This window comes from Georgfuchsia toluolica (assembly GCF_907163265.1).
GTDB classification, from domain to species: domain Bacteria; phylum Pseudomonadota; class Gammaproteobacteria; order Burkholderiales; family Rhodocyclaceae; genus Georgfuchsia; species Georgfuchsia toluolica.
Genome location: NZ_CAJQUM010000001.1, coordinates 575,592 through 690,934, shown reverse-complemented (window position 1 = coordinate 690,934; position 115,343 = coordinate 575,592). Strand labels below are relative to the sequence as shown.

General features: G+C 57.6%; 102 protein-coding genes and 2 tRNA genes (2 of these 104 cut by a window edge). 47 read left to right on the top strand and 57 right to left on the bottom strand.

The window, feature by feature from the left end; genetic code table 11:
* A protein-coding gene (locus K5E80_RS03260) for a FadR/GntR family transcriptional regulator (RefSeq protein ID WP_220634814.1) crosses the window boundary here: on the bottom strand, positions 1-404 show its 5' portion. 283 nt of this gene lie to the left of the window's left edge; the window shows 404 of its 687 coding nt (coding positions 1-404); its start codon is at positions 402-404; its stop codon lies beyond the left edge, outside the window.
* Positions 405-832: 428 nt separating this feature from the next.
* On the opposite strand from K5E80_RS03260, the gene K5E80_RS03255 reads away from it, so the two are divergent.
* The 13 genes from K5E80_RS03255 (at position 833) to K5E80_RS03195 (ending at position 14,396) form a co-directional block, all read left to right on the top strand.
* Entirely contained in the window at positions 833-1,219 is a 387-nt protein-coding gene (locus tag K5E80_RS03255) for a hypothetical protein (protein ID WP_220634813.1), read from the top strand.
* On the top strand, positions 1,209-1,913 hold the full coding sequence (locus K5E80_RS03250) for a hypothetical protein (RefSeq protein WP_220634812.1): 705 nt from the start codon (positions 1,209-1,211) through the stop codon (positions 1,911-1,913). The genes K5E80_RS03255 and K5E80_RS03250 overlap by 11 nt, the downstream gene beginning before the upstream one ends.
* Positions 1,914-1,922: 9 nt before the next feature.
* Positions 1,923-3,266 carry an MFS transporter gene (locus K5E80_RS03245; protein ID WP_220634811.1) on the top strand — a complete coding sequence of 448 codons (1,344 nt, stop codon included), beginning with the start codon at positions 1,923-1,925 and terminating at the stop codon, positions 3,264-3,266.
* A gap of 224 nt (positions 3,267-3,490) precedes the next feature.
* Entirely contained in the window at positions 3,491-4,543 is a 1,053-nt protein-coding gene (locus tag K5E80_RS03240; RefSeq protein ID WP_220634810.1) for a thiamine pyrophosphate-dependent dehydrogenase E1 component subunit alpha, read from the top strand.
* Positions 4,531-5,532, top strand: coding sequence for an alpha-ketoacid dehydrogenase subunit beta (locus K5E80_RS03235; RefSeq protein WP_220634809.1), 1,002 nt, complete (start codon positions 4,531-4,533; stop codon positions 5,530-5,532). The genes K5E80_RS03240 and K5E80_RS03235 overlap by 13 nt, the downstream gene beginning before the upstream one ends.
* A 1-nt stretch (position 5,533) precedes the next feature.
* Positions 5,534-6,982 (top strand): NAD-dependent succinate-semialdehyde dehydrogenase, encoded by a 1,449-nt coding sequence (locus K5E80_RS03230; protein ID WP_246590843.1) that lies wholly within the window; start codon positions 5,534-5,536, stop codon positions 6,980-6,982.
* A gap of 8 nt (positions 6,983-6,990) precedes the next feature.
* Positions 6,991-8,289, top strand: coding sequence for a dihydrolipoamide acetyltransferase family protein (locus tag K5E80_RS03225; RefSeq protein WP_220634808.1), 1,299 nt, complete (start codon positions 6,991-6,993; stop codon positions 8,287-8,289).
* The gene (lpdA, locus tag K5E80_RS03220) at positions 8,286-9,692 is read left to right on the top strand and encodes a dihydrolipoyl dehydrogenase (RefSeq protein WP_220634807.1); all 1,407 of its coding nucleotides are present in this window, start codon (positions 8,286-8,288) and stop codon (positions 9,690-9,692) included. The genes K5E80_RS03225 and lpdA (K5E80_RS03220) overlap by 4 nt, the downstream gene beginning before the upstream one ends.
* 221 nt (positions 9,693-9,913) lie before the next feature.
* Positions 9,914-11,818, top strand: coding sequence for an aldehyde ferredoxin oxidoreductase family protein (locus K5E80_RS03215; protein ID WP_220634806.1), 1,905 nt, complete (start codon positions 9,914-9,916; stop codon positions 11,816-11,818).
* Positions 11,819-12,049 (top strand): sulfur carrier protein ThiS, encoded by a 231-nt coding sequence (thiS, locus tag K5E80_RS03210; RefSeq protein ID WP_220634805.1) that lies wholly within the window; start codon positions 11,819-11,821, stop codon positions 12,047-12,049.
* A 17-nt stretch (positions 12,050-12,066) separates the two neighbouring features.
* Positions 12,067-12,786, top strand: a complete 720-nt coding sequence (locus K5E80_RS03205; RefSeq protein WP_220634804.1) for an NIPSNAP family protein — start codon at positions 12,067-12,069, stop codon at positions 12,784-12,786.
* A gap of 53 nt (positions 12,787-12,839) precedes the next feature.
* Positions 12,840-13,580 (top strand): acetoacetyl-CoA reductase, encoded by a 741-nt coding sequence (gene phbB, locus K5E80_RS03200; protein WP_220634803.1) that lies wholly within the window; start codon positions 12,840-12,842, stop codon positions 13,578-13,580.
* A gap of 51 nt (positions 13,581-13,631) precedes the next feature.
* Positions 13,632-14,396, top strand: coding sequence for a glutathione S-transferase family protein (locus K5E80_RS03195; protein ID WP_220634802.1), 765 nt, complete (start codon positions 13,632-13,634; stop codon positions 14,394-14,396).
* 65 nt (positions 14,397-14,461) lie between these two features.
* On the opposite strand, the gene K5E80_RS03190 is transcribed toward K5E80_RS03195, so the two are convergent.
* The 23 genes from K5E80_RS03190 to K5E80_RS03080 all read right to left on the bottom strand — a co-directional run bounded on the left by K5E80_RS03190 (position 14,462) and on the right by K5E80_RS03080 (position 42,879).
* On the bottom strand, positions 14,462-15,277 hold the full coding sequence (locus K5E80_RS03190) for an ABC transporter substrate-binding protein (protein WP_220634801.1): 816 nt from the start codon (positions 15,275-15,277) through the stop codon (positions 14,462-14,464).
* Positions 15,274-15,960 (bottom strand): energy-coupling factor ABC transporter ATP-binding protein, encoded by a 687-nt coding sequence (locus tag K5E80_RS03185; RefSeq protein ID WP_220634800.1) that lies wholly within the window; start codon positions 15,958-15,960, stop codon positions 15,274-15,276. Before K5E80_RS03185 ends, K5E80_RS03190 begins: the two co-directional genes overlap by 4 nt.
* Complete coding sequence (locus K5E80_RS03180) at positions 15,957-16,661, bottom strand: ABC transporter permease (protein ID WP_220634799.1); 705 nt, start codon at positions 16,659-16,661, stop codon at positions 15,957-15,959. The genes K5E80_RS03185 and K5E80_RS03180 overlap by 4 nt, the downstream gene beginning before the upstream one ends.
* Before the next feature lie 156 nt (positions 16,662-16,817).
* Positions 16,818-17,027 carry a biotin/lipoyl-containing protein gene (locus tag K5E80_RS03175; RefSeq protein ID WP_220634798.1) on the bottom strand — a complete coding sequence of 70 codons (210 nt, stop codon included), beginning with the start codon at positions 17,025-17,027 and terminating at the stop codon, positions 16,818-16,820.
* Between the two features lie 87 nt (positions 17,028-17,114).
* Complete coding sequence (locus K5E80_RS03170) at positions 17,115-19,391, bottom strand: NADP-dependent malic enzyme (protein ID WP_220634797.1); 2,277 nt, start codon at positions 19,389-19,391, stop codon at positions 17,115-17,117.
* 63 nt (positions 19,392-19,454) lie between these two features.
* Positions 19,455-20,207 (bottom strand): sulfite exporter TauE/SafE family protein, encoded by a 753-nt coding sequence (locus tag K5E80_RS03165; RefSeq protein WP_220634796.1) that lies wholly within the window; start codon positions 20,205-20,207, stop codon positions 19,455-19,457.
* An 86-nt stretch (positions 20,208-20,293) separates the two neighbouring features.
* Positions 20,294-20,584, bottom strand: a complete 291-nt coding sequence (locus K5E80_RS03160) for a putative quinol monooxygenase (RefSeq protein ID WP_220634795.1) — start codon at positions 20,582-20,584, stop codon at positions 20,294-20,296.
* A gap of 93 nt (positions 20,585-20,677) precedes the next feature.
* Positions 20,678-21,538, bottom strand: a complete 861-nt coding sequence (locus K5E80_RS03155) for an enoyl-CoA hydratase/isomerase family protein (protein WP_220634794.1) — start codon at positions 21,536-21,538, stop codon at positions 20,678-20,680.
* A 79-nt stretch (positions 21,539-21,617) separates the two neighbouring features.
* Positions 21,618-22,025 carry a hypothetical protein gene (locus tag K5E80_RS03150; RefSeq protein ID WP_220634793.1) on the bottom strand — a complete coding sequence of 136 codons (408 nt, stop codon included), beginning with the start codon at positions 22,023-22,025 and terminating at the stop codon, positions 21,618-21,620.
* Positions 22,026-22,037: 12 nt separating this feature from the next.
* Entirely contained in the window at positions 22,038-22,922 is an 885-nt protein-coding gene (locus K5E80_RS03145; RefSeq protein WP_220634792.1) for an NAD(P)-dependent oxidoreductase, read from the bottom strand.
* A gap of 75 nt (positions 22,923-22,997) precedes the next feature.
* Positions 22,998-23,840 (bottom strand): 4Fe-4S dicluster domain-containing protein, encoded by an 843-nt coding sequence (locus K5E80_RS03140; RefSeq protein ID WP_220634784.1) that lies wholly within the window; start codon positions 23,838-23,840, stop codon positions 22,998-23,000.
* Between the two features lie 73 nt (positions 23,841-23,913).
* The gene (locus tag K5E80_RS03135) at positions 23,914-26,895 is read right to left on the bottom strand and encodes a molybdopterin-dependent oxidoreductase (protein WP_220634791.1); all 2,982 of its coding nucleotides are present in this window, start codon (positions 26,893-26,895) and stop codon (positions 23,914-23,916) included.
* Positions 26,896-26,979: 84 nt separating this feature from the next.
* The gene (locus K5E80_RS03130; RefSeq protein ID WP_220634790.1) at positions 26,980-29,439 is read right to left on the bottom strand and encodes an efflux RND transporter permease subunit; all 2,460 of its coding nucleotides are present in this window, start codon (positions 29,437-29,439) and stop codon (positions 26,980-26,982) included.
* Entirely contained in the window at positions 29,436-30,533 is a 1,098-nt protein-coding gene (locus K5E80_RS03125) for a WD40/YVTN/BNR-like repeat-containing protein (RefSeq protein WP_220634789.1), read from the bottom strand. Before K5E80_RS03125 ends, K5E80_RS03130 begins: the two co-directional genes overlap by 4 nt.
* 79 nt (positions 30,534-30,612) lie before the next feature.
* Positions 30,613-31,971, bottom strand: coding sequence for a DUF1329 domain-containing protein (locus tag K5E80_RS03120; protein WP_220634788.1), 1,359 nt, complete (start codon positions 31,969-31,971; stop codon positions 30,613-30,615).
* Between the two features lie 16 nt (positions 31,972-31,987).
* Entirely contained in the window at positions 31,988-33,613 is a 1,626-nt protein-coding gene (locus K5E80_RS03115; RefSeq protein ID WP_220634787.1) for a DUF1302 domain-containing protein, read from the bottom strand.
* Between the two features lie 276 nt (positions 33,614-33,889).
* Positions 33,890-34,642: a FadR/GntR family transcriptional regulator gene (locus K5E80_RS03110; protein ID WP_220634786.1), complete on the bottom strand. Its 753-nt coding sequence runs from the start codon at positions 34,640-34,642 to the stop codon at positions 33,890-33,892.
* Positions 34,643-34,681: 39 nt separating this feature from the next.
* Entirely contained in the window at positions 34,682-35,542 is an 861-nt protein-coding gene (locus K5E80_RS03105) for an enoyl-CoA hydratase/isomerase family protein (RefSeq protein ID WP_220634785.1), read from the bottom strand.
* A gap of 103 nt (positions 35,543-35,645) precedes the next feature.
* Positions 35,646-36,488, bottom strand: coding sequence for a 4Fe-4S dicluster domain-containing protein (locus K5E80_RS03100; RefSeq protein ID WP_220634784.1), 843 nt, complete (start codon positions 36,486-36,488; stop codon positions 35,646-35,648).
* A gap of 36 nt (positions 36,489-36,524) precedes the next feature.
* Entirely contained in the window at positions 36,525-39,533 is a 3,009-nt protein-coding gene (locus tag K5E80_RS03095) for a molybdopterin-dependent oxidoreductase (RefSeq protein ID WP_220634783.1), read from the bottom strand.
* A gap of 826 nt (positions 39,534-40,359) precedes the next feature.
* Positions 40,360-40,857, bottom strand: coding sequence for a PaaI family thioesterase (locus K5E80_RS03090; protein ID WP_220634782.1), 498 nt, complete (start codon positions 40,855-40,857; stop codon positions 40,360-40,362).
* Positions 40,858-40,867: 10 nt separating this feature from the next.
* Positions 40,868-41,593, bottom strand: a complete 726-nt coding sequence (locus K5E80_RS03085; RefSeq protein ID WP_220634781.1) for an NAD(P)H-dependent oxidoreductase — start codon at positions 41,591-41,593, stop codon at positions 40,868-40,870.
* 38 nt (positions 41,594-41,631) lie between these two features.
* Positions 41,632-42,879 carry an acyl-CoA dehydrogenase family protein gene (locus tag K5E80_RS03080; protein ID WP_220634780.1) on the bottom strand — a complete coding sequence of 416 codons (1,248 nt, stop codon included), beginning with the start codon at positions 42,877-42,879 and terminating at the stop codon, positions 41,632-41,634.
* 81 nt (positions 42,880-42,960) lie between these two features.
* Between K5E80_RS03080 and K5E80_RS03075 the strand changes: the two genes are divergently transcribed.
* On the top strand, positions 42,961-44,016 hold the full coding sequence (locus tag K5E80_RS03075) for a GlxA family transcriptional regulator (RefSeq protein WP_220634779.1): 1,056 nt from the start codon (positions 42,961-42,963) through the stop codon (positions 44,014-44,016).
* On the opposite strand, the gene K5E80_RS03070 is transcribed toward K5E80_RS03075, so the two are convergent.
* Together K5E80_RS03070 and K5E80_RS03065 are read right to left on the bottom strand one after the other, a co-directional pair.
* Positions 44,005-44,403 (bottom strand): molybdopterin dinucleotide binding domain-containing protein, encoded by a 399-nt coding sequence (locus K5E80_RS03070; RefSeq protein WP_220634778.1) that lies wholly within the window; start codon positions 44,401-44,403, stop codon positions 44,005-44,007. The genes K5E80_RS03075 and K5E80_RS03070 overlap by 12 nt on opposite strands.
* A complete protein-coding gene (locus K5E80_RS03065; protein ID WP_220634777.1) occupies positions 44,397-46,157 on the bottom strand; it encodes a molybdopterin-dependent oxidoreductase in 1,761 nt (586 codons plus the stop codon). The genes K5E80_RS03070 and K5E80_RS03065 overlap by 7 nt, the downstream gene beginning before the upstream one ends.
* A gap of 103 nt (positions 46,158-46,260) precedes the next feature.
* Between K5E80_RS03065 and K5E80_RS03060 the strand changes: the two genes are divergently transcribed.
* Positions 46,261-46,863: a TetR/AcrR family transcriptional regulator gene (locus K5E80_RS03060; RefSeq protein ID WP_220634776.1), complete on the top strand. Its 603-nt coding sequence runs from the start codon at positions 46,261-46,263 to the stop codon at positions 46,861-46,863.
* A gap of 58 nt (positions 46,864-46,921) precedes the next feature.
* On the opposite strand, the gene K5E80_RS03055 is transcribed toward K5E80_RS03060, so the two are convergent.
* Positions 46,922-47,605, bottom strand: a complete 684-nt coding sequence (locus K5E80_RS03055) for a TetR/AcrR family transcriptional regulator (RefSeq protein WP_220634775.1) — start codon at positions 47,603-47,605, stop codon at positions 46,922-46,924.
* A gap of 365 nt (positions 47,606-47,970) precedes the next feature.
* Here K5E80_RS03055 and K5E80_RS03050 point away from each other — a divergent pair, with 365 nt between their 5' ends.
* The 6 genes from K5E80_RS03050 to lpdA (K5E80_RS03025) all read left to right on the top strand — a co-directional run bounded on the left by K5E80_RS03050 (position 47,971) and on the right by lpdA (K5E80_RS03025) (position 54,466).
* Positions 47,971-49,125 carry an aldehyde dehydrogenase family protein gene (locus K5E80_RS03050; protein WP_220634774.1) on the top strand — a complete coding sequence of 385 codons (1,155 nt, stop codon included), beginning with the start codon at positions 47,971-47,973 and terminating at the stop codon, positions 49,123-49,125.
* Positions 49,104-49,439: an aldehyde dehydrogenase family protein gene (locus K5E80_RS03045; RefSeq protein WP_220634773.1), complete on the top strand. Its 336-nt coding sequence runs from the start codon at positions 49,104-49,106 to the stop codon at positions 49,437-49,439. The genes K5E80_RS03050 and K5E80_RS03045 overlap by 22 nt, the downstream gene beginning before the upstream one ends.
* A 287-nt stretch (positions 49,440-49,726) precedes the next feature.
* Entirely contained in the window at positions 49,727-50,713 is a 987-nt protein-coding gene (locus tag K5E80_RS03040) for a thiamine pyrophosphate-dependent dehydrogenase E1 component subunit alpha (RefSeq protein WP_220634772.1), read from the top strand.
* Between the two features lie 21 nt (positions 50,714-50,734).
* Complete coding sequence (locus tag K5E80_RS03035) at positions 50,735-51,706, top strand: alpha-ketoacid dehydrogenase subunit beta (RefSeq protein ID WP_220634771.1); 972 nt, start codon at positions 50,735-50,737, stop codon at positions 51,704-51,706.
* 10 nt (positions 51,707-51,716) lie between these two features.
* Positions 51,717-53,054, top strand: a complete 1,338-nt coding sequence (locus tag K5E80_RS03030; protein WP_220634770.1) for a dihydrolipoamide acetyltransferase family protein — start codon at positions 51,717-51,719, stop codon at positions 53,052-53,054.
* An 8-nt stretch (positions 53,055-53,062) separates the two neighbouring features.
* Positions 53,063-54,466: a dihydrolipoyl dehydrogenase gene (gene lpdA, locus K5E80_RS03025; protein WP_220634769.1), complete on the top strand. Its 1,404-nt coding sequence runs from the start codon at positions 53,063-53,065 to the stop codon at positions 54,464-54,466.
* A gap of 92 nt (positions 54,467-54,558) precedes the next feature.
* Here lpdA (K5E80_RS03025) and K5E80_RS03020 read toward each other — a convergent pair whose 3' ends face one another.
* A complete protein-coding gene (locus K5E80_RS03020; protein ID WP_246590842.1) occupies positions 54,559-55,728 on the bottom strand; it encodes a M20 aminoacylase family protein in 1,170 nt (389 codons plus the stop codon).
* 46 nt (positions 55,729-55,774) lie between these two features.
* On the opposite strand from K5E80_RS03020, the gene K5E80_RS03015 reads away from it, so the two are divergent.
* From K5E80_RS03015 to nadC, 3 genes are all read left to right on the top strand, one after another.
* Complete coding sequence (locus K5E80_RS03015) at positions 55,775-57,247, top strand: NAD(P)H-hydrate dehydratase (protein WP_220634767.1); 1,473 nt, start codon at positions 55,775-55,777, stop codon at positions 57,245-57,247.
* 274 nt (positions 57,248-57,521) lie between these two features.
* Positions 57,522-57,911: a CZB domain-containing protein gene (locus K5E80_RS03010; RefSeq protein WP_220634766.1), complete on the top strand. Its 390-nt coding sequence runs from the start codon at positions 57,522-57,524 to the stop codon at positions 57,909-57,911.
* Positions 57,912-58,176: 265 nt separating this feature from the next.
* Entirely contained in the window at positions 58,177-59,037 is an 861-nt protein-coding gene (nadC, locus tag K5E80_RS03005) for a carboxylating nicotinate-nucleotide diphosphorylase (RefSeq protein WP_220634765.1), read from the top strand.
* A 97-nt stretch (positions 59,038-59,134) separates the two neighbouring features.
* Here nadC and ftsB read toward each other — a convergent pair whose 3' ends face one another.
* The 3 genes from ftsB to kdsA form a co-directional block, all read right to left on the bottom strand.
* The gene (ftsB, locus tag K5E80_RS03000; protein ID WP_220634764.1) at positions 59,135-59,413 is read right to left on the bottom strand and encodes a cell division protein FtsB; all 279 of its coding nucleotides are present in this window, start codon (positions 59,411-59,413) and stop codon (positions 59,135-59,137) included.
* Positions 59,414-59,501: 88 nt separating this feature from the next.
* Positions 59,502-60,788, bottom strand: coding sequence for a phosphopyruvate hydratase (gene eno / locus K5E80_RS02995; RefSeq protein ID WP_220634763.1), 1,287 nt, complete (start codon positions 60,786-60,788; stop codon positions 59,502-59,504).
* 50 nt (positions 60,789-60,838) lie between these two features.
* Positions 60,839-61,666: a 3-deoxy-8-phosphooctulonate synthase gene (kdsA, locus tag K5E80_RS02990; protein ID WP_220634762.1), complete on the bottom strand. Its 828-nt coding sequence runs from the start codon at positions 61,664-61,666 to the stop codon at positions 60,839-60,841.
* Between the two features lie 173 nt (positions 61,667-61,839).
* Here kdsA and K5E80_RS02985 point away from each other — a divergent pair, with 173 nt between their 5' ends.
* Positions 61,840-62,769 (top strand): lysylphosphatidylglycerol synthase transmembrane domain-containing protein, encoded by a 930-nt coding sequence (locus K5E80_RS02985; protein ID WP_220634761.1) that lies wholly within the window; start codon positions 61,840-61,842, stop codon positions 62,767-62,769.
* 485 nt (positions 62,770-63,254) lie between these two features.
* Here the strand turns inward: K5E80_RS02985 and K5E80_RS02980 are convergent, their stop codons facing one another.
* The 3 genes from K5E80_RS02980 to ppx form a co-directional block, all read right to left on the bottom strand.
* Entirely contained in the window at positions 63,255-63,554 is a 300-nt protein-coding gene (locus K5E80_RS02980; RefSeq protein WP_220634760.1) for a hypothetical protein, read from the bottom strand.
* 7 nt (positions 63,555-63,561) lie between these two features.
* Positions 63,562-63,637: transfer RNA gene (locus K5E80_RS02975), tRNA-Val, on the bottom strand.
* A 65-nt stretch (positions 63,638-63,702) separates the two neighbouring features.
* Positions 63,703-65,217, bottom strand: coding sequence for an exopolyphosphatase (ppx, locus tag K5E80_RS02970; protein ID WP_220634759.1), 1,515 nt, complete (start codon positions 65,215-65,217; stop codon positions 63,703-63,705).
* Positions 65,218-65,392: 175 nt separating this feature from the next.
* Here ppx and ppk1 point away from each other — a divergent pair, with 175 nt between their 5' ends.
* Both ppk1 and K5E80_RS02960 read left to right on the top strand, forming a co-directional pair.
* Complete coding sequence (gene ppk1, locus K5E80_RS02965) at positions 65,393-67,471, top strand: polyphosphate kinase 1 (protein ID WP_220637207.1); 2,079 nt, start codon at positions 65,393-65,395, stop codon at positions 67,469-67,471.
* 48 nt (positions 67,472-67,519) lie between these two features.
* On the top strand, positions 67,520-67,990 hold the full coding sequence (locus tag K5E80_RS02960) for a peroxiredoxin (protein ID WP_220634758.1): 471 nt from the start codon (positions 67,520-67,522) through the stop codon (positions 67,988-67,990).
* Positions 67,991-68,040: 50 nt separating this feature from the next.
* Here K5E80_RS02960 and K5E80_RS02955 read toward each other — a convergent pair whose 3' ends face one another.
* On the bottom strand, positions 68,041-68,442 hold the full coding sequence (locus tag K5E80_RS02955) for a hypothetical protein (RefSeq protein WP_220634757.1): 402 nt from the start codon (positions 68,440-68,442) through the stop codon (positions 68,041-68,043).
* A 275-nt stretch (positions 68,443-68,717) separates the two neighbouring features.
* On the opposite strand from K5E80_RS02955, the gene K5E80_RS02950 reads away from it, so the two are divergent.
* The 3 genes from K5E80_RS02950 (at position 68,718) to K5E80_RS02940 (ending at position 72,176) form a co-directional block, all read left to right on the top strand.
* A complete protein-coding gene (locus K5E80_RS02950; protein ID WP_220634756.1) occupies positions 68,718-70,133 on the top strand; it encodes an MFS transporter in 1,416 nt (471 codons plus the stop codon).
* 72 nt (positions 70,134-70,205) lie between these two features.
* The gene (locus K5E80_RS02945; protein WP_220634755.1) at positions 70,206-71,657 is read left to right on the top strand and encodes a PhoH family protein; all 1,452 of its coding nucleotides are present in this window, start codon (positions 70,206-70,208) and stop codon (positions 71,655-71,657) included.
* A gap of 165 nt (positions 71,658-71,822) precedes the next feature.
* Positions 71,823-72,176, top strand: coding sequence for a carboxymuconolactone decarboxylase family protein (locus K5E80_RS02940; protein WP_220634754.1), 354 nt, complete (start codon positions 71,823-71,825; stop codon positions 72,174-72,176).
* 125 nt (positions 72,177-72,301) lie between these two features.
* Here K5E80_RS02940 and K5E80_RS02935 read toward each other — a convergent pair whose 3' ends face one another.
* From K5E80_RS02935 to K5E80_RS02925, 3 genes are read right to left on the bottom strand one after another with little or no spacing between them, the layout of a single operon-like run.
* Entirely contained in the window at positions 72,302-72,886 is a 585-nt protein-coding gene (locus K5E80_RS02935; protein WP_220634753.1) for a response regulator, read from the bottom strand.
* A 44-nt stretch (positions 72,887-72,930) separates the two neighbouring features.
* Positions 72,931-73,350 carry a response regulator gene (locus tag K5E80_RS02930; protein WP_220634752.1) on the bottom strand — a complete coding sequence of 140 codons (420 nt, stop codon included), beginning with the start codon at positions 73,348-73,350 and terminating at the stop codon, positions 72,931-72,933.
* Between the two features lie 43 nt (positions 73,351-73,393).
* Positions 73,394-73,783 carry a hypothetical protein gene (locus tag K5E80_RS02925; RefSeq protein ID WP_220634751.1) on the bottom strand — a complete coding sequence of 130 codons (390 nt, stop codon included), beginning with the start codon at positions 73,781-73,783 and terminating at the stop codon, positions 73,394-73,396.
* Positions 73,784-74,110: 327 nt separating this feature from the next.
* On the opposite strand from K5E80_RS02925, the gene K5E80_RS02920 reads away from it, so the two are divergent.
* On the top strand, positions 74,111-75,337 hold the full coding sequence (locus K5E80_RS02920) for a DNA polymerase Y family protein (protein ID WP_220634750.1): 1,227 nt from the start codon (positions 74,111-74,113) through the stop codon (positions 75,335-75,337).
* A 339-nt stretch (positions 75,338-75,676) separates the two neighbouring features.
* On the opposite strand, the gene K5E80_RS02915 is transcribed toward K5E80_RS02920, so the two are convergent.
* From K5E80_RS02915 to K5E80_RS02905, 3 genes are read right to left on the bottom strand one after another with little or no spacing between them, the layout of a single operon-like run.
* Complete coding sequence (locus tag K5E80_RS02915; RefSeq protein ID WP_220634749.1) at positions 75,677-76,120, bottom strand: DUF192 domain-containing protein; 444 nt, start codon at positions 76,118-76,120, stop codon at positions 75,677-75,679.
* Positions 76,117-76,590 carry a cyanophycin metabolism-associated DUF1854 family protein gene (locus K5E80_RS02910; RefSeq protein WP_220634748.1) on the bottom strand — a complete coding sequence of 158 codons (474 nt, stop codon included), beginning with the start codon at positions 76,588-76,590 and terminating at the stop codon, positions 76,117-76,119. The genes K5E80_RS02915 and K5E80_RS02910 overlap by 4 nt, the downstream gene beginning before the upstream one ends.
* Positions 76,587-78,872, bottom strand: coding sequence for a cyanophycin metabolism-associated ABC transporter (locus tag K5E80_RS02905; protein WP_220634747.1), 2,286 nt, complete (start codon positions 78,870-78,872; stop codon positions 76,587-76,589). Before K5E80_RS02905 ends, K5E80_RS02910 begins: the two co-directional genes overlap by 4 nt.
* A 263-nt stretch (positions 78,873-79,135) precedes the next feature.
* Between K5E80_RS02905 and K5E80_RS02900 the strand changes: the two genes are divergently transcribed.
* Both K5E80_RS02900 and cphA read left to right on the top strand, forming a co-directional pair.
* Positions 79,136-81,343, top strand: a complete 2,208-nt coding sequence (locus K5E80_RS02900; RefSeq protein ID WP_220634746.1) for a cyanophycin synthetase — start codon at positions 79,136-79,138, stop codon at positions 81,341-81,343.
* A gap of 46 nt (positions 81,344-81,389) precedes the next feature.
* Positions 81,390-83,969, top strand: coding sequence for a cyanophycin synthetase (cphA, locus tag K5E80_RS02895; RefSeq protein ID WP_220634745.1), 2,580 nt, complete (start codon positions 81,390-81,392; stop codon positions 83,967-83,969).
* Positions 83,970-84,037: 68 nt separating this feature from the next.
* Here the strand turns inward: cphA and K5E80_RS02890 are convergent, their stop codons facing one another.
* The gene (locus tag K5E80_RS02890) at positions 84,038-84,295 is read right to left on the bottom strand and encodes a hypothetical protein (protein ID WP_220634744.1); all 258 of its coding nucleotides are present in this window, start codon (positions 84,293-84,295) and stop codon (positions 84,038-84,040) included.
* A 584-nt stretch (positions 84,296-84,879) separates the two neighbouring features.
* Here K5E80_RS02890 and K5E80_RS02885 point away from each other — a divergent pair.
* On the top strand, positions 84,880-87,114 hold the full coding sequence (locus K5E80_RS02885) for an NADP-dependent isocitrate dehydrogenase (RefSeq protein WP_220634743.1): 2,235 nt from the start codon (positions 84,880-84,882) through the stop codon (positions 87,112-87,114).
* A 104-nt stretch (positions 87,115-87,218) separates the two neighbouring features.
* Here K5E80_RS02885 and K5E80_RS02880 read toward each other — a convergent pair whose 3' ends face one another.
* Positions 87,219-87,422, bottom strand: coding sequence for a cold-shock protein (locus K5E80_RS02880; RefSeq protein ID WP_220634742.1), 204 nt, complete (start codon positions 87,420-87,422; stop codon positions 87,219-87,221).
* Positions 87,423-87,761: 339 nt separating this feature from the next.
* Between K5E80_RS02880 and clpS the strand changes: the two genes are divergently transcribed.
* Both clpS and clpA read left to right on the top strand, forming a co-directional pair.
* Positions 87,762-88,082 carry an ATP-dependent Clp protease adapter ClpS gene (gene clpS / locus K5E80_RS02875; protein ID WP_220634741.1) on the top strand — a complete coding sequence of 107 codons (321 nt, stop codon included), beginning with the start codon at positions 87,762-87,764 and terminating at the stop codon, positions 88,080-88,082.
* 1 nt (position 88,083) lies between these two features.
* Positions 88,084-90,342: an ATP-dependent Clp protease ATP-binding subunit ClpA gene (gene clpA / locus K5E80_RS02870; protein WP_220634740.1), complete on the top strand. Its 2,259-nt coding sequence runs from the start codon at positions 88,084-88,086 to the stop codon at positions 90,340-90,342.
* A gap of 77 nt (positions 90,343-90,419) precedes the next feature.
* Here the strand turns inward: clpA and K5E80_RS02865 are convergent, their stop codons facing one another.
* The 6 genes from K5E80_RS02865 to rluD all read right to left on the bottom strand — a co-directional run bounded on the left by K5E80_RS02865 (position 90,420) and on the right by rluD (position 98,371).
* Positions 90,420-91,751: a DEAD/DEAH box helicase gene (locus K5E80_RS02865; protein ID WP_220634739.1), complete on the bottom strand. Its 1,332-nt coding sequence runs from the start codon at positions 91,749-91,751 to the stop codon at positions 90,420-90,422.
* A 325-nt stretch (positions 91,752-92,076) separates the two neighbouring features.
* Positions 92,077-93,477, bottom strand: coding sequence for a replicative DNA helicase (gene dnaB, locus K5E80_RS02860; protein ID WP_220634738.1), 1,401 nt, complete (start codon positions 93,475-93,477; stop codon positions 92,077-92,079).
* 135 nt (positions 93,478-93,612) lie between these two features.
* A complete protein-coding gene (gene uvrB / locus K5E80_RS02855; protein ID WP_220634737.1) occupies positions 93,613-95,661 on the bottom strand; it encodes an excinuclease ABC subunit UvrB in 2,049 nt (682 codons plus the stop codon).
* Positions 95,662-95,840: 179 nt separating this feature from the next.
* Positions 95,841-96,644, bottom strand: coding sequence for a ZIP family metal transporter (locus K5E80_RS02850; RefSeq protein WP_220634736.1), 804 nt, complete (start codon positions 96,642-96,644; stop codon positions 95,841-95,843).
* Positions 96,645-96,668: 24 nt separating this feature from the next.
* Complete coding sequence (gene pgeF, locus K5E80_RS02845) at positions 96,669-97,412, bottom strand: peptidoglycan editing factor PgeF (RefSeq protein WP_220634735.1); 744 nt, start codon at positions 97,410-97,412, stop codon at positions 96,669-96,671.
* A complete protein-coding gene (gene rluD, locus K5E80_RS02840; protein WP_246591047.1) occupies positions 97,409-98,371 on the bottom strand; it encodes a 23S rRNA pseudouridine(1911/1915/1917) synthase RluD in 963 nt (320 codons plus the stop codon). Before rluD ends, pgeF begins: the two co-directional genes overlap by 4 nt.
* Positions 98,372-98,378: 7 nt before the next feature.
* Between rluD and K5E80_RS02835 the strand changes: the two genes are divergently transcribed.
* Entirely contained in the window at positions 98,379-99,170 is a 792-nt protein-coding gene (locus tag K5E80_RS02835; RefSeq protein WP_246591045.1) for an outer membrane protein assembly factor BamD, read from the top strand.
* A 4-nt stretch (positions 99,171-99,174) separates the two neighbouring features.
* Here K5E80_RS02835 and K5E80_RS02830 read toward each other — a convergent pair whose 3' ends face one another.
* Both K5E80_RS02830 and K5E80_RS02825 read right to left on the bottom strand, forming a co-directional pair.
* Positions 99,175-100,113: a CysB family HTH-type transcriptional regulator gene (locus K5E80_RS02830; RefSeq protein ID WP_220634732.1), complete on the bottom strand. Its 939-nt coding sequence runs from the start codon at positions 100,111-100,113 to the stop codon at positions 99,175-99,177.
* Between the two features lie 15 nt (positions 100,114-100,128).
* Entirely contained in the window at positions 100,129-102,030 is a 1,902-nt protein-coding gene (locus tag K5E80_RS02825) for a SurA N-terminal domain-containing protein (RefSeq protein WP_220634731.1), read from the bottom strand.
* A gap of 306 nt (positions 102,031-102,336) precedes the next feature.
* Here K5E80_RS02825 and K5E80_RS02820 point away from each other — a divergent pair.
* Positions 102,337-102,426 (top strand) — tRNA-Ser (locus K5E80_RS02820).
* Between the two features lie 97 nt (positions 102,427-102,523).
* Here K5E80_RS02820 and K5E80_RS02815 read toward each other — a convergent pair.
* Both K5E80_RS02815 and K5E80_RS02810 read right to left on the bottom strand, forming a co-directional pair.
* Positions 102,524-103,150: a LysE family translocator gene (locus tag K5E80_RS02815; RefSeq protein ID WP_220634730.1), complete on the bottom strand. Its 627-nt coding sequence runs from the start codon at positions 103,148-103,150 to the stop codon at positions 102,524-102,526.
* 203 nt (positions 103,151-103,353) lie between these two features.
* Positions 103,354-103,788, bottom strand: a complete 435-nt coding sequence (locus tag K5E80_RS02810) for a CBS domain-containing protein (RefSeq protein WP_220634729.1) — start codon at positions 103,786-103,788, stop codon at positions 103,354-103,356.
* Positions 103,789-104,241: 453 nt separating this feature from the next.
* Between K5E80_RS02810 and K5E80_RS02805 the strand changes: the two genes are divergently transcribed.
* The 3 genes from K5E80_RS02805 (at position 104,242) to K5E80_RS02795 (ending at position 106,027) form a co-directional block, all read left to right on the top strand.
* Positions 104,242-104,805: a bactofilin family protein gene (locus K5E80_RS02805; RefSeq protein WP_220634728.1), complete on the top strand. Its 564-nt coding sequence runs from the start codon at positions 104,242-104,244 to the stop codon at positions 104,803-104,805.
* Between the two features lie 127 nt (positions 104,806-104,932).
* Positions 104,933-105,448 (top strand): glycine cleavage system transcriptional repressor, encoded by a 516-nt coding sequence (locus tag K5E80_RS02800; protein ID WP_220634727.1) that lies wholly within the window; start codon positions 104,933-104,935, stop codon positions 105,446-105,448.
* A 3-nt stretch (positions 105,449-105,451) separates the two neighbouring features.
* Complete coding sequence (locus tag K5E80_RS02795) at positions 105,452-106,027, top strand: DUF2946 family protein (RefSeq protein WP_220634726.1); 576 nt, start codon at positions 105,452-105,454, stop codon at positions 106,025-106,027.
* A 52-nt stretch (positions 106,028-106,079) separates the two neighbouring features.
* On the opposite strand, the gene dtd is transcribed toward K5E80_RS02795, so the two are convergent.
* A complete protein-coding gene (gene dtd, locus K5E80_RS02790; RefSeq protein ID WP_220634725.1) occupies positions 106,080-106,532 on the bottom strand; it encodes a D-aminoacyl-tRNA deacylase in 453 nt (150 codons plus the stop codon).
* A 220-nt stretch (positions 106,533-106,752) separates the two neighbouring features.
* Positions 106,753-107,436 carry an SDR family oxidoreductase gene (locus K5E80_RS02785; protein ID WP_220634724.1) on the bottom strand — a complete coding sequence of 228 codons (684 nt, stop codon included), beginning with the start codon at positions 107,434-107,436 and terminating at the stop codon, positions 106,753-106,755.
* Between the two features lie 526 nt (positions 107,437-107,962).
* On the opposite strand from K5E80_RS02785, the gene K5E80_RS02780 reads away from it, so the two are divergent.
* The 5 genes from K5E80_RS02780 to K5E80_RS16905 all read left to right on the top strand — a co-directional run bounded on the left by K5E80_RS02780 (position 107,963) and on the right by K5E80_RS16905 (position 112,155).
* Positions 107,963-108,577 (top strand): ATP-binding protein, encoded by a 615-nt coding sequence (locus tag K5E80_RS02780; protein WP_220634723.1) that lies wholly within the window; start codon positions 107,963-107,965, stop codon positions 108,575-108,577.
* On the top strand, positions 108,574-108,888 hold the full coding sequence (locus tag K5E80_RS16655; RefSeq protein ID WP_246590841.1) for a hypothetical protein: 315 nt from the start codon (positions 108,574-108,576) through the stop codon (positions 108,886-108,888). The genes K5E80_RS02780 and K5E80_RS16655 overlap by 4 nt, the downstream gene beginning before the upstream one ends.
* The gene (locus K5E80_RS02775) at positions 108,777-110,051 is read left to right on the top strand and encodes a response regulator (protein ID WP_343213259.1); all 1,275 of its coding nucleotides are present in this window, start codon (positions 108,777-108,779) and stop codon (positions 110,049-110,051) included. Before K5E80_RS16655 ends, K5E80_RS02775 begins: the two co-directional genes overlap by 112 nt.
* Before the next feature lie 225 nt (positions 110,052-110,276).
* Complete coding sequence (ettA, locus tag K5E80_RS02770) at positions 110,277-111,941, top strand: energy-dependent translational throttle protein EttA (RefSeq protein WP_220634721.1); 1,665 nt, start codon at positions 110,277-110,279, stop codon at positions 111,939-111,941.
* Positions 111,942-112,020: 79 nt separating this feature from the next.
* The gene (locus K5E80_RS16905) at positions 112,021-112,155 is read left to right on the top strand and encodes a hypothetical protein (protein ID WP_281420173.1); all 135 of its coding nucleotides are present in this window, start codon (positions 112,021-112,023) and stop codon (positions 112,153-112,155) included.
* 80 nt (positions 112,156-112,235) lie between these two features.
* Here the strand turns inward: K5E80_RS16905 and K5E80_RS02765 are convergent, their stop codons facing one another.
* Together K5E80_RS02765 and K5E80_RS02760 are read right to left on the bottom strand one after the other, a co-directional pair.
* Complete coding sequence (locus K5E80_RS02765) at positions 112,236-112,649, bottom strand: VOC family protein (protein WP_220634720.1); 414 nt, start codon at positions 112,647-112,649, stop codon at positions 112,236-112,238.
* Between the two features lie 57 nt (positions 112,650-112,706).
* On the bottom strand, positions 112,707-113,153 hold the full coding sequence (locus tag K5E80_RS02760) for an SRPBCC family protein (protein ID WP_220634719.1): 447 nt from the start codon (positions 113,151-113,153) through the stop codon (positions 112,707-112,709).
* Between the two features lie 166 nt (positions 113,154-113,319).
* On the opposite strand from K5E80_RS02760, the gene lon reads away from it, so the two are divergent.
* Positions 113,320-115,343, top strand: the 5' portion of a protein-coding gene (lon, locus tag K5E80_RS02755; protein ID WP_220634718.1) for an endopeptidase La. The gene runs 436 nt beyond the window's last position; 2,024 of the gene's 2,460 nt are visible here — the first part of the coding sequence; it begins with the start codon at positions 113,320-113,322; its stop codon lies off the right edge, out of view.

Below are 115,343 nucleotides of genomic sequence, written 5' to 3'. Positions count from 1 at the left end.
CGTGTGGCAGCCTTTTCCCCGCGCTTGAGACAGTCTTCCATACGCTCGAAGTCGCCTGAGGTCGCATTGGTTACGATTAGCCACGCAAGCTCGGGTTCAAAACGTAACCGCACTTCGATATGTTCGGCGGGACTGATGATCCCATCGAATTCCGGTACATTGCCTACGGCATCTGGTGAAGGGCGCACAAAGGTTCCCCTTCCCACTTGACGAACGATCAAGCCATCGGCTTCCAGCTCAGAGAGCGCCCGACGCGTGACGGCGCGACTGACATCCAGCTGTTCTGCCAATTGTCGTTCGGTCGGCACGCGCTCACCCGGGCCAAACGCGTTTTCCTTGATGGCGTTAACCAAGTAATCGCGGACACGAACATATCCTTCATGTGCAAGCGCTCTATCAACCATATCTGCCTGTATCACGAGTCAAATCAAAGTGGGAACTATACCATTATCAATATTCAGACCAATAGTAGCCAATACATCATGACCACAGGGCTTACAAAGCCCTGCACAGCGCCACGCCGGCGATGATCGCACTATTCCGCCTGTCCAAGATGCGTCTTGTCCCTGAGAATACGCAAACTCAATCCGGTGCACAACGCCGATAAAACCAGGAAATCAGCCTCCATTGACATCATGGCACTCAACCCAAAGCGCAGCTCCAGCGCATTAATTTTCAATATATAGTGACCATTATATGTATTGGTTGACTATTGGTTCTGCTGGAGTTACAGTTTTTTGGAAACATGAAGTGTTTCCGGATTGGCTGACAGGGAATGATCAATTCGTCATTGACATAATATTTATATAAGATTTTCATCATAGGAGGAAACATGCGCCGCACAATAGAGCAGCCCATACTTGGTATTTTTGCAACGGTGATTGCAATAACCATAGCACTGACAATCATTTCTCAATTCGATCCGCAGATCCTTGGCAGTTGGGTGCTCCTTGCAGTATTGAGCGGTTTGCCAATACTGGTCGTTTTTGGTCTCGTTTGGCGCTGCGACTATCCCGGTTTTTTGTCCCGCCTTGCACAGCCGGCCAGAGGAATAGCGATGCTGGCCATGATGGCCGTGATATCGCTGATCGTAGGATCTGTTGTCTGGACCGTAATCGGCGGCAAGTTGCTACCCCCGGCACCGTTTACCTCCTTGTTTGTCATCACGAGCATCCTCGTCCTTTTTTGGGTCATCACCTTGTTTCAGGGTGGCCTCTGACCGTTTTTTCAAAACATCCGGCTTTCATTGGAATCGGGGTAATAGCAGTGACATACCTCATTACCTGGCTGGCCTTCCACTCTGGCTTCAATTTCAGTGTCATGCAGGGAGCCCCTTCTATCTTGCCGAGTTGGATCCTCATGGAGCTTTCCCGGCCTTTATCGCCGTGTCGTTTGCCTGCACCGTAGTGATGGTCATCATGGGGTTCGTATTGCTTGATTTCTGGCCGTTCTCTTCCCTGGCCAAGGCAAACCCATCATTGGCAGGACAACCGCTCTGGGGAATCGTTACCACGCTTGTGGTGATGGCCATTTCCTGGGCAATCCTGCAATTCTGCGTGACGGTCCAAGGGATGGACGTAGTCGACTACATGGTCAGGGTGCCGGTTTCGACGCTGTTCGGCGAGTTCATCATCGTGGTGATGATGCAGTTGAGCCCATTCAAGACCACTCCGCAACCACTCAGGGGAATCATCCTGGCGGTGATGGCGGCTATCCTCGCATTAGTCATGCATCGCTTTTATCAATTTGCTGGCGGAATACTGATCGGCCCCATGAAATCCGGCGCACCTGGCTATGCGCTCGAATTGTGGACAGCAAATGCGATGTTGGGAGTCACCTTCCCGGTAATCGCCCTTTTCGGCGATGGCTTCGGATTCTGGCCATTGCTAAGTGGTTCGCAAAATCGGCCGTAAGGCTTCCTCGTGCTTTTACCTAATCCGGTCAAGCAGAACTACGATGAAGAAATCGAAACACAGCGGGCTACAAATGACATACACATTGGAGGGGTAAATGGAAAAAATACTAAGCACTGGGACACTGCGCATGAATTTAAAGCGATGGTGTTATTGGTATTGGGTTGGGGGCTCGTCGGCGTCGATCGTTTCATGATCATGCCTATATTTCCTGTAATGGCTAAAGAGCTTGCACTCAACTATAAAGACATCGGCGTCATCGCGGGGGCATTGTCGCTGGCCTGGGGCGCATCGGCTTTTTTCACCGGACGGCTGACTGACTTGATCGGCACGAAAAAGGTGCTCGTCGCCTCGCTCATCGTGTTTTCGCTGCTTGCCGGGGTCAGCGGTTTGGCGACCGGCCTTGTCGGGCTGGTCATCATTCGGGCGATGATTGGTATCGCGGAAGGCGGCTACGCGCCAGCCGGCCAGATTGCTACCCTCCAGGTCTCCCGACCTGACCGGCAGGGCCGCAACATGGGCATACAACAGATGGCATTGCCGCTGTTAGGAATGGCTTTGGCGCCGCTGTTCGTAGTGCAACTTCTGCATGCCGGCCTCAGTTGGCGCTGGGTGTTCGCCCTGGTGATGATCCCGGGACTTCTCGTCGCCGCTCTGATGGCCAAGGTGCTGAGGGCGAAAAGCGATGAAGCGATCGAACACACCGCCATTCATGACCATGCCGATCACAAATGGTTCGATGTCTTCAACTATCGGAACGTGCCGTTACAGATTGTAATGGTCATGGGCTGGATGTCGTGCGAGATGTCGATGGCGGCGATGATGTCCAGTTATCTCACGGATTATTTGCATCTTGAACTCGTTCAGATGGGGTTTGTTCTTTCCGCAATTGGTTTCGGCGCGGCGGCTGGCGCAGTGGTTCTGGCGACGCTGTCCGATTATTGGGGCCGCAAGCCGGTGACCTTTATTTTCGGCATCGTCGACCTCTGTGCGGTTGTACTACTAAAGAACTGCGGCCCGGATCAAACGAGTCTTTTCCTGTACCTATTTCTCGTTCTATTCTGCAGTCAAGGCCTTATCACCATCGGGATTTGTCTGATCACATCGGAATCGGTGCCGGCGAAGCTCATAGGAGCCTCGAACGGCATCACGATTGGGATCTGCGAAATATTCGGCGGGGGAATCGTTCCCATTTTGTCGGGTTTCATTGCCCATAAGATCGGCATCGAGAACTTCTTCTACCTGCCGATGGGCGGCTGCATTCTGGGAATCATGGTCTGTCTGTTCCTGCAGGAAACGGCGCCACGCATAGTCGCAGCCCGGGAGGCTGCCGCCAGAGCCCTTGCGAGCTAACCTGCTTTTCTTCAGTCAAAAATCGTCAAGCAGCGCGCTGTCGCCAACCAGTGTGCAGCATCTTTCCATAAGCACCGATTTTTCTAAAAACCATTTGAGACCATTTGTAATATTGGTTGACTTTGAGATGGTAACGCATTAACCTAATCACTATTGCTTTGCATATTTCATACACGAATGGACGCATTATCCTCATCGTGTGTTCTTGGGAGAGGTTCATAGACATGAGCAACGTCATACGCAAACCGGCAACTCCAGCGGAGACTAAATCTAAATCTTCTGCCAAATCCGGAGATAACATTCCTATCGACACAAGGCTAGTATTGTTTCGCCGCCAGGTCGAAGCGCGCTATTGCGAGAAGCGTGCTTACGATTTGTTCCTGCAAAACCTTGTCAAAGGCACAAGCCATCTGGCATTAGGGCAGGAAGCCATATCCGCCGGTGTCGCCGTGGCATTAGAGAAGGATGACCTCACATTCCCGACCTTCCGCGGCCATCATCACGCCTTGGCGCGCGGGGTACCCATGACTGCAGTGCTAGGCGAACTGATGGGCCGAGAGTGCGGCTGTCTGGCTGGCAAGGGGGGATCAATGCATTTATCAAGTGTTGATCATGGCGTGATGGCCTCCTGCGCAATTCTAGGTGCATCGCTACCGATCGCTGTCGGCGCCGCATGGTCCATGCAATATCGCGGTACCTCGAATGTCTGCGTTGCCTTCTTCGGTGACGGGACCGCCAATATCGGCGCCTTTCATGAGGCACTCAACTTGGCAGTGGTGTGGAAACTGCCCGTAATATTTGTTTGTGAGAACAATCTCTACGGGGAATACACCGTAACGACCAAAGTCACGGCTGTTGAGCACCCGGCTGCGGATCGCGCCAGTGCTTATGGGCTGGAACGCATCATCATAGATGGTAACGATGCCGATGCTGTTTTTACCACCATGCAAACGGCAGTGGCCAAGGCGCGTGCCGGCAAAGGTCCTTCGATGATCGAGTGCATGACTTATCGCCAGTCAGGTCATTCACGCGCCGACCCGGCGCACTACCGGCCACCAGGAGAACTGGATGAATGGAAGAAAAAGGATCCTATTGTCATTTACCGGCAGCGCCTGCTTGACTTGAAAGTTCCTGAAACCACACTGAAGCAGATCGAACAAGAAACCATGCATGAGGTTAACCGTGCGACCGAGGAAGCCAAAGCTTCTCCCGTACCTCTGGTCGAGTCGGCTTTCAAGGATGTTTGGGCGAATGGAGGCATAGAGTGGCGGAACTGAGCTATCGTGAAGCGGTGGTTGCGGCCATTGCACAAGAGATGCGGCGTGACGAACGCGTTCTCTTCCTGGGTGAAGACGTCGCTGCTGCCGGCGGCTGCTTCAAGGCGACCGTCGGACTGCTGGAGGAGTTCGGGCCGAAACGTGTCTGCGACACACCGATTTCAGAACAAGCCATTCTCGGTGCGGCCATGGGCGCTTCCATGACGGGCTTGCGTCCGATCGCCGAAATCATGTTCTCCGATTTTCTCGCCGTGTGCTGGGACTTTGTTGCCAACGAGCTGTCAAAAACGCGTTACATGACCAATGGACAGTTTTCCTTCCCGATGGTCATTCGTACCGCAAACGGCGCCGGATCGCGCTTTGGCGCCCAACACTCGCAGAGTCTTGAAAATTGGGCCATGATGATTCCCGGCATGAAGGTCGTCGCCCCATCCTGCCCTGCCGACGTCAAGGGTCTGCTCGCAGCAGCGATCCGCGATCCGGATCCAGTGCTTTTCTTCGAGCACAAATCCCTGTATTCCATGAAGGGTGAGGTTCCCGATGGCGAATACGTGGATGAACTGGGCAAGGCCAAGGTCCTGCGCAACGGTAATGACATTACCATTATTACCCTCGCCGCCATGGTGCCGCGCGCCATGCAGGCTGCCGAAATCCTGCAACTGGACGGCATCTCGGCGACGGTGGTTGATCTGCGTTCGCTGGTGCCACTGGATATGCAGACCATCCTGCGCGAGACCAAGAAGACCGGTCGCGTCTTTACCGTCGAGGAGAACCCGCGGCTGTGCGGCTGGGGCGCAGAAATTTCTTCATTGATCGTGGAAGAGTGCTTCTTCGATCTCGATCAGCCTGTAGTACGCATCACCACACCGCACATTCCCCTGCCCGCGACGGATGGCCTCGAAGACGCCGTAATTCCCTCTGTAGACCGGATCGTCGCAGATATTCGTCGGGCGGTGGACTTCAAGCCCGGAACAACGAACGGAGATTGATGTGGAATTGAGTTTGAACAATCTCGGCAAGGGCCTGTATATCAACGGCATCTGGCGTGCCGCTTCTGATGGCAAGGCTTTCGACGTCATCAATCCGGCGACCGAGGAAGTGTTGGCAACCATCGCCGACGGTAGCGTCGAGGACGGCCTCGATGCCGTCGCGGCGGCTCACGCTGCGGGGCCAGCTTGGGCTGCTACTCCGCCTCGACAGCGCAGCGAAATACTGCGCCGCGCCTTCGAACTGATGATCGCCAACAAGGAAGCTCTGGCGCGCCTGATTACCCAGGAAAGCGGCAAAGCGCTTTCCGAGGCGCGCGGCGAAGTGGTCTATGCGGCGGAATTCCTGCGCTGGTTCAGCGAAGAGGCCGTGCGTATCCTCGGTGATATGTCGACTTCGCCCAGCGGCGACAAACACATCATGGTGATCCGTCAGCCGATCGGTGTCGCTGTGTTTGTCACCCCCTGGAACTTCCCGGCGGCGATGGCAACACGCAAGATCGGTCCGGCGCTTGCCGCCGGCTGCACGGTAGTGCTGAAACCTGCCAAGGAAACACCGCTCACCGCTCTGGCCATGGCGTCGATTTTTGAACAGGCTGGGGTGCCGCCCGGAGTCGTCAATATACTAACTACGCGACGCACGGCCAAGGCTATCGAAGCCATGCTGAATGACTTGCGCGTACGCAAATTTTCCTTCACCGGATCGACCGAGATCGGCCGTGTTTTATTGGCGCAGGCCGCGCAGACCGTTGTCAAATGCTCAATGGAATTGGGCGGCAACGCACCCTTCATCGTCTTTGCCGACGCCGACATCGAAGTCGCCGTGGCAGCAGCAATGGTTGCCAAGATGCGCAACGGCGGCGAGTCCTGTACTGCCGCCAACCGCTTTTATGTTGAGAAACCGGTGGCGGAGGAATTTACCCGCCGCTTCGTCGACGCCATGGCCAAGACCCGGATGGGCAACGGACTGGACGAAAACATGCAGTTGGGATCAATGGTCAATGCCAGCACCCGCAACAAAATCGCGGAACTGGTTGATGACGCCGTAGCGCATGGCGCCAGACTTTGCACCGGCGGCAAGATTCCGGCCGGCAAAGGCTACTTCTATCCAGCCACGGTGCTCGCCGATGTGGCCAATGATGCTGGCATTCTGAAGGAAGAAGTTTTCGGGCCGGTGGCGCCCATTGCCACATTCGAGAGTGAAGCCGAGGTAATTGCCCTGGCCAACGATACGGAAATGGGCCTGGTTTCATTCGTGTGCACCCGCGATCTGGCCAAGGCCCTGCGTGTCGCCGAAAAACTCGATTCGGGCATGGTCGGCATCAATCGCGGCATTGTCGCTGATCCGGCTGCGCCCTTTGGCGGCTGGAAGCAGAGCGGCGTCGGCCGCGAAGGCGCCCATGACGGGCTGCTCGAATACCTCGAATCCAAATACATTGCCGTCACTTGGTGAGGAAGAATATGAACGTAATCATGCCGCAGTTGGGAGAAACCGTGCTGGAAGGCATGGTTGCCAACTGGTACAAGAAGGTTGGCGACAAGGTGGAAGCCGACGAGTCGCTATTCGATGTGGAAACCGACAAAGTCACCAGCGAAATCCCGACGCCGGTTGCCGGCGTATTGACAGAAATCCTCGTTGCAGCAGGCACGACGGTGAAAGTCGGCACGGTACTGGCAATCATCAGGGAAGAAGGAAGCACCAGCGAAGTTACGGCAGCGCCGGCATCAGAAAATGTCGTCGCGGCAGTTGCCAGGCCCGCTATAGCAGGCAACAGTGCGCAGATCCAAAGCCGGATGCCGGAACGCTCCAATGATGCTCAAGTACGCTTATCCCCGGTGGTGCGACGCCTGCTGGGAGAAAATGGCCTGTCTCCCGAACAAGTCACGGGTACCGGCAACAACGGCCGCATCACCCGCGAAGACGTTCTTGCCTACCTTGCGAGCAAACCATCCAGGCTTGATAAAACTGCCGCGCCGCTGTCTAGACACACCGCCGCAACGACACAACCGGTCTTGTCCGCGCCACAGCCGGTTGCCGTCAGCGTCGGAAAGGATGATCTAGTGCTGCCGCTCAACAAGATTCGCCGTGCGACTGCCAGCCATATGGTGCGATCCAAGACCACCACCCCGCACGCGGTGCAAGCGGTGGAAGTGGACTTCCAGGCCGTGGACAAGGCGCGACAAGCAGTCGGCAAGGAGTGGAAGGAGCGTGAAGGCTACTCGCTCACCTATATGCCTTTCATCGTCCGCGCCGTGTGCGATGCCATTGGTAAATATCCCTACATTAACTCCAGCTTCGGCAACGATGAGTTGATCGTACACAAGCGCGTGCACCTAGGCATCGCCGTCGATGTAAATTTTGAAGGCTTGCTGGCAACGGTAGTGCGCGATGCAGACCACCGCAATCTGCGCGGCCTGGCGGCCGAGATCAACCGTCTCGCCTCGGCAGCACGCAGGAACCAGCTCAAGCCCGACGAACTTGCCGGCGGCACCTACACCATCTCCAACTCAGGCACGTTCGGCACCCTGTTTAGCACCTCCATCATCAACCAGCCCCAAGCCGCCATCCTCTCTGCCGATGGCGTGCGCAAGAAGCCGGTGGTGATCGAAGGTCCCGATGGCGACGTAATCGCCATCCGCCCCATCGGCATCCTGGCGCAATCCTTCGACCATCGGGCCTTTGATGGTGCCTATTCGGCATCCTTCCTGCGTTATCTGAAGGAAATCATCGAGAACCGCGACTGGCTGAACGAAATATGAGCGACTTGAACGCCGATGTAGTTGTCCTCGGTGCCGGACCCGGCGGCTACACTGCCGCTTTCCGTGCCGCCGACCTTGGCAAGAAGGTTGTGCTGATCGACCGCAATGCTACGCTGGGCGGCGTCTGCCTCAATGTCGGCTGCATCCCGTCGAAGGCGCTGTTGCACGTTGCCAAGGTCATCACCGAAGCAGCTGAGACGCCCGGTATCCGCTTTGCCAAACCGGAACTCGACCTGCCCGCCCTGCGTGCCTGGAAAGATTCGGTAGTAGCCAAGCTGACCAAGGGCCTGGCTGCCCTGGCAAAACAACGCAAGGTCTGGGTAGTCACCGGCATCGCGCAGTTCACTTCCCCCAAGTCGATACGCGTAGAAACTGCCACCGGTCCTAAGACCCTCAGCTTCGAAAACGCCATCATTGCCGCCGGCTCATCGGTGACCAAGATTCCCGGCTTCCCTTATGACGATCCACGCTTGATCGATTCCGCCGGAGCTCTGGCGCTTGCCGACATCCCGGGCAGGTTGCTGGTAATCGGTGGCGGCATCATCGGTCTGGAAATGGCCACCGTATATCATGCGCTGGGTTCAAAAGTCACCGTCGTCGAACTGATGGATCAATTGATGCCCGGTGCCGATGCGGATCTGATCAAACCACTCGCCGCACGTCTGAAAAAACAGTATGAACAGATCCTGCTGAAGACCAGGGTGACCAAGCTGGAATCCCTGCCGCAAGGGGTGCGCGCATCATTTGACGGACCTGACGCTCCTGCGCCCGGCATCTACGACCGCGTGCTTGTCGCGGTTGGACGCCAACCCAACGGCCGCGCCATTAACGCGGAAGCGGCTGGGGTTGCCGTGGACCAGCGGGGCTTCATTCACGTTGATACGCAGATGCGCACGAACGTACCGCATATTTTCGCCATCGGCGATATCTGCAGCGAACCCATGCTAGCGCACAAGGCCGCGCACGAAGGCAAGGTTGCCGCCGAAGTCATTGCCGGCCATCGGGTGAGTTTCCAGGCACGCACCATTCCTTCAGTGGCCTATACGGACCCCGAAATCTCCTGGATGGGCGTCACGGAAACAGCGGCGATAAAACTGGGCCTGGAGTTCGAGAAAGCCATTTTTCCCTGGGCCGCCTGCGGCCGTGCGCTGGCCTCCGGGCGCGATGAAGGTTTAACCAAACTGATCATCGATAAAAAGACCCGGCGCGTCATTGGTGCCGGCATCGTTGGCATCGGCGCAGGCGAATTGATTGCCGAAGCGGTTGTGGCGATGGAGATGGATGCCGAAGCCGGAGACCTGGCCCTTGCCATTCATCCGCACCCCACCTTGTCCGAAACCCTCGCGCTGGCCGCCGAAATTGCAGAAGGTTCCATCACCGATCTTTATCTGCCGAAGAAATGAATGCCGGCTTGTCATGCATGCCAATCGGTGCTCAATGTCTCTCCTCCTCCCCACCTCCTCGGGGAGTTTCCCCCCGGGCTTTGTCCCGGAGGTTTTTTATTCAAGGGCCTGTCGAGCCTTATATTCCAGGCAACGCGCGATCCATCAATACGCCATGGCATGGATCACGAAGCCTGTAATCGGCCAACTACCCAGTAGCTGCCAATGTTTAGGGGCAACACATGGCTTACGGCACCAGCGGCAAAATTCTTCGCGTTGATCTGACGCGGAGTTCATTCCGCAGCGAAAACTTCGACGAAGAATTCTATCGTCTCTATCCTGGCGGCAAGGCGCTTGCTGGGTATCTGTTGCTCAAGGAACTCGCACCGGGTACCGATGCTCTGGCCCCGGAAAATATACTGGTGATTGCCAATGGATTGCTTACTGGCGCACCATTTTCGGCCTCGACCCGCTTTACCATGGCCGCACGTTCGCCACTGACGGGCACCTATGGCGAATCGGAAGCCGGCGGCTATTGGGGGCCGGAACTGAAGACCGCAGGCTACGAGGCCATTGTCATCACCGGGCGGGCGGAACACCCAACTTATCTGATGATTCGGGATGACAAGGTCGAATTGCGCGATGCGCGGGCATTGTGGGGATGCGAACCGGAAGAGGTGCAAAACCGGATCCGTGCCGAAATGGCTGACAAACATGTCCGCGTCCTGCAAATCGGCATGGGCGGCGAAAACTGCGTGCGCTATGCCGCGGTAAGCAACGAACTGCGCCATTACAACGGCCGTACCGGCATGGGTGCCGTAATGGGTTCGAAGAATCTGAAGGCAATCGCCGTGCGTGGCACGGGGCACTACCGCGATAATGCGCATGACATCGAACCGATCACCGAAATTGCGCGCTCCCTCAGCAAGCGCGTCAAAGAACATCCGCAAGCCTGGGATCTGCAAGTCAAGGGAACGCCGGATCTGGTGGGGGCCTTCAATGCGGGAGGCTTTCTGCCCACGCGCAATTTCCGCCAGGGCGTTTTTGAAGGCGTCGACAACATCAAGTGGGAAGCCTACGAAAAGCAGATACTCTCGGCACGGAAGACCTGCTACGCCTGCGCCGTTCGCTGCAAGCGCGAGGTGAAAGTGGATGACCGCTATCAGGTCAGCGATGCCTACGGCGGGCCCGAATACGAGACAGTCGAAGGCTTTGGCGGCTATTGCGGGGTCGATGATTTGCAGGCGATCGCCAAGGCAAATGAGCTTTGTGATCGCTACACGCTCGACACCATCTCGACCAGTTCTACCATTGCCTTCGCCATGGAGTGTTTTGAGCACGGCTTGATCGGACTGAAGGATACCGGCGGGCTGGACTTGCGCTTCGGCAATGCCGAAGCCGTGCTCAAGGCAATCGAACTGATCGCCAGGCGCGAAGGCATCGGCAATCTCCTCGCCGAAGGAAGCAAGCGTGCGGCAGAGGTGATCGGTGGCGACGCCCACCTGTTCTCCATTCAGGTCAAGGGCATGGAATTGGCCATGCACGATCCACGCGGCAAGGTGGGTGTGGGTATTGGCTATGCGATTGGCGAATATGGCGGTGATCATCTGTACTCGGTACATGACCCCCTGGTAGCGAATCCGGAATCGATCACTTTCAAGGGGGCCGAGCCCCTGAGTGTCGCTGCCCTGCCCCCGCGTGAGCTTGGCGCCGCCAAGGCGCGGAACTATGCGATCCTGGAAAACTGGTCCAGTTTCGGCAAAGTGGTGGGGCTGTGTTACTTCGGTCCAGCCCCCCGCTCCTTCATGCAGGTTGACGAAGTGCTGACGGCAGTTCGGGCGGCAACCGGCTGGAATGAGCTAACTATCGAAGATCTGCTGCGTATCGGCGAGCGCGCCACCAATCTGGCGCGAGCATTCAACGTCCTCAATGGTTTTTCGCGCAAGGATGACACCTTGCCGGAACGCATGTTCCAGCCGCTGGAAAACGGCCCTATGGCTGGCGCCACAATGCCAAGGGAGGAGTTCCAGCAGACCATGGACGAAGTCTATCGATTGAAGGGATGGAGCCTCGATACTACGGCACCAACGCGTGGCCGCCTGCATGAACTCGGCATCGAGTGGGTCGCCGATTTGTTGGGTGTGTGAGTGGAACTGCATCTCGGCGGCTATTTGGGTTGGTATCTCCCGCAGAAATCCGGGCGGCTGACAATTCATCTGGATAAGCCAATCCCGCTGATTGAACTGGTGACGCAACTCAAGTTGCCTAGCGCCGAGATAGCGATTGCTGCAGTAAACGGTACCCTGGTATCCCTGCATGACGCTGAAGTTTCAGATGGGGACCAGGTGGAACTTCACCCGCCCATTGGCGGTGGATGAATGTCAAGGCTGACTATATGCTGATCGAACAGCGCGTTTACACGCTTAAAGCGGGTTGTATGGAATCGTTCTGGCAGGCGCAACACGCCCGTGGCTATGAATTGATCAAACCAATTCTGGATCGCCTGATCGGTTATTTTTCAACGGTGACCGGCCCGGATTGCCAGATCATGCATCTGTATCGCTATGACAGTTACGACGACTGGCTGAATCGCCTGCAAGGGTTGTATCGAATCACTGCGCTTGAATCCTATTTCAAGACAGCCCGGCCATTGTTGCTTGCCCAGGAAAACCGATTTCTCGTGCCCGCGCCGATTGTCGAACTGACGCCATTCTGGGGCAACGGCAACGACTGGCTGCCTGGTGGCCGACAGTACGCGAACCTGGCTACCGAGCCGGCTTTGCTGGTTGAAGAAACCGTAACCACTCTGCTGCCGGGAACTCTGCCTGCATACTGGCAGTCATATAAAAATTACGGCTTACCGGCTGGAGGGGCCGCAACTGACTATCTGCTGGGCAGCTTCGTCAGTTTGGTCGGCAAACAGCATCAGGTTTTTGATTATCGTTGTTATCCGGATTTCCCTGCGCGACGAAATTATCTTGAAACGCGGGTTGAGGACAGCAACTGGCGCGCATTTTCAGCGGCCGTCGCACCATTAATCGTCTCCTGTGAGAACAAGTTGCTGCAGCCAGCGCAAATCGAGCAACTGTCGCCCTTGTTTTTCAGGTCGAATTAACCGTAGACAGTACGTTTAACCGTAATGGCTGATAACAATGTTGGGAGTGAATCATGCAGCGCGTAGCATTGGTAACAGGTGGTATGGGAGGGCTGGGAGAAGCGGTCTGTATCAAGCTGGCGGCGCTTGGCTACAAGGTGGTGACGACCTACAGTCCAAGCAATACCAAAGCCAGGGACTGGCTGAAGTCGATGAACAGCCGGGGCTACAACTTCAATGCCTACCCCTGCGATGTCGTCGATTTCGATTCCTGCCGCGAGTGCGTGGCCAGGGTGGGAAATGATCTTGGCCCGGTGGATGTGCTGGTCAATAATGCCGGCATCACGCGCGACATGACATTCAAGAAAATGACACCAAAGGACTGGGATATCGTCATTCGCACCAATCTTTATTCCGTCTTCAACATGACCAAGCAGGTCCTGGACGGCATGATCGAGCGCGGCTGGGGCCGGGTGATTAATATTTCCTCGGTGAACGCCCAGAAGGGGGCTTTCGGCCAGACCAATTATTCGTCGGCAAAAGCAGGCATGCACGGTTTCACCAAGGCACTGGCGCTCGAAGTCGCCAAGCGTGGCGTCACCGTCAACACGATTTCGCCGGGCTATATCGGCACCCGTATGGTCACGGCAATCCCGCGCGAGGTGCTCGACAACAAAATACTGCCGCAAATCCCGATGTCGCGCCTGGGCAAGCCGGAAGAGGTCGCCGGCCTGGTCGCCTATCTTGCCTCCGAAGAAGCTGCCTTTGTCCATGGCGCGAACATTTCGATCAATGGCGGCCAGCACATGTTTTGATCCTGTCCCGGCTATGCTTACGTAAACACCGAAACCGCGGAGAACACTCACATGAACGAATTTGTGCTTTACAACGCACCACAATCCACTTGCAGTCAGCGGGTACGCTTCGTTCTCAACGCGAAGGGCTTGGCCTTCGAGGAACACAAGCTGGATCTCCTCTCGGGCGATCAACTGAAGCCTGAATATTTGAAGATCAACCCGAACGGCGTGGTACCGGCACTGCTCCATAACGGGCGCCCGGTACTCGATTCGGCGGTCATCATCGAGTACCTGGATGAAGTCAGGGGCGACGTCTCCCCGTTCACGCCGCGCGATCCCGTGGATCGGGCGCGCATGCGCTGGATGATGCGTTACATAGACGAAATACCGACTCCCTCGCTACGCGTACCCTCATACAACCTCGCATTCCTGCCGAGTTTCCAGAAAATGAGCAAGGAAGAGTTCATTGCTCTCGCCAATGCAAAACCATTGCGCAAGGAATTCCTGCTGAGCATGGGGCAAACGGGCTTCCCGCAGAAGGAAATGGACCAGGCTCTGGATCGTCTCCATCGATCGGTAGTGCGCATGAATGACTGGATTGGCGAAAGCGGCGGTCCGTGGTTGATGGGTAAAAATATGACCCTGGCCGATGTTGCCATCATGCCGGTGATCGTTCGCATGGATGACATCAATCTGGGCACCGCCTGGGCCGATAAGCCTGCCATCGCACATTGGCTGCATCTGATCCAGACCCACCCCGCGTTCAAGACAACGTATTACCCGGGATCCCTTCTGACCGAGAAGTATCCCCACCTCGCAGCGCTTAAAAAATAAAGGTCGGTAGATAAATCAATTAGCGCACTGGAACATTTGCCCAGAGTTGTACTTTCATACCATCGCTACTTGCCGGCGTTGGGATAGAACAGCTGTTCACCGCCAATCCTGTAGGCAGCGATCGCCTGCTGGCCGGTCGGCGAGATAACCCAGTCGACGAACTTCTGGCCGGCTTGCTTCTTCACATGCGGATGCCTGGCCGGATTGACCAGCATGACGCCGTATTGATTAAAGAGGCGCTTGTCACCCTGCACGAGGATGGTGAGCTGCTGGCGGTTCTTGAACGAGAGCCAGGTACCGCGGTCGGACAGGATATAGGCATTCATCGACGCAGCAATGTTCAGCGCCGGGCCCATGCCAGAGCCCGTGTCGCGATACCAGGCGCCCTTCGCCTTGTCGAGATCGATGCCGGAAAGTTTCCACAGACGCAGTTCGGTGGCATGCGTGCCGCTGCGGTCGCCGCGCGAAACAAAGGGCGACTGGGTGGATTCTATTTTGGTCAACGCTGCGACGATGTCCTGGCTACCGGTAATTTTCGCCGGATCCTTCTGTGGCCCGACCAGCACGAAGTCGTTGTACATCACCTCGAAGCGCTCGACGCCCCAACCTTCGGTGAGGAATTTCTCTTCTGCAGCGGGATCATGCACGAAAACGACATCAGCATCACCACGACGCGCAAGATCAAGTGCCTGACCAGTGCCGAGCGCGACGACATGCACCTTGATGCCGCTCTGCTTCTCGAAGATCGGTAGCAGATAGCCGAACAGGCCGGACTGCTCGGTCGAGGTCGTCGAGGCAACGGTGATGAATTCGTCATCAGCGACTGCAGACAATGTCAGCATGCAGGCTACCATCAGCAGCAGTCGGCGAAAAAATTTCATGGCATTTCCCCCCGGATGAAAGCCCCTGCGCTGGCGCTTCGCGGTCCATTGAAAAAATCGGTGGCGGACGCCTGTTCAAGCACGCGTCCGTCGTCAAGATAAAGAATTTCATCAGCCAGTCGTCGCGTCTGGCCGAGGTTGTGGGTCGTCATCAGGAGGCGCGTGCCAGCGGACGCGAACTCGCCGATGATGCGCTCGACTTCGCGGCTGCTGGCCGGGTCGAGGCTGGCGGTCGGTTCATCGAGTAACAGCACTTCGGGATTCAACGCCCAGACCCGCGCCAAGGCGACACGCTGCTGCTCCCCGCCTGAAAGCACACGCGCGGGACGTGTGCCAAGGTGAGCAAGACCAACGCGCTCGAGCGCGTCATTGGCGCGCCGTTCGCGCTCACCGCTCTTGATGCCGGCAAGCTTGAGGCCATAGAGTACATTCTTGAAAACGGTGGTGCGCAGCATCACCGGGCGCTGGAAGACCATTGCTTGACGCAGCGGCTGCGGCCACTGCACCGTTCCACCACTAGGTTTCAAGAGGCCGTGGATGAGCCGCAGCAGGGTACTCTTGCCAGCACCATTGGGGCCGATGATCAGCGTGCGCGGGGCGGCGAAGTTGAGCGTGATTCCGCGCACGATATGATGGTTGCGCTCGATAAGTTCGAGAGCTTCGAGTCGGAGGAACGCGCTCATCCCCATCTCCGTTCGGCCCACCCGCGCAGCAGGTAGGCGACGGTGTTGACGGCAAGCACCATCACAATCAGCACCATACCCAGCGCCAGTGCCAGAGGCAGATCGCCCTTGCTGGTTTCGAGCGCGATCGTGGTGGTCATCACGCGCGTAACGCCGTCGATATTTCCGCCAACGATCATCACGGCACCGACCTCGGCTATGGCGCGGCCGAAACCGGCGAGCGCCGCAGTGGTCAGCGAGAAGCGGCCATCCCAGAGCAGGGTCGCCGCCGCATAAGGCCGACTTGCGCCCAGCGAACGCAACTGCTCGCGATATTCGAGCCAGGCATCGGCGATGGCTTGGCGCGTCAACGCCGCAACAATTGGCATCACCAATATGGCCTGGGCAATCACCATTGCCTCAGGTGTGAACAGCCAGCCCATGGCGCCCAGCGGCCCGCTGCGCGAAAGCAGCAGATAGACCAGCAATCCGACTACCACTGGCGGCAGTCCCATGAGGCCGTTGAACAGCACGATCAGCGAACGTCGGCCGGTGAATCGTCCAACCGCGAGCAAAGCACCCAATGGCATGCCGACGATGCATGCAATCGTGGTGGCAAGGAGGCTGACCATGAGGCTTAAGCTCACAATGCCGTAGAGCTTCGCGTTGGCGCCGAAAATCAGCGTCGCGGCATATTGCAGATTTGCGGGTAGATATTCCATGAGGGAGGAGAGAGCAGCAGGCAGGAGTCGCTTGTTCAGTTATTGCAATGTTGTTCGTTGACACATGGAGAAAGCCCGGACAGCTTTCGCCTTGCAATCATCTTCGGCGACATATAGTCGATCCCGCAAAATCTCGCGGAGCTTGATTATATTTCATCAACACCGGCTGCTGCATTCATCTGTATCTAACGTACACAGCAATTGCCCCGCCTCCAGCCTGTCGCCAACCTGAACAAAAACTTCAACCACCATGCCAATATTTGGCGAAGGAATGTCCAGCACCACCTTGCCCGTCTCAAGCGTGATCACATTACTGTCAAAGTTCAGCGGCACACCGGCGCGCACATGCACTTCGGTCACCAGCACGTCGCCCTGAGCGCAATTGCCGCACGTCTCCCAGCATTCTGGAAACCTGGGCATGCGTACTTCAACTCTGGCCACGATTAATAAGACTTAATCGGCCTTCTTTGCGACTTCGACCGACAACAGCGCGGCGAGGTTAACGATGCGGCGTACGGTCGCCGTCGGGGTGAGGATATGCACCGGCCGCGCCGAACCGAGCAGCAGCGGGCCCACGGTAAGACCAGCACCCGCCACAGTCTTGAGCAGGCTGTAGGAGATATTGGCGGCATCGAGCGTCGGCATGATCAGCAGATTGGCATCTCCCCGCAGACGCGAACCCGGAAATATCTGCTCGCGGATCGCCCCCGAGAGGGCGGCATCGCCATGCATTTCCCCATCGACTTCCAGTTGCGGCGCGGCTTTCTGGATCATGGCCAGCGCTTCGCGCATCTTGCGCGCTGCCGGTGTTTCTTCATTGCCGAAGTTCGAATACGACAGCAGCGCCACCTTTGGCACGATGCCGAAACGGCGTACTTCCTCGGCGGCGAGCAAGGTCATCTCGGCGAGCTGTGCTGCGGTCGGATCATAGTTGACGTTGGTGTCGCCGATGAAGATCGGTCCCGTCGACAGTACCAGCATGTTGATGGTGTAGTAGCTGCCGATGCCCGGACGCTTGCCGAGGACATCCTCGACGTAGCGCAGGTGCTGCGCGTGGCGGCCATAGGTGCCGCACAGCATGGCGTCGACAAAGCCATGCTTGACCAGCATGGCTCCGATCAGCGTGGTGCGGCGGCGCATCTCGCGCTTGGCGTATTCGACGCTGACGCCGCGCCGGCACATGATGTTGTAGTAGTCCTGCCAGAGTTCCTTGTAGCGCGGATCGGAGTCGGGATTGACCAGTTCGAAGTGTTCGCCGGCGCGAATGCGCAAGCCGCATTTCTCGATGTGCATGTTGACGACGTCGGGGCGGCCGATCAGCACCGGCCTGGCCAGGCCGTCATCGACTACCGTCTGCGCCGCGCGCAGGACCCGTTCGTCTTCGCCTTCGCAGAAGGCGATGCGCGCCGGCGTTTTCTTGGCCGCGAGGAAGACGGGGCGCATCTGCAGGCCGGAGTGGTAGACGAACTCGTTGAGCTGCTGGCGATAAGACTCCATGTCGGCCAGCGGTCGCGTCGCGACGCCGGAGTCCATCGCCGCCTGCGCCACGGCCGGCGCCACCTTGACGATCAGGCGCGGATCGAAGGGCTTCGGGATCAGGTATTCGGGTCCGAACTTGAGTTCTTCGTCGGCGTAGGCGGCGCTGACCAGGTCCGATTGTTCGGCAAAGGCGAGTTCGGCGATGGCTTTCACCGCGGCGGCCTTCATCTCGTCGGTAATGCTGGTGGCGCCGACATCGAGCGCGCCGCGGAAGATGTAGGGGAAACAGAGGACGTTGTTGATCTGGTTGGGGTAGTCGGAGCGTCCCGTGCCGATGATCGCGTCCGGGCGCACCGCCTTGGCGACTTCAGGCAAAATTTCCGGTACCGGGTTGGCCATGGCGAAGATCAGCGGGTTTGCCGCCATCTCCTTGACCATCTCCGGCTTGAGCACGCCCGCGGTCGACACGCCGAGGAAGACATCCGCGCCGGGCATCACATCCGCCAGCTGGCGCGCCTCGGTTTTTTGCGCATAGCGCGCCTTGGTGGGGGCGAAGTTTTCATCGCGGCCGACATAGACGACGCCCTTGCTGTCGATGATGTGGACGTTCTTGGGATTCAGGCCGAGCGTGCACATCAGGTCGAGACAGGCGATCGCCGCGGCGCCGGCACCAGAGCAGACCAGCTTGATCTGGCCGATGTCCTTGCCCACCAGGCGCAGGCCGTTCAGTATCGCCGCGCTGGCGATGATCGCGGTGCCGTGCTGGTCGTCGTGAAAAACCGGGATGGAGAGACGTTCTTTCAGCTTCTGTTCGATGTAGAAACACTCGGGCGCCTTGATGTCTTCAAGGTTGATGCCACCAAAGGTGGGTTCGAGCGCGGCGATGATCTCGACGATCTTTCCCGGATCGTTCTCGTTGACCTCGATGTCGAATACGTCAACACCGGCGAATTTCTTGAACAGCACGCCCTTGCCTTCCATCACCGGCTTGCCGGCCAGCGCGCCGATGTTGCCAAGACCCAGCACGGCGGTGCCGTTGGTGATCACGGCAACCAGGTTGCCACGCGAGGTGTATTTATAGGCGTTGGCCGGATCCTTGACGATTTCATCACAGGCCGCCGCTACTCCCGGCGAGTAGGCCAGCGCCAGATCGTTTTGGGTGTTCAGCGCCTTGGTGGGGGTGACTTCAATCTTGCCAGGCTTCGGGTATAGGTGATATTCCAGCGCCGATGCGCGTATTGATTCATCCATGATTTATTGAAATCCGTTGATTGGTTGTCGAATTAGGGATGGGTAAAGACTGAACGTTCAGCCCTACCCGCTATTGATTCCCTGATAAATAAGTTGAATTCCGGTCAGGAAAAGACAAGTCTGCGCAATACGGTAGAACCACACTTGATTTACCTTGGACTGTAGCCAGAGTCCCATCCAGACGCCGAGTGGCACCAGGGGCGACAGTACTATGCTGGTGGAAAGGTTGGCCAGGGAAAGCTGGCCAAGTCCGGCATAGGCCAAAACTTTCACCGCGTTGGCGATCAGGAAAAACAGGTTAATGGTGGCAACATATGCCACCTTTTCCATCTGCTGTGGCAGCAGATACATCATGATCGGCGGCCCACCGGTATGAGCAAGAAAACTGGTAAATCCGGAGATGCTTGCCCAGCAAGTTCCCCTGACAGCAGAGCGGCCGCGCTTGACTTGCCTCGATGCCAGACCAAGCCAGCCGTTCAGGACAAACAGTATCGTGATCGAGCCAATCATCATTCTGATGACATAGTCGCTGAGCAGGCCAAAGGTCAGCGTCCCCAGCGCAATACCGATCAACGACCCGGGCACTATGATTCTGAGATTCGCCGTATCCCATTTACCGAGGTAGGGGCGAACACCGAATAAATCCATTAGGCATAACACAGGCAACATGACCGCAGCGGCTTGCAATGGGGAGATGGCGAGCGCCATGAGCGGCACGGCTACGCCGCTAAAAGCGCCGCCGAAGCCACCCTTGGAAACTCCTGTCAGCAGAACCGCCGGTACGGCAAAAAAATAGAAATTTGGATCAGCAATCACACGTATGTACTGGCGGAACGACGACAGCTCCGACTACTGCACTAAAGAAGGCTGCCGGCAGGTAACAACATTTGCAGCAACTTGCCTCACGTACCAGGCAAAACGGTACACACGTGAAGGGTTCTTTCCACAAGTGGCAGTATTTTTGGAATATAGACGGTTGTGATGGCCTCGGCCTTGCGGTGCACGTCCAGCGCCTCCTGAGATTGCCATCTCTCGACGACGATGAAAGTACCCGGAGCCGTTTGAGACTCGAAAATCTCAAACCGGATGCATCCGGGCTCTTTCCGGGACAGGGTAGCCTGAGTCGCCAACAACTCACGAAGTACCGCCGCATTGCCAGTGTCTTTTGCCGTCAGAACAACAATCAGATCCATGACTGCACGCTCCCTATCGAATGAACTGGCCTGGCTAATGTGAATATCATTATTGGCGTGAATATCATTATTGGCGACTCTCAATCCCACTAGTTAGTCGAAATTGTTCTTCTTGCCCAGCTTTACATAGTCCCCGCGCGAAGCAATGTGTTCCCGGCTATGCACCGCCTTGTCCTTGGCCAGATGGCCGAACATCTGGATGCCGAATCCGCCGTCGAGATCGTTGACGATGCGTTGTTTCCACGGACGACGAATGATCTGCGTCGTCAGCCGGCGCGTAGTGCGTGGCTGGGTCATGATGTGGTCGGCGATCTTGTAGGCGCGTTCGATCAGCTTGTCCCGGGGCAGGATCTCATTGACCATGCCGTATTTGAGCGCCGTCTGGGCATCAATGGCCTCGCCTGTGAGCAGCGCATAGGCGCCACGCTTGACGCCGAGGATTTCGAGGAAGGCGCTGTGGATGCCGTCGCCGGGCACCGAACCGATGTCGTAGTGCAGGTCGTAGATGGTCGCCTCTTCCGCCATCAGGGTGATGTCGCACATCAGGCAGATTTCGCTGTGGAAGCCGCTGCCGTTGATGATGCCGATGGTGGGGATCTCCAGATCGTTGACCAGGGAGTTGACGTTGATGCGGCCATCCTTGTAGGCATATTCGTATGCCCAGTAAGGCAGGTCTTCCTGCTCCAGCTTGAAGCCCTCGGGATCGGCATTCATCATGAAATCCTCGCCGGTACCGCCGAAGATCATCACTTCGTTTTCCGGATCGGCGCCGATGGCCTTGAACAGCAGCCCGAGGGAACGGTGATTCTGCACGCTCAACTGGACGGGACCACCCCGTGTGTGCGTCCGCGCCAGGATGACGCCGTCGGGGCGACGCTCCAGCGTATAGTGATCCTTGAAGCGTTCCTTGTAGTCCTCGAACTTGGGCATTGCAACGAAGTCTTGTAATGACATGATTATTGATCCTTTCAGTTTGACTGTGACATTGTGTTGATATTCTCTGCGTCCGAAGCCAGTGGCCAGAATATTCCAACTACATACCCTTCAGCATTCCGGCCGCCGCCATAACGATGCTGCCAAGCAAGGCAAAATCACCTATCGCCATAACCGGTATGCTGGTTAGCAATGCGCCAATAGTCCATACGGTTGGCGCCACCATCAGGGCAATCGCCAGTCCATTGATGGCTGATTCCGGAAACCCCATCCTGGCCATCGCCAAGCCGACACATACCGCCACCACCGAAAACAGAAAGGAGTGGACGTGCACTATCTTGTGGTGCTTGTAGATTTCATAAACCCGATGGTATTCCGCGAGATTGCCGGTAGCGGCAATTTTCTCCAGTTGCGGGACAACGGCTTCATGTCTCTTGGCCAGCAGCAATCCGATGATCGCGGCCACGACCATCCAGGAGAATCCAAACATAATCAGAACATTTGCCATGGCCCGCGTTCCTTATGACAGTCCCGCTTCCTTGCGGGCGATTTCGTAAATGGCGCTCCAGTCGGTCTCTTCCATGCCGGCGGCGAGTCCCGCCTTGAGTTTGCGATCGACCAGCTGGCCCATTTCCAGCGGCGCGCCCACCGCGGCGGCCGTCGCCAGCATCAACACCACATCCTTGCTGCCGCCCTTCATGACGAAGCCGCCGCGGCCGGCAAAGTCGCGAGCGCGCAGTTTCTCGGCGTACATCTTCAGGGCCGGGTGGGCGAACAGCGCCTGCTGGTAGAAGTCGCGCATGGGTTCGAGCGGGACGCCGCACTTCTCCGCCAGGATGTAGGTCTCGCTGATCATTTCGATGACGGAGATCACGTTGAAGTTGATGCACAGCTTCATGCAGTTGGCGATGCGCGGCGTGTCCGAAATGGCCGTGACCGCCTTGGAATAGGTGTGACAAACCGGGGTCGCCACGGCCACCGCTTTGGCATCGCCCGCCAGAAAGGAGGTGAGATGGCCGGCGGCGGCGGCATCGGGGCGCCCCACCACCGGTCCGGACACATAGTAGCTGCCATGCTGGCGGTGCAACTTGGCCAGTTCATCCGCACAGGCGGGCGAGATCGTGGTCACGCAGACATGCACCGCGCCCTGCTTCATCCCGGCCAGAATGCCGTCGGCAGCCTGCAGATTTTCCAGGATGGACTTGTCGTCCATGAGGCTGGTGATGACCACATCGGCACCCGCTACCGCTTCCCTGGCCGTGGCCGCGGCCTTGGCGCCGTTGGCGACCAGGGGCTCCGTTTTCGACGCGGTGCGGTTCCACACCGTGAGATCGAAGCCGCCCTTGAGTACGCACTGGGCGATGCCCGATCCCATGTTTCCCAAACCGATGAACGCTACTTTCATATACACCATCTTCCTTGATTAAGATATTTTCCCGGGCTGCCGCTGACGGCAGCCCGGACTGGCCGGCCTTTACCGCTATTTGCTCAGTTGGATGCTGCCCAGATAGACGCTCTCATTGACCGTGGCATCCACCAGCGCCGAGCCATGCTGGGGATGGATGATCTTCACCTTGTAGGTGCCGCTGTTGGGTTCCAGGCGATCAACCTTGAAATCGCCGAGGAAATCGGTTTTGGCTTCGCCGGCCACCTTGCCGTCCTTGATCAGGACCACTTCGGCGCCCTCGACGCATTCGAGCACCCCCTTGATCGTCGCCGTGACGCTGCCGCCAACGAAACACTTGTTCCAGCGATACATGTTCTGGTAATACACGCGGGGGCGCGTCCCCAGCCCGGCCTTGAGTACTTCCAGCTGGTCCCGCTCGGCGATTCTGCGCATTTCCGCATCCTCGACCTTGAGCGCCTTCATGCATCCGGTGGAACAGGCCTGGCTCGCGCGCGGCTCCTTCCAGCCCTGGTCGAGCAGGTGCGCGTCGAAGATCCATTTCTGCGGCAGGTTCAGTTCTTCGTTCCACCAGATGGCGCCGTAGGGACAGGAGTCGACAACATCCCGCCGGCCCTTGGCCTTGACCGGGTCGATGATGACGATGCCGTCGGCGCGCTTGGTGACGCAGCCGCCTCCGGCATCGACGCAGGGCGCGTTGTCGCAATGGTTGCAGGTCACCGGCAGATAGGCGACGTCCACCATCGGCGTTGCGCCGCGCGTGCGCCGCCCGATCTGGATCCAGTCGCCGCCGTGCGCCGGCATCGGCGCCGCGTAGCCCGGATAGTCGTTGCCGATATGTTCATCCTTGGTGGCGATCGCACAGTTATTGCAGTTCTCGCATTTCTCCACATCTATGATCAGATTCCACTTTTCCATTTCACACCTCTAGTTCAATTGGGTCAGGGTCAGAGGCTCGCCTTCGGCAAGCGCAGACAAGTCGCCACCAACGTCATGCGTGGAAGTGCTCTTTCGCCGTCATGGTCGGTTTCCAGGGTTCAATCTCTATCAGGCAGGAAAGCGAACCCATGCCCTCGGTCCCTTTGACTTGCGGCCGTTGCGGCGTCAGGATGTTGACGCAGCCGCCGCGATCGGCCCAGCCCTTGGGGTCCGGAACGGGATCAAAGACAGCTGCCGACTCGTATGTGTGGACCACGCCCTTTGCCACCTGCGGCGACACGTCGGCCACGCAGATCACGGCGCCGCGGTCGTTGAAGACGCGGATCAACTCATGATGCCCGATGCCGCGCCTGGCCGCGTCATCGGGATGGACCCGCATGACCCAGTAGTAGTAGCCATCCACCAGAAAACGGTGATCCTCGATGTCGTTGACCGTGCTGTCCTTGCCATCCGAATAGGTGTGGAAGCTGTAGCGCGAATGCGTCGAGATCATCTGGATCGGATACTTGGCCACCAGTTCCTTGGTCTGCAGGCCTTCCCACGACGGAATGTAGGTGGGCATTGGCGGACGCTCGGGATTGTTCGGGTCGCCGCGCAGAATCGAGTTGGCGACGAACTCGATCTTGCCCGACTGGGTCGGCAGGCCCTTGCCGAACTGGCCCTGCCATTGCGCCGGCAAGGGATGCGGCTCCGGCACGTCCTTCATGCGGTCCTCGGCGTACCAGCGCATGCTGACCGGATCCCGTGTCTTCTCGGATTCGCCCGGCACCACGTAGTAACCCTTCTTGAGGAACTCCTTCCAGGTGATGTCCCTGGATAGATCCGATGCGTCGAATACGCGCTTGCACCAGTCGAGTTCCGAGCAGCCTTCGGTAAACATTCCTCCCAGTCCCAGGCGGCCGAGCACGTCGCTGAAGATCTGGTAGTCCGATTTGGATTCGCCCAGCGGTTCGATGCACTTGTGCTGCATGACGATGGTGCGGTGGTTGAGCTGGGCCGGGGCATTATGCACATAGCCCTGGCAACCGGCAGTTTCGCCGATGTCGTAACGCTCGACCGCGGTGCACGCCGGCAGGATGATGTCGGCGAAAGGCGTGTCGCCTTCCATGTAGATCGATTGACTGACGATGCAATCGATCGACTCGTGACGGTAGGCCTTGATGTAACGCTCGGACTGGGCCACAGTGCCGAAGGCGGCGCCGCCGTAGCGCCAGATCATATGCACTTTGGAATAACCCTGCATCGGATATTCAAAGGCCTGCATCTGCGCTTCCATCGAGGAACCGTCCCACATATAGCCCTTGCAGTGGCCATCGACGATGGCGTCAGGCAGCCGCTGGCGCGGAATTTTTTGCTGTACCGGGTTCATGGAAAGCACATGCGGCATGCGCTGGTAGGTGTTGATGGCGCCGGCGGTGAACGCCAGGTCGCCCGAGATGCCGCCCTCGGCATAGCCGGGGAACCAATGGTAGTTGTCGACAGGCGCCCCCATCTGCATGTTGCCGAAGTTGATGCCGGGCTTGCCCCAGCCCTGCATGGCCATCATCAGGATCATGGTGCGCGCCCATTGCGAGCCGGTGGCGCCGCGACAGGCGCCACCGAAGCCGGTGCCCAGTCCGCCGGCCGCGATGTAGGTCTTCTTCTTGCCCCATTGCCGTGCCAGCGCGCGTACGACATGGGCCGGCACGCCCGTTTCCGGTTCCTGCCATTCCGGCGTCTTGGCCACGCCGTCGTCCTTGCCGAGCAGATAGGCCGCCCACTGGTCGAAGCCCGTGGTGCGCGTCTCGACGTAATCCTTGTCGTAGAGCCCCTCGGTCAGCCAGACGTGCATGATGGCATGCGCCATTGCCGGATCGGTGCCGGCCTTGATCGGGATCCAGCGCCCGCCGAACAGCTTGGCCGTACTGTTCATGTACGGGTCGATGTGCACAAATTCGATGCCGACTTCCTTGGCCCAGAAGCGCCGCTGCGTGCCTTCGAAACCGCCATAGACGCCGCTGGTGGCTTCCGGATCGCTCGACCAGAACACCATCATCTCGCATTCCTTGAGGGCGTCTTCGACCGTGCCGTAGAACGAGGGCAGGCCGACGCGCAAGGCGTTGCCAAAGTGGTGCGTGGCGCCCCAGTACCAGCCTTCCCAGCTATCGGGATTGTGGTTGATGCGGGTGAACCCGATCATGTTGCCGAAACGCAGCAGCGCGCTGAGATAGTAGCCGACGTTGCCCCATTGGTGATGGGAGTGGTGCTGGATGGCAATGGCGCCTGGGCCATGCACGGTCTTTTGCCGCGTGATCTCGGCCGATACGATATCCAGCGCTTCATCCCAGCTGATGCGCTCATAACCGGAAATGCCCCGGTTCTGCGGATTGCGATTCCCCTTCGGATCCCAGTCCACCCGCTTCATCGGATACAGGATGCGATCCTTGCTATACACCTGCGATTTCAGCGCCAACGCGTAGGGATTGACAGTCGCGCGGCGCCAGGGCTTGAAAGTTTTACCGCGGGCCTTGATGGTCCAGCTCGGCGCATCGGTGTCATCAAAATCGATCGGCGTGCAGCGCACGATCTTGCCGTCCTTGACGAAGATGAACAGCGGGCCGCCGTTGGTGTTGGTGGTGTAGCGCACCGTGCCGTCCGGTAGCTTCGTGCCCATTTCCAAGCCGATGGTGTTGATCTTGTTCATCAGCTGCAGGAACCAGACGCACAGGTCGTTGGGTCCCATCACCATGGCTCGCATGGTCTTGGCGGCATGGATGATGTCGCCATAGTTCATCGGTGGCTTGAGGAAGGTCAGTGCGATCGGGATGTCGCGGAATTGCAGGATCACGTCCGGCTTGGCATGCAAACCGGCGCCGGTCGTCACCTTGCCGTTGCTGAAGGTGTAATAACGGCCGAGGCTGCCATCCTGCAACTTGATTTGCACCGTGCAGTTATAACGGCGCATTTCCTTCTGGAATTCCGGATACTTGTTGGCGGTACGTCGCAAGACATGCGGAATAGCAAACAAAATCGTCTTCAAGACCATCTTTTTCATTTCGCTTCTCCTATTTGTTTCTGTCAAATCCTCTTCGAATCCGCTCGCGGGAATCAGCTTCGCTGATTCCCGCTGTCCGTCACCCTATCCCGCCTTCAACTTGACTCGCCTGGCCGCGTCTAGCGCATGAACCTGCTTGTCGTCTGCCAGCTTTGTAGCCTCTTCGGTCGGAGAACGTTTCAGCAGGAAACAGGCCAATGAGGGCACCAGAATCAGCGCACCAATCATGTTCCAGACAAACATGAACGCCAAAAGACTCCCCATGTCCGCCTGAAACTTGATAGGAGAAAAGGCCCATGTCACAACGCCCAAGCCTAGCGTTATGCCGGTGAGTATGATGACGCGCCCGGTAAATGTCAGTGCGGAAAAGTATGCTTCCGACAAGTCGGCGCCTTCACGGTATCGCGTCAAGGTCACCGAGAGAATGTAGAGTGCATAGTCGATGCCGATGCCAACGCCAAGCGCAATAACCGGCAGAGTTGCCACCTTGACGCCGATGCCAAGAAACACCATCAATGCTTCGCACAGGATGGAGGTGAGCATCAGTGGCAATACAGCGCAGACAATCGCCCGCCAGGAGCGGAACGTTATGAAGCTAAGCACCATCACCGCCAGATAAACCAGAACCAGCATTTCAAGGTTGGCCCGCTTCACCACAACGTTCGTCGCGGCTTCGATGCCGGCGTTGCCGGCAGCCAACAGATACTGCACCTCCTTGGTATCGTTATCCTGTGCAAATTTCTCCGCGACATTGACTACGGATTCCAGCGTGTCCGCCTTGTGGTCTTTAAGGAAGACATAAACCGTCAGCAGGTCGCATTTCTGATTGAAGAGTTCGCGCGGCGCCCTCGCTACCGTGGCACCCAGAAGACCCTGCATGCGCGGCAGCACATACCATTTGGGATTACCCTCGTATTGGCCCATGGACCAGTTTTTTGACAGATCCGCCAACGAATTGGTCGTCACCACGGCCGGCAACTGGCGCAACCGCCATTCCAAGGCATCCACCTGACTCAGCGTGTTGTATTGATTGCACAGCATCGGCGGCGTCTTGACCATCACGACGAAGACATCGCTGCTGGCCCCGTAATTCGCCGCCATAAAGGCGTTGTCGCGGTTGTAGCGCGAATCAGGCCTGAGTTCGGGTGCCCCCGGATCAAGGTCGCCGATTTTTAGACCCCGGCTGACCCAGTAGCCGGATACCCCCATTACCAGAGCCACGCCAATCGCTACTGCCGCCCAGCGGCGCTGGGTAAACAGGTCCAGAAACGCCCAGATGGGATGTTTCCGCTTGCCTAGTGCCGATTGCTCCGACTGGATCGCGCGTTTCGCAGCCTTGACCGAAACGCCGGTATAGGACAGAAGAATCGGCAGCAGGATCAGGTTGGTAAAGATCAGGATCATGACGCCAATACTGGCGGTAATCGCCAGTTCCTGGATCACTTTGATGTCAATCACCATCAGCACGCCAAAGCCGACCGCATCGGCCAGCAATGCTGTCAGCCCGGCCACAAACAGCCGGCGGAAGGTGTAGCGCGCAGCAACCAGCTTGTGCGTGCCGCGCCCGATGTCCTGCATGATGCCGTTCATCTTCTGGGCGCCATGGCTCATGCCGATGGCGAACACCAGGAACGGAACCAGGATCGAGTACGGATCAAGTTCGTAGCCAATGGTGGGCAGTATCCCCAACAACCAGGTGACAGCGACCAGAGAGCAGCTAACGACCAGCAGCGTACTTCTGACACATCGGGTATGGAAATAAAGAATAACGGTAGCAATGCCGATCGCGACGGCAAAGAACATCATTACCTGCCTTAGCCCCTGAATCAGATCTCCGACGATCTTGGCAAAGCCGGTAATATGTATCTTGATTGAATCGGTTTGATACTTGGCCCTGACCTGTTCGAGCTGCGCAGACAACGCTCCGTAGTCGAGACGTTTTCCGGTACTCTCGTTTTTCTCCAGGAGCGGCACAGCAATGACGCTTGACTTGAAATTGGCAGCGACCAGCGTGCCGATCTCGCCCGAGCGTTCAACATTCTGCCGCACCTGCTTGATGCTTTGTTCCGAGCCGTTGTAATCGTCCGGGATAACCGGGCCCCCATCCATCCCCTCTTCCGTGACGCCCATCCAGCGCGTCGCCGGGGTCCACAGCGACTTCATGTAGGGTCGCTCGACTCCCGGCATCAAAAAGACTTCGTCATTGAGTTTTCTCAGCGTCTCCAGGTATTCGGCATTAAAGATGTCGCCCTTGGTGGATTCGACGGAAATGCGTATGGTGTTGCCCAAACCAACCAGATCGGCCTTGTTCTGCAGATAGTTGACGATGTAGGGATGCCTCGTGGGGATCATCTTCTCGAAGCTCGCATTGAGCTGGAGCGTCGTCATTTTCCAACCAAAGAACAAGGTCGCAAACAGACAAGCCACTACAATCAGGAATCGGTTGTTGAACAGCAGCCTTTCCCCTCGCGTTCCCGACATCTTGTCAAAGTCGGCGATATTGGAGACGACAGGCTGCTGAGTAAGCCCTGAGTGGTGATTCATGGTTTTGCTCCTGATTCAACTTTCACGGGAGCACTCCTGACGACTCCTCCCAACCCGGCAAGTACCATGGCCCCGTCGGCCGCCTGTACCGCCCCGGTCAACGGAAACCCTTGTCGCACGGGCTCAGCTTGAAAGCTGCGGCCACCGTCCCTGCTGCGCAATACCCGGCCACCCTGATCCACCAGGATGATGGAACCGTCATCGAGAAACGTCGCGGCGTTCAATGCCGACTCATCGTTGGTGGATATCTTTTGCCAACCGCCTTTGCCATCCATCGACTGATAGATGTTGCCTCGCAAGCCAAAGGCGATAACACCGCCGCCGGCCAGGTGACGCACCCCAAAGTAGCTACCCGAGTACGGGGTCTTCACTTCGCTGAAACTTTCTCCTGCGTCCGTTGAGTGGAAAAGCGCACCAGCCTCTCCGGCAATATAGATATCGTTACCCACCACATCAATTGAATACAGATGATGCCCTTGACTATTGTCCAGGTGATGCTGCCAACTACGCCATGTCTTGCCGCCATCGGTTGTCGCCAGTATCAGACCGTAGGCGCCGACGACAAAGCCCTCTTCCTCGTTGCGGAACCATAAATCGAGAAAGGGCTTGTCCGGACCATCGGCGACCAGACGCTCCGCATCCGCGAACTGCTGCTTGGCTTTGGCATCGTTCGGAGTCAAATCCAGCATATGTCTGGCCATCGCCAACGATGCATCTGCCGCTTTCTTGCCATCCAACTGAAGCTGCCATGTCTGGCCGCCGTCAGTCGTATGCAAAATAATTCCGCTATGGCCAATAGCCCAGCCAACACGTTCATTGACAAAGCGCACGTTTGTCAAGGTTTCCGAGACCGGCACCGGCACTTGACGCCAATTGACCCCGTTATCGTCCGACACGATGACGATCCCCCGCTCACCTACGGCCACAATACGGGTGCCGGCACGAGTGACAGCCAGCATCGCGGAAGTTTTCGCCCGTGCGCTCTGCAGCGCGGGACGTTGAAGCACATCCAACTCGGCCCAGGCCGAACCAACCCCCATCAGCATCAAGGCGAAAAGGCAGTTGACGAAAGTTTGGTTTACGGACCTGCTCACCCTTACCTCCTTTAATAATTATGTAGTCTGAAGCAAGAGGGAGACCTTCCCCCTCTTGCCTCTTGGTTGCTGCTGATGATCAGCGAACGCCTGCTCCCGCCATGCTGTCCGGCGAGAAAAATGCTTTTGGCGGTACCTTGATGGTCTTGTACGACGCCTTCGATCCAATCAAGTTGATGTTCAGTGCATAGTTGCCCGTCGGGAAATTGTAGACGCCCCAGTTCACGTTATCGAGGAGCGCCGGAATATCCGGAGCGAGCATGGTCAACCCGAAGTCATGCTTCCACAGCGCGCCCGACGCATCCCACAGGTCAGCCATCAACATGGTTCCCGTATCCTCGTCGAAATAGCAGCGGCGCTTCGGCACGACGTGGCGCTTTCCAGGGGCGAGCGTGGCATCGACCACCCACACCCGGTGCAGTTCCCAGCGAACCAGATCCGGATTCAAGTGCCCCTTGGTCAAAGCCTTCTCAGACGTGGAGAAGTTGATCTTGTTGTTGTTGTACATGACGTACATTTCCTTCTTGCCAACCAACTTCCAGTCATAACGCTCGGGCGAACCCAGATAGACAAACGCTTCGTCGAAATTGCCGACGCCCGACATCACGAAATCGGGAGTGTCAAAAGCGACCGTCGGCGCCTTGCGCACCCGGCGCTGCCCGGGCAGGTACTGCCATGCCTCGCGGCCCTTGTTCAACCAGTCGACGTTGTCATGGATCAACAGGGACTCACCGGCCTTGAAAGACGGCCCTGTTGCCACCTGAAGATGCCACCAATAATCGCCATTCCAACTTTTTTCGCCATCCTTGATGTGGTAGGGGAAAGTCAGGGTCTGGTCCCCTTGGGTGGCAAGCACAATAGCGCCATCGGAACTCACGACGTTCGCCGAAAACTTGTAGAAAGTCGCTTCGCCACCCCATTGCATCATGTGATTCCACACGAGTTCGATGCCGGTCTTGGCAATCGGGAAAGGCTTGCCACCGTAGGCACCCACAAGTGTCAGGCCATTATTGGTGAGCTTGGCATTCAGCGCATTCTTGTAGGTGGCGTCGTAAATCCATTGTGGCGCTGCGGCCGTCCGGTGCGTCGGGTACACGTCAATGCGGAAGGTCGGATATTTCTTCAACAGCGTCTTGTCGCCATCGGACAACTTTTCGGCGTACTGCCCCATGTTCTGTGCATTAATGGAAAACAGCGGCTTTTCGTTTGCGAACGGATCGGGACGTGGCGCGCCGTTTTTCCATGTGGGATCGACCTTCGTATAGCCACCATCCCAGGCCGGTATGGAGCCATCCTTGTTGCCGGCCCGCTCCGCTCCCATGGGGGTCAGCGTAGTTTTCAGCTGGGCAGCCTCTTCGGCGCTGACCGCTGCAAGACTGGAATAGCTTGTCGCCATGAGCGAGATAAGTGCCGTGGCTAGTAAAGTATGTTTTGTCATGTTGTTGTCTCCTCAATTAGAAAGTAGTCTGGACCTGGAGCGAAACAAAGTCCCGGTCGTGGAGAGACTGGGCATAAGAAAGTGAGTACGGCCCCGGTACGCTGCTGTGATTCGTCTGCAGGAAAGGAGCCTCTTTGCCGAAGAAGTGCACAAAGTTCAGCCCAGCCTTCACCTTGTTGTGGTAATTGGCGGTCACGCCAATACTGAAGTCGCCTGCATGCTCGGTGCCACCATTGAACTTGAAGACGGCGGACGAACGGCCGGACGGGTTATAGCCAAGGCCGATAGGGACATCCAGATCGATGCCAGGCAAAACCTGGAAATACGACGGTATTAACAACATCCGGAATGCCCATGCATCACGAGTCGTGTTCTGATCCAGTGCATTGGGATTTTTCTGAATGCTCAGGGTCCGATTAACCGCCAGTTCATTCAGGAACACGCCGCCATCCCAGAATGGGCCTTTGCCGAACAGCGTAATGGTCGAGACCTGCGCGTGTGCCGTCCTGCCAACTGCATACAGCGGGTTGTCGTTGTTATCGCCCTTGAAACCGAGGTCTATCTGCGGATCCGAAACGAGGGGCGCATTGGTACGAATCGAGGTTTCACCTGAAACGTTGGATGGGCCAATCACGGTGCTGAAGCTGGCGCCATAAGTGTTGATGTTTTCCGGATACACCAGCTTATAGCCTAGCGAAATGGGATCCAGGTAAATAGAAGGGCTCTTCTCATGATAGCGCGCCGCGTACAGGCCATACTCGACACCCCCTTCTCCAGGCTTGAATCTCACTGCCAAACCGCCTTGCCCGGAGTTTTTCGCGTTTAAGTCAGGGCCATGAATGAATGGAAGAACCCTCTCCGCTCCCGCACCGACGAAATCGGCATCACTCAGGAAACTGCCTGAGGCAGGCAGGCGATCAATATCCCACTTGTACTGGTAATAAGCGCCGACCGAGACATTCGAGGTAACTTGCACTTGCGTCGAAAATTGTCCCACTGGACGGATGATCTCCTTGAACTGAGAGCCGGGTACAGACAGGAGTTTGATCAGATCCATCGGCGCTTGCGCCTTGGCAATCCCGTTGGCCCCAAAAAACAGGCTCTCGCCATAAAGGACGGTATGCTTGCCCGCCCGCACGGTGAAAGGTGTTTCCGATTCCGGATCATTCTTGAAGTACACGAATGCATCAAGAATTTCCCCGTGATTACCCATCATCTGCTTGGTTAAACGCGTGAACTTTCCTGCCGGGACGGTAACCGAATTAACGGTTGCTTGAGAAGTGTTGTCGTTCGATTTGTTGTAAACCGTGTCATACCAATAGGCACCGCTGACGCGGAAGCCCGTTTGCTTGTATGAGCCATCAAACTCCGAAAAAAGGTCTACTCTGTTTGAAACCAGGCCCTTGTTGAAGTTGCGGTCGCCATCATCTAACTCAGGCCCGGCAGGGGGTGGGCCAGCATCGCCGTTCAGTATCTTGCTGCTGGGATCATGCAAACGCCATACCGCGCTATACTTGACCGTATTGTCCCAGCGAAGTTTGACATCGGAATCGGAATCGGTATCAAACTGGAAGGCATGACCGGATCCTGCAAGACCAATAAACCCTATAGTTGCTACGGCGGCTTTTGCAAAGGACTTCATTCGCCTTGATGACGCTGTACTATTTACTTCCCCTAATGAACATATAGGCATTTCTTCATCCTCCTAAGTTGGCAACAATTAACTTACGATTTTTTCTGTTCGAAATCCGCAAACCAGTGCTTATTGTTTTCACCAAGCCAGAATCAATACGACTCCTACCAATACGATTCATCAGGTTGGTTATTCATATTATTCACACAAACACCAATTGTCAAGACCATTATTCATAATGGTTCTAATTGGTTTTTTATCATTTGGACTTTATGCAGGCTGATTTCAGTAGTCGAGAAGGCGCCGCCGGGTAACGCGAATGTGTTGAATCATTAATTCGCGTGCGCGTTCCGCATCGCGGCGCTTGAGGGCAGCGAAAATCTCCTGGTGCTCTTGTCGAAATATGATGTGTTCATCCGGTGTCCGTTTGCGTTGGCGCAATGTTCCCCACATTGCCTGCTCGTGGCGGGTGGCGTGAAGCATGCTGTACATGTGCGTTGCCATTTTGTTGTGTGTAGCCTGGGCCACCATCAAATGAAAAGCCGCGTCCCATATCTCGAATTCATCAGGTGTAGTCGCCTTTTCCCCACGCTTGAGGCAATCTTCCATGCGTTCAAAGTCAGCTGAGGTCGCGTTGGTTACTATCATCCAGGGAAGTTCTGGCTCAAAACGCAGTCTCGCTTCGATGTATTCGGCGGGACTGATTGTCCCATCAAGTTCGAGGATTGCGACAGAAACATCAGGCGATGGACGCACAAAGGTGCCGCGACCGACTTGCCTGAGAATCAAGCCATCCGCTTCCACTTCAGCCAGGGCACGTCTCGTAACGGCACGGCTTACGCCAAGTTGCTCCGCCAATTGCCGCTCCGTCGGTACTCGTTCTCCGGCGCCGAATGCGCGTTCCTTGATAGCGTTTATCAAGTAGTCGCGGACGCGAACATATCCTTCGTGGGATTGCGCTCTCTCAACCATTATTATCAGAACCATTTTATGTATTGGTTCAATATTTATACTACTAACGGACAATTTGTCAACCATTGGTAACCATTAAGGTTTTCTGGTTTGCAGTGGGCACTCTTAGTCGAAGCGGTTCTTCTTGCCTTGCCTGACATAGGCCGTGCTATCGCTAATGTGTTCACGGCTATGCACCGCCTTATCCTTGGCCAGATGGCCGAACATCTGGATGCCAAATCCGCCGTCGAGATCGTTGACGATGCGTTGTTTCCACGGACGACGAATGATCTGCGTCGTCAGCCGGCGCGTGGTGCGCGGCTGGGTCATGATGTGGTCGGCGATTTTGTAGGCGCGTTCGATCAGTTTGTCTCTGGGCAATATCTCATTGACCATGCCATATTCGAGCGCCGTCTTGGCGTCAATGGCCTCGCCTGTGAGCAAGGCATAGGCGGCGCGCTTGACACCAAGCAGTTCCTCAAAACAACTGTGGATGCCATCACCGGGGACCGAGCCAATATTGTAGTGAGGATCGAAAAGGGTAGCGTCTTCGGCCATCAGGGTGATGTCGCACATCAGGCAGATTTCACTGTGGAAGCCGCTGCCATTGATGATGCCGATGGTGGGGATTTCCAGATCGTTGACCAGGGCGCTGACGTTGATGCGGCCATCCTTGTAGGCATATTCGTAAGCCCAGTAAGGCAGGCCTTCCTGCTCCAACTTGAATCCTTCAGGGTCAGCTTCCATCATGAAGTCCTTACCTGAACCAGTGAAGATCATTACTTCATTTTCCGGATCGGCGCCGATGGCCTTGAACAGCAGCCCTAGTGCTCGGTGATTCTGTACGCTCAATTGAATGGAACCGCCCAACGTGTGCGCCTGCGCCAGAATGACGCCATCGGGTCGACGCTCCAGCGTGTAGTGATCCTTGAAACGTTCCTTGTAATCCTCGAACTTGGGCATTGCAACGAAGTCTTGTAATGACATTGATGAATCCTTTCCTTGCTCGATATCCCTTTGTCAATCCGACAAACTTAGATATTTCCCTGGGCTGCCGCTGACGACAGCCCAGACTTGTCAGCAACTGCGGCTATTTGCTCAGTTGGATGCTGCCCAGATAGACGCTCTCATTGACCGTGGCATCCACCAGCGCCGAGCCATGCTGGGGATGGATGATCTTCACCTTGTAGGTGCCGCTGTTGGGCTCCAGGCGATCGACCTTGAAGTCGCCGAGGAAATCGGTTTTGGCTTCGCCGGCTACCTTGCCGTCCTTGATCAGGACCACTTCGGCGCCCTCGACGCATTCGAGCACCCCCTTGATCGTCGCCGTGACGCTGCCGCCGACGAAACACTTGTTCCAGCGATACATGTTCTGGTAATACACGCGGGGGCGCGTCCCCAGCCCGGCCTTGAGCACTTCCAGCTGGTCCCGCTCGGCGATTCTGCGCATTTCCGCATCCTCGACCTTGAGCGCCTTCATGCATCCGGTGGAACAGGCCTGGCTCGCGCGCGGCTCCTTCCAGCCCTGGTCGAGCAGGTGCGCGTCGAAGATCCATTTCTGCGGCAGGTTCAGTTCTTCGTTCCACCAGATGGCGCCGTAGGGACAGGAGTCGACAACATCCCGCCGGCCCTTGGCCTTGACCGGGTCGATGATGACGATGCCGTCGGCGCGCTTGGTGACGCAGCCGCCTCCGGCATCGACGCAGGGCGCGTTGTCGCAATGGTTGCAGGTCACCGGCAGATAGGCGACGTCCACCATCGGCGTTGCGCCGCGCGTGCGCCGCCCGATCTGGATCCAGTCGCCGCCGTGCGCCGGCATCGGCGCCGCATAGCCCGGATAGTCGTTGCCGATATGTTCATCCTTGGTGGCGATCGCACAGTTGTTGCAGTTCTCGCACTTCTCCACATCTATGATCAGATTCCACTTTTCCATTTCACACCTCTAGTTCAATTGGGTCAGGGTCAGAGGCTAAGCCGCTTTCATGGCCGGCGAGCCGTTCGCATGAAAGCGCTCGCCCGCTTTCAGGGTCGGCGTCCAGGGTGCGATTTCCACCAGGCAGGAATTCGAGCCCATGCCCTCGGTGCCTTGCACTTGTCGCCGCTGCGGCGTCAAGATGTTGACGCAGCCGCCGCGATCGGCCCAGCCCATCGGATCCGGCACCGGATCGAAGACCGCCGCCGCAATAAAGGACTTGACCACGCCTGGCATCATCAGCGGCGACACGTCGGCGGCCAGGATCACGGCGCCGCGGTCGTTGAAGACGCGGATCAGGCTGTGATGCCCGATGCCGCGCCTGGCTGCGTCTTCGGGATGGACCCGCATGACCCAGTAGTAGTAGCCATCGATCAGCACGCGGTGATCCTCGATGTCGTTGATGGTGCTGTCCTTGCCGTCGGAAAAAGTATGGAAGCTGTAGCGCGAATGCGTCGAGATCATCTGCAGCGGATACTTGGCGACCAGTTCCTTGGTCTGCAGGCCTTCCCAGGATGGAATGTAGCGGTTCAGGGCCGGGCGCTCGGGGTTGTTCGGATCGCCGCGCAGGATCGAGTTGGGAACGAATTCGATCTTGCCCGACTGGGTCTGCAGTCCCTTGCCGAAATCACCCGAGTACTGGGATGGCAACGGGTGCGGCTCCGGCACGTCCTTCATGCGGTCCTCGGCAAACCAGCGCATGCTTACAGGTTCGGGCGTTTCTTCAGGCTCGGGCGGGACGACGTAATAGCCTTTCTTGAGGAACTCCTTCCAGGTGATGTTCTTGGAAAGATCGGCCGAGTCAAAGACGCGCTTGCACCAGTCGAGCTCCGAGCAGCCTTCGGTAAACATCGCGCCCAAGCCCAGACGGCTCAGCACATCGGCGAAGATCTGGTAGTCTGATTTGGATTCGCCCAGCGGTTCGATGCACTTGTGCTGCATGACGATGGTGCGGTGGTTGAGCTGACCCGGGGCATGATGCACATAGCCCTGGCAGCCGCAGGTCTCGCCGATGTCATAGCGTTCGACATGGGTGCACGCCGGCAGGATGATGTCGGCGAAAGGCGTGTCGCCTTCCATGTAGATGGCCTGCGAGACCAGGCATTCGATGGATTCATGGCGATAGGCCTCGATGTAGCGCTCGGACTGGGCCACGGTGCCGAAGGCGGCGCCGCCGTAGTGCCAGATCATGTGGATCTTGGAATAACCGGGCATCGGATACTCGAACGGGGCGATTTGCGCTTCGATCGAGGAGCCGTCCCAAAGATTGCCGTGGGCATAACCCTTGATGATGGCTTCCGGCAAACGTTGCCGCGGGATGATCTGCTTGACCGGGTTCATGCTGAGCACGTGCGGCATGCGCGTGTAATTGTTGATGGCCGCGGCGGTGAACGCCAGTTCTCCGGAGATGCCGCCTTCGGCATAGCCGGGGAAATAGTGGAAGTTGTCGACCGGCGTGCCGAACTGCAGGTTGCCGAAGTTGATGCCGGGCTTGCCCCAGCCCTGCATGGCCATCATCATGATCATGCAACGGGCCCATTGGGTCCCCGTGGAATTCCGGACGGCGCCGCCGACGCCGGTGCCCAGCCCGCCGGCACCCAGATAGGTCTTTTTCTTGCCCCATTGCCGCGCCAATGCGCGTACGACATGGGCCGGCACGCCCGTTTCCGCTTCCTGCCACTCCGGCGTCTTGGCCACGCCGTCGTCTTTGCCGAGCAGGTAGGCCGCCCACTGGTCGAAGCCGGTGGTCCGCGTCTCTACGTAGTCCTTGTCGTAGAGCCCTTCGGTCAGCCAGATGTACATGATGGCATGCGCCATTGCCGGATCGGTGCCGGGCTTGAGCGGAATCCAGCGCCCGCCGAAGAGCTGTGCCGTGGTGTTGCAATGCGGGTCGATATGCACGAACTCGATGCCGAGTTCCTTGGCCCAGAAGCGCCGCTGCGTACCTTCGTAGCCCGCATAGACGCCGCTGGTCACTTCCGGATCGCTCGACCAGAACACCACCATCTCGGCTTCCTTGAGCGCATCCTCGACCGTGCCATAGTGGGAAGGCAGGCCGAGCCGCAGCGCGTTGCCGAAGTGATGCATGGCGCCCCAGTACCAGCCTTCCCAACTGTCCGGGTTGTGGTGTATCCGGGTGAAGCCGATCAGGTTGCCGAAGCGCAGCAGCGCGCTGAGGTAGTAACCGATGTTGCCCCATTGGTGATGCGAGTGGTGCTGGATGGCGATGGCGCCCGGGCCATGCACGGTCTTTTGCCGCTTGATTTCGCTGGAGACAATATCCAGCGCTTCATCCCAACTGATCCGCTCATAACCGGAGATGCCGCGGTTCTGCGGGTTGCGCTCACCCTTGGGATCGAAGTCCACGCGTTTCATGGGATAGAGCACCCGATCGTCGGTATAGACCTGGGACTTGAGCGCCAGCGAATAGGGACTGACGGTGGCGCGGCGCCAGGGCTTGAAGGTTCTGCCGCGCGCCTTGATGGTCCAGGAGGGCGCGTCGGTGTTGTCGAAGTCGATCGGGGTGCAGCGCACGATCTTGCCGTCCTTGACGAAGATGAACAGCGGGCCGCCATTGGTGTTGGTGGTGTAGCGCACCGTGCCGTCCGGCAGCTTCGTCCCCATCTCGAGCGCCGAGGTCTCGATCTTGTTCATCAGCTGCATGAACCAGATACAGAGATGGTCCGGCCCCATCACCATGGCCCGCATGTTCTTGGCGGCATGGACTATCTCGGCGTAATCCATCGGCGGCTTGAGGAAGATGAGCGCAGTTGGCAGATCGTTGAACTGCATCGTCACATCCGGCCTGGCATGCAACCCGGCCCCCGTCGTCACCTTGCCGTTGTTGAAGGTGTAATAACGGCCGAGGCTGCCATTTTTCAACCTGATTTGCACCGTGCAGTTATGACGACGCATTTCCTTCTGAAATTCCGGATACTTCTTGGCAGTGCGCCTCAATAGGTGAGGAACAGCAAACAAAATCGTTTTCAAGACCATCTTTTTCATTTCGCTTCTCCTATTTCAGACAAACTTCCTTAAATTTGCGCTCAGCCGCGTAGTGCGATTGGGGCCGTCACCGCGGTCCCTTTTGGGGTTGCTGTTTCAGACGCAAGAAAGAACCTGTTGCGTGTGCAATACGACGATGGCGGGCTGACAAGCCGAGCCTGAAAGCTGAAATGAAAGTCATTACTCCTGCCTCCTTTGAAATGTTATTAGTCATCTCTTTGTCATGTCAGAGGAGCATTAACTCCTCGGTGCTGACGCTTTCCCAACGAAAGTTCTTATATGATTTTTTTTCGTCAGTTTGGTCAGAATATCCGAGTTGTTCGTTTGTGTCAAGATGACGATATCGCCATGTTGCCAATTGATGTATTGCTTGCCGGTTCCTGATTTTGAGTGTGTACAGGGCCATGGTTCGTCCCGTCGAGCCCTACAAACAAATCGCCACTGAGTTACCTCTTCAGGTGGAGCCAAGCCCCGCAATGGGCTCGGTGCGTTTGACACGATCCCCGCCGATCAACCACCAATAGCCGCCCACAGCCGTTGCTGGCGCTTCGCACCAAGAATGTTCGCTGTGCCTGCGTTCCAGGAAGCGGTACTGGTATCAGTCAAGCCCTGGAGCCGGACGAGCACCTGGTGCGAAACCAGGCGGCCTGTCGTCAGCGCTCTATGCTAGTGTGGTGTTCCATAAATCCGTTGCTTATATTTTGATTCGTCATTCCGGACGCCGCGTCAGCGGCGAGCCGGAATCCAGCGACTTTTCAAGACCCTGGATTCCCGCCTTCGTGGGAATGACGCCGCAATTTATTCAATGTATTTCTGATACAGGACACTAGGCGTTACGGTGTGCGGTGGCACTGAGTTGATCCGTGTTAACCAGAACAAAAACGCAATCCGCGATCGCTGTCAAAAGGTCGCCAGCCCATACCTCGCAACTAACGCGCGTTTTTCTTCCCACCTCGCCTTCAACCCTGGCTTTCAGACTTAGTTCAACGCCCATTGGGGTAGGCTTCAGATAAGTGATGTTCAGATTCCCGGTGACGCACTCCAGCGCGGGCAAACTCCCGGGTTCGCGACCCTCAGCCCGATAGTGATAGGCCATCGCAGTCCAGTTGGAGTGGCAATCGACCAGCATTGCGATCAAGCCGCCGTACACCAGGCCCGGCCATCCCGTGAACTCCGGTGCGGGAGTGTGTTTGGCAACGACATGAATGCCGTCGGAATCCCAGTGACTTTTGATCTGCAGGCCGCCGGGATGTGCGCTTCCGCAGCCGAAGCAAATGCCTTCAGGAGCAGCCAAATCCTGCAGTGAGGGGGTATGCGTATTCATGGAATATCCTTTAGGGCCTTGTGCCAGACGATGGCATTGCGATGGCATTCAGTTTTTCATCAAATTGATCGAGCGAGACGAATTGCAATGGCGGCAGGGTATCCAGTACCTGCAAACGCTGACGATATTCCTCCAGAATCATGCTCCGCTCTTCCCCGGTAACATAAGGCACATGATAGGCCACGAACGGCGGCAAGACATTCATGCCGGAATAGGCCAATGTGCCGCGCAAGATCGGACGCAGCATATCCTGCAGCGCTCCATGCACGCCTCCCCTGACGAGCATATGCGGCTGCCCGCCAATCGTGATGGCCAGCATGGCCTTCTTGCCAGCCAGGCCGCCACGATCGTAGAAACGCTTGCCGCCATAAACCACGCCGGATACGAATACCCGGTCAATCCAGCCCTTGAGAATGGCGGGCATGGAAAACCAGTAGATCGGGAAATTGAAGATCACCAGATCGGCCCACAGCAGCTTGTCCAACTCCATCTGAATGTCGGGCGCCAACGTCTTCTGATTATGGTTGTGGCGTTGTTCCAATGCATAGACAAGATAGTCCGGGTTGCTTCTGTCCCCGAAGTCCGCAGCGCTCGCCACGGGGTTCCAGTCCATCGCGTATAGATCAGAGACCTGGACGCTGTGTCCCAACATATCCAGTTCCTTGACAGCAAGATCCTTCATCGCGGCATTGAATGACCGGGGTTCGTTGTGGGCGTGGACAATGAGGACATTCATGGCGGACAATTTCCGATCTGATCGTTAGGGGTGGCAACTTAACCGGTAATTTCCTTGCCGAAGATTTCGCGAGCAATCACCAGCTTCTGGATTTCGTTGGTTCCTTCATAGATTTCCGCGATCTTGCAGTCGCGGTAGATTTCCTCGACGCGATAGTGTGAGCCATCCGCCGCCAGTTCGCGCATGAAGCCATAGCCGCCGAATATCTGTACGGCATCGCGGGCGAACTCCCCCGCCAGATTGGTGCCGTACCACTTGGCCATCGCAGCCTCGGGTTCGGGGAAGGCATGGCCATCATCGATGCGCAGCGCCGCCTTCAGATACAGGTTGCGGGCGTTTTCAATTTCGGTGGCGCGTTCGGCCATCCTGAATTGCCAGTGTTGGAACTGGGCAATCGCCTTGCCAAAGGCGCGCCGCGTCTTCAGGCGCTCGGCGCTGTGATCGAACAGCGCCTGGGCCATGCCGACGCCACTGGCGGCAATGCCGACACGCCCGTAGGTCAGCGTCTGCAGGGCGATCTTGAGGCCTTTGCCGGGTTGCCCAATAACATTTTCCAGGGGCACCCTCACGTCGTCGAAATAGATGTCGGCAGTTAGCTGGCCGTGATTACCCATCTTCTTGTCAGGTTCTCCGACACGCACTCCCGGCCAATCAAGTTCGACCACAAGTTCGGTCATGCGCTCACCCTCGACGCAGAGCAGGACAACGAAGTCGGCCACCGGTGCATTGGTGATATAGCGCTTGCGGCCGGTAACTATGTATCCATCATTGGCGCGCGTGGCGATCGTTCGCATTGCTTCAACACTCAGATCGGTGCTGGCATCCGGTTCCGTGGTGGCAAAGCTGCCGATCAGCTCGCCGCCAAGCAATGGCGTGAGGTAGCGCCGCTTGATCGAATCCGTGCCGTGCTTCAGCGCGTTGCCTGCCAGAATGCAATGAACATCCACAATGGCGGCAACCGAATTGGAGTGATACGCCAATTCTTCGATCATTACCGCAGTAGCTGTTGCGGGGTGCTTCAGGCCACGCCCGCCGACGTCGGCGGCAAAGGGAATCCGGAACAAACCCGCCCTGGCCATCTTCGCGAATAAATCACGCGGGAATGCGGCCACAGATTCTTCACTATGCCCAATGGCATAGGCGACGGGCGCGACATGCTCGTCGGCAAAGCGACGAACTTCCTGGCGAATGGCCAGGATTTCGGCGGGGGTGTTCAGGTCATGATAAAGGCTGTCCTGATAACGTGTAAGGCGTGTGACAGCGGGAGCATCGGCAAGATTGGTCATTGGTGGCCTCTAGAATTGATTGACAGAACGATTGCCACTGTAGGGATGCATGCATATCAAGATAATGGGCTATACTGACATATGTTGTGCGAATACCGCCATTTCACCTGCACCAATTCCGCCATGCCTACCGCCGCAATATTGGGTTTTGATGATTCTTATGCCTCCGTGATTGGCGGATTTGCCGACATGCTGCAGGTGGCAAATGCCCATATGCGCAAGCAAGGAACAGGAAATTCGGGTTTCTTCGAGTGGCATTTCCTTTCGGCGACGGGGCAGCCGATAAAGGCCAGCAATGGACTGGAACTTGAAATGCGGTCTTTACCATCCAACAAGAATTACGACCTGGTATTCATCCCCAGCGTTCATTACCGGGGCTGGCGGCAATTTGAGCAATTTCTCAAAAATCAGGTTGTCATGAGGGACTGGCTAATCAAACAGTGGGAACGCGGGGCATGGCTCAGCGCCAATTGCACCGGTACGTTCTTGCTCGCCGATACCGGTTTGCTGGATCGGCGCATTGCGACGACCACCTGGTGGTTAGAGGGCCATTTCCGCCAGCGTTTTCCTGATGTGGATCTGCAAATGCGCCCAATGGTGACCGAAGCTGAACGGCTCGTGTGCGGCGGTGCGCATGCCACCTTTCTGATGCAAACCGTGCACGTGCTGAATCAGTTTGTGGGAAAAGCCATTGCGATGCAGTGCGCCCGGAGCATGCTGATTGACCTGACACAAACGACACAAACACCACTACAGCCGCTGATTGCCGACAAGACGCATAACGATCCCTTGATTCATCGTGCTCAGAAGTGGCTCCAGGATCATATGACGCAGCAGGTGCGCATCGCCGATCTGGCCAAAAAAATGGCCGTCAGTGAGCGCACCCTGATACGACGCTTCAACACGATCCTGGAACAATCGCCGCTGACCTATTTGCAGCACCTGCGCATCGATACCGCCCGCGCCTTGCTTGAGGCCGGGGATCTGAGCACCGAGCAAATCGCCCAGTATGTGGGCTATAGTGATATCAGTTCCTTCACCCGCCTGTTTCGTGAACGAATTGGATTTACTCCAGGCGCATACAGGGGACGCTTCCGCTCATCACAGGCCAATGCAGCCATCGAGTCAGGATGGTGACACCGGTTCTTCGGCCTTTGAAACGCGGCAGAGAAGCGCCCTTAGATGATAAGTGCCCATCGCCGGATCATGGGGTCCCTCAATATTCGTCAAGACATTGACATTGGATTTCCATATGCCGTGTTCCGGATCTTTCTCTTCCGGAAACCACCAGGCATGCTGGGAACTGATCACCCGCGGATCCATTCCATCGACAAATCTCGCCCTTTGCCGGATACGGCCACGCAAGGTCTCAATCCAAATCCAGTCGCCGTCGGCGATACCGAGCCTGGCTGCTGTTTCCGGATGCATTTCCGTTATCGGGTCTGGATGTAACCTTCTCAGTTTTGCCAGTTGGCGGCCTTCCGAATTGAAAAAGACTGGAATCCGCCCCCCGGTAGTCAGCACCAGCGGGAAGTCCTTGGCAAGCTCTGGGGCACTGAATGGGCTTTCCGGCGCTTCCTCGTAGAAAGGAAGGGGGGATAACCCAATTTCTCCATTACAGTTGAATATAGTTCTATCTTTCCTGTCGGGGTCGCAAACCCCTTTTCTTCGTACTTGCGGTATTTGACCGGCACGCTGATGAAACCTTTCTCCTTGAGTTCATCGTAGCTGACACGCGGATCGCCCGTATTGGCGAGGTTCTTGATTATGTCCAGGGGCGATTCGGTAGCGCAATCCAGATTCATCCGTTTGGCCAGTTCCGCCAAAATCTCCTCGTCGGCCCTGCATTCGCCGACACGGACTGCCCGTTGCTGAAGAATCGGTATCGTTTCCGCAATGAATGGATAACCCCACAGACTATCCACCTCTGGCCACGATGCGGCTGGAAGAACGATGTCGGCAAGCTCGGCGGTAGGTGTCATGAACAGATCGATCGCCACCATGAAGTCGAGTTTCTTCAGCGCCTCATAAACGCGCCTGGAACTGGCATATGTCGTCAGGGTATTGCTGCCGATCGCCATGAAAGCCTTGATCCGGTAGGGATCGCCCTCACTCATGGCCCTGATAACGGAAGGAATATGCCCCGTCCGCACGAAGGCACCCTCGCCGCACAATACCTTGAAGCGATCGCCGCCAAGCCGCTTGGACTCTATTTCAGGAGTAATCCGGTCGAAAAGGAAGGGGAATGGGCCAAGCGTATGCATTCCGAACATCCAGCCTCCGGGAACGTCGATATTCCCGGTGATCGCCGGCAACATCGACAGTGCGCGAACAGTCTGGAAACATTTCGGCGTTTGTTCGATCCCCACGCCCCATTCGAGCATGGCGGGCTTCGTCTGCGCGAACAGGCGCGCGGCCACACGGATTTTTTCTACCGGCACCCAGGTGATGGGTTCGGCCCATTCAGGGGTGTATTGTTTCACGTGGCCAGCCAGCGCATCGAAACCATGGGTCCACTGCGTTACAAAAGATTCGTCGTAAATTTTTTCGCCGATAATCGCATTAAGCATGCTCAGCGCCAGAGCGTCATCCGTCCCGGGGCGAAGCCTCAGCCAGATGTCGGCGAGTTTTGCCAGTTCGGTTTCGCGCGGGTCGACGACGATCACCTTCGGCTTGTGCGACAGAGAATCACGGACGTTAAATCGTGTTTCTCCATCGGGGCCGGAATTAACCGGGTTGTGACCCCAGTACATGATGCACTGTGGAGGCACATCGCCGACAAAGTCGCAAACTGGAAAATCTCCAAAGGTGTGAAACGAGCTCGTCACTCTGGGAAGAAAACACTGGGCAAAACCCGGTTCCGTCCAGTTTGGCGTTCCCATTGCATTGGCGAAGCGCACCACATGAAAATAATGGTGGCGGCCCGTACCTTGGCCCAGTGCTATGGCCTCGGGACCGTCAGCAGCACGAATCGCATTGAATTTCTCTGCAATGTCATCCAGCGCTTCATCCCACGTAATGCGTTCCCACTTTCCGGAACCGCGCGGCCCGACTCGCCGCTGGGGATAGAGCAATCTGTCCGGGTGGTAGACTAAATATTTGGCATTACTCCCAATCGGGCATAAGCGGCCACGGTTAAGGGGGCCATCCGGATCGCCCTTTACTTTGGTCAGTTCGCCATCCTTGACATGCAAGAGCACACTGCAGCCACCGTGACAGCCACGGCAAACGCTTTTTACGACTTTTGTACCGTCAGCAACGGTATTGCCTACGCTCATGGGATATATCCTCCATCATCAATGCATTTGATTAGGGTCCATGCACTAGATTAGAGGAGGATGCAAAGTTGCACTACTCGCGTCCCTGGACGACAATCAGACCATGAGCAAACCGCCCGCTATCCCTCGCAAGATGCCGACGCAGTCACGTTCACGTGTAACGGTAGAAGTGATTCTTGAAGCTGCTGCTCACATTCTGGCGACGAAAGGTTACGAAGCTTTCACGACCAACCGGGTTGCTGAACGCGCTGGTGTCAGTATCGGATCGCTGTATCAGTATTTCCCCAACAAGCAGTCGCTTCTAGCCGCTCTTCATGCGCGCCATATCGACGAGATAAAGTCAAACGGAACCGCCATTGTCGGCGAAGCGGAAAAATGTTCTCTTTCCGAAGCGATAGCCCACTTGATACAAAACATTGTGGAGAGCCATGTTGCATCGGATCGATTGCACCAGGTTGTCGCTACTGAAACTCCTGACTCCATGATCAAGGCCAGTACGCCTGAACTGATCCGGCGTCTGCTTGACAGCTACCGGCCAATACTAACCGTTGAAGATCCCGATCTTGCTGCGTACATTATTAGCGTGACCATCAAGGCAGTGGTTCATGGGGCACTTCACGACAGGCCGGACGAGCTGCGTGAAGGGAAAATAGAAAAAAACCTCACGCGTTTACTTCTGCCCTATTTGACCGGCGAAAAACCGTAGATTCATCCAACATAATCATCAACACAGTCCGGTTTCGTCAATCCGTGCCATCAATATTTCAAATAATAGTCTTTGGCGAAATGTGGATTTCCGGCAATTGGTACGCAAGGATCTGTTCCCGTAACTGAGCGGACACACCCAAACCCTGCAGAATGATATCGATAATCTGATCAGGGTAACCGTTCTTGGTCAGCTTGGGCTCCTTGAGAAGCCTGATCATGGCCTGGCGCATCGTGCCCAATGTCATGTCCCATCCACATTCTGCTGATGGACAGGACATTACCCCCGCCTTGATGCCAAGCCGTATATCCCGAAGCGGGGCTTTTGAAACGAAGCCCCCCTGAAACCATACCGTCGCCACAAAGCCACACCATGCCGAATCCAGCGTGGCCTTTCGCATCCATAATCGAATACCAACCCCGTGTCGAACCACAGGATCCTTGATGAGCTTGACTTCGTTTTCAATCGACCGAGCCAAGTCGTCGGTTAACCAGGTTGACGTGGCAAATAATAGTTCGTCGGTATTGCTGAAATAATTATAGAAAGTGCCTCTTGCAATTCCAGCCGCCTTGATGAAATCATCGATGACAGGAGCATCAGGCCCCCTCTTCGCAAACACATGAAGCGCAGCTTCAATTATTCGGGCCTCCGTTTTATTTCGCCTATTTCGCCCAACAATGGTTCGATGATTGATGAGGGGCGGCGATGCTTTAGGTCTATTCGCTTTAGCTTTTAACACCATTCAGGCCTCTGCTTGTCAAATCAATATTATGTATTATAGTACATAATGAACACATGTGGTCACTATGATAATGATGCATGCAGCTTTCACCAAAAGCAATTCGGCCAGGGGAAGCGTCGCGCGTCCACTTCATGTGGTTAATTTCCGCCCGACACTACCCGCAAGACTGGCAGCTTCGTCCTATTTGCCAGAAACCTTTGTCGCCCGACAGGTCGCCATTGCCCTACGTCAGCATAGCTTCCGCGATGTAGTATTGACATTTTAGTACATGTTGGTTGTTTTGTCTTTTTTAAGCAATGGTCAGGCGCAATCATTCGCAAGCGGCTGGGTTCAAGTCCATAAATACTCATCTGCATGAATGGAGAATGGACAAACCAATTGCCGTTGCCAATGCTAGCGAACGCTTGGCCTCCTCATCAACAGAACGACACGGAGCCTGGCGTACGGCTTCGGATGACTCAAGCTTTGACGTTATTGATCCGGCTACTGAAGAAAAAATTGCCGGCGTTGCAAATGCCACGGTAGAGGACACCATTGCAGCGGTTGACGCGGCGCATGCGGCATCTCCCCGCTGGGCAGCCACGTCTCCGCGCGAGCGTAGCGAAGTGCTACGTCGTGCCTACGACATAATGGTCACCCGAAAGGATGAAATCGCGCGTTTGATCACGCTGGAAAATGGGAAGGCGTTGCCCGAAGCAGAAAGTGAAACCTTATACGCTGCGGAATTTCTGCGGTGGTTTTCAGAAGAATCGGTGCGTGTTCTTGGTGAAATTTCCGTGGCACCGAATGGCGGCAACCGTATCATCGTTCAGCGACAGCCAATTGGAGTCTCCGTATTTGTCACCCCGTGGAACTTTCCGGCCGCCATGGCTACGAGGAAAATTGGCCCGGCGCTCGCCGCTGGCTGCACAACGATTCTGAAACCCGCCAAGGAGACGCCGCTGACGGCATTGGTAATGGCTTCAATTTTTGAAGAAGCAGGCGCACCACCCAGTGTGGTTAATGTTATTCCAACGCAACGGTCATCAATAGCTGTTGGGACCATGCTTAAGGACTCCAGAGTAAGGAAATTCTCGTTTACGGGCTCAACTGAAATTGGACGAGTCCTTCTCGCACAAGCCGCCGGAAATGTTGTCAAATGTTCGATGGAGTTGGGCGGCAATGCGCCTTTCATTGTCTTCGCCGATGCCGATTTGGATAATGCAGTTGCCGCAGCCATGATTGCAAAGCTCCGAAATGGTGGGGAATCGTGTATGGCTGCGAACAGGTTCTATGTCGAGAAACCTGTTGCCAGGGAGTTTACGGCGCGATTTGCCGCCGCGATGGCAAATGTCAAAATGGGCCATGGCCTCGATGAAGGGGTGCAATTGGGTCCTTTGGTAAATGCGGGGACGCGCGACAAAGTTGCCGCCCTGGTCAAGGATGCCTTGAGCGACGGCGCTACCCTCATCACGGGGGGAAAAGCCCCGAACCTGCGAGGTTTTTTTACGAACCGACAGTGCTTGCCGACGTTGCCATAGACGCGGAAATTCTGCGCAAGGAAATTTTTGGTCCGGTTGCACCTATTGCCACATTCGAAGGAGAGGAACAGGCCATTGCCTTGGCTAATTCCACCGAATATGGACTGGTGTCGTTTATCCACACGAAGGATATTGCGAAGGCATTACGTGTTGCAGACAAAATAGAGTGCGGCATGGTTGGCATTAACCGTGGCGTGGTCTCTGATCCCGCAGCCCCGTTTGGGGGCTGGAAGCAAAGTGGGGTTGGCCGCGAAGGGGCGCATGATGGCTTGCTCGAATATCTGGAATCAAAATACATAGCGATAACATGGTGAGAAAAGGCCAGTCACGCATCCTGTATATATGATTATTACATTCTAGCCCGCCTGGCAGATGCACTCGACGCATTACTTTTCATACACATTCTTTATGTACTCAAAGACCGGATTCTGGGCCGACAAATTCTCCCGGAGCTAAAGGCAACCGGAGGTAATCTGCCTCCGGAGGCTCCAGGCGAGCTTAGCATCGGCCGCCAGTCCATGTTGACATAACAGTCCATTTCGGACATGATTGTTCAATCAGACATTAGCATCTACTAAATTCAGTAAAGGAGGAGTGTCCTATGTCGCTGACAAACGAACAAAAGGTTTCATTATTTCGAAATCTGGCCCGCGCAATGACGCTGGATAGAATGATGATGCGCCTTATCCGCGCCGGAAAAATGGTTGGCTTTTATCACGAAGGGGGAATCGCGCTTGCCCCAGGTGTTGCAGCAGGAACCTTCTTGAACAATGATGACCCGATGTGGCCTCACTATCGTGCGCATGGCATCGGGCACATGCTTAGCAAGGGAATTGACGTCAAAACCTATGTTGCAGAGCACATGGGACGTGAAGCAGGATGCTGCAAGGGCCGTTCCAGCTACCACATGTCATTTCCGCAAAACCATATATTTGGTTTTTCGGGCAATATCGGCGCAAACTTTCCTCTGAGTGTCGGATACGGATTTGCGGCAAAGTACAAGAAATCCGGGCAAGTGGTAATGAATTGTTCAGGCGACGGATCCTATGGGGAAGGCCGCTGTCATGAAGCAATGCTGATGGCAGCCAACTGGAAGTTGCCGGTGATTTTCTGGTGCGAAGCCAATGGTATGGCCCAGCATAGCAACGTCAAGGACTTGTTTCCAGGACCCAACATATCGAGTCTTGCGGGTGGCTATGACATCCCCTCCACGATCGTGGATGGCCAAGACGTCTTTGCCTGTGCAGAGGCAGCATTACAGGCAATCGACTACGCGCGTCAAGGCAACGGCCCCACATTTGTAGAGTGCAAGACATTACGTGTTCAAGAGCACAGCGTTGGCGGCGTTAATTTTGAAGGTCCCATGCAGCGCGACCCAAAGTTGATGAAGGAGTGGAAAGAAACACGAGACCCGCTGAAGCTCGCTGCGGCCCAGCTTCTAAAGGAGAAAACCCTGAAGCAAAAGGACATTGATCGAATCATGTCTGAGGCGGAGCAGGAAGCTGACGCCATAGAAGCCTTCAGCGAGGCAAGCCAGAAAGCCCTCCCCTCCATTGCCGAAATGCAGGCAGCCGTATACGCGGCATAGCTAAACAAGGACTCAATAACCATGAGCAACGAACGCGAGATCACCCTATGCGAAGCCATCAGGGAAGCCTATGTCGAGGAAATGCGCCGTGACGAACGTGTATTCATGCTTGGATTAAGCATTCAGGCCGGCACATTCCCCCACACCAAGAATCTTTGCGACGAATTCGGCACCGATCGAATTATCGATACGCCATTAGCTGAAACGGGAATGGTCGGTTGCGCGATGGGCGCAGCACAGGAAGGATTACGACCGATACTGGATTTCATGTACGCAGGATTCAGCTACTACGCCGGGTCAGAACTTTTCTTGCAGATGGGCCAATATCACTTTCTTCACGGCAGTCAGCACCCTCTGCCGATAGTTTTGATTGGTACGTGCGGGGTTGGGCGTCGCGTAGGTAACGAACATGCAACCCTTCCTTATGGTACAACGATCCATCATCCCGGCATCAAAACTTGCATGCCATCCACGCCCTATGATGCAAAAGGGTTAATGAAAGCTGCGATTCGTGACAATAATCCGGTCTTCTTTTTGTGGCATACAAACCTGATGATGCAAAAAGGACTCATACCGGACGACGACTATATTGTTCCTTTGGGAGTGGCTGACGTAAAACGTGCAGGAACGGATATCACCGTACTGGCAAGCGGGCTACAGGTCCATAACGCGCTCAAGGTCGCAGAAAAACTCAAAGATGAAATCAGTATCGAAGTCATTGATGCCCGGAGTTTCGAACCATTCGATCGCGAAACGTTGTTGAAGTCTATCGAAAAGACGACACGCTTGGTAATCGTGGATGAAGATTTCGAGCGCGGCGGATTTGCTGCAGAAGTATCTGCGCAAGTAATGGAGCATGGGTATGACCTTCTGGATGCGCCGGTCAAGCGAGTGTGTCATCCAAACTTTGCAATCCCCGGTGGTTACATTGACGTGTACACCATGCCCACCCCAGAGCGAATTGAAGCAGCGGTTCGCGAAACTTGCCGATAGGGGAAACATAATGATACGCGATGTAATTCTTCCTCAACTCGCCATGGGCATGTCTGAGGGAACTATCGTCGAGTGGGCAGTGAAGGAAGGCGCTCGCGTTGCGCGTGACCAAAGTCTCGTGTCGATCGAAACCGAGAAAGTAGTTGTTGAACTTCCTGCGCCCTATGCCGGATTCGCCCACTTGATTGCACGGTCTGGTGAAACATCTGCGATCGAGACAGTAATAGCCAAGATTACCGACTCGGAAGATGAATATCGTTCTCTGATAGCAGGAAGCGGGGCTACGGGTATCTTAATCCCCGAGCTGCCCAAAGAATCAGTCACTGCGTATGACGGGCTTCCTGCAAGCGACCAAGTCCACTCTGGACTCAGTACGAATCCTCAATTACCTGTTGCCGCATCTCCTCAATTCATCGCACAAGTTGGAGCCTCAACGGTTGGAGCATCACGAAAAATTCGGGCATCGGGTTTGGCAAAAGCGATTGCGCGAAAGAACGAAATAGATCTTGCGCAGATAACTGGTAGTGGCCCAGGAGGTCGTGTCATTCGCAGAGATGTCGTTGCCACCATTGAGCAGAAAAAGCAAACAGGGGACTTACCTGTAAAAGCGACAGCCATATCAGGCGGCTTGCGAGAAAAGGCAAGAGTGCCGGTCACTGGAATGCGTGCAACCATCGCGCAGCGAATGCTGGCTGCAAAGACAACCGCTGCGCAAACTTATTTATTTTTTGAAATCGACATTACCAAGTTGCTTGCCGCCAGAGCGGTCATCCTGGCCAACCAGGCCGAGCTGGATGGGCGCATGTCCCTCACGCCCTTCTATATCCGGGCACTGGCGCTGGCTTGTCAGCAGGTTCCCATATGCAATGCAACTCTTGCCGACAACTTGGTTACTCTTTGGGAAAACGTCAATGTCGGAATTGCCGTCGCAATTCCTGGGCGTGGGGAATACGATTCTGGTTTGGTGGTGCCTGTCATACGCGACACACAAGCCAAAGCTCTGATGCAAATCAATCGCGAAATGAAAGACCTCGTGTCGCGCGCGCGGTCATCCACCTTATCCCCGGACGAGATGACAAACGGTACGATCACACTATCCAGTACCGATGGCTTCCTTCCCGGTAGCTGGATGGTGTCGACGCCTTTGCTGAATCTGCCCCAGGTCGTCAATTTCCAGCCAGGTTCGCCAATTGAAAAGCCAGTAGTAATCGACGGGAACGTCGTTGTACGCACCATGTTGCCTTGTGGCTTGACATTCGATCATCGTGCACTGGATGGAGAGCCAGCCGGGAGATTTGTGAAAGCACTGCGAGATCTCCTGTCCAATCCCGAGTTGATGTTGTTATGAGCGTTGCAATGAACAACAAATACGACCTGGCCATTCTTGGCGCCGGCCCCGGTGGCTACGTGGCAGCGATTCGAGCAGCTCAGCTTGGACTCTCCGTTTGCGTAGTGGAAAAGGATACGCCTGGCGGCGTCTGCCTGAACTGGGGCTGCATTCCGTCAAAAAGCCTGATACACCATGCAACAGAATTCAGTGCGCTTAAGAGCATGGAACGGTTCGGAGTACGTATCGACCGCTCCGGATTCCAATACAGCGAAGTTCATGCCCGATCACGGATTGCTGCCAAAACGCTGGCCAACGGTGTGTCATCACTGCTGCGAAAAAACAAGATCGATGTAGTTAAGGCTACAGGCTCGATAGCTAATGTTGGGAAAATCGAATTGAAGGGGCCCGGCCTTTCAAATCAATTCATCTCGGCGAAAAAAATTCTGATCGCCACAGGATCGCGCCCCATGTCGATTCCTGAGTTCAATCTGGATGAGAAACAGGTGCTCTCCTCGTCTGGCATCTTGTCCTTAACCGCCCTTCCAAAGGCACTGGTGATTTTGGGTGCAGGAGCGATCGGATGCGAATTCGCCTATGTAATGAATGCATTCGGCGTCAAGGTGACACTGGTAGAAATGGGCGACCATATCCTCCCAAGCGAAGACCATGAAGTTGCGCAGGTTCTCGACACTTCATTTCGCAAGGCGGGAATCGACATATTCACTAAAGCACGCGCTACCTCTCGGCGAAGAACCAGGGAAGGGGTGGCTGTATCCATCTCAATCGGCGACAAAAAAGAGGAACTGAAGGCGGAGAAGATTCTTGCTGCATTCGGGCGCTCGCCGAATACGGAGGGTATTGGTCTTGAATCTGTTGGCGTCAAGACAGATACACGAGGCTATATCGCAACCGGCGATTACTACCAAACCTCTGTTCCTGGAATTTTCGCCATTGGCGACGTGACGACCACACCGGCACTTGCCCATGTTGCATCTCGTGAAGGTGAGATCGCTGTCGAGTACATAGCTGGACACGCATCACTGGATAAGCAGATCGACTCCGCGCTCATACCATCAGCAGTCTATTGCGAACCACAGATTGCCGGCTTCGGCCTCCGCGAAGACCGTGCGATGAAGGACGGTATCGCTTTTAATAAATCCACTTTCCCCTACAGGGGAGCCGGGAAAAGCGTAGCAATCGAGAAAACCGAAGGCCTGGTAAAAGTGCTCACTGATCCCGTCACAGGAGAACTGCTTGGAGCCCATATTGTGGGTCATTGTGCAACGGAATTGATTCATGAGCTCTTATTGGCAAAAAGCAGCGAGCTATTGGCTGAGGACGTTGCCAAAATGATTCATGCCCATCCGACATTATCCGAATCCATCATGGAAGCGGCTCGTGGAGTATATGGCCGACCCATACATATCTAATTTAAGTCTAAGACAGGTATTTGTCGTTGACTTTGCGGAGACACTTGCTCCGGGCCTAATGCCACACAATCACTTTGTAGCGCTCCCTCACTTTATTTTGTCTCCAATGCCCGCTCTGTCAGTCGCACCCAATAGTGGATGCCTGTTGCAATAATGTCGTCGTTGAAGTCGTAATGCGGGCTATGCAACATGCAGCCACTCGCACCCGGTCCGTTGCCGAACCAGACATAACAGCCCGGCACCTCCCGGCACAGGTAAGCGAAGTCTTCCGCACCCATGCTGGGCGGCAGGTTGGTTTTCACAGCTTCATTGCCCGCCACTTCGCGCGCAACTTCGCGGCAAATCGCGCTTGGTGCCGCGGCATTGATGGTGGGCGGATAACCGGGTTCGTAATGCAGTTCAATGCCGACACCGTAAGTTGTCTCGATGCCGGCGCAAATGCGGCGCACGCCTGCTTCGAGCGCATCGCGCAGTTCCGGTGTCAGGCTGCGCGCGGTGCCGCCCAGCACTGCGTTCTCGGGCAGGATATTGTCGGCGAACCCGGCTTCAAACCGCGTCACGCTGACGACGGCGGCGGCGAGCGGATCGGTATTGCGCGATACCAGCGTTTGCAAACCCTGCACCAGGGCGCTGCCAGCGACGATGACGTCGACTGCCTGATGCGGCATGGCGGCGTGACCGCCGCGGCCGGTGATCTTGATATCGAAGCGATCGGTCCCAGCCATCACCGGCCCTTCGGTGACACCGAAATGGCCCGCCGGCATGCCCGGCCAGTTGTGCAGGCCGAACACCATTTCCATCGGAAAGCGGCGGAACAGGCCCTCCTCCACCATTACACGCCCACCGCCTTCGTGCTCCTCGGCCGGCTGAAAAATGAAATACACGGTGCCGTCGAAGTTGCGCGTCTTGCTGAGTGCTGCTGCCGCGCCGAGCAGCATCGCGGTGTGGCCGTCATGACCGCAGGCATGCATGCGCATGGTGTTGACCGAACGATGCGCAAAGGAATTGAGCTCATCGAGCGGCAGCGCATCCATGTCGGCACGCAGGCCGATGGCACGCCCGCTAGTGCCCGCCTGCAGCCGCGCGACGACACCGGTTTTGGCAAGACCGCGATGCACGTCGAGTCCCAGTCCTTCGAGATAACGCGCGACGATATCCGAGGTGCGCCGTTCCTCGAAGGCCAGTTCCGGATGCGTGTGAATATCGCGCCGTATGCCCGCGATCTCCGGCTGCAAGCCGCGAATCAGGTCCGTCAGATCCATGTTCCCAACCATACTATTGAATCGTGTCCTATGGTAACGTTTCTGCATGGCTACTCAAACACTGTTGCGGTCGGAGACTTTGCGTGAAATTGAAAAAACGCATGCCATAGATCAACCGCCTTTGATGGAACGCGCCGGCAATGCCGCTGCCAAACTCGCGCTCAAGTTGCAGGCGGGTCTTTCCGGTCCGCCGTTGATACTCGCGGGGCCGGGCAACAACGGTGGCGACGCGTTGGTCGCTGCCCGCGTTCTCAAGGCGTGCGGTCTTGATCCGGTGGTCGTTTTTCTCGGGCATGCCGACAAGTTGCCGATTGATGCACGCATGGCTTGGGAACGCTGGTCGACCGCCGGCAACTGTCGCAGCGATATTCCTGCTCGCAGCTATGGCCTGGTTGTCGACGGCCTGTTTGGCATCGGTCTCGCGCGGTCGCTGACTGAACCCTGGCTCTCGCTGATCGCCCGCATCAATGCCTATCGCGGCCCGGTGCTGGCGATCGACTGCCCCTCAGGTCTCAATGCCGATACGGGCACGCTCAATCCGGTGGCAGTGCGCGCCACGCACACCATTACCTTCATCTCTCACAAACCCGGTTTGCTCACGCTGGATGGACCGGACCATTGCGGTGAGGTCACGGTTGCCGACATCGGACTGGCTGACGAGGTAAACGCACAACAAACTGCCGGCTTTATCAATAACCCCGCGCTGTTTGCCGCATCGCTGTTGCCCCGTCAGCGCAACACTCACAAAGGCACTTATGGCTCTGCCGCCATTATCGGCGGCGCGCCGACCATGGCTGGTGCCGCACTGCTGGCCGGCCGCGCCGCGCTCATGCTCGGCGCCGGCCGTGTTTTCATCGGCATGCTGGAGCGCATCGCAGTCGATCACGGTCAACCGGAACTGATGCTGAAAAGTCCGGCTGAAGCGATGACGCTTGCCACGGCGATCGGCATCGGCCCCGGCCTCGCACAATCCGATGAAGCCGCAAACCTGCTGCGTCGCTCGATTGAAACGGTGCTGCCCCTGGTGATCGATGCGGATGCGCTCAATCTGCTCGCCGCGCATCCGGTACTTGCCCGGCAAATCGCCCGGCGCAGCGCAGCTACCCTGCTCACGCCGCATCCTGCCGAAGCAGCGCGTCTGCTCGGCGGCAGTGTCGAAACCGTCCAGGCTGACCGCATCGCCAGCGCGCTCGAACTGGCGCAGCGCTTCCATGCCTGCGTGGTACTCAAGGGCTGCGGCTCGATCATCGCCACCCCCGAGGGGCGCTGGTTCATCAACACGACGGGCAATGCCGGGCTGGCAACGGCTGGCAGCGGCGATGTACTCACCGGTTTTTGCGTGGCGCTGCTGGCTCAGGGCTGGACAGTCAAAGCCGCCGCGCTGGGCGCCACATGGCTGCATGGCACGGCGGCAGACCGCCTGGTTGATGACGGCGAAGGATCAATCGGCATTGCCGCAGGCGAACTCATCGCCCCAGCGCGGCGCGTTTTCAATCGTCTTTGCGTAACCTCCGCATAGGCGTCGAGGAGCAATACCCCGCCGCTTTCACGCATCGACTCAGCCGACGACTCAATCACAAAGCATCGCACTCGCGTCTGCCAAGAGCCACAGGCCGTTCTTGTCGACTTGCTTGGTTTGTGATCATCGTCAACCAGTACTAACTTTAGTTAGTGATAAAGTTCCCCGGTTGCCAGTTTCTGTCGCTTTTTTAACCAGCAAAGTGTTCCCGCCAGTGTCACTGTGTTATGCACTGATGACCAGATTTCAGTTGCCACTTCATTAAAAGGAAACCATGATGGATCTGGATCAGGCTGTCACAAAGCATGCAGAATGGAAAATGAAATTCCGCGCGGCAATCACCAAACAGGAAACCATGGATGTCGCAACCATCTCGAAAGACAATTGTTGCGAATTAGGTAAATGGCTTCATGGTGAAGCCAAAGCAAAATACGGAAAACTCGGCAGCCACTCTGAGTGCGTAGGCAAGCATGCCACTTTCCATGTGGAAGCAGGCAAAGTCGCCATAGCGATCAACTTGAAAAAATACAAGGAAGCCTCGGCCATGCTTGATGTCGGTACACCCTATGCTGCGGCGTCAAGTGCCGTTGCGGTTGCCATCATGCACCTCAAAAAGAAACAGCCCTGTAAAGGCGCATCAATCCGGGATCGCACGATTGCCTGATTCCAGGCAGGGATAGAGCATGTACAGGGCGATGCTGCCGCAGTCGCATTCGCAGTGACAGGTGCTCAGCCGATCCTCTCCCGTATTCAGCCAACAGTCGGTAGACTGATCTGCGCGTGGCGCGGTCAGCCTGTCCTTGCCATAGACAGGCCAGCATAAAGAACAGGCTCAGCGCCAGCAACCCGCCTATGGCGTAGACAGCGTGCTCATCGTGGATTCCGCCCGCGAGTGTTAGAATTTTCAAACTACTGTCCAAAACATCAGCATGAAAATCATACAGGAACTCGCGGTACGCCTTGCCACTGAAATTGAACGCAACGTGACTCTGGCCCTGCAGGAAGACATCGGTACTGGCGATCTTACCGCCCTGCTCACGCCAGCTGGCAACCGTTCTCGAGGCACCGTCGTCTGCCGCGAAAACGCCGTGCTTGCCGGCCGTCCCTGGTTCGAATCCTGTTTTCGTCATCTCGACCCGGATACCATCATCCGCTGGAGCAGCAAGGACGGCGAATCCGTTGTTGCCGGACAGGCGTTATGCGAAATAGAAGCGAACACACGTGCCCTGCTTAGCGCCGAGCGCCCGGCGCTGAATTTCCTGCAAACGCTTTCCGCCACCGCAACCATGACACAACGTTATGTCCAGGTGGTGGCCGGCACCCACGCACATATCGTCGATACGCGCAAAACCCTGCCCGGCCTGCGCCTGGCGCAGAAATACGCCGTGCGCTGCGGCGGCGGCCACAACCACCGCCTCGGCCTTTATGATGGCATCCTGATCAAGGAAAATCACATCATCGCCGCCGGCGGCGTGACCGAAGCGCTCCAGCGCGCCCGCAACCTGAACCGCCGTGATGTCTTCATCCAGATCGAAGTCGAAAGCCTTGATCAACTCGACGAAGCCCTCGACGCCGGCGCCACGATGATCCTGCTCGACAACATGGATCTGGCGCAAATGCGCGAAGCCGTGCGCCGCAGTAAAGACCATGCCAAGCTCGAAGCCTCGGGCGGCGTCAACCTCGATACCGTACGTGCCATCGCCGAAACCGGCGTCGACCGTATTTCCATCGGCGCACTGACCAAGGATGTTCGCGCCATTGATCTCTCGCTAAGGCACAGCGAGAGTTGATGCATGGGTTTGTCATCCCACGGGGATTTCCGTTGGTCATTCCCACGCAAGCGGGCCAGTGGCTTGTCTACGCTTACCAGGGTGAGTCCCGGCTTTCTCAAGGCTGTTTCTGCGGCACCTGAACGAACACTTCCCCTTCCTTCACTAACCCAAGCTCATACCGCGCGCGCTCCTCAATAGCGTCATACCCCGACTTCAGGTCGCGCACTTCGGCATCGAGCGCGGCATTGCGCTGTTCCAGCTTCTGGTTAACATCGCGTTGCGCGGCGACCTGGCGGTCCATGTCCCACACCCGGTACCAGCCCCCCTTGCCGAACCACAATGGGTATTGCAGCAGCAGAATCAGGATAGCCAGCACCAGCGTGGACCAGCGCATTTACATAACGGCCGTGTCAGCGGCCCACAACGTTCTCCGCTCCCTTGGCGGGAGAGGGGCTAGAGGGGAGAAGGGGAAAAGTGCCAAATCACTTCCGGAGGTTGTAAAACGTTTCACGACCTGGGTAGGTGACGGAATCGCCAAGGTCTTCTTCAATGCGCAACAACTGGTTGTACTTGGCAATACGGTCGGAGCGGCTGATCGAACCGGTCTTGATCTGGCCGGCGTTGAGGCCGACGGCGATGTCGGCGATGGTCGAATCCTCGGTTTCACCGGAACGGTGCGAGATTACGTTGGTATAGCCGGCACGCTTCGCCATCTCGACTGTGGCAAAGGTTTCAGTCAGCGTGCCAATCTGGTTCACCTTGATCAGGATCGAGTTTGCGACACCTTCATCGATGCCGCGCTTGAGAATTTTGGGGTTGGTAACGAAGACGTCGTCGCCAACGATCTGCACTTTCTTGCCGAGCTTGTCGGTGAGCAGCTTCCAGCCCGGCCAGTCACCTTCTGCCATGCCGTCTTCAATACTGACGATAGGGTATTTGCCAGACAGCGTCGCCAGGTAGTCGGTGAAGCCCTGCGGACTCAATTCGAGCTTCTCCGAGGCCAGTACATACTTGCCGTCCTTGTAAAACTCCGAGGCGGCGCAGTCGAGCGCGAGCAGCACATCCTGGCCCGGCGTATAGCCAGCGGCTTCGACGGCTCGGAGGATCAACTCGATGGCTTCATCGTTGCCGGCGACATTGGGCGCAAAACCGCCTTCGTCGCCGACGGTGGTAGGGTAGCCCTTCTTGTCCACCAGTTTCTTGAGGTGATGAAATACCTCGGCGCCGCAACGCAGCGCTTCACGGAAGCTTTGCGCGCCGACCGGCAGAATCATGAATTCCTGAATGTCGAGATTGTTATTGGCATGGGCGCCGCCGTTGATGACGTTCATCATCGGCACCGGCATCTGCATCGGGCCGGAGCCACCGAAGTAGCGATACAGCGGCAGACCGGATTCCTCGGCGGCGGCCTTGGCGACGGCCATCGATACGGCCAGCGTGGCATTGGCGCCGAGGCGCGATTTGTTCTCGGTGTCGTCGAGTTCGATCAGGGCGCGATCGATGAAGGCCTGCTCTTCGGCATCGAGGCCGATGATGGTCTCGGAAATTTCGGTATTGACATTTTCGACGGCACGCAGCACACCCTTGCCGAGGTAGCGCTTGGCATCGCCGTCGCGCAGTTCGATCGCTTCGCGCGAACCGGTAGAGGCGCCTGAAGGCACGGCGGCACGGCCCATGACACCGGATTCGAGCAGGACGTCAGCTTCGACGGTGGGGTTGCCGCGAGAGTCAAGTATTTCGCGGGCGATGACATCGACAATTGCACTCATGATTGAACCTTTACGAGGAAATATGGATGGATAGGAATTGGGGGGTGGAATTATATGACGCCATGCTGTTTCACCAGTGCGTCGATGTTCTTGAGCGTTTTGAGCAGCGCGCCAAGCTGACCGAGCGGCCAGGCATTGGGACCGTCCGACAGCGCCCTGGCCGGATCGGGATGGGTTTCCATGAACAGGCCGGCGATGCCGACGGCAACCGCCGCACGCGCCAGCACGGGCACGAATTCGCGCTGACCGCCCGAGGTTGCACCCTGCCCGCCCGGCAACTGCACCGAGTGCGTGGCGTCGAACACGACCGGGCAATTCGTCTCGCGCATGATGGCGAGCGAACGCATGTCGGAGACGAGATTGTTGTAGCCGAACGACGCGCCGCGTTCGCAGACCATGATGGTATCCGCGCCGCCATTGGCTTCGTGCGCCTTGGCAACGACGTGCTTCATGTCGCCCGGAGCGAGAAACTGGCCCTTCTTGATGTTGACCGGTTTGCCCGAGGCCGCGCAGGCCTGGATGAAATCGGTCTGGCGGCAGAGAAAGGCCGGAGTCTGCAGCACATCAACCACGGCGGCAACCGTGCTCACTTCCTGCGCGGTATGAACGTCGGTCAGCACCGGGACGCCGATCTGTTTTTTCACCTCGGCGAGAATGGCGAGCCCCTGCTCCATGCCGAATCCACGGAAAGAAGATGATGAACTGCGGTTGGCCTTATCGTAGGACGACTTGTAGATGAATGGTATGCCGAGGCTGGCGCAGATTTCCTTGAGTTGGCCGGCGGTGTCGAGCGCGAGCTGGCGCGACTCGATGACGCAGGGCCCGGCGATGAGAAAAAACGGGCGATCAAGACCGACTTCAAAGCCACACAGATTCACGCGATCGGGTCCTCGTTGTTGGCGTCTGACGGGTACAGATGCACCCGGTTCGGGAGCGCCAAAAGATTCTACAATTGTACCGCAGCGTGCCTGCCGGGCACATGCCCGTCGCCCCTGTTGGCGCAGCAGGTAGAATCGGCGGCACTCGCTTTTGCCCCAACCATGCCTTCCGCGTGAACGTCCGCTCCCTGTTCAGACTTGTCGCCAGCATAGTGCTGTTTGCACTCGTGCTGTGGTTCATCGGCCCGGCGCGGGTGCTGGCAAGTTTTACGCAGGCCGACTCCGGATGGCTGGCCGCCGGCTTCGCGGCATCCCTGTGCGCCAGCCTGCTCTCTGCCCTGCGCTGGCATGCGCTCGCCGCATGGCTGGGTGTGCATGCGCCGCGGCGCGAAATGATCCTCGCCTACTGGCGCGGTGTCATGGCCAACACGGTGCTGCCGGGGGCCACGTTGGGCGGCGATACCCTGCGCGCGCTGCATCTGCAAAATCTCGGTCACCCGATTGCACGAACAGCAGCGAGCGTGCTGCTCGACCGGCTCTCCGGCCTCTGGGTGCTGGTCGCGCTGTCGTTGTCAATGACGGCTGTCGCACAGGCGCTCGGGCTGCTGTCAGCAGCGGTACTGAGCACGCCACCCATATTTGCCGCCGCCTTGACCGTGCTGACGATTATCGCCCCCTTGCTGATCTGGTCGCTGTCAATGGCGCTCAAGGGGCTTCTGCCCGGCCGCGCCATCGCGTTACTTGATGCCTTGCACGCACGGCCCAATCCCTTGCAGCAATATTTCGTGCAGATACTCTGGTCGGGCGGCGTGCAGCTGTTTTCAATTGCCGCCTTCGCCTTCGGCGGATATGGATTAGGACTTGATCTGGTGTGGTGGCAGTTCGTCATCGCCGCCGGACCGATTTTTGTATTCGCCGCAATGCCGGTTGGCATCGGCGGTTGGGGCACGCGCGAAGCTGCTTCGGCGCTGATGCTCGGAGCCTTCGGCGCGACGCAAGAAACGGCAGTCGCCTGCGCGATACTTTACGGACTGTTCACTACCCTGCAGGGTCTGCTTGGCGCATTATCGTTGCTGCATGCAAAAGGCGCTGAGGGGCTCTGATCTTAGTGCAACAGACACGGTTACACGGCATAAGCTAGGTTATTACGCTTACGATGTTGCGGTGCAAATTGTAGAAATAATCTACACATTGCTGTCGATCAGCAAAAAAAACGCAACCTGTTAAGGTTGCGTGGAGTTCGTCCCGTTGCGGGACGAGGAGGAGGCAGTGATGCACCCAACATCAGTCGCCGAAGGCGCATATTCAAAAATGCATTTTAATGATTTTGCATTTAGAATGCTGTGATGTAGATCACAAATAGCTCAATTATTTTAAATATCTTGGCTTCGCCGATCGGCAACAAGTGCCACTCAGGGTTCAGCTTCGGACCAAGCGCAACTTAATCGTTGTGATTATCTAACCGACTTTTTTTCTGATACCCTCAGGTTCTGTTACAAAACCAAACAATTTAGTCAACTATTACTTGTTCGCCAGCGGTAGGATGCGCACATGCTTAGTTCATTCAATACCCCAACGGTGAACTTGGCTAGGGCCGGGTAGGCTCTCCCCCTTCCTGCTCGGCCCGTTTTCTCTGCATCATTTTCTTTCTCTCATGCAGGAATTCAGCACGATTGTAGGCCGCCTGCATTTCGTCCCCTTCCGCGTGGTAGACCAATTGCCACTCGATAACATCATGGCGGCAACCCTGTCCATTGAGCAAGGTATTTTCTGAGATGGGACGCTCCCCTGCTGTGGTACTTGACGGGAAAATACCAGACGGCCATGCCGCGTGATTGCTTAGCCAGGCCTGAAAAATTGAAAAGCCACTACAGAAGCGGCTTTTCAATGGATTTTGGTGGGCACTGACGGGCTCGAACCGCCGACATCCTCCGTGTAAAGGAGGCGCTCTACCAACTGAGCTAAGCGCCCGATCATCGCCGCATGGCTACATACGGCCGATCGATCGATGAGGCGCGAATTTTACCATCGGCCGTTTAATTGGATCGTGTTTTTGCAGCACTGGCTGCGGCGCGTTCCTTGATTCGCAGCGAGATGCCCAAGGCTTCCCACTGTTGCTGCTCTTCTGTCAAAGCGGCCGCCGTGAGCGGTGACTCGTCAAGCCAGCCAGCGTCAAACACCAACTGAAAACCGCGACCGCTCCTGCTGGCTTCGACGACGGGCTGCTGATCATCATTGCGAGAGCGGTGTAATAGCGCCGCAATGCGCAGGCAGAAAACCAGCAACCACTCTTCGGTCTCCTGCATCACGTCTTGCAAACGCTCCAGCTTGCCGCGATGACCGAGTACCAAACGCGACAGCCGCGCCTGATCGCGTCTGGAAAAACCAGGCATGTCGGCATTGGCGAGAATGTAGGCGCTGTGCTTGTGGTAGCTGGTGTGGGCAACGGAAATTCCAATCTCATGCAGGCACGATGCCCAGAGCAATACCTGCGAATCGGGATCATCCTGCGTTGCGTCGACGGGCAGCATTTGCTCTAGCAAAGCTGCGGCGGTTTGCGCAACACGCGCGGCCTGACGCCGGTCGATGCCATAGCGCTGCATGAACTGTTCGACAGTCGCCTCGCGCAGGTCTTCATGGTGATAGCGCCCGAGCAGGTCGTAGAGTACGCCGAGACGCAGTGCGCCATCGGAGAACGCCATGTGTTCGAGCTCGAACTCGCGAAACACGGCGGACATGATGGCGATGCCGCCGGCCAGCACCGGAATTCGGTCCGGGCGCATCCCCTCCAGCGTCAAGTTCCCCGCATTGCCCGCGACAAGCAGCAGGCTGCGCAAATGATCGAGTCCCTCACACGTAATGCCGCTTTCGGAAAATCCGTTCAACTCAAGCAGGTCACAGATGGCCTTGGCTGAGCCGGAGGAACCGACCGCCTGTTCCCAGCCGGTGTCGCGATAAGTCTGCCCGATGGATTGCAGTTCGCGGCGCGCGGCAAGTTCGGCTTCCTTCATCTGGCGCTTGTCAACATTGCCTTCAGGAAAGAAGCGCAAGGTGTAGCTGACACAGCCCATGTAAAGTGATTCCAGTTGAGTGGGCTGAAAGCTGCTTCCGATAATGAATTCCGTGGAACCGCCGCCGATATCAACAACAAGGCTTTGCCGTCGGGGATTGGGCAGGCTGTGCGCGACGCCGAGGTAGATCAGGCGCGCTTCCTCGCGCCCGGCGATGACTTCAATCGGGAAACCAAGCGCCTCTTCCGCGCGGAGCAAAAACTGCGTGGCATTTTTGGCTACGCGCAGCGTATTGGTGGCTACAGCGCGCACCGCGCCGGGCGCAAAGCCGCGCAGGCGTTCGCCATAGCGGGCAATGGCCTCAAGGCCGCGCGTCTGGGAAGCGGCATCGAGTTGTTTGTCATCCTTGAGGCCGGCGGCAAGACGAACCGGATCCTTGAGCGAATCAAGTGGATATATCTGGTTGCCGACAATTCGACCGACCTGCAGCCGGAAGCTGTTGGAACCCAGGTCAACGGCGGCGATCAGATCGTAGGCCATGTAGGCGGCAGGCACGCAAGCGGAATATATCGAAAACGTTACAATTCTAGCATCCGGGAAATGGCCGGCTGTGCCAATTACTTACGATAACGCACCTTTCGCTGTCATCATTTTGCAACCTGAGTGAAAGAAAATGAAAACCCTCCCGCAGTTGTCCGACAAAAAGCAAAAACTGATGAGTGTTCCCGGCGCTATCGCCTCCGCTACAAAACGCCCCTTCATCAATCGCGAACTTTCGCTGCTCACTTTCAATCGCCGCGTATTGGCTCAGGCCGCCGACGAAAATGTGCCGTTGCTGGAACGGTTGCGTTTTCTCTGCATCGTGTCGAGCAATCTCGATGAGTTTTTCGAGATTCGCGTCGCTGGCCTGAAGGAACAGATCAAGCTTGACAGCCGCATCACCGACAACGACGGACTCGAGCCAAAGGAAGTATTGCGCCGCGTAGCATTACAGGCTCAGGCCCTGATCGCAGAACAATACGCACTGCTGAACGACAACATTCTGCCCGCGCTGCGCAAGGAAGGCGTAGTGTTTTTCCATCGCGGCGAATGGACGCCGGAACAGCAGAAGTGGATTCACGCTTTTTTTGTCAGGGAAGTAATGCCGGTGCTGACGCCGATCGGGCTCGACCCGGCACATCCTTTTCCGCGGGTGCTTAATAAAAGCCTCAACTTCGCCATCGAGCTTGAGGGCAAGGATGCATTCGGCCGCAGCGGCGCGGCGGCCATCGTACAGGCGCCGCGTTCCTTGCCGCGCGTGATCCGACTGCCTGGAGAACTCAGTGGCGTAGCCCACGGTTTTGCCTTCCTCTCGTCGATCATGCACCAACATGTGAACAAGCTGTTCGCGGGTATGAATGTCGTCGGCTGCTACCCATTTCGTGCCACGCGCAATTCCGACCTGTTCGTCGATGACGAGGAAATCAAAAATCTGCGCATTGCATTACAGGGTGAACTGCCGCAACGCCATCTCGGCGATGCTGTACGTCTTGAGGTGGCGGAGAGTTGTCCGGATGTCATGGCCAACTTCCTGCTCACGCAGTTCGGGCTTGGCCGGGAGGATCTGTATCGCACACCGGGTATCGTCAATCTGGTACGCCTGTTCTCGGTGCCCGACCAGATCGATCTGCCGCGCCTGAAATACCCCCAGTTCGTGCCAGCCATGCCCAAGGTGATGACCAAGCGCGCCGATATCTTCTCCTGCATCCGCAAGCAGGAAATTCTGCTCCACCACCCTTTCCAATCCTTCACGCCGGTGATCAACCTGCTGCAGCAGGCGGCGGACGATCCCGACGTGGTCGGCATCAAGATGACGGTCTATCGCACCGGTACCGACTCGGTATTGATGGAACATCTGCTGCGCGCGGCGCAGAAGGGAAAAGAAGTCACGGTCGTTATCGAACTCATGGCGCGCTTCGACGAAGAGGCCAATCTCGATATCGCCAATCGTCTCGAAGAAGTTGGCGCACATGTAGTGTATGGCGTGTTCGGCTACAAGACCCACGCCAAGATGGTAATGGTGTTACGCAAGGAAGACGGCAAGTTCCGCCGCTATGTGCATCTCGGCACCGGCAACTACCATCAGCGCACGACGCGCCTCTATACCGATTTCGGCCTCATGACCTGCAACCCCGACATCGGCGAAGACGTGAATGAAGTCTTCAAACAATTAACGGGTCTGGGCAAGGCCGGTGCCCTGCACCATCTGTGGCAGGCGCCGTTCTCGCTGCAGGCCAACACGCTCGCCGCCATCCATGCCGAGACCGCCCTGGCCAAGGCGGGGAAACCGGCGCGCATCATCGCCAAGATGAATGCCCTGCTCGAACGCCAGGTGATCGAAGCGCTCTACGAAGCCTCGCAAGCTGGCGTCAGCATTGATCTCATCATCCGCGGCATGTGCGCCCTGCGTCCGGGAATCAAGGGCCTGTCGGAAAATATCCGGGTGCGCTCTATCGTCGGCCGCTTTCTCGAACATAGCCGCATTTTCTATTTTCATGCCGATGGCAATGAAAACATCTACCTGTCCAGCGCCGACTGGATGGAGCGCAATTTCTTCCGTCGCATCGAGGTTGCGTTCCCGATTCTCGACCCCAAGCTCAAGCGCCGCGTGATTAAGGAAGGCCTGCAACCCTATCTCGCCGACAACAGCAATTCCTGGGAAATGGACAGCGACGGCGGCTACCGTCTCCAGGCGAAACGGCGCCCACGCAACTGCGCACAGGAAATCCTGCTTGCCGACCTCAGCAGCAGTTGATGACGGCCTGCCGGGCGCGTTGCTTCATTTTTGCGCAAAGGAAAAATCATGTCTGACAAAAGGGTTGCCAACTTCACCGCATTAGCCACCAGCACCGCCCCGGGCGGCCAATCGATCTCGCTCGCCAGCCTCAAAGGCAGGAAAATCGTGCTGTACTTCTACCCCAAGGACAGCACACCAGGCTGCACCACCGAAGCCCAGCAGTTCCGCGACCTGCACGCGGAATTCGTCAAGGCCGGCGCGGTGATACTCGGCGTTTCGCGCGACAGTATCAAGTCGCATGAAAACTTCAAGGCCAAAATGGGTCTGCCTTTCGATCTGCTGTCGGATACCGACGAAGCGCTATGCACCCAGTTTGGCGTGATCAAAATGAAGAACATGTACGGCAAGCAAGTCAGGGGGATTGAGCGGTCCACGTTCCTGATAGATAAAAACGGAGTGATTGTCTGCGAATGGCGCGGGCTCAAGGCCGATGGACATGCCAGTGAGGTGCTGCAAGCGGTACTCGAACTTTCCTGAAACAAGGATTCTTTCGGGCGCGGCGCGAGGCGTGCTGTAAATCGCTCGATTTATTCCGTACTCGTAGCCTTGCCCTTCTTATCCACGATAATCGTTAAGAAAGGTTGAATGGTACTTTTACCCTTCATCGCCACAATGCTCGCTCCGCGATTGTTCCCGGCACGATACGAAGACATGTAGATATAGCCGGCGCGTGTTAATTGCTCGATAAGCAGACTTTCGTTATCCGGCGAAAAATTGCCATCAAGCCTTGTCACTGATGTGCTATTCCGTACTGTGGTGGCGTAGGTATCCCGGTCTTCTTCAACGATGTCGTTCGCAGCAAAAATCCTGCTTGTAGCCTCCGAAGTAGAGGCTTTCCCATTTTGTTGGTTACTTGTAACCTGGCTGCTCCAGGCATAAACAAGAATTGCCAATAACAATATTGCTACCGCACTCAATCTGAGCATCATTAGAAACCAGGCGATCTAATTCGTAAACATGCAGGTTCGCAATTTTACTGTAGAAGAGAGACACGGATTCAGTGCAGCAACTGTTGGAAGAAATAGACAATAGAGATCATCAAGAAAGATGGACAATCGCCTTTGCGCAAACTTCTCGTGCACGCGGGAGGCTAGCGATAGCATAATCCGAAAGCTGACAACATTTCGAGCGTCCCCTTGCCCCAAATTTGTAATCCTGCGTTTCCTTCGTCAATCGAGATGAACCGGCACTGCAGGTGCTCGCGATGACTCTCTTGCCTGATGCTCCCAGCGTCGAGTCATTGCGCGCAAAACTGGGCAAATCTTATGCGTGGGTAGTATTGCTGGTCATCTCCGGCGGCGGCATCGCCTCGGTACTGACCTCGACCAGTTTCACGGTGGCGATACCGGCCGTGATGCGCGAATTCGGCGTCGGCCACGATGTGGTGCAACTCGGCATGAGCGCCTACGTGGCGGCAATGACCATTGCCATGCTGCCGGCGGTGTGGATGTTCGAGCGCTTCGGCATGCGCCGCTGCTTCCTGGCTTCGATGAGCTTCATGCTGGTCGTCAGCGCCATCGGATCGTTCAGTACGTCCTTCGGCTTCATGGTCGCCATCCGCATGGCACAGGGCGCCGCAGCCGGGATGATGGTGCCTATGGGCCCCATCATCGTGATGCGTCTGTTCCCGCCGGAACTGCAAGGGCGCGCCTGGGGAGTGATCGGTTTTGCCGTGGTGCTGGCGCCGACGGTGGCACCGGCGATGGGCGGCTTTCTCGTCGATGCCCACGGCTGGCAGTCGATTTTCTGGATCAATATTCCATTCTGCATCATCGTCCTGATTGTCGCGTATTTCCTGCTGCCGCTGACAGCCCCGCGCACCGAACGCGGCCCCGACTGGCGTGGCCTTGTCCTGCTGGGCACCGCTTCGCTCGCCGTCATCGTCGCCGCGACCCTGCTGCACAAAGCCGGCCCCCTGTCGTGGCAGGTGTTGTCGAGCGCGGGATTGAGCGTGCTGGCCGTCGGATGTTTCCGGTTACATGCACGGCGCATCGAGCACCCCATCATTTCGCTCGGCATTTTCCGCTACCGCCGCGTCGTCATGGGTGCGATCGTTGCATTCGCCTATGGCGTAGGAATGTACGGCTCGACCTATCTGGTGCCGCTGTTTCTGCAAAGCGTACTCGGCTATTCAGCCACCGATGCCGGACTGGCGCTGCTCCCCGCCGGACTGGTTCAGGCCATCATGATGCTGGTCGGCGGCTGGTGGGTCGATCACGGTTCGCCACGCCTGATCTGCGCCTTCGGCTTGATCCTGTTCGGCGCGGCGTTCCTCGCGTTATGGATATTTGCATCCTCGATCAATTACCACGCTGTCGTCATTGCCACCGGGGTCAGCCGTATCGGTCTCGGCGTATTGTTGCCGGCGATCAACCTTGGCGCCTTGCGCGGTTTGAAAAGCAGCGTCATGGGCCAGGCCACGGTGTTCCTGCAATACCTGCGTCAGCTCGGCGGCATGCTCGGCGTGGCGAGCATCGCCGTATATGTCGAATGGCGCAGCCATCAACTGGCGCCGGCAGGTGATGCGACCCTGACGGCTTTTGCCGAGGGTTTTCTGATGATTGCCATTGCCTTCGGCATCTCGGTCTTTGCTGCCAGCAACATGCGCGAGGACTCGTGACTGGCAACTATGGTACAAATCGCACTGACAACAGTGAAGCAACCCTGCCGCCCCTGACCTTTTGGAGTATTGATGAACGCAAAGCGCCACACCAAGTCCAGCGACCGCAACAACAGCGCCACCAAGCTCTTCGTGCTCGATACCAACGTTCTCATGCACGACCCGACCAGCCTGTTTCGCTTCGAGGAGCACGATATCTTCATACCAATGAAGACGCTCGAAGAACTCGATGACAACAAGAAAGGCATGTCGGAAGTCGCGCGCAATGCGCGCCAGGCCAGTCGCATGCTTGATGAAATCGTCAGCGGCGGCGAGGACGGCATTGCCGCCGGCATCGATTTGCTGAAACCATCGCACGAACTGGCCAGCGGCCGCCTGTTCCTGCAGACCGAAGCCATGAATGGCACGCTGCCGGACTCCCTGCCCACTTCGCGCGCCGACAACCAGATCCTCGCCGTGGTGATGTTCCTGCAGGGCAAATTCGCCAAGCGGCCGGTGATCCTGGTGTCGAAAGACATCAACATGCGCATCAAGGCGCGTGCGCTGGGTCTCGCGGCACAGGACTACTTCAACGACAAGGTGCTCGAAGACACCGATCTGCTCTATACCGGATCACTGGCGCTGCCTGCAGATTTCTGGGAGACCCACGGCCAGAACATGAAGTCATGGAAGCAGGACAACAAGACGCTGTACCAGATACAGGGGCCGCTGGTGCCAAGTCTGCTGGTCAACCAGTTTGTTTATCTCGATGCCGACAAGGAGCGCCCTTTCCTCGCCAATGTGCGCGCACGCGACGGCAAGACCGCAGTGTTGTCCACCTTGGTTGATTACAGCCATCACAAGAACGCCGTGTGGGGCATCACCGCGCGCAACCGTGAACAGAATTTCGCGCTCAACCTGCTGATGGATCCGGACATCGACTTCGTCACCCTGCTCGGCCAGGCCGGCACCGGCAAAACGCTGCTTACGCTCGCTGCAAGCCTGACGCAGACGCTGGAAACGAAGCGCTTTTCCGAGATCATCATCACCCGCGTCACCGTGCCGGTGGGCGAAGACATCGGCTTCCTGCCCGGCACCGAAGAGGAAAAGATGACACCGTGGATGGGCGCCCTCGAAGACAACCTCGACGTGCTCAACAAGCCGGCCGACGAACCCGGCCAGGGCGGTGCCTACGGCGGCGACTGGGGCCGCGCCGCGACCATGGACCTGATCCGCAGCCGCATCAAGGTCAAATCGCTCAACTTCATGCGCGGCCGCACCTTCATCAACAAGTTCCTGATCATCGACGAGGCACAGAACCTGACGCCGAAGCAGATGAAGACGCTGATCACGCGCGCCGGTCCCGGCACCAAGGTGGTCTGTCTCGGCAACATCTCGCAGATCGATACGCCCTACCTCACCGAGGGCAGTTCGGGCCTGACCTACGTCGTTGACCGCTTCAAGGACTGGCCCCACAGCGGCCACATCACCCTGCAACGCGGCGAACGCTCACGTCTGGCCGATCACGCCGGCGAAGTGCTGTAAGCATCAAGCCTGCAGATTCGTTACGGATTTGCAGGCCTGGCTTTCACGGGAAGTTGGACCGCTCTCAGTCCAGACCGTAATGGGATCGACCATAAGCAGCCAAAGGATATGCCATACTGTTCAAACGTATCCTCATCAGAAGTAAATTCATACAAGGAGACAATCATGGCAAAAAAGAACGAGCCAAGTGCATATTTACAGCTCAAGAAAAAATATCCGGAATACTTGTGCGCCGTTGAGGCATTAGGACTAGCAATACAACAAGCTGGTCCGCTCGGAGAAGCAGTCACGCATCTGGTTCAGTTAGGTGCGGCAGCGGCTATCCGCTCCGAAGGTGCAGTACACAGCCATGTAAGGCGGGCGCTGGAGGCAGGCGTCAGTTCACAGGAAATTCACCATGCCCTGCTTTCAGTAACAAGCACCATAGGTTTTCCTAACGTTGTGGCGGCATTGAGCTGGGCAGATGATGTAATAGGCAATGAGAAATCTGGCAAGAAACGTTCTGGCAAAAAGAAGTAGCACGAGTCGCCTCGTGTTTGACAGTTGCGGAAATTGAATCTCCTTCAAAGCTGGGGATCAACATCGATCCGTCACGGGTGCGCACAGAGGCCGCAGCCTTTGACGGCGCACCCCGGGACTAAACACTAGCCCTTCTTCTTCCCCTTCATGGCGATCCAGGCAATCGCGCCGATTGCCACGAAAGGCATCGCCAAGGCATAAGCGAGGCCGATGATCGGGGCGACAAGGAACAACGCGAGATTCTTGATCCGGCTCTCTTTCACCGGTGCCGCCGTCGCTGCGGGCGCTGTGACGGCTTCGCTGGCAACCGCTTCCGTCATGGGTTCGGCGGCCGGCTGGCGATGCTCTTCCAATGCCTTGCTGGCACTGCGCTCGATCATTTCCGGCGACAACGGCTTGTTCAGGAAGCCTGATACGCCGGCTGCCTTTGCCCTGGATTGATTCTCCAGGGAGCTGTAACCCGTGACGATCACGACTGGCAACCAGGGCTGACTGGCCTTGATCCGTTCCGCGACTTCAATGCCGCTGATGCCGGGCATCTTGATGTCGGTAAACACCACATCGTAGGTCTCGTTTTTGAGTTTCTGCAGCGCATCCTCGCCGCTCTGGGCGTTGATGACCGCAAAGCCCTTGGCGGTTAGAACTCGATCGATACTTTTTGCGACGACAGGGTCGTCATCGACAACCAGGATTCTGGGTAGCTTGTTCACGATAATCTCCTTGAGAGAATTGGACGTTGTTTTTTCCATGGTAACTAATGTATGGCAGTGCTCTGACTCTGCGCCTCACAGTGCAATGCCCACTTCTTGTGCGTCATTGCGCGGTTGGTTGCCTGGATGATGTCGTCCGGGCCGACCGGCTTGGCGAGATAGTCGTAGGCACCCAGAGCCACCGCCTCCTTGGCGGATTCAATGCTGGGATTACCGGTGATCACGACGACTTCGATCTCGGGCCACTGCGTCTTGATCGCCTTGAGGACGGCCATGCCATCCATTTCCGGCATGCGCATATCGAGCAAGACGACATCAACCGCGCGTTGCTTCATCGCCTGCAAGGCATCCTTGCCATTCCAGGCTACTTCGACATTGCAGTTGCCGCCAGCCAAAATCCTGGCGTAACTGCGGTGAATGATTTCTTCGTCATCAACCACCAGGACTTTGGTTTTCTCGCTCATGTTGGCCACCTGTTGCGTGCTGTTTGTCTGACAACCAATCTGTTCAACGATGTGCAACAGCCTTGATTCCGACCCAAGCCAAGGCACCGAGTCCGACGAAGGGACCGACAACGACTGTGGCCAAACCGATGAATGGAGCAGCGACGGTCAGCGCAATGAATTTGGTCGCTGGAACCTTCACGGCAAGCGCCTTGGCACCGAACCAGGCGATCATGCCCAAGGCCACGAAGGGCATGGCAACCGCGTAGGCTAGCGCGATGAACGGGGCGGCGAGGAAGAGAGCGATGTTCTTTGCCTTGTTTTCGCGACGAACTGCGGCGGCAGCGTGTTCTTCGGGGGTGATCGGCACTGCGATCCAGCGCTCGGTCTTCTCAACCGGTGCAACCGCTTGAACTTCGACTTCGGAAACTTCGTATTTACGTAGGGCGCTCATGATGTTCTCCTTTGACACGTTTGATAATCAGGACTTGCTCGATCGTCTATACGCATCAGCTGTGCCAGGATGCCGCAGAGCGTCAATTAATTCATATTAATCAATATGATATTGAGACATTCCATCGAATCGATAGGGAGGCTGTGCCGCCAGTCAAGCGCGGCGAAGTACAAAAAACTTATGCGGCTGGGTCCGGCATATCTATGGATGTCTCTTAATATCAATCACTTGCAATGTTCGGGGCGATGCATATTTTTCGCATTCAGGCACCCTGCCTGATGAGTCCCAGGCTCATGCAGCGAGCCTGGGCGGGCGTAAAGTAGCGCCATGTCTTTGCGCATTCTTTACGTCGATTTCAATTCTTACTTCGCTTCGGTCGAGCAGCAGCTACGGCCTGCGCTACGCGGAAAGCCGCTCGGCGTATTGCCGGTAATGACCGAGAGCACCTGCTGCATCGCCGCCAGCTACGAAGCCAAGGCGTTCGGCATCAAGACCGGCACCCTGGTGCGCGAGGCAAGGAAACGCTGTCCCGATATGGTGTTCGTCGAGGCGCGTCCATCGCTTTATGTGCAAAAGCATCACGAACTGGTGGCGGCGGTCGAATCCTGCACGCCGGTTGGCAAGGTGCTGTCCATTGACGAAATGGCTTGCCCGCTGATGGGCAGCGAACGGCAGCGCGACAAGGCGCTGGCGCTGGCGGCGCACATCAAGCGCACCATCGCCGCCACAGTCGGCGAGCATCTGCGCTGCTCGATCGGCATCGCGCCCAACACCATGCTGGCCAAGATCGCTTCCAACATGAAGAAGCCGGATGGCTGCACGGTGATCGAATCCGGCGATCTGCCCGATGCGCTCTACCCGCTCGAACTGCGCGCCATTCCCGGCATCGGCCGCGCCATGGAGCAACGCCTCGCGCGCCGGCGCATCACCACGATGCGACAGCTATGCGCGCTCAACGCCGACCAGTTGCAGACCGCCTGGGGCAGCATCGAAGGCAGCCGCCTCCACGCCAGGCTGCGCGGGGAAGAAACCGCAACGACCGAGCATGCGCGCGCCAGCATCGGTCATTCTCATGTCATGCCACCCGAGTTGCGCACGCAACAAGGCGCGCATTCGGTGCTGCATCGCCTGCTGCAAAAAGCCGCCATGCGCCTGCGCAGCTATGCCTTGATTGCCGGCGCCATGCATGCCTATGTCAAATATGAAAACCGCACATCGTGGCACGACGATATCCGCTTCGATCCGAGCAGCGATACGCTGCAACTGCTGGCGGCGTTTGAACAACTCTGGGCGCGGCAGCCACGCGGCAAGGCGGCGCCGATGGCGGTGGGCGTTTCGCTCGGCAGCCTCAGGGAACAGACGCAGCAATCGCGCAGCCTGTTCGACGAAGCGGGCCAAACCAGCCACGACCGCCTCAATGTCGTGCTCGACGCGGTCAACTTGCGCTACGGTCGCAACAGTCTGTATTTCGGCGGCGCGCACCAGGCGTTATTCGCCGCGCCGATGCGCATTGCCTTCCAGCACATTCCCGACATGGAAGTCGAAGCCGACTAAGGCATATTTCGGCACAACGCGGAGTTTTGCCATACGCCTATTCACCAGACTTCGGCTATCAGCTCTTATCCGTGATGCAAAGAATTCCACAGGCGGGCAAGGAAGAAGAATACGAAATCCGGCGGCGCATCAAGGGACTGCTAAACGGCATGCCTTGATTGGGGCTTGGCCGGTACTTGGCCAAAGGCGACGTTTAGCGAGGATAGAAAGGGTGTATTGGCGAACGGCCGCTGCTGGTTTCGCGAACATGTACTACGACCCATTCCAGCCTAATGACATACGCAACCACTTCGGCGGCTTTCTGAAAGCGGATTCAACCGATGGATGCAACGCCTCGGTCTATCGTGACAGCGGTGCCCGTTCCAACCCATGCAAGGCTGTGCCCAGCCCGAAGCCGTGTTGCTTGAACCAGCCGGCATTCATTTCCAGCGCAAAGCGGATCGGGCCGGCTGAGCAGTGATTGTTCAGAGTTTGGGGGGCCATTTCCTCGATATTTACAATAATGCCTTTGTCGTCAAGAAAGGCAACCGAGAGCGGCAGCAGAGTGTTTTTCATCCACATGCATTCCTGCCGCGATTCCGGAAACACGAACAGCATGCCGTGATTGGCGGGCATTTTTTCGCGAAACATCAAGCCGCGCTGGCGCGCGGCATCGGTGGCCGCGACTTCGGCTTCGATGCGGTATATGCCCATGGCGAGTTCCATCTCAGGGAAGGATTCGGCCCGCACATTTGCGTTCATGAAAGCAAGCAGCGTAAGCGCGATACACAACAGCATGTTCATAGGAATCTATCCAGTATTCGGCGGCTGTGGGAATCGAGTTCCAGCGGATTGCGAATCAGGAATTGGATGCCGTGGCTGTCGGCAACCAGCAGCGCATTGCGGTCGACGCGGCGGATGTCCTCCTCGCCGCGCAGGATGAAGCTCGCCTCGCCACGATCGGTTTCGACGCGCCAGGTGCTCGGCGTGGCGAAGCTCGACACCTTGCGGATGCGATGGATGACGGGCATGAATTCGCGGCTCGCCAGTTCTTCGGCAATCAATCCTCCCTGCGGTTCAGGCAGCATGCCGGGATCGGGGATCCAGGCCAGTTCGCGGCCATCGCCCGCCACCAGAGCAATTCCTGCATCGGGCGCGGTGAGCGGAAAGGCGCGCACCGGCACTACGCTCTCGACGGTTTCTCCTTCGGCACTGACGAAAATCAGTTTTCCGTAAGCGTCGCGGCTCAATTTCCAGTTGATGGAGGTGTTCATGCCGTGGCCTCGCTCAAGTCGTCATCCACCAGTTCGGTATCCACATTGCGCGCCTGTGCCTGATACAGCCTGTAATAGGCGCCTTCGCGCGCCATCAATTCTTCGTGGCCGCCGATTTCGACGATTTGGCCGCGATCCATCACGACCAGTCGGTCCGCTTGGCGCAGTGTCGACAGGCGATGCGCAATCGCAATCGTGGTGCGGCCATAGACCAGGTTGTCGAGCGCCTTCTGGATTTCCTTTTCGGTCTCGGTGTCGACCGACGAGGTGGCTTCGTCGAGAATCAGGATGCGCGGATCGATGAGCAAGGCGCGCGCAATCGAAATGCGCTGGCGCTCGCCGCCCGACAAGCCCTGCCCGCGTTCGCCGACCTGCGAGTCATAGCCTTGCGGCAAACGCAAAATGAATTCGTGCGCATGCGCGGCGCGCGCGGCGGCGACGATTTCCTCGCGCGTTGCCTCCGGTTTGCCATAGGCAATGTTCTCGGCGATGGAACCGAAAAAGAGAAAGGGTTCCTGTAGTACGAGGCCGATTTGGCGCCGGTATTCGGCCACCGGGACGGAACGGATATCGGTGCCGTCGATGCGGATCGCGCCCTCCGACACATCGTAGAAACGGCAGATCAGATTGACGAGCGTGCTCTTGCCCGATCCGCTGTGACCGACGAGGCCGATCATTTCGCCGGGACGGATGCCGAGATTCAAGTTGCGGATCACCGAGCGGTTGCCGTAGCGGAAACTGATTTCGCGAATCTCGATGGCGCCTTTCACCTCTTTCAGATGCACCGGCGTCACCGGTTCCGGCACGCTTGACACATGATCGAGAATGTCGAAGATGCGTTTCGCGCCAGAAGCCGCTTTTTGCGTCACCGAAACAATGCGGCTCATCGAATCGAGGCGCGTGTAGAAGCGGCCGATGTAGGCCAGAAAGGCGGTAAGCACGCCGACCGTGATCTGGCTTTTCGAGACCTGCCAGATGCCGAAGCCCCACACCACCAGCAGGCCGATTTCGGTCAGCAGCGACACCGTCGGCGAGAACAGCGACCAGATCTTGTTGAGGCGGTCATTGACCGCGAGATTATGCCTGTTGGCTTCGCGGAAGCGCATCGTCTCGCGCTCCTCCTGCGCGAAAGCTTTCACCACGCGGATACCGGGGATGGTGTCGGCCAGCACATTGGTGACTTCGGACCAAACCCGGTCGATTTTCTCGAAACCGGTGCGCAGCCGGTCGCGCACGACATGGATCATCCAAACGATGAACGGCAGGGGCAGGAAGGTCACCAGCGCCAGCCAGGGATTGATGGTGAACAGCACGACCGCCGTCATCACCACCATCAGCACGTCGGTGGCGAAGTCAAGCAAATGCAGCGAGAGGAAGACGCAGATGCGGTCGGACTCGGAGCCGATGCGCGACATCAGGTCGCCGGTGCGTTTGCCGCCGAAGTATTCGAGCGAAAGACGCAGCATGTGCTCGTAAGTGGCGGTGCGCAGATCGGCGCCAATACGTTCCGACACCAGCGCAAGGATGTAGGTCTTGGCCCAACTCAAGGCCCATGCCGCAATAGCGGAAAGCAGCAGGCCACTGAGCAGTTTGCCGACCAGCATGACATCGATGGGTGCACCGTTCTGGTAGGGAATCAACACGTCATCCATCAGAGGAATGGACAGGTAGGGCGGCACCATATTGGCGGCCGTCGCGATCAGGGTGAGGACGAAGCCGGCGAGCAACTGCCCGCGGTAGGGACGGGCGAAGCGCCACAGCCGCAGCAGCGTCCAGGTTGAGGGCGGGGTGTGGATCGCGCGCGAACAGATCGGGCATTCTTTCTCCCCCGGTTCCAGTACGGCCTTGCACTGCGGACAGACATTCTCTTCGCGCGGCCGTGGTGGCAGGCCACTGGTAAGGCTTTCAATACGACGTTCGAATGCGTCAAGCAGGCCGACGGCATCAACGTTCTGCCCCAGCGTGAAGCGCCATGCGGACAGGCGTCCCGTCGCATCTTCGAGCGCCAGTGTGCCCACGCCGGCATGGTCTAAATGCCGCAACGCCAAATCGGTCGACAACGGCCAGGATTGCCATTGACCGCTGGCGTCGCAGGCCAGCAGCCGCGCACCGGTAAGTACAATCACCCCCGGCCTGAAATGCAGTTGCGCATCGAGGTCGGTTTCGAGCCAGGCCAGCAACATTTCACCCGCTTGCAGCAAGGGTTTCAGCGCTGTCTCCCAGACGGGCGGCAAGGCACCTGTTGGGCGGGGAAGTGAGTGCAAGGGGGGCGTTGTCGTCATTGATATGCAAGTCGAAAATCACCCGAAAAAACCGATTTCACGGGCCAGCGAGTATAGCCCAGTCATTTCCACGCCTAATCGGTGATTTCCACCATGATTTGTCTGCCAGAATATTTACAGGAGCCTGTCAGCAATTCAGCGCACTCCGCGTTAATGGGATAGCTCCATCAAGTCAATCGTCGGGCCGCCCCAAGATTGACTTGGCCCCATCGGGGGGCGGTTCAGGCTGTAGATCTGAACCGGGGGCACAGCTAATTCTTTAAATGAAAACAAAAGACATCAAGTTCCTGCGGGTCACTTATCTCGCCGGTCCGAACATCTGGACCTACCGCCCTGCCCTCGAAGCCTGGGTCGATATCGGCGCATTCGAGGAATTCCCATCGAACACCCTGCCCGGTTTCGTGGATCGGCTGACTGCGTGTCTGCCCAGCCTTGCCGTGCATCGCTGCGGCATCGGCGAACCCGGCGGCTTCCTGCTGCGGCTGCGGCAGGGGACGTGGATGGGGCACATCCTCGAACACGTCACGCTCGAACTGCAAAACCTGATCGGCATGCGCACCGGCTTCGGCAAGACACGCGGCACCTCGCAGCGCAGTGTGTACAAGGTTGTGGTACGTTCGCGCGACGAGAAAACCTCGCGCGCCTGCTTCGACACTGCGCGCGAACTGCTCCTGGCGGCGGTCGAGGACCGGCCCTTCGACCTTGCCGCACAGTTGGCCCCATTGCGCGACATGGCCGAATCACGGTTTCTCGGCCCCAGTACCGCCTGCATCGTCGATGGCGCGACCGAGCGGCGCATTCCCACGATCCGGCTTTCAGAGGGCAATCTGGTACAACTCGGCCAGAGCGCGAAGAGCCACCGCATCTGGACCGCGGAAACTGACCTCACCAGTGCCATCGCCGAAGGCATTTGCAGCGACAAGGATCTGACCAAGAGCCTGCTCGCTGCCTGCGGCATTCCGGTGCCGGGCGGACGTCCGGTCGACAGCCCCGAAGACGCATGGGAGGCGGCACAAGAAATCGGTCTGCCGGTGGTTGTCAAGCCGGCTGACGCCAACCATGGCCGCGGCGTTTATGTCGACCTTTCGACCGAAGCCGATGTCAAAGCCTCCTACACTCGCGCTCTGCTGCACAGCCGCCATATCATTGTTGAGGAATTCATTCCCGGCAACGAGCACCGGCTGCTCGTCGTGGGGGAAAAACTCGTGGCGGCGGCACGCGGAGAAAGCGCATGGGTGAAGGGTGATGGTCGCGCGACCATCACCGAGCTGATCGAAAGCCAGATCAATTCCGACCCACGTCGCGGCCTGACCGAAGACTTTCCGCTTAATATTGTTTCGCTCGAAGACGACACCGCCAACACTTTTGATCTGGCGCGCCGCGGCTTTACTCCCGACTCTGTTCCCGCCAAGGGACTGCGCGTGCTGATCCAGCGCAATGGCAACGTCGCCTTCGATGTCACCGATGAGGTTCATCCCAGCATCGCCGCCACGGTATCACTGGCCGCGCGCGTAGTCGGTCTCGATATCGCCGGGATCGATCTGGTTGCTGGAGACATCTCACGGCCATTGCGCGAACAGCGCGGCGCAATTGTCGAAATCAACGCCGGGCCTGGGCTGCTGATGCACCTCAAGCCCGCCACCGGCAAGCCGCGCCCGGTCGGCCGCGCCATCGTTGATCACCTTTTTGCCGCAGGCGAGAACGGTCGCATTCCAATCGTGGGTGTCACCGGCTCCAAGGGTAAAACTACGGTCTCGCGCCTGATCGGCCGCATGCTCAAACTCTCCGGCAAGCAGGTCGGTCTCGCCTGCGGCGATGGCCTGTTTTTCGACCGCCGCCGCGCCAAAACGGGCAATTGCGCCAACTGGGCATCTGCGCATCGGGTGTTGTTGACGCGCTCGGTTGAAGCTGCCGTTTTCGAAAACGGAAAACGCGCCATTCTCAGTGAGGGTCTTGCCTACGATCGTTGCTCGGTCGGCATTGTCACCAACATCGATCCTGCCGATAGCGAACTGGAGTTCTTTATAGAAACCGCGGAGCAGATAACAAACGTCTTCCGTACCCAGATCGATTTGGTGCTCGATGACGGTGCGGCAGTGCTCAACGCCGCCGATCCGCTGGTGGCGGAACTGGCCTCGCTGTGCGATGGTGAGGTCATGTTTTTCAGCCGCGATCCCGCTGCCGCCCCCCTCGCCCAACACCTGGCCAACGGCGGCCGCGCGGTGCTGCTGCATGACCGGCAAATCGTATTGACGACTGGGGGCGAATCCAGCGTGTTAACCGCTATGAGTCAGATACCGATGACTGCCAACACGGCGGCTGCCTACCAAACCGAGAACGTCCTGACTGCGGTCGCCGCAGCATGGGCGCTGAAAATTCCGCGCGAACTGATTCGCGCCGTCATTGAAACCTTCGACCCGAGCCGCGACGAGGCCCTCGACAAAACCACGCTTGCATCAACAGGCATGTAACCAGGCCGATATGAACCGCCCTACTCCCGGCCAGAAAATGGATAGTATGCAGTATGCAACTTTTAATGTCTCGCGCGTTCGCGCCCTGCGCGGCCCCAACCTGTGGAGCCGGAATACTGCGATTGAGGCAATCGTTTCCTGTCAGGGCGATTTGTATGGCGGCCCCGGCTATTTTTCCCGGCTGCGCCAACGTTTTCCCGAAATTGGCTATCAGGCGCCAGTCGGCAATGATGAATCGCTACCGCCGTTGCCAAACACACTTGAATTGGCCGCGCTCGGCCTGCAGGCGCAGGCCGGTTGCCCGGTTACGTTCAGCCGCACGGTGCAAACGGTGGAACCCGGCGTTTACCAGATCATCGTCGAATACAGTGAAGAAGCGGTCGGCCGCCTGGCCTTCGACTACGCACGAGCGCTATGCATGGCCGCGCTGCACGACCAGCCCTTCGATCTGGCGCAGGCTTTGGCAGCGCTACGCGAACTCGATGAGGACGTTCGCCTCGGCCCCAGTACCGGCGCCATTGTGCGGGCCGCGGTTGCCCGCGGCATTCCCTATCGGCGCCTGACCGAGGGCAGTCTGGTGCAATTTGGCTGGGGCAGCCGCCAGCGCCGTATCCAAGCCGCTGAAACCGATCGCAGCAGCGCCATCGCCGAAACCATCGCGCAGGACAAGGAACTCACCAAGACCCTGCTTCATGCCGCCGGCGTACCGGTTCCGGAAGGCCGTCCCGTGGAGAGCATTGAAGACGCCCGCGTCGCGGTCGCCAAACTCGGCTGGCCGGTAGTCGTCAAACCCCAGGACGGCAATCAGGGCAAGGGCGTTACCGTCAATATCACCAGTGAAGACCACTTGCATATTGCCTACAACGCGGCGCTGGAAATCAGTTCTGCGGTAATGCTGGAACGCTACCTGCCCGGCCAGGATTACCGCCTGCTGGTGGTCGGCGACAAACTGGTTGCCGCGGCACGGCGCGACCCGCCGCATGTGATCGGTGACGGCCTCCATACCATCCGCGCACTGGTCGATCAGATCAATAGCGACCCGCGCCGCAGCGAGGGCCATGCCACGTTGCTGACCAAGATCCGCTTCGATGATATAGCCCTCGCCCGGCTCGCCGCGCAGGGCTATGACGCCGAGTCGGTGCCGCCCATCGGCGCGCGTGTCGTGTTGCGCAACAATGCCAATCTCAGTACGGGTGGAACCGCAACCGATGTCACCGACGATGTTCATCCGGAACTGGCTGCGCGTGCGGTGGCGGCGGCGCAAATGGTCGGCCTCGATATATGCGGCATCGACGCCATCTGCGGATCCGTGCTGGAACCGCTTGAAAGTCAGGGTGGCGGCATCGTCGAAGTCAATGCCGCACCGGGCTTGCGCATGCACTTGCAACCTTCCTACGGCAAGGGCCGCGCCGTCGGTGAGGCCATCATCGCCCAGATGTTCGCACCAGGTGAAGATGGCCGTATTCCGATCGTGGCTGTGGCTGGCACCAACGGCAAGACCACCACCGTGCGCCTGATCACCCATCTGCTTGCGACCGCTGGCCGCTGCGTCGGCATGACCAGTACCGAAGGCGTGTATGTCAAAGACCAATGCATCGACACGGGAGATTGCAGCGGGCCGCGCAGCGCACGAAATGTACTGATGCATCCCGATGTCGATGCCGCCGTATTCGAGACGGCGCGTGGCGGCGTATTGCGCGAAGGGCTCGGCTTCGACCGCTGCAACGTGGCGGTGGTGACCAATATCGGCAGCGGCGACCATCTCGGCCTGAGTTACATCAGTACCGTGGAAGACCTGGCGGTAGTAAAGCGCGTCGTGGTGCAGAATGTCGCTCCCGACGGTGTCGCCGTGCTCAATGCGGCCGACCCGATGGTGGCCAGCATGGCGGATTTCTGTCCCGGCTCGGTCACTTTTTTCGCTGCCGACCGGCACCATCCGATCATCAGCACGCGCCGCGCGCAAGGCCATCGCGTCGTCTTTGTCGAAGACGGCAGGATCGTTGCCAGCCGCGGCCAGTTCGAACAGCGTCTGCCGCTGGAGCGGATTCCGCTCACGCGCAACGGCAGTATCGGCTTTCAGGTCGAGAACGTCATGGCCGCCGTCGCCGCCGCCTGGGCTCTGGGCATTTCATGGAAGGTCATTGTTGATGGGCTGTCGACCTTCGTCAGCGACCCGAATACGGTACCGGGGCGGTTCAATCTTTTTGATTATCGTGGCGCCACCGTGATCGCTGACTACGGCCACAATCCGGATGCGATTCTCGCGCTGGTAAAAGCGGTTGAGGGCATGCCGGCCCGGCGCCGCTCGGTCGTGATCAGCGGTGCCGGAGACCGGCGCGACGATGATCTCAGACGCCAGACGCAAATCCTCGGCGCTGCTTTCGATCAAGTGGTCTTGTATCAGGACCAGTGCCAGCGCGGTCGCGCCGATGGCGAAGTGCTCGCCCTGCTGCGCGAAGGCCTGGCAAACGCAATACGCACTTCGGATATCAGGGAAGTTCGTGGCGAGTTTTCAGCCATCGATACGGCGCTGGCGAGCCTGGACCAGGGGGACCTGTGCCTGATATTGGTGGATCAGGTGGGAGCAGCCCTCGGCCACATCGGGCAACGCATCGCGGCAGCTTGACCCGCGCCGCGTGCACCAAAGGAAAAGGGCGGGATATCCCGCCCTTTTCTTGCAACTTGAAGCCCGAATTACTTGGCGGCTTCAGGAGCCTTTTCTTCGGCCTTGGCCTTCTTGGCCTTCTTGTGATGCTTCACCTTCTTCGGCGCTTCAGCCTTGGGGGCTTCGGCAGCAGGAGCGGGAGCGGCGGCCGGAGCAGCAGCAGGAGCAGCAGCAGCAGGAGCAGCAGCAGCCGGGGCAGCCTTGGCATCAGCCTTGGGAGCATCGGCGGCAAATGCGGTAGCAGCGACAAAAAGCCCAGCAACCAGGGTGGCGATCAGTTTGCTCATTTCAATTTCCTTTCACTAGTGTATTGGATTTGACTTGACACGATCGGCAAAAAACCGGGCGTCACTGCCAATAACGCGGCGCTTGGCGGCCGGTTGACGCAGGTAAAAACATTTTTATGGCGATATCGGCCTTCCAATATGCAACTGTCGATCGACCTTTGTGCGCAATGGCCGGGGCTAACCGCCGACGGGGGCCGTAAACGAGCGCCATCAATGGTTGAACCATGATGAGTCCTGGCTGTCTGAAAATGAAGGATGAATATTTATAGCAGTTTATTGCACTTGGTTTGCTACGGGAAAGGGCTTTTGCGTTAACATTGGCACCGTGATTGCGGCATCTATCCTGAAACAATCGTGGCCTTGCCACCGTCCGGACGCCTTCCCCAAGAAGCCCGGAGGGATGCCGCTTTCAAAGTCCTCCCGTTCGGACGGAGGGTCGAATGCACCGGTAAAATTGACGCCCATATCGACCGCGGCCGCAACCTGGACACCCATACCCTTGCATGTCAATGTACTTGGTATTTCACATGACGCATTGCGCGCAAGCCGCTGGAGATCAAATACTTAATTGAGGTGCAAGAAGCATGACGACGCAGATATCGAAGATTATTTGGACCAAGGTTGATGAAGCACCGGCGCTGGCGACCTACTCGTTGCTTCCCATCGTTCAGGCATTTACCAGCGCGGCTGGCGTGGTAGTCGAGACGAGGGATATTTCCCTGGCCGGACGGATTATTGCCAATTTTCCCGAGAACCTGACTGCGAGCCAGCGCATCGCCGACGAACTGGCCGAGTTGGGCGAATTGACGCAAAAACCGGAAGCCAACATCATCAAGCTGCCCAACGTCAGTGCTTCCCTTCCGCAGCTGAAAACCGCGATCAAGGAATTGCAGTCGCAAGGCTACAAGGTTCCGGATTATCCGGAAGACCCGAAAAGCGACGCCGAGAAGGAGATCAAGGCCCGTTACAGCAAGGTCTTGGGAAGTGCCGTCAACCCCGTGCTGCGGGAAGGTAATTCCGACCGCCGTGCCGCCGCTTCAGTCAAACAGTACGCCCGCAACCATCCGCATAAGATGGGCGCCTGGAGCGCCGACTCGAAGACCCATGTGGCACACATGACCGGCGGCGACTTCTACGGCAGCGAAAAATCCGTCACCGTCGCCGAGGCCGGCAGCTTCCGCATCGAGTTCGTCGGTGACGACGGCAAGACCACGGTGCTGAAGGACAAGACACCGCTTCTGGCCGGCGAGATCATTGATGCCGCAGTCATGAGCCGCCGCGCCCTGCGCGAGTTCTACGCGGCCCAGATCGAGGACTCCAGGAAGCAGGACATCATGCTGTCCCTGCATCTCAAGGCCACCATGATGAAAGTCTCCGATCCCATCATGTTCGGCCATGCCGTTACCGTATTTTTCAAGGATGTCTTCGACAAGCATGCGGCGGTCATCAAGGAACTGGGCGTCAACGTCAATAACGGCCTGGGCGACCTCATCGCAAAAATCGCCAAACTGCCGGAGGCCCAACGCGCCGCGATCGAGGCCGATATCCAGGCCTGCTACAAGGCGCGGCCGGAACTGGCGATGGTCAACTCCGACAAGGGCATCACCAACCTGCATGTGCCGAGCGACATCATCGTCGACGCCTCGATGCCGGCCATGATCCGCGATTCGGGCAAGATGTGGGGCACCGACGGCAAGCTGCACGACACCAAGGCAATGATCCCTGACCGCTGCTATGCCCGCATCTATCAGGAAGCCATAGACGACTGCAAGAAGCATGGCGCGGTCGATCCGAAAACCATGGGCAGCGTGCCCAATGTCGGCCTCATGGCCCAGCAGGCCGAGGAATACGGTTCCCACAACAAGACCTTCGAGATTGCCGGCAACGGCGTCGTTCGCGCCGTCGATGCCACGGGCAAGGTGCTATTGGAGCAGAAGGTGGAACAGGGCGACATTTTCCGCATGTGCCAAGCCAAGGACGCGCCGATTCAGGATTGGGTCAAGCTCGCGGTGGCCCGTGCCCGGGCCACTGGCGCCCCCGCCATCTTCTGGCTGGACAAGGCCCGTGGCCATGACGCCCAGATCATCCTCAAGGTCGAAAAATACCTGAAGGACCACGATACCAGCGGCCTGGATATCCGCATCATGACGCCCGAGGATGCCATTCGCCTGTCCCTCGAACGCATCCGGGCCGGCAAGGATACGATTTCCGTCACCGGCAACGTGCTGCGCGACTATCTTACCGACCTGTTCCCGATCCTCGAATTGGGCACCAGCGCCAAGATGCTGTCCATCGTGCCCCTCATGAAAGGCGGCGGACTGTTCGAGACCGGCGCCGGCGGTTCCGCGCCCAAGCATGTCCAGCAGTTCCAGCAGGAAGGTTATCTGCGCTGGGATTCACTGGGTGAGTTCCTGGCCTTGGCGGTATCGCTGGAACACCTGGCCCAGACCTTCAAGAATCCGAAGGCCCAGGTGCTGGCGGATACCCTTGATCAGGCCAACGGCAAGATACTGGATAACAACCGTTCGCCCGCGCGCAAGGTCGGCGAAATCGATAATCGGGGCAGCCATTTCTATCTGGCTCTCTACTGGGCGCAAGCGCTGGCCGCTCAGAGCAAGGACAAGGATCTGCAGGCACGTTTTGCTCCGCTGGCAAAGAAACTGGCCGACAACGAGGCGAAGATCAATGCCGAATTGCTTGGCGCCCAGGGGAAACCCCAGGACATCGGTGGCTACTACCATCCGGATTTTGAAAAGGCGTCGAAGGCCATGCGCCCCAGCACCACGCTGAATGCGGCACTGGCCACCCTCAATGCCTGACTGATTTAATGCAATGATGAAATGCAAAGCCCGCCCAGGGTAATAATGGGCGGGCTTTGTTTTGGTGTCGGTGCTGTCGCCGACGCCGTGTTTTGGGGCCTTTATTAGGCCTTCTGGATATTGGAGGCTTGTTTGCCCTTGGGACCTTGAACGACCTCAAAGGACACTTTTTCGCCTTCCTTCAGAGACTTGAAACCGGACATATTGATGGCAGAAAAATGAGCGAAGAGATCTTCGCTGCCGTCATCCGGAGTAATAAAGCCAAAACCTTTGGCATCGTTGAACCACTTGACAGTACCTATTGCCATAAACCCTCTTCCTTGGTTGATCAAACGATCCGGCGCACTATAGCCATGAAATTAGCATACGTCGCGACGGGGCATGCCTGACGACAAGTTCACTGCGGAAGGGGGCCGAGCGGAGATTCAGAAAGCTGAAGGACTGCGGGGCATTCGACACTGCGGTGATACCTGAACCAGACACGGTTCGCCTTTTACGCACTTTAATTCGAAACGTCAAGTATTTTTTATCCCATAAAAACAACACTCTCAGGTTTTTTTCTCTGGCCGGATTTGAGAACTATTCCGGGCTTTATTCGAGATAGGGAAAATCAACGAATTACCCCGTGGCAGCATTAGAATTGCTCCATGGCTTCCCGCAAACAGTCCTCACGTGACGACAACCTTGTACTGGCGCCGAAGAAGACCGATCTCAAATCGCCGCCACTGTTCAAGGTGTTGCTGTTGAATGACGATTACACGCCCATGGATTTCGTCATCGTCGTGCTGCAGAAATTTTTTGCCATGAGTACCGAGCAAGCGACTATAGTCATGTTGCAGGTGCATCGTCAGGGCAAGGGAGTTTGCGGTATATATCCACAGGATGTTGCCGCCACCAAGGCAGCCGCGGTTACTGCATTTGCCAGGCAGCATCAGCATCCGCTCGCTTGCGTGATGGAGGAAAGTTGAAATGATCGCCCAGGAACTCGAAGTCAGCCTACACATGGCTTTTGTCGAAGCACGGCAAAAGCGGCACGAATTCATCACCGTCGAGCATCTTCTGCTGGCCCTGCTCGACAATCCATCTTCGGCCGAGGTGTTGCGTGCGTGCGCAGCCGATATCGAAGCGCTACGCAAGGAACTGCAAACCTTCATCGCCGACCACACACCCACGGTGCCGGGTACGGTGGAAATCGACACCCAGCCCACGCTCGGTTTCCAGCGCGTGATCCAGCGCGCCATCCTGCATGTGCAATCCTCCGGCAAAAAGGAAGTCACCGGCGCCAATGTACTGGTGGCGATCTTCAGTGAAAAGGATTCCCACGCCGTGTATTTCCTGACGCGTCACAACATAACGCGGCTCGATGTCGTCAACTTCATTTCGCACGGTATTGCCAAGGCCGCGCAGCCGGCTGGCAAGCAGGAAGAACAGACCGAACAGGAAGCGGAAAGCCAGGAAAAAACCGGTGCGCTGGACAGCTACACCCAAAATCTCAACCAGGCAGCTTTGACGGGCAAGATCGACCCCCTGATCGGGCGCGACAAGGAACTCGAGCGCGTCATCCAGACCCTGTGCCGCAGGCGCAAGAACAACCCGCTGCTGGTCGGCGAAGCCGGCGTCGGCAAGACCGCAATTGCGGAAGGACTCGCGCGCCGCATTATCGAAGGCCGGGTGCCGGAGATACTTGCCGATGCCACGGTGTATGCACTAGACATGGGCGCCCTGCTTGCCGGCACCAAGTACCGCGGCGATTTCGAGCAGCGGCTCAAGGCGGTTCTGAAGCAACTCGTCGACAATCCGAAAGTAGTGCTGTTCATCGATGAAATCCACACCCTGATCGGCGCCGGTGCGGCGTCAGGCGGAACGCTGGATGCGTCCAATTTGCTGAAACCGGCGCTGTCATCTGGAGCATTGAAGTGCATCGGCGCAACCACCTACGACGAATTCCGCGGCGTGTTTGAAAAGGATCATGCACTTTCGCGCCGTTTCCAGAAAATCGATGTTGAAGAGCCTTCGGTGGAAGAAACCATTTCCATCCTGCGTGGGCTCAAGACGCGCTTTGAAGAACACCATGGCATCAAGTACTCCGCCGCCGCGATCAACTCCGCCGCCGAACTCGCGGCCAAGTACATCAACGATCGTCATCTGCCCGACAAGGCGATCGACGTTATTGACGAGGCGGGAGCGGCGCAACGCATCCTGCCCAAGTCGCGCCAGAAGAAAATCGTCGGCAAGCAGGAGATCGAGGAAATCGTCGCCAAGATCGCGCGCATCCCGCCGCAGCATGTATCTTCGGACGACCGTTCTGCACTGAAGAATCTCGACCGCGATTTGAAGAGCATCGTATTCGGTCAGGACGCTGCCATTGATGCACTGAGCCGCGCCATCAAAATGTCACGCTCCGGCCTCGGCAATCCGCAGAAGCCAATTGGCAATTTTCTATTTTCCGGTCCCACTGGCGTCGGCAAGACCGAAGTCGCGCGCCAGCTTGCGTATTGCATGGGTATCGAGTTGATTCGCTTCGATATGTCGGAATACATGGAACGCCATGCGGTGTCTCGTATGATCGGCGCACCGCCGGGCTATGTCGGTTTCGACCAGGGCGGGCTGCTCACCGAAGCAGTGACCAAGAAGCCGCATGCTGTTCTGCTGCTCGATGAAATCGAGAAAGCGCACCCGGACGTATTCAACATACTGTTGCAAATCATGGATCACGGCACGCTGACCGATAACAACGGTCGCAAGGCCGACTTCCGCAACGTCGTGATTGTGATGACGACCAACGCGGGCGCCGAATCCTTGCAGAAGACCAGTATCGGCTTCACCAGCAACAAGCAGGCGGGCGACGAAATGGCCGAGATCAAGCGTCTATTCACGCCCGAATTCCGCAATCGGCTGGATGCGACGATTTCGTTTGCCGCACTCGATTCGGTCATCATTTTGCGCGTGGTAGACAAATTCCTCATGCAACTCGAAGGACAGTTGCACGAAAAGAAGGTCGAAGCGATTTTTACCAACGAGCTGCGCGCCTGGCTGGCCGAAAAGGGTTTTGATTCAATGATGGGCGCGCGGCCGATGGCGCGGCTGATCCAGGACACAATTCGCTCGGCGCTCGCCGACGAATTGTTGTTCGGTCGCCTGGTCCATGGTGGCAAGGTCACCATTGATCTCGACGAAAACGACAAGGTCAAGCTGCTGTTCGAAGAAGCGGAAACGACACAGGTCTGATCGCCGATCCGCCAGCAACAAAGGAAACCCGGTGCAGTTGGCAACTGCGCCGGGTTCTTTTTTTACTTGATCAGAATCTAGCGATCGCGCGAACCTGCGTAATTGCCGCCGCTTTTGCGCGCTGGTGGCGCGCTGCGGCCGGAAGCTCCCCGCTGCTGTGGACGTTGCGGTTTGCCTGCGGTCCTGCTGCGGGGATCGCTCTTGCGCTGCGCTTTCGCTGCGCCGGCGGAGCGACGGCCGTTCTGGATCGGTTCGGGACGAATGCTCGGATCGGGCTCGAAGCCGGACAGCACTTTTTTCTCGATGCTTTTCTTCATCAGCTGCTCGATATCGCGCAGCAGACGATGCTCATCGATGCAAACCAGCGAGATCGCTTCGCCATTGGTGCCGGCACGGCCGGTCCGGCCGATGCGATGCACGTAATCTTCCGGCACGTTCGGCAGCTCGAAATTGATGACATGCGGCAGCTGGTCGATATCGATGCCGCGTGCGGCGATATCGGTCGCCACCAGCACGGTCACCTTGTTGCGTTTGAAGTCTTCGAGCGCGCGCTGGCGGGCGCCCTGCGTCTTGTTGCCATGCAGGGCGGCGGAACGAATGCCGGCCTTGTCGAGCCGCTCCGCCAGCGCATCGGCGCCATGTTTGGTGCGCGCAAAAACCAATATCTGATGCCAGCCGTGATTCTCGATCAGCTGAATCAGCAGATCGCGCTTGCGTGCGCGATCAACCAGATAGACCGAATGTTTGACCAGCGATGTGGCCGCGTTGCGCGGCGCGACATCGACGCTGGCCGGGTCGCGCATGAGGCCGGCAGCCAGGGCACGGATCTCATCCGAGAAAGTTGCCGAGAACAGCAGGCTCTGCTTCTGTTTCGGCAACAATGCAATAATTTTCCTGATATCGTTGATGAAACCCATGTCGAGCATGCGGTCGGCTTCATCGAGGACCAGAATTTCGATGCCGGAAAGATCGGCATTGCGCTGTTGGATGTGATCGAGCAAGCGTCCCGGCGTTGCCACCAGAATATCGGTACCCGCACGCAGCGCCTTGGTCTGCGGTCCCATGCCGACCCCGCCGTAGATCGCCGCCGAGCGCAGGGACAGATGCTTGCCGTAGGTGCGCACGCTCTCTTGCACCTGGACCGCCAGTTCGCGCGTCGGCGTAAGAATCAATGCGCGCGATTTGAAACGCTTGAGCGACAGCCCCTCCTGGCGGCTGCTCAGCAGTTGCAGGATGGGCAAGGTGAACCCCGCCGTCTTGCCGGTGCCGGTCTGGGCCGAAGCCATCAGGTCGCGACCTTCCAAAACCAAGGGGATTGCCTTGGCCTGAATCGGGGTCGGCGTGTCATAGCCCTGCTCGCCAATGGCATGCAGAATTTCGGCGCGCAGGCCGAGATTGGTAAAACTCATGAATTACTCCTGGATTCGGCCTTGCGTGCTTGGCACGAACCAGTCGAGGCGGAAACGCTCTGGGGAATTGGGATACAGCCGGAAATCGACCGCAACGCGCCGAATTATTGACTGATTGGATGGCTCAGCGCGGGGCGGAGTGTACCCTATCAATGCAGCTTACCGCTGCATTGCGACAAAATATACCTTTGACATTGCTGTTGCTTAAGGATAAGTCCAGGCAAGGCTGAAAGAAACTGGATTCCCTCATTCCGAGGGAATGACCGACGGAAATCCCTGTGGACGAAAAGTTTGTGGTTCGACAAGCGCATCACGCGCGGGAAAATCAGTAGTGCCCCGGCGCCGCGGAATTTACGAATTTGGCATACTCACCGATGAAGGTAAGTGTGACCTTGCCGGTCGGCCCGTTGCGGTGCTTGCCGATGATGACTTCGGCAAGGCCCTTGTTCTGCGGATTTTCGTTGTAATACTCGTCGCGATACATCATCATGATGATGTCGGCATCCTGCTCGATGGCGCCGGATTCGCGCAAGTCGCTCATCAGCGGGCGTTTGTCGTTGCGCTCTTCGACCTTGCGCGAAAGCTGCGACAGGGCAAGGATCGGTACTTGCAGTTCCTTCGCCAGCGACTTGATCGAGCGCGATACCTCGGAAATTTCGGTGGCGCGGTTTTCGCCTGAACGTGTCGAGGACATCAGTTGCAGGTAGTCGATCACGATCAGGCCGAGCTTGCCGCATTGGCGATGCAGGCGCCGCGCCCGGGCACGCAAGTCGGTGGCATTGATGGCGCCGGTTTCGTCGATATGGATCGGCGCATCATGCAGGCGGCCCAGGGCGACGGTCATTTTGTCCCAGTCGTTATCGGTGAGTTGCTTGGCGCTGCGCATCTTCGATTGGTCGATGCTCGCGACCGAGGACAAAAAACGCATGGCCAGTTGCGGCCCCGACATTTCCAGCGAGAAGATCGCCACCGGCAGGCCGAGATCGACGCCGACGTGCTCGGCGATATTGAGCGCGAACGCGGTTTTGCCCATCGAGGGGCGACCGGCGATGACAACCATGTCGCCCGGCTGCAAACCGGAAGTCATGCGGTCGAGATCGGTGAAGCCGGTCGGCGTACCGGTGATCTCGCTCGGATCGTCGCGGTCGTAGAGCTGCTGCATGCGATCGACAGCTTCGCCCAGCAACGGCTGAATGGAAACGAAGCCTGCCATGTTGCGCGAACCGGCCTCGGCGATCTCGAACACTTTCTGTTCGGCGATGTCGAGCAGTTGCTTGGCCTCGCGTCCGGCGGGATTTAACGCGCTGGCGGCGATCTCGTCGCCGACCGTGACCAGCTTGCGCAGCACTGCGCGCTCGCGCACGATCTCGGCATAGCGGCGGATATTGGCCGCTGACGGCGTGTTGTTGGCAATCTCGCCGAGATAGGCGAGGCCGCCGGTCTGGTCGACTTCGTTGGATTTCTCGATCGATTCGTACACCGTCACCACGTCGGCGGGACGGCCGGCCTCGACCAGCTTGCGGATGTGGATAAAAATGCGGCGGTGGTCGTCACGGTAGAAATCCGCATCACTGACCACGTCGCCGATGCGGTCCCAGGCCGTGTTGTCGAGCAGCAGGCCACCGATCAGCGACTGCTCGGCTTCAATCGAGTGCGGCGGCAGTCTGAGCGCGGCGATCTGCGGATCAGCTTGTTGATTATTATTGAATGCTCTTACCTGCGACATCGATTATCCCCCGAGCAGACGGTGCACTCTACGCTTTGGCGTGGCAGGTGCAAGGTATAAGTTTGTGGAAATGTGCTGAATAAGCTGTGAATGGCTTGTGATCATACTGGGGATAAGTTGTAGGGTTTTTCCTGCTCAATCACCGATCGACGAATCGTGCGCTTCGCCGCCAAACGCGAGTTTCTTCAGCTTGAACAGTTCATCGCGCGCGGCGGCCGCTTCCTCGAACTCCAGATTCCTGGCGTGTTCCTGCATGGCTTTTTCGAGACGCCTGATTTCCTTGGCCAGCGCCACCTCGCTCATCGCCTCGTAGCGCGCCGCTTCCTGCGCCGCCTTGAGTTCGCGTTGCGCTATCTCTATGTCATAAACGCCGTCGATGATGTCCTTGATGCGCTTCACCACCCCGGCCGGCGTGATGCCGTGTTCGGCATTGAACTTGAGCTGCTTGTCGCGGCGGCGGTTGATCTCGGCGATCGCGCGCTGCATCGAATCGGTGACGCGATCGGCATAAAGAATGGCGCGGCCGTTGAGGTGGCGCGCGGCGCGGCCCATGGTCTGGATCAGGCTGCGCGTCGAACGCAGGAAGCCCTCCTTGTCGGCATCGAGAATCGCCACCAGTGACACCTCGGGAATGTCGAGGCCTTCGCGCAGCAGGTTGATGCCAACCAGCACGTCGAACAGGCCAAGGCGCAAGTCGCGGATGATCTCGACGCGCTCGACGGTGTCGATGTCCGAATGCAGGTAGCGCACCTTGATGCCGTTGTCGGCAAGATAATCGGTGAGCTGTTCGGACAGCTTCTTGGTCAGCGTCGTCACCAGCACGCGTTCGCCCGCGGCGACGCGTTTGCGGATTTCGCCGAACAGATCGTCGACCTGCGTCGCGGCGGGTCTGACATCGATTTCCGGATCGACGAGGCCGGTCGGCCGCGCCACCTGCTCCACCACCTGGCCCTGATGCTGTTCCTCGTACTCGGCCGGCGTCGCGGAAACGAAGATGGTCTGCGGCATCAGGCGCTCGAATTCCTCGAATCTGAGCGGCCGGTTGTCGAGCGCCGAAGGCAGCCGGAAACCATAGTTGACCAGGTTTTCCTTGCGCGAACGGTCGCCCTTGTACATGCCGCCGATCTGGCCGATGGTGACATGCGATTCGTCGATAAACATCAACGAATCGGGCGGCAGGTAATCGATCAGCGTCGGTGGCGGTTCGCCCGGTTGGCGCCCGGAGAGATGGCGTGAGTAGTTCTCGATGCCCTTGCAGAAGCCAAGCTGATCCATCATTTCCAGATCGAAGCGGGTGCGTTGCTCGATGCGCTGGCACTCGACCAGTTTCTGCTCCTTCTGGAAGAATTCGATGCGCTCGCGCAACTCGACCTTGATTGCCTCAATCGCTTTCACTATCGTCGCACGTGGCGTGACATAGTGGCTCGATGGATAGACCGTAAAACGCGACAGCTTCTGCTTGTTATGGCCGGTGAGCGGATCGAACAGAGTCAGCGACTCGACCTCATCGTCAAAGAGGATGATGCGGATCGCGCTCTCGGCATTTTCGGCCGGGAACACGTCGATCACGTCGCCGCGGACGCGGAAGTGGCCGCGCGCGAACTCGACCTCGTTCCTCTCATATTGCATCTCGACCAGGCGGCGAATGATGTCGCGCTGCGTGAGCTTCTCGCCCTGGCGCAGATGCAGGATCATGGTGTGGTAATCGACCGGATCGCCGATGCCGTAAATCGCCGACACCGTAGCCACGATCACCACGTCGCGCCGTTCGAGCAGGCTCTTGGTCGCGCTCAAACGCATCTGCTCGATGTGTTCGTTGATGCTCGAATCCTTCTCGATGAACAGGTCGCGTGCCGGCACGTAGGCTTCGGGCTGGTAGTAATCGTAGTAGGAGACGAAATACTCGACCGCGTTGTCGGGAAAGAATTCACGGAATTCGGAATACAGCTGCGCCGCCAGCGTCTTGTTCGGCGCCATCACCAATGCCGGCTTGCCGAGCCGGGCGATGACATGGGCCATGGTGTAAGTCTTGCCCGAGCCGGTGACGCCAAGCAGGGTTTGGTAGGACAGGCCGTCGTTCAAACCCTCGACCAGTTGCTGGATCGCCTGCGGCTGATCGCCGGCCGGCGCAAACGGCTGGTGCAAGCGGTAAACGCTATTGGGGAATTCGATCAGGTCGCCCATGGCTTTATCGTTTCTGTGCCTGATTGACCGGAGCGATAGTTTGGGGATTTACAAAGGGGCCTGCCCTCTTGTTCCCATATGGGAGATATACAAGGGGAGTCTCCCCCTGTTCGTACATCTGCGTTTTTTCGGCCATCGAAGTGATCCTGCCTGGGTCCAGCACAACCTCTTTGAGAACCCTACACGCCCGACACGAAAGCGTCTATCAGGCGGTGACTAAGAGCGATGGAAGCAATGCCGAGTCCGATCAGCACCACTTGCTGGACCGTGGCTTTCAGTTCGGTGCGTTTATGCAGGCCCGGAATCAGGTCGGCCACGGCAACATAGATCATGCTGGCAGCGGCGAGTCCGAGCATCACCGGCACCACGCCCTCGGCACGCGACAGCGCGAAATAGGCGAGCAGACCGCCGACCACTGTGGCGAAACTGGACAGCAGGTTGTACATAAAGGCCCTGCTGCGGCTGTAGCCGGAATGGATCAGGATCAGGAAGTCGCCGACCTCCTGCGGAATTTCGTGGGCGATGATGGCCAGCGCGGTCACCATGCCGAGGCGGATGTCCGCCATGAAAGCGGACGCGATCAGCACGCCATCGACGAAATTATGGAAGGTGTCGCCGATCACAATGAGCAGCCCGCTGCGACCGTGGTCGTGGCTGACGGCAGCTCCATGCTCAGGTTCGATCTGCTCATGCCCTTCGCATTCCTCGATGTGGCAATGGCGCCAGATCACCAGCTTTTCGAGCACGAAGAAACCAAGCAGGCCGAACAGGATCACCTTGCCAATGCTGGTAGCATCACCGCTGGCGATCACCGCATTCGGCAGCACCTCGAGAAAGGCGGCACCGAGCAATGCGCCGATGGCATAACTGATGAGATGCGGCACCCAGGCTACGCGCGCGGTAAAGGCGAACGCCGCCGCTGTGGCAACGCTCAAGGCACCGCCCAGAAGCGAGGCCGCAATGATCCAGTAAAGTAATGACATAAACCGTGAATTATACCCGCCGTGTCAAGTTGGCCCGGCCAACCAGATCAGCGAGGCCATGCGGCCGGTAAGCTTGTCGCGGCGAAACGAATAGAAGCGCTGCACATCCGTCACGGTGCATTCGCCACCGCCGTAGATGCGTGTCACACCGAGCGCATTCAACCGTTGTCGTGCCAACAGATAAATGTCGCCCAGCCATTTGCCATTCGCTATCGACTTGAACGCCGTGGCAGCTTCGTGGTCGTGCAAAAAAAACGGGTCGCGCACGTCGGCGCCTACCTCGAAAGCTGTCGGGCCAATGGCCGGGCCCAGCCACGCCAGTAATGTCTGCGGTGCTACCGGCAGGGTTTTCACCGCCGCTTCGATAACCCCCTTGGCCAGCCCCTGCCAGCCCGCATGCACGGCGCTGACAACGCTGCCGCTTTCATCGCACAACAGCAGCGGCAGACAATCGGCGGTAAGCACCGCGCATACCCTGCCCGCTGTATGGCTCCACGAGGCATCGGCTTCCACGCCGGGAACGCTGTTTTCCACCGCGATGCAAGAAACCCCATGCACCTGCTTGAGCCAGAGCGGATCGGCCGGCAGTTCCGGTGCAAGTTGGCGCAGCCGTTTGCGATTCGCCGCCACGGCCTGCGGGTCGTCGCCGACATGATCGGCGAGATTGAAACTGGCATACGATCCGACGCTGACGCCTCCCTGGCGCGTCGTCACCAAGGCGCGCACGTTCTTCGGCGCGGGCCAGTCGGGGATGATGAAATCGCTCATGGCAGGCTCCTCAAGGTATCGAGCAATTGCGTAAAGTCCTCCGGCAATGCGCTTTCCCATTGCATCGCTTCATGGTTGACCGGATGCAACAAGCCGAGTTGCCAGGCATGCAGCGCTTGACGGGGAAAGGTGTCGAGCAGCGTATCGCCCGACTTGCGCTTGCCATAAGTGGCATCGCCCACTAGCGGATGACCGATCGATGCCATGTGCACGCGGATCTGGTGCGTGCGGCCGGTGTCGAGCATGCATTCGAGCAGCGTCGCCCTGGCAAAACGCTCAAGCACACGGTAATGGGTGCGCGCCTGACGCCCGCCCGGCACCACCGCCATGCGGGTGCGTTGTGTGGGATGGCGGCCGATGGCGGCGTCCACTGTCCCATCCTGGCCGGCCTGGCCATGCACGAGGGCCAGATAGTGGCGCTTGACCGTGCGTGCCTGCAACTGGCGCACCAGATCAGTCTGCGCTTCCAGTGTCTTGGCGACCACCAGCAGACCGCTGGTGTCCTTGTCGAGCCGATGCACGATGCCGGCGCGCGGAATCTCGGCCAGGCCGGGCGCATGATGCAGCAAGGCATTGAGCAGTGTGCCCGAGCGGTTGCCGCTGCCGGGATGCACGACCAGGTCAGCCGGTTTGTCGATCACGATGAGAGACTTGTCTTCAAAGACAATGCTCAACCCGATCGCTTCGGGTTTGTCGTCTGTCTCAAGAATTCCCTCCGGCATCCGCAGCTCCACCATTTCGCCGCCCCAAGTCTTGCGGCTCGGCGCGGCCTGGGCGCCGTCGACCATGATGTGGCCGTCCTTGAGCCAGGCGGCAAGACGGCTGCGCGATAAATCGGGAAACAACTGCGCCAGCACCGCATCGAGTCGCAGCCCGGCACAGTCGGCCGGAATTCGAGCGCGGCGGACAGGCAACCCGCTTCGGCTATAATCGCCCGCATTCGATTCCAAGGTTTTCATCATGCTCATCGCGCGTAGTGTAGCGGCAATTGCGGCCATTCTTCTCCTGCTTGCCGGGTGTGCCGGCAGCGGCAAGGACAAGGACGAGACCAGCGGCTGGTCGGCGGAGAAAATCTACACCGAGGCGCGTGGCGCGATGTCCGACGGCGCATGGGACAAGGCCATCAAGCTGTTCGAAAAACTCGAATCGCGCTATCCCTACGGGCGCTATGCGCAACAGGCCCAACTCGAAGAAGCCTACGCCTATTACAAACAGGACGAAACCACTTCCGCCGTGGCGGCCTGCGACCGTTTCATGAAACTGCACCCGAACCACCCCAGCGTCGACTATGCCTACTATCTGAAGGGCCTCGCCAACTTCAACGAAGACCTCGGCCTTTTCGGCAACTTGACCAATCAGGATCAATCGGAGCGCGACCCCAAGGCGGCGCGCGAGTCCTTCAATGCCTTCAAGGATCTGGTCGCCAAGTTCCCCAACAGCAAATACAGCCCCGATGCCGTGGCGCGCATGGTGTATCTCAACAACTTCCTCGCCGCGCATGACGTGCATGTGGCGAAATATTATTATCGTCGTGGCGCCTACATTGCCGCCGCCAATCGCGCCGAGCAGTCGATCAAGCAATACCCGAACGCGCCAGCCACGGAAGAGGCCCTGATCCTGATGGTCCGTTCCTATGATGCGCTTGGCATCAAGGATCTGCGCGATGATGCGCTCCGCGTCCTGAAAAAGAATTTCCCCAAGACCGACTACGCAACCAAAGTGCTGGAAACCGAAGAGCCGTGGTGGAAGCTCTGGTAACAGATCAGATATCGTAGATCTGGCTATCGTCGCGGCTTGCCGCGGCAACCGCCGCCGCCGACAATTGCGGCGACAGCAGTTCCAGGAACACCAGCGCGAACTTGCGCGAAATCACGCCGCGGCGCAGCCCTACCCGCGTCATGTTGGCGCCAAACAGGCTGCCTGCATCGACCGCGCCAAGACTGTTGTCGCGCTGTGCATCGTAGGCCACCTCTGCAATGATGCCGATGCCGAGCCCGAGGCTGACATAGGTCTTGATGACATCGGAATCCACTGCGGTAAGCACCAGGTTGGGCATGACGCCGACACGCTTGAATGCAGCGTCGATGCGCGAACGTCCCGAGAACATCGGATCGTAGGTAATCAGGGGATATTTCGCCAGCGCCTTGAGCGAGAGCGTGTTTTTCAATACCGGATGATTGAGCGGCGCGATCACCAGGTGATGCCACGTATAGGCCGGCAACGTCACGAGCCCGGCCTCCTTGGCCAGCGACTCGGTGGCAATGCCGATATCCGCCTCGCCGCGCAGCACGGTCTCGGTAACCCGATGCGGGTCGCCCTCGCGGATTGAAAGCTTTACCTTGGGGAACCGTCGCGTGAATTCAGCGACCACGCGCGGCAGGACATAGCGCGCCTGGGTATGCGTGGTGGCGACGGTAAGGGTTCCCGTCGATTCGTCAAGCTGATCGTCGGCGGTACGCTTGAGGTTGTCGACCTCCAGCAGCACCCGCCGCGCAGCCCGGATCACCTCTGCGCCGGCAGCGGTGATGCCGATGAAGCGCTTGCCATTGCGTTCGAACACGGTAATGCCAAGCTCTTCCTCAAGCTGGCGTACCTGCTTGCTGACGCCCGGTTGCGAAGTGAACATCCGTTCCGCCGCCACGGTGACATTGAGGTTGCTGTCGGCGACCTCAATCAGGAAGCGGAGTTGCTGGAGCTTCATGGCAAGTTAAAGTGGCTACTCCTTGGCCTGCAGCAGCACCTTCTCGTTTATCTCGATGCCCGCCTTTTCGCGCAGTACGCCGATCCAGGCGGCAAATTCTTCGCCCGCCACCAACTGCTGATACTGATCGTGCAGTGCCTTGGCGCGCGGATTGTCGGCGCCACTGTAAGGAATCACCTGGGTGATGCGATACAGGACATATCCGCCATCCTGTCCTGTGGCGCCGGCAAACGCCGGCAGTGACAAGGCCGGCGTCTTGAATATTGCATCCAGCGCAGCGCGCGATACGCCTTCGGCCCCCATGCGCGCAATGCGATGGCTCGCACCCCAGCTCAACTTGCCCTCATCGCCCTTCTTCAAGGCGGCAAGCTTTTCTTCGCCATCCTTGGCGGCCAGTTTGCGCGCTTCTTCGAGCGTGAGTTTCTTTTCGATGGTCGACTTGACCTCATCAAACGTCATGACGGTGGCCGGTTTCGACTCGATTACGCGCGCCGCGACCAGCGTATTGGACGCCACTTCAACGGCCTCGGTATTGCGTTTGTTCTTGATCGCGTCATCGCTGAACAAAGCCGCGAGCAGCTTCGGATTGCTGGCAAGACCATTACCCGACACACCCTTGGCTATCCAGCCCGATTGTTGTATCTCCAGCTTGAATTTGTCGGCCACCGGCTTCAGGCTGTCGGCTTGCTCGTACACCATGTTGGTAAAGGTCTCGGCCGCTTCGGCGTACTTCTTTGCCGCCGCCTGCTGCTTCAGTTCGGTTTCAATCTCGCCGCGCACGTCGGCCAGCGACTTGCTCTTTTCGGCGCGGATGCCGGTGAGCTGGATAATGTGGAAACCGTAGTCGGAACGCACCACGCCGCTGATTTCGCCTTCCTTGAGCGCAAAAGCGGCATCCTCGAACGGCTTGACCATGGCGCCGCGGCTGAACCAGTCGAGGTCACCGCCCTTGGCCGCCGAACCGGTGTCCTGCGAATTCTGTTTCGCCAGTGCCGCAAACTCCTTCGGGTTTTTCTTCACCTGCGCCAGCAGCGCCTCGGCCTTGGCCTTGGCTGCCGCCACCTTGGCCTCGGGCGCACCCTTGTCGGCAAGGATCAGGATATGGCTGGCACGGCGTTGTTCGCCCTGCTTGTAGCGATCCGCGTGCCCCTCATAGGCCGTCTTGATCTCGGCATCGCTGACGCTGACCTGGCCGAGCAGTGCCGCCTGCGACAGAATCACGAATTCCGCGCGCACCTGTTCCGGCAGTTCAAAGTCCTTGCGATGCGTGTCGTAATAATTTTTCGTTGCATCGACCGCCAGCTTGACCTGCGCCAAGTATTGCTCCGGCTTGAGTTCGATGCTGGCAACTTCGCGTTCTTCGAGCAGCGCGTTCTGCCACAAACCAGCCGCCGCTTTGCCCGTCAGAGAGGAGGCGGACAGCCCGCCGGCCGCTTGCTGCAGGATCAGATCCTGACGCAGACGCGCCTCGAAGGCTTCTTTCGACAGGTTCTGCGCGGCCACCACGGCATCGTAGCGCTCCTGCGAGAATTTTCCCTCCACTTGCAGCGCGGGCACCGAAGCGATGAACTGCGATAGTTGTTCGTCGCTGACAGTGAAATGCGCCTTGCGTGCAAAGTCCGCGAGCAAGCGGCGATTAATCAGCGTCTCAATGACGCTGCGCCGGATCTCCGGCGAGTCGAGCATGGCGGGCGGAATCTGCTGGCCGCGTGCTTGAGCGCGCAGACGCTCCTGCTGGTCGCGCAGGGCTTGGCGGAATTCCTGCGGCGTGATCTTACTGCCGCCGACCTTGGCCACATCATCACCCGCACCGCTGTTGCGGAAATATGACTCCACGCCAAAAAAGGCGAATGGCAGCATGATGAGTACGAGGAATACCTGTACCAGTCTGCGATTATTGCGAACGATGTCGAACATGGATTGGCCAATTCATTCATTGATAAATAGATCGAACCAGTTCATGGTTCGGACTTGTATTGCCTGAAGAGACACCGCAGCATCCCGGTACGGCGGACGTCATTTTAACCGACGGCGAAGCCATGCCAAAGTAAGTTAGGACTTAAACCGGCATTGTGAGAAAATCCGCAGCCGTTCGGAGGTGTGGCAGAGTGGTTGAATGCACCGGTCTTGCCGCACGCGAAGCTTGCGGTAGCGAAGGCTTCAACGCGCGTAGCGCGTTTGCCGGAGCTAAAACCGGCATCGTGGCAGAATCCGGTGCCGTTCGGAGGTGTGGCAGAGTGGTTGAATGCACCGGTCTTGAAAACCGGCAACGTCGCAAGGCGTTCGTGAGTTCGAATCTCACCGCCTCCGCCAGAACGATGTCCAATGAAGTCCTGGAGAACCGCTTAAATACAGGGGATGCACAGTTTCAGTTGTCCAACGTGGTTTGGCATCGTCCTGTTAAAGCCGGTCAGCGCTCAGAAAGTGCCAAACGCAGCGCAAGGCTTACGAACACAAGAGCAGTAATGCGATTCATAAGGCGCTGTGCAATCGTCGAACTTCCAAGCAATTTCCCAAAGATCGCCGCCATGTAGGTGATGGTTCCGAATGATAGGAGTGTTGCGATAATTAAGACGAATCCAAACCAGGACAATTGCAGAGCGACCGAACCTAGCTTTGGATCGACGAACTGAGGCAGGAAGGCGAGAAAAAACACCACCACCTTCGGGTTTGTGAGGTTCATGAGGATACCTCTGAGGTACAGCGTTTTATACGGTAGAGACTGAACAGTACCTTGAGCAGGATTGCAGTCTGGTGCCCGATATGCTTGCCATGCAAGGTATGCCAGATACGCTGCCCCTACATACTTGAGGACAACGAAGGCCGAGACTGAGGCTGCAAACACAGCGGCAAGACCAAGCGTGACAGCGGCGGTTTGAATTACCAGTCCAGTACATAGCCCTAAAACAACGAACAGCCCGGCTTTACGTCCGTTCGCTACCGACTGCATGAAAACATAGAGGTTGTCTGGACCGGGTGAAAATCCGAGGAGGAGGGATAACCCGAAGAACGCTGCTGTGGTTTCGATCAATGGCATTTGTGGCTTCTACCGATAATTGATCAGCAGCAGATTACTGCATTGGCACATTAGCCTCGTCACCAATTTCGCCTGTAACCATCAGCCCCCTCACCAAAGCCGCTGCGTCATCGCGTGGAAGGCCAATGCTGTCTTTGTCGAGGGAAGTACACGCGAAGTTACATCTGAGGCGGCTTTCCCCGGAATATGCGATATCGTTTTATTTACTTATAACTCTGGCGGATGTATTCGCGCCGATGTGCTTCCGCCGCGAATTCTTCCAGTTCGGGATCGAATGCATTGCGCGAGCCGACTATGCCGATCGGTTTGCCATTTTCGACGACCGGCGCATGCCGGAAGCCATTTTCCTGCATCATCACGAGCGCAAAACCGTAAGTCATTTTGGGGCCGACGGTCTTTGGATCGGCGGTCATCACCTCGGACAATCGCGTGGTAACGGGATCCAGCTCGCGTGCGACAACTCGAAATAACGCATCGCGCTCGGTAAAGATTCCAACCAGGCGCTCTTCTACGACGACCATCACCGCCCCGGTTTTCTTCTTGGCCATCAATACCGCGGCTTCACTAACGGTGGCCTCGGGCGGAAGCGTAAGAACCTTCTTCGGGTCCATAAAATCTTTAACCAATTGCTCGAACATGACACTCTCTCCTCCGGGAATTCGAATTAATGCTTATAGTTTTAGTATAACGGACGTTCGGAAATGTCGTGGCCCAAAATAATTTGAGGTTGATGGTTCTCGTTTGGCTTGAAAAAATGCTCACATTAGACGAGCGTTGGGCAAAACAGCCCTTCCATATCCGTGCGAAATTTGTCGCGACGATCATTTTTTCGTGAACCAAATTCTGTCTGCAAACAACGACAGCTGATAGCGCTGCGAATCAGGCGGTTGAGACAAGCGCCACAGCACAATGTCGTGATGTGGCGACAAACAGGAAGCTGCAACGCAACTACAATGCGCCGACAGTTGCCACTATCTGCTTGAATCAGAAACGCTATTTGGCATTAAGTCGCAACAGGCACGGGGCTTGCGCCAAGGCCTGCATCCGGATCGGCCATGTAGCGCCGCAAAGGATTTCAGCGAGGACAACCCATGTTCAAGAGTTCCAGCTTCGGCAAGAGTGCTGATTCAGCGCGCGACGCGCGTTACCCCAATCTCAACAAACCAGCCGCCCCCGCGCCACAAACCTCTAGCGCAGTTGCACCAGCAACACCGGCCAAGCTGGCCGAACCGGCCGAACCGGCCAAGCCAGCCAAGGCAGCCAGCGACAGCGACAATTCCATCGGCAATCGACTCATCGTTGGCCCTGACGTCAAACTCAAAGGCGCAGAGATCAACGACTGCGACACCCTGATCGTCGAGGGCCGCGTCGAAGCCACGCTCGACAGCCGCATCATTCGCATCGCTGAACAGGGATCGTTCGAGGGTACTGTCGGCGTCGATACGGCAGAAATCCGCGGCCGTTTCGACGGCGAATTGACTGCGCGAGACCAGTTGTTCATCCATGCCGGCGGCCATGTCAATGGCAAGATCCGCTACGGCAAGATACTTATCGAAGAAGGCGGCCAGATCTCCGGCGACGTGCAGGCAATTGCTGCGAACGCGGCATCGATGCAGACCGCCATCAAACCGAAACCCGTCATCTCGGCGGTATAGTTTTCCCCTAACGCTACGGGCGCCCCCCTCCCCCCAACCTGCGCCCGTAGCGTGTTTTTCGCACTGCGTCGATATGCAGTGCCGTTAGAATGCCGGCTTATTCATAATTGCCTCGTGTGAAGCCGCCATGTCTACCAATCTTGTCCTTACTGTCATCGGCAACGACCGCCCTGGCCTGGTCGAAGAACTCTCTACCGTCATCAGCAAACACCAGGGCAACTGGCTGGAGGCCTCGATGTCGCATCTGGCCGGGCAATTCGCCGGCATTGTGCGCGTCGCACTTCCCGATTTCCAGGCCGCGCTGCTGCAAGCCGCCCTGTGTGGCCTCGCCGATCTCCAGATCACTACAGCCACATCATGCGTCGATACCAAAGCAGAAGGCCGCACCTTGCTGCTGTCGCTGGTGGGACACGACCGCATCGGCATCGTCAGGGAGGTAACGCAAGTACTCGCGCGGCATACGGTGAATGTCGAAAAGCTGACCACCTACACTGCCAGCGCCCCCATGTCGGCGGAGACCCTGTTCCACGCTAACGCCGAACTGCGCGCTTCACCCACCCTCGACGCACGGGCACTCAAGGCTGAACTGGAAAACCTTTCCGACGATCTGATGGTGGATATTTCCATCGTCGAAACCCTCTGAGTCGTGGCTGACCCGGCTATTGCGGCGCTTGCACGCTGGCCGAATGTGCCCCACGTTTACGGCTGGCTTTCGCTCGACCGGCGCGGCCAGTGGCGCCTGCAAGGCAGTCCGATCACCAATCCGCACATCACAGAGTTCATCGGCCGGAATTACGCAAGCGATGAACACGGCGCGTGGTTCTTCCAGAACGGTCCGCAACGCGTCTATGTGAAGCTGGATTACACACCCTGGATATTGCGCATCGGCGAACAACAAATGCTGACCACTCACACTGGACAGGCCATTCAAGCGGCCAGTGCCGCGCTGCTCGACGAATCCGGCAATCTGCTGATCGCTTTCGAGCGCGGCATCAGCCTGGTCGAAGATCACGACCTGCCCGCCCTGCTCGACGCCCTCCACGATCCGGCAGGCAAAACTGCCGGCGAAGAGGCGCTCGTGTTTGTCATGTCGAGAGAACGCGTACCGCTCACGCTGGATTGGCAAGCGCTGCACCTGCCGCTGGCGCCAGTGCGCAGCAGCGATATCCCGGCGCGTTTCGGTTTCATCGCCGACCCGCAGCCCGCCCCTGATCCGAAATAAATTTGTAACGCATCCATCAAGGTGTCATGACGAGCGACACGAACTGCACGTCCTACTCCGGATTACGCGAATCGATGGCGATGGTCACCGGCCCGTCATTGACCAGGCTCACCTGCATGTTGGCGCCGAAGGCTCCGGTCGGGACCGGCCGGCCCAGCGCCAGCGAGACCTGATCGACGAAAGCATCGAACAAGGGACGCGAGATGTCGCCTGCGGCTGCCCGGCCCCAGGAAGGTCGGTTGCCTTTTTTGGTCGAGGCATACAGCGTGAATTGGGAAACGGCGAGAATGTCGCCGCCGATGTCGGCAACGCTACAATTCATTACGTCCTGCTCATCGGAAAACACCCGCAGCTTCACCAGTTTCTGCGCCATCCAGTGCGCATCGGCGGGCTGGTCCGCCGCCTCGAATCCGGCCAGCACCAGCAGACCGACTCCGATCTGCCCGATAACTCCGTCTTCGACACTCACGCTTGCCTGCTTGACACGCTGCACGACCACTCTCATTCCGTATTACCTCGCTCCTGGAGACGCCATGGTAGCGATTATCGACGAACCAAGCGAAAGGCTGCTTCGGCCAAGGGCGACGGTCATCGGCTCGGCGATAACTTCCTCGATTGACCGCTTTCCAAACGTATTGCCGAATGAGTACAATCAGCCACGACCAGACAGTGAGATTTTTTCTTCATACCAGTCACCCACGGCATTCGTTGCTATGAAACGGCCATTAGCGCGTAACCCAACCCCCGCTCATTGGAAAAACCTGTCCTACAAAGCAGTTGGCAGCATCGCTGCATAAATATGCAGCAAATGCTGCATCCTCATAGGGGGTAACTAGGCGTCCAAGCGGAACTTGCCACTTAAGCCTTTCTTTGAATGCTGGAAGCAACTGAACTTCTAACGGGAAATAAGTTGGATTTTCGACAAAGTTTTGGGCAATCGCATTAATTTGTATGCCATAGCGGGCAACTTCTACGCCAACGGCCTGGATATAGGAAAGTTGTGCGCCTCGGGCTGCAGCATAGCTAGAACGGTTAGGCATTCCTTTGAGAGCGGAGGCACTACCCATTAACAGTATCTTGCCTGATTTGCGTTCAAGCATTTGTGGTAATACCGCCTTCACCATCTGTTGCATAGGATTTACCATAGTATTGAAGACGCCTTGCCATTCATCCTCACCCACCTGTTCTACTGGTGTACTCGGAGCTGGAGTCGAAAGATTCAGCACTAGTGCGTCGATGCGTCCTGCGGATGCAATAAGCTGCTGAGGCTGGCCCTGCTCGGTCAGCAGACTTGAGTCAGCGATAACCTCCGCACCAAAATCTCGAAAACAGTCGCACAACGCCGGTCCCATAAACTCTTGGGACTGAGTAATTAATACTCGCATCCCCACAAGATTAATTCCGCGCATTTAAATGCTCCCATAATGTCTAACAGGCTCAATGGCTTTCCAATTGCCCGGGACGACGCCAGGAAAATATATCCCAGCAGCTGCAAAGTACCCAATTACCGTACTGGAGTAATCGTCATCAACTCCAAGCGGAAAAATACACTAGCATAACCAACAAAGGCTTCGTAAGACTTGGGGTTTGGTGCGAAGGTCTGCTTTTATTTTAGACCAGTGTCGGCAATGGGCACGATCCCGACGTAGCGTAAATATAACCTGCCGTTCGACGCCATTTCCAAGTCTCCGAATGGTCGAGAAAGCGTCCTTGTCACGCTGCCGTTGAACCCACTATCTCTCCGGCGGCACACCGGCCATCTTGCAGGCGCGTTGTTTGGCCGCCATGTAGTCGCTCCTGCCCGGCGAGAACAACCGCCTTTTGCGCCAACAAAGCAAGATAGCGTTGCCGGATTCAAGTCTGGCTTGGGTGTGTCGTTAATGGAACATTACCAAGCTGGTCAATCAGGCTGGCAATATCCTTATGGGGGCCGGAATGGGCGACCACTTGCGCGCCGCAGACGTACTCGCCTCGGGCATTCACGATGCCAAGAACCGCCTGTTTGCCATTGGGGCGAAGGAAAATACCGATAGCTGCGACTGGGCCGAAATACAGAAATCGCTGTTGGAGGTTGCCTTCCATCTCGACCGTACCCTTACCGCTTATCGCCTGCTCCGGTACGAAAACATGGCCGCGGTGGTTCCGGTCTTCATACCGCATCTGGTTGAGGATGTGCTGGTCCGTTGCCAAACGCAGACTCGCGTCCGCATCAGCACCGAGGTAGGCTTCCACGGCGAATGGCCGCTGTCGCGTAAACTGGTGGAGGAGACGTTGATCAATGCCTTGCAAAACGCCGGCCGTTTCGCCCGGTCGCTCATTCGATTGAGTATTTACAAACACGACGACACGCTGGTGTTCAAAGTCAACGACGACGGCCCTGGATTCGACGACAAGACATCGAGCGGGCACAGCGTGGGACTCTATATTGCCGAGCGAATTGCCCAGTTGCACAATTACCTGTCCCACGATGGCACGACGCGGCGCGGCAAGCTGGTGCTCGCCAATGGAGGTGAACTGGGAGGTGCCCTGTTCCTGCTGGAACTGCCATGACCAGCGAAAACGAGATCGGCGTCCTGCTGTCGGTAGCGGTACCGCCGGTGACTCGATGGCGCAGCGAAGCCCCAATCACCTTCGACAAGCAGCGCTTCCTGGTCATCGACGACCAGCCCGCTTCGCGGCAAAGTTTGCGTATTTCCATACTTGCCATGGGGGTGTTTCCGTCGGCTTTGTCGCCAGCCAGAATGAGGCTCTGTACCAGATTTCCCACCGCCATATGCCTTCGGTCATCCTCTGCGACTATGACCTGGGAAAAGGCCGCAATGGCCAGCAGTTCCTTGAGGAAGTACGAATCGGAAAACTGATTCCGGATGAAACGATATTCATGATGGTCACCGCCGAGCGGTCCTATGAACAGGTGGTTGCAGCCGTGGAACTGGCTCCCGACGACTACATACTCAAGCCCTTCACGCCGGAGGCCTTGCGCCTGCGCCTCGACCGGTTGGTCCGCAAGAAACTTTTCTTCACCAGGTTCTTTGGCCACAAGCGCAGCAATGATATCGATGCGGCCGTAGCTGAGCTGGACGCGTTGCAGGCCAGACCCGAGGGCGCCATCTACCGATTTGAAATCATGCGCAGCCGCGCCGAGGTGCTGCTCCACGCAGACCGTATCGACGAAGCACGGTCAGCCTACGAAACCATCCTCGCTATCCGCCCCTTTCCATGGGCCAAGGCCGGCTTGGCGCGGTGCCTTGCGGCAATTGCCGACAATCACAACGCACGGGCGCTGTTGGAGGAAGTCATCGAGGTGGCCCCTGACTATCTCAGTGCCATAGATCTCCAGGCCTCGGTCTGCACCGCCCTGGGTGACTACACCGAGGCTCAGCGCATGCTTGAGTTGGGCGTCTCACGCAATCCGGCTAACTGGAAGCGACAACGGAAACTGTCTGATGCGGCAGTGGCCAACGGCGATATGGTTACCGCACGCAAGGCAATGGACACCGTGATCCGCCTTGCCAACACGCCAGGCGCTTTGGGGTCGGCCGATCTGATAGCGATGGCCCGACTACAGGCGGAAAAAGGCGATGCCACTGCCGCCGCGGCTACACTGGCCCGGATTCCGGAGGAGCAGCAGAAAGATCTGGAGCATGCACAGCGTCTTTCGCTGATCGCTGTACGCACCGTGATAGATCCGTCAATGAAAGCGGATTTTGAATCCCAGCGCCCCACCTTCTTCGCCGTTGAACAACCTGGTGCGGAATTGGGGATTGACGTAGTTTGTGCCGCGCTATGCATCAATGACATCGAACTGGCAACCAAGTATGCGGCGCGCTTGCTGACCTGCACCGACACACTGAAGACATTCCAGCCGTTACTGGCCGCATTCACGAAGGCGGGGCAGGAGAACACGCTGCGCCAAGTCCAGAAAGCCGCCGCGCAAACGCTTATCGAGCGACAACATATGCATTTGACACAAACTGCCGCCATCCCACGTGGATTTCCTCCAGTCATTCCGGACGTAGCGTGAGCGGCGAGCCGGAATACCCTGAAGGGCACACATCCAGGGATGTTCCGTGAACAAAGACACTGAATCCCCGCCTGCGCGGGGATGAGAGGCAAAGATTGGTGCTAATAGGCGATTCCTGTGATTTCAAACACAGCGATACTCAAGCAGGTTTTTGGTTTCATTGCCGACCCGCCGCCCATCAACCTCGGTTAAGCTTCGCGCTTTCCGAACCAACCAGAAAAACACATGGCCCAATACGTAATGTCTATGCTCCGCGTGAGCAAGACGGTTCCCCCCAAGCGCACCATCATCAAGGACATCTCGCTTTCCTTCTTTCCCGGCGCCAAAATCGGCCTGCTCGGCCTGAACGGCTCGGGCAAATCCACGGTGCTGCGCATCATGGCGCTGCGAGACAAGGAATTCGACGGCGAAGTGCAGCACCAGCCCAACCTCAACATCGGTTACCTGCCGCAGGAACCGCAGCTCGACCCGGCCAGGACCGTGCGCGAGGAAGTCGAATCCGGCATGGGCGAAGTGATGCAGGCGCAACAAAAGCTCGAAGAAGTCTATGCCGCCTATGCCGAGGAAGGCGCCGACTTCGACAAGCTGGCCGAGGAACAGGCGCGGCTCGAAGCCATCATCGCCGCTTCCGGTTCCGACACCGAGCATCAGTTGGAGATCGCCGCCGACGCGCTACGCCTGCCGGCCTGGGACGCGAAAATCGAAAATCTCTCCGGCGGCGAGAAGCGCCGCGTCGCGCTATGCAAGCTGCTGCTGTCGAAGCCCGACATGCTGCTGCTCGACGAGCCGACCAACCACCTCGACGCCGAATCGGTGGAATGGCTGGAGCAGTTTCTGGTGCGCTTTCCCGGCACCGTGGTCGCCGTCACCCACGACCGCTACTTCCTCGACAATGCAGCGGAGTGGATTCTCGAACTCGACCGTGGCCATGGAATTCCGTGGAAGGGAAACTATTCGTCATGGCTGGAACAGAAGGAAGCGCGCCTCGAAACCGAGAACAAGCAGATCGACGCCCACATGAAGGCGATGAAGCAGGAGCTGGAATGGGTACGGCAAGGCGCCAAGGCACGCCAATCCAAAAGCAAGGCGCGCCTCGCCCGTTACGAGGAAATGGCCAGCACCGAATACCAGAAGCGCAACGAGACGCAGGAAATCTTCATCCCGCCCGGCGAGCGCCTCGGCGACAAGGTAATCGAATTTCATAATGTCACGAAGGCCTTCGGCGAGCGGCTCTTGATCGACAACCTCTCCTTCATCGTACCGCCCGGCGCCATTGTCGGCGTGATCGGCCCCAACGGCGCCGGCAAGACCACGCTGTTCAGGATGATCCGCGGCCTCGACGAGCCCGACTCGGGCGAAATCGTCATCGGCCCCACGGTGAAGATCGCCTCGGTCGACCAGTCGCGCGAAGGTCTTGCCAATGACAAGACGGTATTTGATACGATTGCTGAAGGCGCCGACATCCTCACCGTCGGCAAATTCGAAATGCCCTCGCGCGCCTACATCGGCCGCTTCAACTTCAAGGGCGGCGACCAGGGCAAGATCGTCGGCAACCTCTCCGGCGGCGAACGCGGCCGCCTGCACCTGGCCAAGACGCTGATCTCCGGCGGCAACGTGCTGCTGCTCGACGAACCCTCCAATGACCTCGACGTGGAAACCCTGCGCGCGCTGGAAGACGCGTTGCTCGAATTCTCCGGCTGCGTGCTGGTGATCAGCCACGATCGCTGGTTCCTCGACCGCATCGCCACGCACATCCTCGCCTGTGAAGGCGATTCGCAATGGACCTTCTTCAACGGCAATTACAACGAATACGAAGAGGACAAGAAAAAGCGCCTCGGCGAGGAAGGCGCCAAGCCGAAACGTATCCGCTACCGCCCGATCAGCCGCTAGACGGGCAGCCTTTTCCTGTGCGGCGGCATATACTTAAAACCGCCATTACGCCGCCGCCCATCAACAAGGAGCAATGACCATGTCCAAAGTACAGAAGAGCAACAAGGAAACCAAGAAGCAGCCAGCGTTGAGCAAGAAGGAAAAGAAGGCTGCGAAAGATGTCAAGAAACACTCCAAGGATACGATGCAGCCCTTCATGGTTCCCAAGGATTAACCCATTCCCAGCGCCGCATGCGCTTGAATGTCGTTTTCACTTGGTAGGCGAGACAGCGGTATTTCAGCGCACTCGCCGCCTCAGGTTTTCGCTGGCACAATAATCATCCACGACACGCCAAAGCGGTCAACCACCATACCGAAACAGGGCGAATAGAAAGTCTTGCCCAGCGGCATATGCACCTTACCGCCAGCCGACAGCGCATCGAAGCGCTGCCTTGCTTCGGCTTCGCTGGCCGCTTGCAACGACAGCGAGAAACCCTGGAAGTCGGGATGGCCCATGCAATCGTCGGACATCATGACCGAACCATCGCCGATGTGCAGACTCGCATGCATCACCTTGTTGTCAAAGCCCGCGTGCGTGCCGGGCGGCATCGGATCAGGACTCTCTTTGTAGCGCATCAGCATCTCGACCTCGGCGCCAAGCGCCTGGCGATAGAACTCAATCGCCTCCTCGCAGCGACCGTCGAAAAACAGATAGGGTTGAACCGGCATGATTGTCTCCTTGGTTAATCCGTTGCGTAGTGCGCCTTCGCTTATGGTTATCTCCTTCTAGTCGGGAATCTCGGGCTCGACCAGCCGCGCCAGATGGTCGAGCGACTCCTGCCAGCCGAGGTAGCAGAACTCAGGCGGAATCGCCTCGGGGATGCCTTCCTGCACCACGGTCATCTCTGTGCCGCAGACGACCGCACGCAGTTCCACGGTGGTCAGCATCTCGCCTGGCAGCTTGGCATCGTCGAATTTGTCCGTGTAGCGAATGCGCTGGCTGGGAACAAGTTCGAGATAAGTGCCGCCGAAGGAATGGCCGTTGCCGGTGCTGAAGTTGGTAAAGGCCATGCGGAACGTGCCACCGACCTTCGCCTCCAGATGCTCCACCTTGCAGGTGAAGCCATTCGGTGGCAGCCAGCGCGCCACCGCATCGGGATCCAGATAGGCACGGTAGATTTTTTCGGGTTTTGCACGCAGCACGCGGTGCAGGCGAACGGTGTTGGTGGGCATTGGTGTCTCCTGTTGTTTCCATTGGGGGTTGATGCTTTTTTATGGTCGGACGGCTATTGCGCCACAGCCGCCGCGAATACACATGGCTCTGGAACTTGGCGAATCCGCCCCTATATTGTAGGTATGAGGATCAACATTAAAAACCATACCCTGATGGAGCTTACTCATGCCCTTACATGACCGATTGGCTGGAGCAGAGACCCACCGCATTCCCTCGCAAGTGGAAGGCAACACGCCCCCGCAGCAGACAGAAGGCGCATCGGCGCCGCAAGACGGCACGCGCAAATCGCGGCCGTTGCCCGAGGATGCGCTCGCCATCTTGCCGGTACGCAACATGGTGCTCTTCCCCGGCACCGTGGTGCCGCTCAGCATCGGCCGCAGCCGTTCGCGCGCCGCCGCGCAACTGGCCATGCACACGCAGCACCCGCTGGGCGTGCTGTTGCAGCGCCAGGGCGATAACGATGAACCCGGGCCCGACGACCTGCACTGGGTCGGCACTACCGCCAGAATAATGCGCTACGTCACCGCGCCCGATGGCACGCACCATCTCATCTGCCAGGGCGAGGAGCGTTTCCGCGTGCTCGAATTCCTCGAAGGCTACGACTTCCTGGCCGCGCGCGTGCAGCGCATCGCGGACAGCACGCAAGCCGACAAGGAGATCGAAGCGCGCGCTTTGTCCTTGCGGCAGCGCGCCATCGAGATACTCCAGCTTCAGCCGGAACAGGTACCGGAAGAAATGATCAACGGCCTGCAATCGATCGAGTCGCCGTCGCGGCTGGCCGACCTTGTCGCCGGCCTGATGGATGCCGGCATCGAAGAAAAGCAGTCCCTGCTCGAAACTTTCAACCTGCGCACACGCCTGGATCGCCTGCTCGACATCCTCTCACGCCGCGCCGAAGTGCTGCGCCTGTCACACGAAATCGACGAACGCACCAAGCAATCCATCGGCGAAAAAGGCCGCGAGCACATGCTGCGCGAACAGATGCGCACCATCCAGCAGGAGCTCGGCGAAGGCGACGAGAATGCCGCCGAACTGGAAGAAGTGGCCAAAGCCATCACTGATGCCGGCATGCCCGAGGAAGTCGAGAAACAGGCCCGCAAGGAACTCAAGCGCCTGCAGCGCATGCCCGAGGCCGCGGGCGAGTATTCCATGGTGCGCACCTATCTCGACTGGCTTATCGAATTACCCTGGAAATCCCCGGACGCGCCGGCGATCGACATCAATGAGGCGCGTCGCACGCTCGACCATGACCACCACGGCCTCGACAAGATCAAGAAGCGCATTCTCGAATATATCGCCGTGAAGAAACTCAACCCTACCGGCAAGGCACCCATCCTCTGCTTCGTCGGCCCGCCCGGCGTCGGCAAGACCTCGCTCGGTCAGAGCATCGCCCGCGCCACCGGGCGCGAGTTCGTGCGCGTGAGCCTCGGCGGCACGCACGACGAGGCCGAAATCCGCGGCCATCGCCGCACCTACATCGGCGCCCTGCCCGGCAACATCATCCAGGGCATGAAGAAGGCCGGCACGCGCAACTGCCTCATGATGCTGGACGAAGTGGACAAGCTCGGCATGGGCGGCTTCCAGGGCGACCCTTCGTCGGCGCTGCTCGAAGTGCTCGACCCCGAACAGAATTCGACCTTCCGCGACAACTACCTGGCGGTGCCCTACGACCTTTCGGCAGTGATGTTCATCTGCACCGCCAATGTGCTCGACACCATCCCCGGCCCGCTGCGCGACCGCATGGAAGTGATCCACTTGCCCGGCTACACCGCGCAGGAAAAACTGCAAATCGCGCGCCGCTACCTGCTTGCACGCCAACTCTCGCGCAACGGCCTGCAGCCGGCGCAGTGCGAGATCACCGACGCCGCGCTGCTCAGCATCATCGAGGACTACACGCGCGAAGCCGGCGTACGCAATCTCGAACGCGAGATCGGCTCGGTGTGCCGCCATGTCGCGCTGCGTATCGCCGAGCTTGCCGACAATAGCGGCACAGAGCGCATCAACGTGGACGTGGCCGAACTGCCTGTCATACTCGGCCCGCACCAGTTCGAGGCCGAAATCGCCATGCGCACTGCAGTGCCCGGCGTTGCCACCGGCCTCGCCTGGACGCCGGTGGGCGGCGACATCCTGTTCATCGAAGCCGCGCGCATGCCGGGCAGCGGCAAGCTCATCCTCACCGGCCAGCTCGG

Excerpts from the sequence above, each read along its gene's own strand:
- clpS (WP_220634741.1), top strand. The coding sequence starts at position 87,762 with ATGGCTTCCCGCAAACAGTCCTCACGTGACGACAACCTTGTACTGGCG.
- K5E80_RS16905 (WP_281420173.1), top strand. The coding sequence starts at position 112,021 with ATGTCCAAAGTACAGAAGAGCAACAAGGAAACCAAGAAGCAGCCAGCG.
- K5E80_RS03015 (WP_220634767.1), top strand. The coding sequence starts at position 55,775 with ATGGCTACTCAAACACTGTTGCGGTCGGAGACTTTGCGTGAAATTGAA.
- K5E80_RS02950 (WP_220634756.1), top strand. The coding sequence starts at position 68,718 with ATGACTCTCTTGCCTGATGCTCCCAGCGTCGAGTCATTGCGCGCAAAA.
- K5E80_RS02925 (WP_220634751.1), bottom strand. The coding sequence starts at position 73,783 with ATGAGCGCCCTACGTAAATACGAAGTTTCCGAAGTCGAAGTTCAAGCG.
- K5E80_RS03215 (WP_220634806.1), top strand. The coding sequence starts at position 9,914 with ATGGCTTACGGCACCAGCGGCAAAATTCTTCGCGTTGATCTGACGCGG.
- K5E80_RS02810 (WP_220634729.1), bottom strand. The coding sequence starts at position 103,788 with ATGTTCGAGCAATTGGTTAAAGATTTTATGGACCCGAAGAAGGTTCTT.
- dtd (WP_220634725.1), bottom strand. The coding sequence starts at position 106,532 with ATGAGAGTGGTCGTGCAGCGTGTCAAGCAGGCAAGCGTGAGTGTCGAA.
- K5E80_RS02910 (WP_220634748.1), bottom strand. The coding sequence starts at position 76,590 with ATGAACACCTCCATCAACTGGAAATTGAGCCGCGACGCTTACGGAAAA.
- ppx (WP_220634759.1), bottom strand. The coding sequence starts at position 65,217 with ATGGCCTACGATCTGATCGCCGCCGTTGACCTGGGTTCCAACAGCTTC.
- eno (WP_220634763.1), bottom strand. The coding sequence starts at position 60,788 with ATGAGTGCAATTGTCGATGTCATCGCCCGCGAAATACTTGACTCTCGC.
- K5E80_RS03020 (WP_246590842.1), bottom strand. The coding sequence starts at position 55,728 with ATGGATCTGACGGACCTGATTCGCGGCTTGCAGCCGGAGATCGCGGGC.
- K5E80_RS03225 (WP_220634808.1), top strand. The coding sequence starts at position 6,991 with ATGAACGTAATCATGCCGCAGTTGGGAGAAACCGTGCTGGAAGGCATG.
- dnaB (WP_220634738.1), bottom strand. The coding sequence starts at position 93,477 with ATGTCGCAGGTAAGAGCATTCAATAATAATCAACAAGCTGATCCGCAG.
- K5E80_RS02930 (WP_220634752.1), bottom strand. The coding sequence starts at position 73,350 with ATGAGCGAGAAAACCAAAGTCCTGGTGGTTGATGACGAAGAAATCATT.
- lpdA (WP_220634769.1), top strand. The coding sequence starts at position 53,063 with ATGAACAACAAATACGACCTGGCCATTCTTGGCGCCGGCCCCGGTGGC.
- K5E80_RS03080 (WP_220634780.1), bottom strand. The coding sequence starts at position 42,879 with ATGACCAATCTTGCCGATGCTCCCGCTGTCACACGCCTTACACGTTAT.
- K5E80_RS02780 (WP_220634723.1), top strand. The coding sequence starts at position 107,963 with ATGGGCGACCACTTGCGCGCCGCAGACGTACTCGCCTCGGGCATTCAC.
- K5E80_RS03095 (WP_220634783.1), bottom strand. The coding sequence starts at position 39,533 with ATGAAAAAGATGGTCTTGAAAACGATTTTGTTTGCTGTTCCTCACCTA.
- K5E80_RS03105 (WP_220634785.1), bottom strand. The coding sequence starts at position 35,542 with ATGTCATTACAAGACTTCGTTGCAATGCCCAAGTTCGAGGATTACAAG.
- clpA (WP_220634740.1), top strand. The coding sequence starts at position 88,084 with ATGATCGCCCAGGAACTCGAAGTCAGCCTACACATGGCTTTTGTCGAA.
- K5E80_RS02760 (WP_220634719.1), bottom strand. The coding sequence starts at position 113,153 with ATGCCCACCAACACCGTTCGCCTGCACCGCGTGCTGCGTGCAAAACCC.
- K5E80_RS02945 (WP_220634755.1), top strand. The coding sequence starts at position 70,206 with ATGAACGCAAAGCGCCACACCAAGTCCAGCGACCGCAACAACAGCGCC.
- K5E80_RS02905 (WP_220634747.1), bottom strand. The coding sequence starts at position 78,872 with ATGACGACAACGCCCCCCTTGCACTCACTTCCCCGCCCAACAGGTGCC.
- K5E80_RS03180 (WP_220634799.1), bottom strand. The coding sequence starts at position 16,661 with ATGGAATATCTACCCGCAAATCTGCAATATGCCGCGACGCTGATTTTC.
- K5E80_RS03255 (WP_220634813.1), top strand. The coding sequence starts at position 833 with ATGCGCCGCACAATAGAGCAGCCCATACTTGGTATTTTTGCAACGGTG.
- K5E80_RS02885 (WP_220634743.1), top strand. The coding sequence starts at position 84,880 with ATGACGACGCAGATATCGAAGATTATTTGGACCAAGGTTGATGAAGCA.
- K5E80_RS03190 (WP_220634801.1), bottom strand. The coding sequence starts at position 15,277 with ATGAAATTTTTTCGCCGACTGCTGCTGATGGTAGCCTGCATGCTGACA.
- uvrB (WP_220634737.1), bottom strand. The coding sequence starts at position 95,661 with ATGGGCGACCTGATCGAATTCCCCAATAGCGTTTACCGCTTGCACCAG.
- K5E80_RS02940 (WP_220634754.1), top strand. The coding sequence starts at position 71,823 with ATGGCAAAAAAGAACGAGCCAAGTGCATATTTACAGCTCAAGAAAAAA.
- K5E80_RS03060 (WP_220634776.1), top strand. The coding sequence starts at position 46,261 with ATGAGCAAACCGCCCGCTATCCCTCGCAAGATGCCGACGCAGTCACGT.
- ftsB (WP_220634764.1), bottom strand. The coding sequence starts at position 59,413 with ATGCGCTGGTCCACGCTGGTGCTGGCTATCCTGATTCTGCTGCTGCAA.
- K5E80_RS02800 (WP_220634727.1), top strand. The coding sequence starts at position 104,933 with ATGTCTACCAATCTTGTCCTTACTGTCATCGGCAACGACCGCCCTGGC.
- K5E80_RS03090 (WP_220634782.1), bottom strand. The coding sequence starts at position 40,857 with ATGAATACGCATACCCCCTCACTGCAGGATTTGGCTGCTCCTGAAGGC.
- K5E80_RS02955 (WP_220634757.1), bottom strand. The coding sequence starts at position 68,442 with ATGATGCTCAGATTGAGTGCGGTAGCAATATTGTTATTGGCAATTCTT.
- K5E80_RS03110 (WP_220634786.1), bottom strand. The coding sequence starts at position 34,642 with ATGGTTGACAAATTGTCCGTTAGTAGTATAAATATTGAACCAATACAT.
- K5E80_RS03065 (WP_220634777.1), bottom strand. The coding sequence starts at position 46,157 with ATGAGCGTAGGCAATACCGTTGCTGACGGTACAAAAGTCGTAAAAAGC.
- K5E80_RS03185 (WP_220634800.1), bottom strand. The coding sequence starts at position 15,960 with ATGAGCGCGTTCCTCCGACTCGAAGCTCTCGAACTTATCGAGCGCAAC.
- K5E80_RS03085 (WP_220634781.1), bottom strand. The coding sequence starts at position 41,593 with ATGAATGTCCTCATTGTCCACGCCCACAACGAACCCCGGTCATTCAAT.
- K5E80_RS03120 (WP_220634788.1), bottom strand. The coding sequence starts at position 31,971 with ATGACAAAACATACTTTACTAGCCACGGCACTTATCTCGCTCATGGCG.
- cphA (WP_220634745.1), top strand. The coding sequence starts at position 81,390 with ATGCAGTATGCAACTTTTAATGTCTCGCGCGTTCGCGCCCTGCGCGGC.
- K5E80_RS02850 (WP_220634736.1), bottom strand. The coding sequence starts at position 96,644 with ATGTCATTACTTTACTGGATCATTGCGGCCTCGCTTCTGGGCGGTGCC.
- K5E80_RS02880 (WP_220634742.1), bottom strand. The coding sequence starts at position 87,422 with ATGGCAATAGGTACTGTCAAGTGGTTCAACGATGCCAAAGGTTTTGGC.
- K5E80_RS03055 (WP_220634775.1), bottom strand. The coding sequence starts at position 47,605 with ATGGTGTTAAAAGCTAAAGCGAATAGACCTAAAGCATCGCCGCCCCTC.
- K5E80_RS03035 (WP_220634771.1), top strand. The coding sequence starts at position 50,735 with ATGAGCAACGAACGCGAGATCACCCTATGCGAAGCCATCAGGGAAGCC.
- K5E80_RS03050 (WP_220634774.1), top strand. The coding sequence starts at position 47,971 with ATGGACAAACCAATTGCCGTTGCCAATGCTAGCGAACGCTTGGCCTCC.
- lpdA (WP_220634807.1), top strand. The coding sequence starts at position 8,286 with ATGAGCGACTTGAACGCCGATGTAGTTGTCCTCGGTGCCGGACCCGGC.
- K5E80_RS02785 (WP_220634724.1), bottom strand. The coding sequence starts at position 107,436 with ATGCGCGGAATTAATCTTGTGGGGATGCGAGTATTAATTACTCAGTCC.
- K5E80_RS03100 (WP_220634784.1), bottom strand. The coding sequence starts at position 36,488 with ATGGAAAAGTGGAATCTGATCATAGATGTGGAGAAGTGCGAGAACTGC.
- K5E80_RS03155 (WP_220634794.1), bottom strand. The coding sequence starts at position 21,538 with ATGTCATTACAAGACTTCGTTGCAATGCCCAAGTTCGAGGACTACAAG.
- K5E80_RS02865 (WP_220634739.1), bottom strand. The coding sequence starts at position 91,751 with ATGAGTTTTACCAATCTCGGCCTGCGCGCCGAAATTCTGCATGCCATT.
- K5E80_RS03040 (WP_220634772.1), top strand. The coding sequence starts at position 49,727 with ATGTCGCTGACAAACGAACAAAAGGTTTCATTATTTCGAAATCTGGCC.
- phbB (WP_220634803.1), top strand. The coding sequence starts at position 12,840 with ATGCAGCGCGTAGCATTGGTAACAGGTGGTATGGGAGGGCTGGGAGAA.
- K5E80_RS02830 (WP_220634732.1), bottom strand. The coding sequence starts at position 100,113 with ATGAAGCTCCAGCAACTCCGCTTCCTGATTGAGGTCGCCGACAGCAAC.
- rluD (WP_246591047.1), bottom strand. The coding sequence starts at position 98,371 with ATGAAAACCTTGGAATCGAATGCGGGCGATTATAGCCGAAGCGGGTTG.
- K5E80_RS03195 (WP_220634802.1), top strand. The coding sequence starts at position 13,632 with ATGAACGAATTTGTGCTTTACAACGCACCACAATCCACTTGCAGTCAG.
- K5E80_RS03010 (WP_220634766.1), top strand. The coding sequence starts at position 57,522 with ATGATGGATCTGGATCAGGCTGTCACAAAGCATGCAGAATGGAAAATG.
- K5E80_RS03030 (WP_220634770.1), top strand. The coding sequence starts at position 51,717 with ATGATACGCGATGTAATTCTTCCTCAACTCGCCATGGGCATGTCTGAG.
- K5E80_RS02805 (WP_220634728.1), top strand. The coding sequence starts at position 104,242 with ATGTTCAAGAGTTCCAGCTTCGGCAAGAGTGCTGATTCAGCGCGCGAC.
- K5E80_RS02920 (WP_220634750.1), top strand. The coding sequence starts at position 74,111 with ATGTCTTTGCGCATTCTTTACGTCGATTTCAATTCTTACTTCGCTTCG.
- K5E80_RS02765 (WP_220634720.1), bottom strand. The coding sequence starts at position 112,649 with ATGCCGGTTCAACCCTATCTGTTTTTCGACGGTCGCTGCGAGGAGGCG.
- K5E80_RS03205 (WP_220634804.1), top strand. The coding sequence starts at position 12,067 with ATGCTGATCGAACAGCGCGTTTACACGCTTAAAGCGGGTTGTATGGAA.
- K5E80_RS03135 (WP_220634791.1), bottom strand. The coding sequence starts at position 26,895 with ATGAAAAAGATGGTCTTGAAGACGATTTTGTTTGCTATTCCGCATGTC.
- K5E80_RS03130 (WP_220634790.1), bottom strand. The coding sequence starts at position 29,439 with ATGAATCACCACTCAGGGCTTACTCAGCAGCCTGTCGTCTCCAATATC.
- K5E80_RS03140 (WP_220634784.1), bottom strand. The coding sequence starts at position 23,840 with ATGGAAAAGTGGAATCTGATCATAGATGTGGAGAAATGCGAGAACTGC.
- K5E80_RS03150 (WP_220634793.1), bottom strand. The coding sequence starts at position 22,025 with ATGGCAAATGTTCTGATTATGTTTGGATTCTCCTGGATGGTCGTGGCC.
- K5E80_RS03075 (WP_220634779.1), top strand. The coding sequence starts at position 42,961 with ATGTTGTGCGAATACCGCCATTTCACCTGCACCAATTCCGCCATGCCT.
- K5E80_RS02890 (WP_220634744.1), bottom strand. The coding sequence starts at position 84,295 with ATGAGCAAACTGATCGCCACCCTGGTTGCTGGGCTTTTTGTCGCTGCT.
- K5E80_RS03145 (WP_220634792.1), bottom strand. The coding sequence starts at position 22,922 with ATGAAAGTAGCGTTCATCGGTTTGGGAAACATGGGATCGGGCATCGCC.
- K5E80_RS02960 (WP_220634758.1), top strand. The coding sequence starts at position 67,520 with ATGTCTGACAAAAGGGTTGCCAACTTCACCGCATTAGCCACCAGCACC.
- pgeF (WP_220634735.1), bottom strand. The coding sequence starts at position 97,412 with ATGAGCGATTTCATCATCCCCGACTGGCCCGCGCCGAAGAACGTGCGC.
- K5E80_RS02915 (WP_220634749.1), bottom strand. The coding sequence starts at position 76,120 with ATGAACATGCTGTTGTGTATCGCGCTTACGCTGCTTGCTTTCATGAAC.
- ettA (WP_220634721.1), top strand. The coding sequence starts at position 110,277 with ATGGCCCAATACGTAATGTCTATGCTCCGCGTGAGCAAGACGGTTCCC.
- K5E80_RS02900 (WP_220634746.1), top strand. The coding sequence starts at position 79,136 with ATGAAAACAAAAGACATCAAGTTCCTGCGGGTCACTTATCTCGCCGGT.
- K5E80_RS16655 (WP_246590841.1), top strand. The coding sequence starts at position 108,574 with ATGACCAGCGAAAACGAGATCGGCGTCCTGCTGTCGGTAGCGGTACCG.
- K5E80_RS02815 (WP_220634730.1), bottom strand. The coding sequence starts at position 103,150 with ATGCCATTGATCGAAACCACAGCAGCGTTCTTCGGGTTATCCCTCCTC.
- K5E80_RS03240 (WP_220634810.1), top strand. The coding sequence starts at position 3,491 with ATGAGCAACGTCATACGCAAACCGGCAACTCCAGCGGAGACTAAATCT.
- K5E80_RS03170 (WP_220634797.1), bottom strand. The coding sequence starts at position 19,391 with ATGGATGAATCAATACGCGCATCGGCGCTGGAATATCACCTATACCCG.
- K5E80_RS03160 (WP_220634795.1), bottom strand. The coding sequence starts at position 20,584 with ATGGATCTGATTGTTGTTCTGACGGCAAAAGACACTGGCAATGCGGCG.
- nadC (WP_220634765.1), top strand. The coding sequence starts at position 58,177 with ATGAAAATCATACAGGAACTCGCGGTACGCCTTGCCACTGAAATTGAA.
- ppk1 (WP_220637207.1), top strand. The coding sequence starts at position 65,393 with ATGAGTGTTCCCGGCGCTATCGCCTCCGCTACAAAACGCCCCTTCATC.
- K5E80_RS03115 (WP_220634787.1), bottom strand. The coding sequence starts at position 33,613 with ATGAAGTCCTTTGCAAAAGCCGCCGTAGCAACTATAGGGTTTATTGGT.
- K5E80_RS02825 (WP_220634731.1), bottom strand. The coding sequence starts at position 102,030 with ATGTTCGACATCGTTCGCAATAATCGCAGACTGGTACAGGTATTCCTC.